This is a genomic window from Bacillus xiamenensis (genome assembly GCF_001857925.1).
Classification (GTDB): domain Bacteria; phylum Bacillota; class Bacilli; order Bacillales; family Bacillaceae; genus Bacillus; species Bacillus xiamenensis.
The window spans coordinates 3,459,962-3,575,304 of the sequence record NZ_CP017786.1 but is presented as its reverse complement, the minus strand read 5'-3'; the positions used below and the strand labels follow the sequence as shown (position 1 = coordinate 3,575,304).

Genomic DNA, 115,343 nt, shown 5'->3' with positions numbered 1-115,343 from the left:
GAAGATGGAGATGATGGAAGAAAATCTGAATGGCGTGAAAGCCATCCATCTTTCGAAAAACGAATTGATTACGTAAAGAAAACCAATTAAGTTGAAGGAGTTTTACACATGCTGGCATACTCTAGCTAAACTTTCTCAAACGCCCGGTCAAAAGGGCGTTTTTTGCTGCAGCAATCAGGGGATGATGTCCAAACTTTAGACAAATCACTGCATTGAAATTTCAGAAAATTGGGATTAAAATGAAATGAAGGTTAATGATTTAGTTAGTAGATGACCAGATTTGAAATCAAGTGCAGCAGAAGAAGGGAAGTTCGCCAATGAGAGTCAGTTTATTCGTTACCTGTTTAATTGACACCCTCCAGCCTCATGTAGGAAAGGCGACAGTTGAGGTGTTAGAGCGGCTCGGTGTGGAAGTGGAATTTCCGGAGAGTCAGGTGTGCTGCGGACAGCCAGCTTTTAACAGCGGCTATAAACAAGAAACCATAAAAGCAGCAAAAAACATGATCAAAGCTTTTGAATCAGCTGAATATGTCGTGACACCATCAGGTTCTTGTAAGGCGATGTTTTTAGAATATCCTCATCTTTTGAAAGAAGATGCAGTGTGGTCAGCGCAGGCTGAGGCGCTTGCTGCGAAAACGTATGAATTAACGGAATTTATTGTTGATCTATTACACGTAACAGATGTAGGTGCGAGTCTGAAAGGAAAAGCTACCTATCACACCTCCTGTCATATGACGAGACTGCTTAGAATGAAGGAAGCGCCTTTTACACTGTTGTCAAATGTCAAAGATCTAGAGATGGAACCATTGCCTCACGCAGAAAATTGCTGCGGGTTTGGCGGGACCTTCTCTGTTAAAATGGCACCCATTTCTGAGCAGATGGTCGACGAAAAAGTACAAAACATTGAGGAAACGGGCGCTGAATATATCATTGGTGCTGACTGTGGATGCCTGCTGAATATCGGCGGAAGGCTGAATCGTCTTCATAAGCCAATCAAAGTGATGCATATCGCAGAAGTTCTAAATAGCCGCTGACACAAAGAGGGGGAACGGCACATGAGTATGAAAATTGGAGAGAAGGCTTTTAAAGAGCGGATCAAAGAAGGATTAGAAGACACTGTGATGAGAGGCGCTGTTTCTTCAGCACAGGAGCGCCTTTATAAAAGACGGATGACTGCAAGTGAAGAGCTTGGAAACTGGGAAAAGTGGCGTGAGCTTGGTGAGGACATCAGACAGCATACACTTGCACACCTTGATGAATACTTATATCAATTAAGCGAGAGCGTGAGTGAACGTGGTGGTCATGTCTTTTTTGCAAAAACAAAGGAAGAGGCAGCAGCGTATATTCAAGATGTGGCACAACAAAAAGCGGCCAAAAAGATCGTGAAATCAAAATCAATGGTCACAGAAGAAATTGCAATGAATCAAGCGCTTGAAGAGCTTGGCTGTGAGGTCGTTGAAAGTGATCTAGGAGAATATATTTTGCAGGTAGATGATCATGAACCTCCTTCACATATCGTGGCACCGGCTCTACATATGACGAAAGAACAAATACGGGAAGTATTTCATGAAAAGCTCGGATACGACATGTCAGAGACCCCTGAAGAAATGACGAAATTTGTGAGAGCTTTGCTAAGAGAAAAATTTCTTGAAGCAGATATTGGTGTAACGGGCTGTAACTTTGCTGTGGCTGACACCGGTTCGATTTGTCTTGTAACGAATGAAGGGAATGCGGATCTTGTCACGGCCATTCCAAAGACACATATCGCAGTCATGGGGATGGAGCGGCTTGTGCCAACGATGGAGGAACTAGATGTCCTTGTTGGTCTTTTGTGCAGAAGCGCAGTCGGTCAAAAGTTAACAAGCTATATCTCTGTCGTAGGACCAAAAGAAGAAGGAGAAGTTGATGGGCCAGAAGAATTTCATTTGGTCATTGTGGATAACGGACGGTCACATATATTAGGGACGGAATTTCAGCCAGTACTGCAATGTATTCGCTGCGCGGCTTGTATCAATGTATGCCCCGTTTACCGGCATGTAGGCGGACATTCATACGGCTCAATTTATCCGGGTCCGATCGGTGCTGTTCTCTCGCCGCTTCTTGGCGGCTATGATGACTACGAGGAGCTCCCTTTTGCATCAAGTCTTTGCGCAGCCTGTACGGATGCTTGTCCAGTGAAAATTCCCCTTCATGAATTATTAATCAAACATCGACAAGTCATCGTTGAAAAAGAGGGGAGAGCGCCTAAAGCGGAAATGATGGCCATGAAAATGTTCGGAATGGGGGCATCGACTCCCGCCATGTATCAATTCGGAACAAAAGCGGCCCCTGTTTTGATGAATCGTATGGCTTCAAACGGACAGATTTCAAAAGGAGTGGGTCCTTTAAAGAATTGGACAGATATTCGTGATCTCCCGGCTCCAAGTAAAGAAAGATTTCGAGATTGGTTTAAAAAGAAACAAAAGGAGGAGCGGCAATGAAAGGAACCATTTTTCATCGAGATACGTTTTTAGCTCATATCCAGCAGCAATTAGGCAAAGGCTCCTCTGCGCCTACATCTATTCAGCGTCCAGTATGGAAACATCAAGTCAACTGGGAAACAAGCGAATTTCTGTCTAAAGAAGAATTGGTGGAGCAATTGAAGAAGCAATGTCAGCAAATTCACACAAGAGTGCTAGAAACAACGCCAGATGAAGCACCCTCTCTATTCCGATTATTGATGACAGAGTATGGAGAAGGTTCTGTGATGACGTCGAGCGATCGTCGTTTTTCGCAATACGGATTTGATGCTATGTTGAAAGGCTTGCAAAAAGAAGGAATCACCGTCACGAGCTGGGGGGAAGATGCAACAAGAGATGAAAATCTAAGGCTGGCAGAACAAGCGAAATATGCAGTTGTGTTCAGTGATTACACACTTGCAGAATCAGGCACAGTTGTCCTTTCATCCCATCATGGTCAAGGGAGAGCGCTTCATTTTTTACCAATGATGTATATCGTTTGTATCGAAAAAAGCACGATTGTTCCAAGAATGATTCACGCCGTTTCGGCTCTTCATCGCTCAGTTGAGGAGGGGGTGCGGGCGAAAGGAGCCATTCATTTTATATCAGGTCCGAGTAATTCTGCCGATATTGAAATGAATTTAGTGGTCGGTGTTCATGGTCCGGTTCGAGCTGTTTATCTATTAATAGATGATGAATGAGGGCTTTTGTGATGAAAGCCTTTTTACTCTTTCACAAGTTTTAAAAAATCATCTTGCTTCTAGGCGAATGGACATAGTAAGATGACGACATAAAAGGTGAAAGGTCATCTACTGCTGATGCAAAGGAAGCTTACTGATGGAAATGAAAACAACTGCTCCAAATAAGTCAATTGCGGTACCGCTTGTGATATCCATTATTGCCATTTCGTTTTCTGCAATCATTGTAAAATGGTCAAGTGCTCCTGCTGCGATTTTAAGTATGTATCGAATGCTGTTTGCGGCGGCTCTCATGCTGCCGTTTATCCTTCCAAGAAAAAAAGAGTTTCTCTCGATAAAGCGCAGAGACTGGTTTTTCTTATGTATGTCAGGCTTCTTTTTAGGGCTCCATTTTGTCTTGTGGTTTGGCTCACTGAAGCTGACGACAGTGGCAAGCTCTACGATCATCATCGCTCTTCAGCCGATGGTGTCATTATTAGGCGGATTTCTCATTTTCCGTGAACGAACAACGAAGTCCGCCATATTTACAATGTGTGCGGCAATTGTTGGTGCACTGATGATTGGATGGGGAGATATCGGGCATAGCCAGAAGGCCATCACAGGAGATATATTATCCTTTCTAAGTGTGATTGCAGTTGTTTGTTATTTATTAATAGGTCAACAGGCTGTGAGAAAAATATCTCATTGGATTTATAGTTTTTGTGTGTTTGGTTTTGCCGGTCTTTTTTTAATTTTATTTAACCTGCTTCAGCATACGCCATTCACAGGCTATGCAGAGAAAGAATGGGGAATTTTTATCCTGCTCGCCATTATTCCTACCATGTCCCATGTCATTAATAACTGGCTGTTAACCTATGTGAATGCGACGACCATCTCCATGAGTATTCTCGGTGAACCTGTCGGAGCGACGATACTGGCTGTTTTCCTGCTCGGAGAGAAAGTTACGTTGCTACAAATGTTCGGTGGTCTTCTTGTCCTGTTAGGTGTCTTTTTCTTTTTGATGCAGCAGCGTCAAGGAATCATAATGAAAACAAAAAAATCCGGTTAAGCCCCGGATTTTTTACTCTTTTCAATTATTTTTTTCAATGACTTTGTTTCATCTCGTCTCGACTTTCTTCAATTCTAATTGTTTTCTTCTTATCATTCGAAATGCGATGACTAGGATGGTCACGATAAATGCGATGAATAAAAGAGAGAACATCTGAAATAGGATATCCCCCGTGTTGAATACAAGACTCTCTTCATGAGACGTGTATAAAATCTCCTTTTTCTATCTATATATTACCATAATCATTAAAAGATTGATATTTATCCATAATTTCTCTATAATAGGTGAAATATCACTCATTAAAGGAGAACCAATATGAGAACTTTAGTCCTTTTACGAGGCCTACCAGGTGCAGGTAAATCAACATGGATCAAAGAGCAAGGCTTAGAGCCATATACATTATCAGCTGATCAGATCCGTCTGTTAACCCAGCCGCCGCAGTTATCAGTCAATGGGAAACCGGAAATTACAAGCAAACATGATCATAAAGTCTGGTCTTTATTATTTGAATTGCTCACAGCCCGAATGGAACGCGGAGACTTTACTGTGATTGACGCAACACATGTCACAAGTAAGTCGATTTCTCAATATAAGTCATTAGCCACTTCGTATCGTTACAGAGTGTATGTCGTCGATTTTACCCAAGTTCCTCTTGAAACAGCCCTGCTACAAAATCGCTCACGAGAACCGCACAAAGTGGTGAAAGAGACGGTGTTGTATCAAATGAATGAACGGTTAAAAACGGAGAAGGTGCCGTCATGGGTGACCGTTTTACAGCCTGAGGAATATCCGCTCGTGATGACCTATCAGCCTAGAGCTTTTGATCAATATGAGGCGGTTCATGTCTTCGGTGATATTCATGGGTGTTATACAGCCTTGAATACTTATCTGCAAGGAGACATTAAAGAAAACGAGCTTTATATTTTCGCAGGTGATTTGCTTGATAGAGGCATAGAAAACAAGGAAGTTTTAGCATGGATGCTTGCGCATAGAGAATGCCGAAATGTCATTGTAATTGAAGGAAATCATGATCAGCACCTTTACCGGTTTGCACATGGAGAAAAAGTAAGAAGCAACATGTTTAATCGGCATACTGCGCCTGAAATTGAGGCAGCAGATTTTGATCTAAAGGAAGTAAGAAAGTTTGTCAGAACATTTCATCAGCTTACTTATTTTACGTACCACGGACAGACATATCTTGTCACCCATGGCGGACTCGCTCATTTGCCAGAAGAGCTTCTTCATGTCTCAACCCAGCAGCTCGTTCACGGAGTTGGTGAATATTCAGATGACATTGACCACTTATTCGTTCAAAACACAGCTGGATTAGACATCATTCAAATTCACGGGCATCGCAATTTATACAGACTGCCTATACAAGCGGCAGAAAGGTCTTATAACCTCGAAGGTCAGGTTGAATTTGGCGGACAGCTGCGTGTGTTAAAAATCACAGCTGACGGGATTGAGACACATGAAATTGATAATCCTGTTTACAGAGCATCTGAAAAAAAGCAAGCGGTCTCTGTTCAACCAGATATGACGCTTGAGGAATTTTTAGCGCACTTAGACCAGCATGAATATGTACAGGAATTAAAGCTGCCACACGATATTTCATCCTTTAATTTCACGAAGAAGGCTTTTAGTGAACGGCAATGGGATGGCGTAAATGTCAAGGCACGAGGTTTGTTTGTGAATATGACTTCAAAGCAGATTGTGTCTAGAAGTTACAATAAATTTTTTAATATTGATGAGCGTCCTGAAACAAAAATGCAGCATTTGGTCAATCACCTTCAATTTCCTGTTACGGTCTATGATAAAGCAAATGGATACTTAGGAACGGTTGGATTCAACGAATTAGAAGATGAGCTGGTGTTTACGTCCAAATCGTATACATCACATGTGAAGAAAAATCAGCATGCTGTCTGGGTCGAAGAATTATTTTATAAAACCTTTGATGATGTGCAGGTCGACTATATCAAATCATACGTTCGTGACCATCATGTATCTCTTGTATTTGAAGTCATTTTGCCAGAGAAAGACCCACATATTATCTCATATGATCATGACCAACTTATTTTACTGGATATTGTAAAGCGTCAGCTGAGCTATGAAAAAGCGCCATTTGCTGAAGTGAAAAGACTAAGTGAACAGCTTGGCATGCGCTGCAAACAGGAAGTGGCAGTGTTTCATGATTGGACGTCTTTTTATAAATGGTATCAATCTGTATCACATGACAACTCAATCAAAGAAGAGGGCTATGTCATTGAGGATGACCGCGGCTTTATGACGAAACTAAAACTTCCTTATTATCATTTCTGGAAGCAGATGCGCGCCGTTAAACAGCGTGTTGCCGAGAAACGCTCCACACATAAATATATGCAGGCTTTACAAACGGCAGAGCAAGCAAGGTTTTATACGTGGCTGCTGAAGCAAGATCCAGTGAATGTGAGAAACTGCTCAATTATTGAGCTGCGTTCACAATTTGAGCAAACTGATGCAGCCCATTTGAATAATGACGGAATAAATGCATAGTCTAAAAAAGAGTCTTTTCTAAAGAAAAGGCTTTTTTTCATGAAATGGAAAGGTGGAAGCTTAAATGCCAGATCATATTGAAGTGATTCTTCGAACCATGTTTGCTTTTGCTATTTTATTTGGAGGAGCTCGTCTTCTTGGAAAGCAAACCATTGCGCAAATGAATATTTTTGATTTTATTGCAGCTATCAGCTTAGGTTCAATTGCGGCGAACCTGGCGTTTAATACCACGCTTCCGCTTCATCACACAACACTTTCTTTTGTGTCTCTTGTTATCATTATTTATGTCATTTCTTTGCTGGCTTTAAGAAGCCGGAAGATGAGAGGATTTATGGCCGGTAAACCAACGCTTGTTATCCAAAATGGCAAAATACTTGAAGAGAATATGAAGGGAATGAGATATACACTTGATTATTTAAACCAGCAGCTCAGAGAAAAGAATGTGTTTGATATTAGTGAAGTTGAATTTGCGATGATCGAGACAGATGGACATATGTCAGTCAAAAAATACCCTTCATTTGATCATGTCACGCGAAAAGATCTGAACTTGTGGATGAAAGCAGAGCGTTACATGCCAATTGAAGTCATTATGGACGGAAAGCTCATTTTGAAAAACATCCATGAAAACCAATTAACGAAGCAGTGGGTACATGAAGAACTTCAAAAAAGGCAGCTGTCTTTAAAAGACGTGGTATATGCCGTCCGTTCAAGTAATGGCAGCTTATATATTGATACATATGACGATGACATTCATTCTCCAATTGACCAAGAATGAGCATGTAGTACTGAGGACACCTGTAAGTCACAAACCTGCTCATCTTTATAAGTCCTTTGGATGCCATCTGACTAGGTACGATTTCTTAATTATTATTATTTTCAGAAAATGTAGTGACGAAGAAAAATAAGTATGTTTAAGTATAAATAGAAGGAATTAGAATATCAATATAATATACATCAAACGGAATGAACATTCATTCCTAACGAAATCCAAAAGGAGAGGATGAAATGCCCGCAGTGACTGATAAACAGGAGCAGATTATGAAGGCTTCACTTGACTTATTTATTGAACGAGGCTTTGATGGCACCACGATGCCGATGATTTCAAAAAGAGCCAACGTTGGAGCGGGAACCATTTATCGTTATTTCGATAGTAAAGAAGCACTCGTGAACATTTTGTACCAGCGAAGCCTCACTGCATTTATCGACAAAATGAACACAAACAGTCCAGATCCAAAATCAAGTATCAGGGCCTATTTTAAGCATGTTTTTTATTGCTTGGTGCGCTTTACAAAGGAGAATCCAAGTGGCCTTTATTTCTTAGAAATTGATAAACGGTCACATTACTTAGATGAGACGAGTAAAGAGAAAATGCAGCATTTGTTAAATGAGCTATTCCTCATCTTTGAAGAAGGCAAGAAGGATGGGATACATCCGAATCTATCGGGGCGAACCATTTTATCCATTGTATTTGGCGCTTTTGTCCAGCTTCATAAACAGATTCTTGCAGAGGAAAAAGAACCAACCATTGAATTTTTAGAGGAAATTGAGGAATGCTTATGGCGCGCCATTAGCGTTGCAACTTAAAGAAATAAAGGAAGTGGGCATATGCATCAAACATCAATCATTCCAAAACCGAAAACATACGGACCTTTAAAAAATATTCCCCTTTTAAAAAAGGGAGAGCTTTCTCAAACCTTTTGGCGCTTGGCAGATGATTTAGGGCCGATTTTTCAGTTTGAATTTACTGGTCAAACAAGTATTTTTGTTTCAAGCCATGAGCTTGTCAGCGAAGTGTGTGATGAGAGTCGATTTGATAAATATATTGGGATCAGTCTCGATAAAGCCAGAGCCTTTGCAGGGGATGGCCTTTTTACAAGCTGGACTGAAGAGCCGAACTGGCGAAAAGCTCATCAAATATTAATGCCAGCTTTTAGCCAGCAAGCAATGAAAGGGTATCACGAGATGATGCTTGATATTGCCTCGCAGCTTGTACAAAAATGGCAAAGAACCGGCCGAGATGAAGAAATTGAAGTAGCAGAAGACATGACAAAGCTCACTTTAGATACGATCGGGCTATGCGGCTTTGATTTTCGATTTAACAGCTTTTATAAGGAAAACCAGCATCCATTTATCGAAAGCATGCTGAAAGGTTTAAACGAAGCGATGGATCAATCGAGCCGATTGCCGATCGCAGATAAATTAATGATCAAAAGAAGAAAAGAATTTGAGCAAAATGTCGATTTTATGAAGCAGTTAGTAGATGACATAATTAGAGAACGGAAAACACAAGATCAAACAGGCGATGATTTGCTGTCCCTCATGCTGAACGCAAAGGATCCTGAAACAGGTGAGCGTCTATCAGATGAAAATATCCGTTATCAAATCATTACCTTTTTAATAGCAGGTCATGAAACAACAAGCGGACTTTTGTCATTTGCGATTTATTTCTTACTCAAGAATCCAGACAAATTAAAAAAAGCCGTACAAGAAGCGGACGACGTGCTGCAAGACGGGCTGCCGTCATTTAAGCAGATGCAAAAGCTTAGCTATACGCGTATGGTCTTAAATGAAGCACTGCGCCTCTGGCCAACTGCACCTTCTTTCTCCCTTTATGCGAAAGAAGACACAGTGATTGGAGGAAAATATCCGATTGCAAAAAATCAAAGTGTCAGCGTGCTGCTTCCTAAATTACATCGGGATCAAGCGGTTTGGGGAGAGGATGCAGAAGAATTCAAGCCCGAACGCTTTATGCATCCTGAAACGATTCCGCAGCATGCCTATAAACCGTTCGGAAATGGGCAGCGAGCATGTATTGGGATGCAATTCGCACTTCATGAAGCGACGATGGTTCTAGCGATGGTCCTGCACAACCTTGAATTGATTGATCATACGTCGTATGAACTGGATTTAAAAGAATCCCTAACCATTAAGCCGAAAGATTTTAAAATAAAAGTGCGGCCAAGAAAGCAGCAATTCTTTATGGCGCCTCCGAAAGAAGAACCGAAAAAAAGCACCGCATCTGCTGCATCAAAGGTAGCAAGTCATGGGACGCCGCTACTCATCTTGTATGGATCAAATCTTGGCACAGCAAAGCAGATGGCAAACGAATTTGCTGAAGACGGACAAGCAAAAGGGTTTGACGTGACAACTGCACCACTTGATGATTATACCGGAAAGTTACCAGAGTCAGGCGCTGTCTTAATAGTAACGGCTTCATACAACGGCCATCCGCCTGACGATGCGAAACAATTTGTGGATTGGGTGACGCAGGATGAGGAGCAGGATCTATCAAACGTGACATTTGCAGTCTTTGGGTGCGGGGATCGAAATTGGGCAAGTACGTATCAGCGCATCCCTCGTCTGATTGATGAAGCACTTGAAAGAAAAGGAGCAAAGCGTCTGACTAATATAGGCGAAGGCGATGCAGGCGGTGATATGGATGAAGATAAAGAAATCTTCCAGAAGACGGTCTTTGAAGACCTTGCAAAAGAATTCGATTTAACCTTGCAAGAGAAAAGTCAGGAAAGTCCAGACCTATCAGTTGTCTATACGAATGAGCTGGTCGAACGTCCTGTGGCAAAAACATATGGTGCTTTTTCAGCTGTTGTATTGAAAAATCGTGAATTACAATCTGAACAAAGCGCTCGTCAAACAAGGCATATTGAACTTCAATTACCTGAAGGCAAACCATATAAAGAAGGAGATCATATCGGGATCGTGCCGAAAAATAGTGCCGCACTCGTTCAGCGTGTGACCAATCGTTTTAAACTAGATCCTCAGCAGCACATCATGCTCTCTTCTGCAAAAGAAGCAAGTCACTTGCCGTTAAATCAGCCAATTCAAATCAGAGAATTACTGGCTTCACATGTAGAGCTTCAAGAGCCTGCGACACGTACCCAGCTAAGAGAGCTTGCAAAATATACGGTTTGCCCGCCTCACCGTATTGAGCTTGAACAGATGGCAGGAGAAATCTATCAAGAAGCTGTATTAAAGAAGCGTGTGACCATGCTGGATTTAATAGAACAATATGAAGCATGCGAACTGCCCTTTCATCATTTCCTAGCCCTTTTACCAGGCCTAAAGCCGCGTTATTACTCAATTTCCAGCTCGCCAAAGGTAGATGAAAAGCGGCTCAGTATCACTGTAGCTGTTGTAAAAGGCAAAGCATGGAGCGGGCGCGGAGAATACGCAGGTGTCGCATCAAACTATTTATGCGGCCTCCAAGAAGGAGAAGAAGTGGCCTGCTTCCTGCATCAAGCTCAAGGAGGGTTCGAATTGCCGCCTTCCCCTGAAATACCGATGATCATGATCGGGCCAGGAACAGGAATCGCTCCTTTTAGAGGGTTTATCCAGGCAAGGGGAGAGTGGCATAATGAAGGGAAGCAGCTAGGTGAAGCTCATCTTTATTTTGGCTGCCGTCATCCTCATGAAGATGATCTGTATTATGACGAAATGCAGCTTGCAGCACAAAAAGGACTTGTCACCATCCACCGTGCTTATTCTCGTTACGAGGAGCATAAAGTGTACGTTCAGCACTTAATCAAAAAGGATGGCGTCAAGCTTATTGAATGGCTTGACCAAGGTGCCTATCTGTATATTTGCGGGGATGGAAAAGTCATGGCACCAGACGTAGAAGCTGCGCTGATTGACCTGTACATGACGGTGAAACAGTGTGAGAAAGACACAGCTGAGCAATGGCTGACTTCTCTTGAGAAAGACAATAGGTATGTAAAAGATGTATGGAGCTGACAAACAGTGAAGCCGCCAAATTGGCGGTTTTTTCTGTTTTGATAGATCGATTGCTAGAATGGATAGTTGGAAGATACAAAACACCTCATCGTCGGAGTTCATCATGCGGGTTATTCAAAAGCGACAGCTGCTTTTTTAGAATTTATCAACTATGCGAAAGCGTAATAAAAAAAGTTTCTTTTTTTATTCATCACTTTTTCATATTTAGAAGCTATGCTAAATGAAATAAATGAAAAAGAAAGAAGAGATATGAGTGAAAATTAGAAAAATAGATAGCATATTGATCATCATTTTACTTATTGCAGCGTTTCTCTACACTTATCAAATTTGGCAGAATGATAGTGCCAATCAATATTATTTAGCCGCTGTCAAAAGTATGTCCAAAAGCTTCCATCACTTTTTTTACGCTTCATTTGATGCATCTGGATTCGTATCAATTGATAAACCACCCGTCGTTTTATGGATTCAAACCATTAGCGCACTTATTTTTGGCTTTCATACATGGAGTGTGATTTTGCCGCAGGCGCTTGCTGGCATTGGTTCGGTTCTTCTTCTTTATATCATGATAAAACCGGTCTTTGGTCAAGGGGCTGCAAGGGTGTCAGCGGCAGTCATGGCTCTCACGCCAATTGCGGCAGCAGTTAGCAGAACCAACAATATAGACAGTATGCTCGTTTTCACATTACTCGCTGGTGCTTATTTCTTAATGCGTGCTGTCAAAAGCGGGAAGCTTCGCTGGCTAATCATGGCCTTCGTTTTAATCGGCATTGGGTTTAATATGAAGATGCTCCAAGCATATATGGTTCTTCCAGCATTTATTTTCTATTATGTTATCGCTGCTCGCGTACCGCTAAAAAAGAAAATATTATCTCTCCTGTGCTCACTGGTAGTACTTGCTTGCGTGTCTTTATCTTGGGCAGTTACTGTTGACATGACGTCTGAAAGTCAACGTCCATATGTGGGAAGCAGTCAAACGAATTCTGTGTTAGAGCTTGCCTTTGGTTATAACGGCACGGAGCGTTTACTTGGACAGACAACTGGCAAATCCTTTGGTGAGATGAATCAGCAAGCAGGTGCTATGATGCCAGACGGTTCAGGGGTAGGTGGAACGTCAGACGATCAATCAAATAGGAATCAGCAACCACCATCACAGAATCAAATGATGCCACCTCATCAGGGGGGAGCTGGTGGAACTCCGCCGGGCAATACTGTTAGTGGTCAAAGTATGAATATGTATGGAACTGGGAATCCAGGTGTATTCCGTTTATTTCAATCTGCATTGTCAGGACAAATCAGCTGGATGCTGCCGTTCGCCTTATTTGGACTGTTAGGAATGATCATCAGCTGGTGGAGGGACCGGAAATCTCAAGTAAATGAATGGAAAGTAAATGAATGGAAAGTAAATGAATGGAAACAAACGTTATTTTGGACAGCATGGTTGATTCCTGCTGCTGGATTCTTTAGTGTTGCTAGTTTTTTCCACCACTATTATCTCATTATGCTTGCCCCGCCAATTGCGGCACTATGCGGTATAGGAGCCAAGAAGATGGGTGAGTTATTTACGTCACAAAAAGGAATATCCGCTTATCTGCTTCCAGCGGCCATCGCCGTTACAGGTATTTTCCAAGGATATATTTTGAGCAATTATACGACACAAATAAGCAGTGTCTGGATGTATACAATTGCGATTGCAGGTGTGAGTATCGCCATCTTATTGCTCATGTATAAAGAAAAACAATTGATCAAAAAACGGTTGATGATCATCGCAATGACAACCTTATTGCTGATTCCTGGTTTTTGGTCTGCAACGCCTATCATATATGGAGGGAACAGTGTTCTTCCTGAGGCCGGTGTTCAGCTGGCTAGTTCAAATGGAGGGAATATGTTTACATCTAGCGTTGATCAGGATCTACTCACTTATTTAAAGGCTCATCAAACAGGTGAAACGTATTTATTTGCGACGCTGACGACTGTTACCGCAGCGCCATATATCATTGACGAAGATGAAAATGTGATGGCTCTAGGCGGATTTAATGGGACGGATCCCATTTTGACTGTAAAGAAATTAAAAACACTTATTCAACAAGGGAAAGTGAAATACTTTTTATTACAAGACAATCAGTCATCAGGTAACAGCGATTTGGTCAGCTGGATCAAATCACATGGTACAGCCATCTCATCAGAAGAGTATAAGGACCAATCCTCATCCACTACAGAGGGGATGCCCTCTGGCATGAAAGGCATGTCTTCACAAAATGAAACATTATATAGAGTAGATGGAATATCCTAAATGATGCAAGGCGAATGATTTCTCAATCATTCGCCTTTTCTTATGGTTCAATTGATCGGCAGGCAGCTTCAGTTCATCTTTTTCACATGTCAACACTCAGCCACTCATACATTTAAAATGACTCATTTCCTTCAAGTCACGATCATTTCTTTAGAAGAAGTATGAGGAGGTCACGAGCTTTTGATGATGAGAAGAGGCTGGATTGCTGCTGTCGTCCTATGTTTTGTGATAGGGATAGGTGCGTTATTAGGTGGGGCTGGTGAGAATCAGGCGGCAAAGGGTGCAGATCGATATGATCATGTCATTCAATTTCCAATGGAACGATATCCTGAAACAGGCGGTCACATTCAAGAAGCGATTCGGAAAGGGCATTCAGATGTGTGTACGATTGACCGAAACGGGGCAGATGCCCGCAGGCAAGAATCGTTAAAAGGAATTCCTACTAAACCTGGCTTTGACCGGGATGAATGGCCGATGGCGGTTTGTCTTGAAGGTGGAAAAGGTGCAAGCGTTCAATATGTCAGTCCATCAGATAATAGAGGAGCTGGCTCATGGGTCGGACATCAAATTAGCGGATATCCTGACGGGAAAAGAATTTTATTTATCGTGAAATAAACTTCGGCAAGAGGCTCTCGGCGAGGGGCCTTTTTTGTTTACAATCAGAGCGTATTCGAGTTAGCAAGGACAAAAGATTCAGTGGTACAATCAATCTAAGATACAAAGACTGACAAGAAGAAAATGTGAAGGGAACAATGCTTATGGAAAAGAACCGTGCATTATACGATTTTTTCATGGAACATGCAGAAGAACTGACTGAGACATGGTATGAATCCATTGAGGATGATGATCCAGAATCGATTTATCGTTCAACGGATTCCAGCATCATAGCAGAGCTAAAACGACAAAATCAAGATTATTATCAGCATTTTATACGCGCTCTTATTGAAGACAAGTCGTATTTACATACGAAGTTTAAAAAATGGTCTGAAGACTTAGCAAGTGACCCGAAGCATTTAAATACGCCATTAGATTATGTCGTCAGAGAATATATGTCCAATCAAAGAGTGGTCCTTCATTATTTAAAAAAATTTATTAAACAGTATCAAGGTGATATTGATATTGACCGAATCTTTTATTGGTATGATTTAATATCCGAGGCGTTTAACATGTCCATTCATGTGTTCATCCAACAATATGTGAAAAATACAACCAAAAAGCTCGTTGCACAAAGAGAAATGATTTATGAGCTGAGTTCTCCTGTGATTGTGTTAAAAAGCCATATTGCCCTTTTGCCTTTAGTAGGTGACATTGACACAGCAAGAGCAAAGATCATATTAGAAAACACATTAAAACAATGTTCGCAAAAAGGTGTTCAGCATTTGTGCATTGATTTATCTGGTGTCGTTATTATTGATACAATGGTCGCACATCAAATTTTTGATCTTGTCACGTCACTGCGGTTAATCGGGGTTGAAACGACTATTTCGGGCATCAGACCAGAAATTGCTCAAACAGCTGTGCAGCTCGGACTTCCTTTTAATGAATTTCAAACGGCATCATCACTTGCTCACGCCTTAAACCAGATGACCGAATTTTCACCAATATAAAAACCAGGCCTGTTAAAAGGGCCTGGTTTTCTTTAGATCACAGCATCAATTTTTGTTACTTTCCAATTATTTTCTACTTTTTCATAAGTGACAGTGCGTTTTACTGTGCGACCATCAAGGGTTGGGACTGTGAATTCGTATGTGCGGATTGTATTTTTCTTAGACACAAGTTTTGGTGTTGCCTTATCCCAATCGAGCATGTTGTCTCCGTCACCGACTGGAACAGCCATTTTACCATTATGAACAATGAACTGATAGTCTTTTAAACCATAAGTGATGGCTTCTTTTGTGAAAACTTGAGATAGATAGTCGTTTAATTTTTTCTTTGTATCTAATGTTTTAGACAGGTAGTTGTAAGTCATGTCTTTATAAGTAAATGATTTTAATTTGTAATCTGAATGTTCATTAATATTGTAGCCTGACATAGCACTCCAAAAGTGTTCTCTTGCATCAAGGGCAATATGTAACGCTTCTTTATTTGTCAGAGTGGCAGTTTTTTTGGAAGCGGCTAGTGTTGTTGTTTGTAAAGAGATCATCAGCATAATAGCGGTTAATAAAACAAATAATTTTTTCAAGGCGATTGCCTCCTTTTCTCAATGAAAACTTCTTATGTTACAAATGTTACAATAATTACATCGATATTACAAGAGTGAAACAAAAATGTTTTTTTATTTCTTTTCTTTCTACTTATATAACGTTTGAGGGAGACATAAAGTTTTCATTTTCTTATTTTTTATGGCTCATTATTATATAACCGTTCTAAAGAAGAACAAAACGTCTTTTGGAAAGATTTCGATTTGAATCCTCGACACTCTTTTTTTATGTATGACATATACTGTCGTGATGAATGTCTAAGAAAGTGGTGTTTAGTATGTATAATCCATATGAAGGTGTGTGGAATGGGAACTCATATGATCGGCAGGTACAAAGCTTGCCGTCGTTTCCTATTCCTCAAGTTGGAGGATTTCCCGGCTTACCAATCGGAGGAGGAGGGACTGGGCCAGGGCAAGGTTCAGGCGGGCAATCCATTCCGCCAGCTCCGCCGCAGCATATCATCTCGCAGTATCAGCAAGCAGTCTCTCAGCCCCAAAGTATGCAGCCGCTTATTGCAGGACAAAGTGTAGGCGGGGGCCCGCAAACTGTTCAATTTGCGGCGGGATGTAATAGAAGATGGACCATTGTATTCCTTAGAAACGGCCAAGTATTTTTAATGTATGTCATTTCCTCGCAACCTTTTGGCCGTACAACAGGCTTTATCTGGCCAAACTTTACATTTGGTTCCTTCCCAAGCTCAAGTATTCTTGCTTACTCTTGCTCATAAAAAGAAAGCCGGTTCTCATCAGCAGTTGATGAAATACCGGCTTTTTTTAATGAATGTTTCTAAATACGCCAATCACTTTACCTAGTATACTCACATTCTGTAAAATAATTGGTTCCATTGAAGGGTTCTCGGGCTGTAATCTAAAGTGCGTATCTTCTTTATAAAAACGTTTCACTGTTGCTTCATCTTCCTCTGTCATAGCCACGACAATATCGCCATTGTTGGCGGTACTTTGCTGACGCACAATGACATAGTCCTTGTCCAAAATACCTGCATCAATCATACTTTCTCCCATAATTTCAAGCATAAATACTTGTTCATCTGGTGCTGCAAAAGTTTCTGGAAGAGGGAAGTATTCTTCTACATTCTCAACAGCCGTAATAGGCAGGCCTGCTGTGACTTTTCCGATGACTGGGACGTTCATTACAGCGCTCTTTGGAATATTCATTTCTTCTTCATCTAGTACTTCTATCGCTCTAGGCTTCGTTGGGTCTCTTCTAATTAGACCTTTTGTTTCTAGTCTAGCTAAGTGTCCATGGACGGTTGAGCTAGATGCTAGACCAACAGCTTCACCAATTTCACGAACGGATGGGGGATAGCCCTTGCTTTTTACTTCTTCTTTGATGAATGTCAGGATATCGAGTTGTCTTTTTGATAGCTTCGTCATCTTTTGCACCTCAAAACGTCAATTTTAAAGAAATTATAGCATGTTTTTCCTAACAGTACAAACATAGGTTCGAAAAAAACGTTTGACAGAAACGTTTGTTCGTATCTATAATGAGTGATAGAAAGAGCGAACACATATTCTGTTAGGAGAGATGACATTATGAGGTTAAAGGAATCGATTATTTTTATTGGGCTATTCTCGTTCATCGTTGGTATATTTCTCTCACTTATTGCGGTCACAAGCCATAATGATTCAAATCAATATGTTAAAATAGAGGTTCAATCAGGTGATACTCTTTGGGGATTAGCTGATCAAGTGAGTGACAGCAAATCAATCGATAAAAATGCTTTTATTGACTGGGTAACTGAACACAATGATCTTGCTTCAACTGACATCCAGCCTGGGGACATTCTTGTGATTCCAGTCAAAAAAGAGCACCCGGTTGTATATCAACTTGCAACAGTACAGTAGAAAGGCCGATTGAAGACATGAACGCATTGATTTATGCGAGAGTGAGCACTGTTAAAGAAGAACAGGAAACCTCGCTGAAAAGACAAGAAGAAGAACTGCTGGCTTTAGCTGCTTTACATAAGATGAATGTGGTCAAAGTCATTAAAGAAAAAGCAAGCGGATATGATCTTGATCGTGATGGTGTTTTTGACATGCTTGCTGCACTGAAAGAACAAGCAATAGATGCTGTTCTCATTCAAGATGAGACACGCCTTGGAAGAGGGCAGGCGAAAATCGCACTTCTTCATTGTCTTTTTAAAGAGAAGGTCAAGGTGTATAGCGTTTTTCATAGAGGAGAGCTTGAGCTTTCAGAAGCAGATGAGATGGTCATTGAAATTGTAGGCGTTGTGGAAGAATACCAGCGGAGAATTCATAACCTGAAAATTAAGCGGGGGATGAAAAAGGCTATTGAGCGCGGATATCAGCCTGAACTGAATTTGAAACACCAAGATCAGGCACCTGGCCGCGAGCGTATTGAAGTACCGATATCAGAAATTGTTCGATTAAGAAAAAACAAAATGACATTCGCTGAAATTGCAGTGACACTACAGGCACTTGGTTTTGACATATCAAAAGCAACCGTGCATAGAAGGTATCAAGAATACGAAAAAGGAATGACGACGTGAAGCGTGAATTGTTGTAAAAATGAATGATATTTAGTAGTATGTAGGGAAAATGCTTTAAAGGAGTTTGTCATGATTTCTAAAGAACAGCTTGCAAGAATAAATGCACTTTCAAAAAAGTCAAAAGAAGCCGGTTTGTCGGACGCTGAAAAAACAGAGCAAAAGCATTTAAGAGAGGAATATTTAAAAGCTTTTCGTTCTTCTATGAAAAATACACTCAAAACCGTAAAAATCGTTGATCCAGAAGGAAACGATGTTACACCAGAAAAATTAAAGAGAGAAAGAGATCGTAATCTTCATTAAGGTGATGATTTCTTGATTTTTGAAAAGATGGGAAAAAGATTCTCATCTTTTTTCATATTTGCATAAGTTTTTAGGTGATCGATAAACTAAATGTGACAAAATCCTTCTTTTTCAGCGTGAAATAGTTGTGAAAAAAGGACAGTAGATTTATGATAATGGTGTACACAAGATACGGAAGGGGATTTATATGGAAACGATTGAATTGAAATCTATTGCAACAATACGTACTCTCTCCATAGACGCGATTGAAAAAGCGAATTCCGGTCACCCTGGAATGCCTATGGGTGCTGCACCAATGGCATACGCTTTATGGACGAATCACTTAAACGTAAGTCCGCAAAATCCAAATTGGTTTAACAGAGACCGTTTTGTGTTATCTGCGGGACATGGTTCTATGCTTTTATACAGCATGCTTCATTTAAGCGGATACAACCTAAGTATTGAAGATTTAAAACAATTCCGTCAATGGGGCAGCAAGACACCTGGACATCCTGAATTTGGACACACAGAGGGCGTAGATGCGACAACAGGTCCTTTAGGACAAGGGATTGCAATGGCTGTTGGAATGGCACTTGCAGAAAGACATCTTGCAGAAACGTATAACAAAGACAACTTTAATGTTGTGGATCACTATACATACAGCATTTGCGGAGATGGAGACTTAATGGAGGGGATTTCCTCTGAAGCCGCTTCACTTGCTGGTCATTTAGGCTTAGGCCGTTTAATTGTTCTTTATGATTCAAACGACATTTCATTAGATGGCGACCTAGATCGTTCTTTCTCTGAAAATGTGAAGAATCGTTTTGAAGCCATGAACTGGGAAGTTCTTTACGTCAAAGACGGCAATAACATCGAAGAAGTGACGGCCGCGATTGAAAAAGCCAAACAAAGTACAGACAAGCCTACACTGATTGAAGTGAAGACAACAATCGGTTTCGGATCTCCAAACCGTGCGGGAACGTCTGGAGTGCATGGTGCACCGCTTGGCAGTGAGGAAGCGAAGCTAACGAAGGAAGCCTATTCTTGGACGTTTGAAGAAGATTTCCATGTACCTTCTGAAGTGTACGATCATTTCAAAACAGCAGTGAAAGACGCTGGCCAGAAAAAAGAAGCAGCGTGGAATGAACTGTTTGAGCAATATGAAAAAGAATATCCGGAACTAGCAGCTCAGCTGAAACTTGCGATTGAAGGAAAGCTTCCTGAGAATTGGGATCAAGAGATTCCTGTTTATGAAGCAGGTTCAAGCCTTGCCTCTCGTGCTTCTTCTGGCGAGGTATTAAATGGCATTGCGAAGCAAGTCCCATTCTTTATTGGTGGATCTGCTGACCTTGCAGGATCAAATAAAACAACAATTAAAGATACAGGTGACTTTGGCAGAGAGAATTATGCTGGAAGAAACATTTGGTTTGGTGTCAGAGAATTCGCAATGGGTGCTGCGCTAAACGGTATGGCACTTCACGGCGGTCTCCGTGTATTCGGCGGAACATTCTTTGTTTTCTCAGACTACTTAAGACCAGCCATTCGTCTTGCTGCATTAATGGGACTTCCTGTCACTTACGTCTTTACGCATGACAGCATTGCGGTTGGAGAAGATGGACCAACGCATGAGCCGGTTGAACAGCTTGCATCATTACGTGCGATGCCTAACCTTTCTGTTATTCGTCCAGCTGATGGAAACGAAACAGCAGCAGCATGGAAAATTGCTGTATCTTCAACAAATAAACCGACAGCACTAGTTCTTACTCGTCAAAACCTTCCAACGATTGACCAAGCACCAGAGAAGGCATATGAAGGAGTAGAAAAGGGCGGATATGTTGTCGTTGAAGCCGCTGATGCACAGCCTGAGGCACTTCTACTTGCTTCAGGATCTGAAGTAGGTTTAGCAATTGAAGCGCAAAAGGCACTTGAAAAAGAAGGCATCCGCGCTTCTGTTGTGAGTCTTCCTGCATGGGATCGCTTTGATGAGCAGTCAGATGAATACAAAGAGTCAGTCCTTCCTAAAGCAGTGAGAGCACGTATTGCAATAGAAATGGGTGCTTCACTTGGCTGGGAACGTTACACTGGCCTTGATGGCGACGTGATTGCAATTGATAAATTTGGCGCTTCAGCACCAGGTGAAACCATTATTGAGAAATACGGATTTACTGTCAGCAACGTGGTTAGCCGTGTGAAAGCAAAGCTCAATAAGTAATCAATCTCCAAGCATCATGCTTTTTTGCACCCAGTTTGCAGAGCTTTTCTATACGCTCTGCAAACTTTTTTCTTTTTTCTTGTTTTTTTGACAAAACTAGTTTGTTCTTGCTTCATATATAGACAATTCTTTCTTTCACATTTTTGTATAATACAAGCAATAAGCGAGATTGACGAAATGTGAAAGGAAGGGATAGACATGGAACGCCATTATTATATTTATTGGATTGAGGATGAGTTTGCTCATCATTATTTTGGCAGAGAATCTATTTTGTTTCATTTGTTTGAATCGTTGCACTGGACAAACCGCAGTGATGACGAGTTAGTCATGCTTGTTAAGCAAGTGGATTACGTAACGAAACGAATCCCTGCTTTTCATATGCATCAGCGTTTAATGAACAATTTAACGAACATTCACTATACACAAATAGGCTCGATTTATAGTGCAACGCTGCCAGATGGAAAAGGAACGGCTGCATTCATCATTAAAGACCGTTATATTCAAATGTCTGCTACCGGCAGTTATGAGGCGGAGGCGGTGTTTTTTGAAGTACTGAGAAAAATTAGTCCTTGCTTTCTGGCTATGGACTTTGGCTCAAAGAAGCACGGGTGGCTCAATCCGGTAAAAGTGAGGAATTTTGTTTAAAAAAATAAAATTGAACGTGAAATGTTGTATAATAGCCTTTTGTTTAGTACACTTTATACGAGACAACATGAAGGAGGAAGAATTATGGATTTATGGGTTGTCATCCTTGTAGGCGTTGTTGCACTGCTTGCAGGAGTTGCACTCGGATTCTTTATTGCTCGGAAGTATATGATGAGCTACTTGAAAAAGAATCCACCAATTAATGAACAAATGCTTCGAATGATGATGATGCAAATGGGCATGAAACCGTCCCAAAAGAAAATCAATCAAATGATGAAAGCCATGAACAACCAAGCGAAATAATACGTACGATATTATGATCATAGATGGAACATGGTCATAAAGAATGGACAAGCTATGTCTTTTCTTTATTGAAGCTACCTTCATCAGACAATTAAAACCACTGTACTTGCATGTATAAAGCAGGGAAGGTGGTTTTTATTTTGGCGTTAGGCATCATCTGTCAGTCAAAAAACAAAAAACCCCTGTAATCAGAGGTTTTCGTTTATTGTCACACATATCAACTTTTCTAAAACGTGCGGCATCTTTTATATCATGAGGTATGATTAGTTGGCTGAATTTGAATGTAAGTGTCGTTGATATTGTAAGAGGAGATGATCTAGCTGCTGGCTATGTTCGATCGTTACTGTCGATGTCATCCCATTATGCAGGACCACTTTCATCAGCTCTTCTCTTTTTTCTTCGATTTGAGTTAATAATGATGTTTTTACCAAAGTCATGTTCCTTTCATGCAAATCTTGATAAAAAGAATCGGTTCTATTATATCCATTTTAAGGTTTATTTTCAAATTTAAAGGGTTTGGTATCTTGATGTCAAATTAAAGTATATAAGGTTTTAAGAGAATAGACCATCTTTATTCAGATGATGTAAAAAAAATGAAATGATTTTGTCATCTCTTATTGTATATTGTAAGAAGGGGGTGTTCTTTTGTCAGATTTGAATTACTTTTTAGCTTTTGGAGCAGGGTTTCTTTCTTTTATCTCACCGTGCTGTCTGCCGCTTTATCCAGCCTTTTTATCATATATTACAGGCGTAAGTATAGATGAAGTGAAATCTGAGAAGGTGATGTTGAGAAGAAGAAGTCTGCTTCATACATTATTCTTTTTAATAGGGTTTTCTATCATTTTTATTGCCATTGGCTTTGGGACATCGTTTGTTGGGAAGTTTTTTTATGAATATCATGAAGCGATTCGTCAAGTTGGAGCCATCCTCATTATTTTCTTTGGTTTTATGATTCTTGGTGTATTTCAGCCTTCTTTCCTGATGGGAGAAAAGAGGATGCAGTTTAAACATCGCCCGGCTGGTTTTTTTGGATCGATTCTCATCGGAATGGGTTTTGCTGCTGGATGGACACCTTGTACCGGCCCAATTTTATCGGCTGTCATCACACTTGCCAGCAACAAACCGGAGTCCGCTGTGACCTATATGATTGCGTATGTGTTAGGTTTTGCTATCCCTTTTTTTGTTCTTTCCTTTTTCATCACAAAAATGGCTTGGATCAGAAAGCGTCAGCAGCTTATCATGAGAATTGGCGGGATTATTATGATCGTAGTAGGGGTCATGCTATTCTTTGATCTTCTGACATGGATCATCATTATATTCTCCTCCCTTTTTGGTGGATTTAAAGGATTTTGAAATCGTTTTCTACAGTCGCGGCGAATGGTTTTTTTTCGTCAATTGGAGTATATTATACATAGGCTGACCTTAAAGAATAAAGGAATGATTTGATATGATGATCATAATTTCTTCTATAGTTGCGGTATGTATGGCGGTAGCCGTCATGTTTATTCGCATTAAATCATCTGCAAAACCTGCAACCGCGAAAAAAATTATATTACCTCCTATATTCATGAGCACTGGCGCACTGATGTTTTTTGTGCCTATGTTTCGAGTAACTGGAGCTGAATTTTTAGAGGCGATTACAGTAGGGATGTTTTTTTCCATCTTTTTAATCAAAACATCAAAATTTGAAATTAGAGGCAATGAAATCTATTTGAAGCGTTCAAAAGCATTTGTGTTTATTCTCATTGGACTTCTTGTCCTTCGTATCGGTATGAAGACGATCTTAAGCTCTTCCATTGATTATGGCGCACTAAGCGGAATGTTTTGGATTCTAGCCTTTGGCATGATTGTACCTTGGCGGGTTGCTATGTATTTGTCGTTTAGAAAGCTGTCTAAACAATTAGATCCGCAGCAGGTCCAAATGAATTAAACCTCCTTTTTTAAAAGGAGGTTATTTTAATAAGGACTCGTAGGGCGAATGGTCGATCTTTTTTTCTTGAAGGCGCTTTAGTAGAAATTTATGATCTCGCTTTGGTGTAGCCATAATATAGCCGCGAATGATTAAATCTAGGTTAATGCTGGCAGCCTGTTCTTTAAGTGCCAGCTCGCCAATTTTACCGGCGATTTTTTCTTTGGCAACATCTCTAAAAAGCTCTGGAACAGGTAATACCAGCTCATTTAATAGCTGTTTGTCTTCATCTCGCCATAGGTGAAGGCTCTTTTGAATATATTCGTCCTGCCAATCAAGCTCTGATTTCCCATCTTCCTTCGGCAATCGTTTTAAAAATTTGCGAAACATAAAAAAGCCACCGATTGCTAGTAATCCGATCATGACCGTACCCCAAAATAAAATGAACCACAAAAACCAGCCGCTTAACATGTTCTCACTCCTTATACCCCTTATCTCTATCTTATTTTACATGAAGAGATGATAGAAGAAAATAACAAAAATGTATGTATGCTTTCGCTATAAATGCCTCTTTTTATGAATAAGCGCCCATTTACTAGAATGACCCAAACCCTTTAATAGAAAAAGAATATAGTATCGTATAGCGACTCTACTATTTGGCCATGGTGGTTCGCAAAAGGTATTGACTTGAAACGAACGGGAGAGAGCCCACCTGAATGCAGGCGGGCTCTTAATGATTGAAGTGCGGCATTTGAAAGGAAAATGCCCCGTGTTGACGGTGTGAATATTTTTTAATTTTGATTGATATGATTCGGTTTTCGTAATCGGTGTCAATGTCCTTGTCATTCAAATAAAAAGGGAGCATGACACTTTTTTCAATGGGCTGCTCTTGTTTATCAATCAAATAAACAAGTGTGAGCTCATATCCTGCGAAGGTCAGTTTTAAATCAGTGATCGACAGGGTGGAGAGATCGATCTCAATGATATAATCACGGCTTGTTTCATAAAGGTCTATTGGCAGCTGTTCATCATACCAGGCAAATGGATCATCCATTAATACACGAAGCCAATCATCTATTTCAATAAAATCAGAGGAATTCGACTGTTTTTCATTCTCCATATACACTCCTCCATCACATCTCATAATAAATCATATGATGAACTCTGAAATGTGTGAAAAACCTAAAACATCCCGTTTGGTCACGGGATGAGAGGAGAATGGTTACATATCATGATGTGAATTGTGCTTTTGTCTTGTATGGTTGCGGTTCTTAACTTTTTTACTCCCTGATAATGGCTCTGGCTGTCCGCCTTGATGCTCCTTAGGCGAGTTTTGACGGATGTCTTTCCCCGTGTTTTTATTCGTCATTATCCTTGCTCCTTTCTTTATTGGTTCTTTTTACGTTTTTTATTATTTTGTCTTTGTTCTTCTGTTAAAACGAGCTGATCATTTTCTATATAGCCTGCACCATTTCCTTGGCTTTTGGCTGAGTTCATGCCGTTTATTACATGATTGGCTTTTCGTTTTGTCATGTCTTTTCACCTCATTTGTAGTATGAGCCGGCGTCACTCGGTTTATGAAGAGTAATCATTTCCTGACGATAAGATAAACTTATTGAATTTAATAAAAGCATTGTTATTTACTTATGTATGAATTTGTTTTAAGATGAAATTGTGAGAAAATTGTGGTGAAATACGACGATTTTTCTGAGAATTGAAATTGATCTTGATCATCAAAAGGGGGATTTTGGACATGTCGAAACAGCAGCAAGTCGCTAAACAAGACGCTTTTCAATCTAGAAAAACGTTTTCGACAAATGGGAAAACATATCACTATTATTCGTTAGAAGCACTAGAGAAACAAGGAATTGGAAACGTTTCTAAATTACCTTATTCCATTAAGGTACTGTTAGAATCAGTGCTTCGTCAAGTAGACGGTAGAGTGATCAAAAAGGAACACGTTGAGAACTTGGCAAAATGGGGAACTGCCGAGGTGAAAGAAATTGATGTTCCATTTAAACCATCTCGTGTTATTTTACAAGACTTCACGGGTGTGCCAGCAGTCGTTGACCTTGCTTCTTTAAGAAAAGCAATGGCAGATGTGGGCGGAGATCCGGATAAAATCAATCCTGAAATTCCAGTCGACCTTGTCATTGACCACTCTGTACAAGTCGATAAAGCTGGAACTGAAGACGCATTAAACATTAACATGGATCTAGAATTTGAACGTAACGCAGAGCGTTATAACTTCCTTAGCTGGGCAAAGAAAGCGTTTAACAACTATCAAGCTGTTCCGCCTGCCACAGGGATTGTTCACCAAGTGAACTTAGAGTATCTTGCAAGTGTTGTTCATGCAATTGAAGAAGATGGCGAGATCCTCACTTACCCAGATACACTAGTTGGTACTGACTCCCATACAACAATGATTAACGGTATTGGTGTACTTGGATGGGGCGTTGGCGGTATCGAAGCGGAAGCTGGTATGCTTGGTCAGCCTTCATACTTCCCTGTGCCAGAAGTCATTGGAGCAAAATTAGTTGGAGAGCTTCCAAACGGAACAACTGCAACTGACCTTGCCTTAAAAGTCACGCAAGTACTACGTGAAAAAGGTGTTGTGAACAAGTTCGTTGAGTTCTTCGGACCAGGTGTTGCACAGCTGCCATTAGCTGATCGTGCAACCATTGCGAACATGGCTCCTGAATATGGTGCTACTTGCGGATTCTTCCCAGTAGATGCGGAAGCTCTTGCATATCTTCGCTTAACTGGTCGTGATGAAGAGCAAATTAACATCGTTGAAGCATATTCTCGCGCAAATGGTCTATTCTATACGCCAGATGCTGAGGAACCAATTTTTACTGATATTGTGGAAATTGATCTTTCTAAAATTGAGTCAAACTTATCTGGTCCAAAACGTCCACAAGATTTGATTCCACTTTCTGAAATGAAAGAGACATTCCATAAGCATATTGAAAGCCCAGCAGGAAACCAAGGATTTGGTTTAGATAAATCTGAGCTGGATAAACAAATCGAATTTGAGCTGGAGAACGGTGAAAAAGCTGTCATGAAGACAGGTGCGATTGCGATTGCAGCGATTACGAGCTGTACGAATACATCTAACCCATACGTTTTGATCGGGGCAGGTCTTGTCGCGAAGAAAGCAAGTGAACTTGGGATGAAGGTGCCAAACTACGTGAAAACGTCATTAGCGCCAGGTTCGAAGGTTGTAACAGGATACCTTGTGAACTCAGGACTCCTTCCATACCTAAAAGATCTTGGATTTAACATTGTCGGGTATGGCTGTACAACATGTATCGGAAACTCAGGACCGCTTGCAAAAGAAATCGAAGAAGCTGTCTCTGAAAATGATCTGCTGATCACATCTGTTTTATCAGGTAACCGTAACTTTGAAGGTCGTATCCATCCGCTTGTAAAAGGGAACTACCTTGCATCTCCACCATTAGTTGTGGCATATGCACTTGCTGGAACAGTTGATATTGACTTAACAAAAGACCCTATCGGTGTTGATAAAAATGGTGAAAATGTGTATTTCGATGACATTTGGCCATCAATGGACGAAATCAACAGTGTCGTCAAAAGCACTGTCACACCTGAGCTATTCCGTTCAGAGTATGAAACTGTTTTTGACAGCAATGACCGCTGGAATGAAATTAAAACGACGGATGATGCATTGTATAAATGGGATGAAGATTCAACATACATTGCCAACCCGCCATTCTTTGAAAACTTATCAGTTGAACCTGGTAAAGTTGAACCGCTTAAAGGGCTGCGCGTCGTTGCGAAGTTCGGTGATTCTGTCACAACGGACCATATTTCTCCTGCTGGAGCAATTGGTAAGGACACACCTGCAGGTAAATACTTGCAAGAAAGAGGCGTTTCGCCTAGAGACTTTAACTCATATGGATCACGCCGCGGGAACCACCATGTGATGATGAGAGGTACTTTTGCAAACATCCGTATTAAAAACCAAATCGCACCAGGAACAGAAGGCGGATATACAACATACTGGCCAACTGGTGAAGTGACATCGATTTATGATGCATGTATGCGTTATAAGGAAGATGGAACGGGTCTTGCGATCTTAGCAGGTAAAGACTACGGGATGGGTTCTTCACGTGACTGGGCTGCAAAAGGAACAAACCTACTTGGCATTAAATTTGTTCTAGCTGAAAGCTTTGAGCGCATTCACAGAAGTAACCTTGTTTTCATGGGCGTACTTCCTTTGCAGTTTAAAGACGGAGAAAGTGCAGAGACTTATGGACTCACAGGAACAGAAACATTTGAAGTGGATGTTGACGAATCAGTTCGTCCTCGTGATCTTGTTACGGTCAGAGCCATTGATGCAGATGGCAACGAGAAGACATTTGAAGTGGTTGTTCGCTTTGACAGTGAAGTCGAAATTGACTATTATCGTCATGGTGGTATCCTTCAAATGGTACTCCGCGAAAAATTGGCAAACAACTAATCATACGAAGAAGAGAAGGCGTCTGAAAGCTTTCTCTTCTTTTTTAAAATAGTGGAGGATCAATCATGTGGAAAAAAGGAATGGCAAGCGCTGTTTTACTTGTGTTGATTGGTTTACTTGCATGGAATTTATTCGGACCAAAAGAGCCTGCCATCGGCCTTGAAAAAGGGGATCAAGCCCCAGATTTTGAGCTCAAAACCCTTGATGGCAAAACTGCATCGTTATCTGATTATCGAGGGAAAAAGGTTCTCGTTAATTTTTGGGCGACCTGGTGCAAACCGTGCCGAACGGAAATGCCCGATCTAGATGCGATCAGAAGCGAGAATGAGCAAGTCGAAGTACTTGCGGTGAATTTGACCACCACTGAAAAGAGTGTAGAGCACGTCGCATCATTTATTGATGAACTAAAGGTAAGTTTCCCTGTTTTATTGGACCAAAAAGGCATTCAAGCGAGATATCAGGTGCTTTCATATCCAACGACATACATATTAGATGAAAAAGGACGAATCATGTCTGTGAAGCATCAAATGCTTACAAAAAAAGAAATCGAAAAAGAGCTGGATCTATAATGATTCAGCTCTTTTTGCTTATTTTCTAAATGTTTTGGCGAAAATGGTATAAACACAGTGGAGGTGACAGGAATGAGAAAAAGAAAACGCCGTACATTTGAAGAGCTCGTCCTTGAAAATAAAAAAGAATTATTAAGCAATGAGGAATTTTTAAACCAGCTTGAAGAAAAGTTGGAAGAGCGATTTAGACAGAAATAAGTTATGAATTATTCGTTTTCGTTCATCCTAAAGAAGAGGGAGGGATGAAAGATGGGTAGAGAGCATGATAAACAAGCGCAGTTTACACCAGACCATTTAGGTACAAAACCTGTAGCGTACAAACGGAATAAAGGCAAAAAGATGCATAATAAATCAAATGAACAGCCTGATGTGATACAGACAAAAGGCGAATAATAGGAGGGTTAGCACGATGAATGGCAAGTCATATCAATCCAATCCAGATGATCGTTCTGATAATGTTGAAAAGCTGCAAGATATGATCGAGAACACACTTGAAAATATCGATGAATCAGAAGCAGCGATGGGCCTTTCAACAGAGAACGAAAAACAAATGATCAAGCAGAAAAATGAAAATCGCCGAATCAGTATTGACGCAATGCGTTCTGAGATAAAGGACGAAGAAGCGGCAAGACAGAGCGGCTATACTGAATAAACCAGGGATTCCTGGTTTATTTTATTGCCTCTTTTTAGAAGAACCTTTTGGAATGTGGTAAAATGACAGAGACCTTAGGTTTTGATAGGAGAGCGATGAAAACGTGTATGTATCGAAAAAAGAAATAGAAGTCCGTTATGCAGAAACAGATCAAATGGGCATTGTCTATCATGCCAATTATTTGATTTGGATGGAAGTTGGCAGAACTGCGTTAATGAAAGAACTAGGCTTTTCCTATGCCCAGCTAGAAGCAGACGGAGTCCTTGCACCTGTTGTAGATCTTCAGGTTCAATATAAAAAACCATTGCTTTATGGTGAAACCGCTACAGTTCATACATGGATTGAAGCGTATAACGGAGTGAAAACAGTGTATGGCTATGACATTCAAAAGCCTGATGGACAAACAGCTATCACAGGGACAACCTCACATATTTGTGTAGACAAAGACACCTTTAGACCGATTCAATTTAGAAAAGCCTTTCCTGCATGGCACAAAGTATATGAACAGTCAAAGAAGCAGGTTTGATCCATGGCATTTGGTATTAAAAGAAAAGATCTAAATGCATGGAAATCAGCTGTTAGGCATGGAAAAGTCGCCTTTTTGACACACTATTGGCTGGATGACCGTTTTCCACATGCAAATACTGTCACAAAGGCAGCCTGTCAGGATATGGAGCAATTAATCGCTTGGGGAGAAGGGCATGGGTTAAAAAAAGAATGGATTCATGTTCGTAAAGGTTTTCCTCACTTTGATCTGATCGGTGATTCGCAAAAGCGAATTTTGCAGAAGGAGCGGTCTTTAGGAAACATTCATGAGTATGGACTATATATCGATGGATAAAACAAAAAAGATACCCGAGGGATGAGGTATCTTTTTTGTTTATTCATAATGAAACTCTGGTTCTTTTACGGACTCGTTATAATCAATATGCAGATCATGGTTGTCAAAATACCAAATATCACTTTCTTCAATAAAGAAAGTAATGCCTTCAATTTCAGCGGTTGCGCCGGCATTTTGAGGTTCATCTTTTGCGACGCCGAGAGAAAAGCCTTTTTGTACATTACTACACCCGCCATATCTCACAAAAAAGCGAACATGATCACCTTTTTCTAAATCTAATTCTTCCTTGTACCAATTGAGTGCATCATCTTTCATCGTTAATTTCAATGTGATCGCCCCTTTTTGAAGTTATGCTGTTTTTAAAAAATGCAGGATGCAAAAACAGCTTTTCTGTACTTTTACCACATATTTAAACGTAATAAACGGCTAGAGCCATTTGATTTTCGGTTCAGTTTTGTTGAGAATCCGTTTGAGGTTGGCAATGTGTCTGTAGATCACAAAGCTAGAAAGAACGGCAACAACAATGATTAAGAATAGGTCTTGGGTGAATATGCTGTAAATGAATGTATAGATCCCTGTCAGCATGGATGATAAAGACACATATTTACTAATGTATAAAAATAAGAAAAAAGCAGCGATCATCGTGATAAATAAGAACGGGGCATAAAATAACAGCACACCGCCTGATGTAGCGACAGCTTTTCCCCCTTTAAATTTTGCAAAGGCAGGAAAGCTGTGACCAATAACAGCAGCAACTCCTGCTAGTAAGGGATGAATGTCCAGTTGCATGAAAAATGGTAAAGCCGAAGCAAGCGTCCCCTTTAAAATATCAGCAGTAATAACAATAGACCCTGCTTTAACACCAAGTGTACGGAATGCATTCGTCGCACCTAGGTTCCCGCTGCCATGCTCACGGATATCGATTCCCTTTGCAGCTTTCCCGACAATGAGACCTGATGGAATACTGCCGAGAAGATAAGCCAAAATAAACATCAAAGCAATTAACATCTGCATAACTCCTTTATATTCTCCCTCTTGTCTTACATTTTAACATGATCTCATGAAAAACATGGCGATCTTTTTTTGAAAAAATAGAAGGCGGATGAATTCAACTTTGTTTTTAGAAAGAAATTCGATAAAATAGAAGAAAAGGAGTGTCTGGATGAATCATCCTACTAAACAAGAAATTGGACGTATTTTAAAAAACAGTAAACGAATTGCTGTTGTTGGTTTGTCAGATCAGCCGCACAGAACGTCCTATATGGTCTCAAAAGCCATGCAGGATGCCGGGTATGACATGATTCCCGTTAATCCAACGATTGATGAAGCACTTGGGGTCAAAGCGGTTGCCTCTTTAAAAGACATAAAAGAACCTGTTGATATCGTCAATGTCTTTAGACGTTCAGAGTTTTTGCCTGAGGTGGCAAAAGAATTTCTTGAAATGGACGCACCTGTTTTTTGGGCGCAGCAAGGCGTATATCATGAAGAAACGAAAAGGCTGATTGAGGAAAATGGCAAGGTCGCTATCATGGATTTATGTATCAAAGTGGCTCATGCGATGACAAAAACTCATTAAATCGTCAAAAATCCTTGTTTTTCAAGGATTTTTGCTTTTTTGTTGGAGAAATATATTTGCGATTCTAGAAGAAAGCGATAAAATAAGGCGACAGGGACATATCGGTGACCTTGCATATCGAGAAAAAGAGCGATAAGATAAAAATAGAACATTTGTTCTTTTTGCTGAAATCATCATATGATTGTATTTGGCTTATGAAACAGTCTTGTTTATAATGGACTTCTAGTTCTGATTGCAGAATGTAGAAGATGCTCATAGCCTTGCAACAGAGCATGTATAGCTGAATTAAACATGCATGGTGATGATGCAGCTTATTAAAGTGGACAGTAATGAGCAGCATGATCATCATTAAAATCTAGAGAGATCATTTGATGATTAGCCGGTTATGTTTGTTAGTGAAAGGGGATTAAGCATTTGGTTAAAAAGCAGCAAGTAGATTATAACGATGATTCTATTCAGGTGCTAGAGGGACTTGAAGCGGTCCGTAAACGTCCAGGGATGTATATTGGGTCTACGGATTCACGCGGTCTTCATCACCTTGTCTATGAGATTGTAGACAACTCTGTCGATGAAGTACTCGCTGGCTATGGAGATCATATCATTGTCAAAATACATAAAGATAACAGCATTTCCGTTCAGGATAAAGGGCGAGGAATGCCTACTGGTATGCATAAGCTTGGAAAACCGACACCTGAGATCATTTTAACGGTCCTGCACGCAGGCGGAAAATTTGGTCAAGGCGGATATAAAACAAGTGGTGGACTTCACGGGGTTGGGGCGTCTGTTGTAAACGCGCTTTCAGAGTGGCTCACCGTGACGATTGAACGCGATGGCTTTATTTATCACCAGCGCTTTGAACATGGCGGAAAGCCAGTCACATCACTTGAAAAAATCGGGAAAACGAAAAAGACTGGAACACTGATTCACTTTAAGCCAGATCCAACAATGTTCAGTGCCACTACCTATAATTTTGATACTTTATCAGAGCGTTTAAGAGAATCAGCCTTTTTATTAAAAGGGTTAAAAATAGAGCTGATCGATGAGCGGCATGATGTAAAGGAAACTTTTTATTATGAGACTGGTATCGAAGCATTTGTTGCATATCTAAATGAGGAAAAAGATGTACTTAGTGAAGTTGTCTCTTTTGAAGGTGAGCATCAATCCATTGAAGTAGATTTTGCCTTTCAATTTAACGACGGCTATTCAGAGAATATCCTTTCCTTTGTCAATAACGTCAGAACCAAAGATGGCGGTACGCATGAGTCTGGTGCAAAAACAGCCATGACGAGAGCTTTTAATGAATATGCACGCAAAGTGACCCTTTTAAAAGAAAAAGACAAAAACTTAGAAGGCACTGATATTCGTGAAGGCCTGTCAGCTGTTATTTCTGTCAGAATTCCTGAAGAGCTGCTTCAATTTGAAGGACAAACAAAAGGAAAGCTTGGAACGAGTGAGGCTAGGTCTGCTGTTGATGCCGTTATTTCTGAAAAACTGGCATATTTCCTTGAAGAAAACCGGGAAACGGCGACACTTCTTGTGAAAAAGGCCATTAAAGCGCAGCAGGCAAGAGAAGCTGCTAGAAAAGCAAGAGAAGAAGCGAGGAGCGGCAAGAAACGGAAGAAATCTGAAGCGACGCTGAGCGGAAAATTAACACCTGCTCAATCTAGAAACCCGGCAAGAAATGAACTGTATCTAGTAGAGGGTGACTCAGCGGGTGGATCAGCCAAGCAAGGACGAGACCGAAAATTCCAAGCAGTGCTCCCGCTTCGAGGAAAAGTCATCAATACAGAAAAAGCAAAGCTTGCTGATATTTTTAAAAACGAAGAAATCAACACCATAATCCATGCAATTGGTGGAGGAGTCGGTGTCGATTTTAATGTAGAAGACATCAATTATGACAAAATTGTCATCATGACAGATGCTGATACCGATGGCGCGCATATCCAAGTGCTGCTTCTTACGTTTTTCTATCGCTATATGAAGCCGCTGATTGAGCATGGAAAAGTGTTTATTGCCCTTCCGCCTTTATATAAAGTCAGCAAAGGTTCAGGCAAGAAAGAAGTCATTGAATATGCTTGGTCCGATGAAGAAATGGATGACGTACTAAAGAAAGTTGGAAAAGGGTATACGATTCAGCGCTATAAAGGTTTAGGTGAAATGAATGCCGACCAGCTATGGGAAACGACAATGAATCCAGAGTCGAGAACACTTGTCAGAGTAAAAATCGATGACGCTGCAAGAGTGGAACGCCGCGTTACGACACTGATGGGTGACAAAGTAGAACCACGCCGTAAATGGATTGAAAAGAATGTCGCCTTTGGACTTGATGAGGAAAGCAACATTCTTGAAAATGAAAACTTGTCGCTAGCTGAGGAGGTTTAAACATGCCACAACAAGAACGATTTCATGATTTACCGTTAGAAGAAGTGATTGGAGACCGGTTTGGCCGCTATAGTAAATATATTATCCAAGATCGTGCCCTTCCAGATGCACGTGATGGTTTAAAGCCTGTACAACGAAGAATTTTATATGCGATGTATGCGGAAGGGAACACACAGGATAAAAACTTCCGTAAAGCTGCCAAAACAGTCGGTAACGTCATTGGTAACTACCATCCGCACGGTGATTCTTCTGTTTATGAAGCCATGGTGAGAATGAGCCAGGTATGGAAAGTACGAAATGTGCTAATTGAGATGCATGGAAATAACGGGAGTATCGACGGAGATCCGCCTGCTGCCATGCGTTATACAGAAGCAAGGCTTTCTGCGATTGCTTCAGAGCTTTTAAAGGACTTAGATAAGGAAACAGTCGAATTTGTTGCAAACTTTGATGACACAAGCAAAGAGCCGGTTGTATTACCAGCGATGTTCCCAAACCTTCTAGTGAATGGATCAACTGGGATTTCAGCTGGTTATGCGACTGATATTCCGCCGCATCACCTTGGAGAAGTGATTGATGGCGTTATTAAACGAATCGAACAGCCGCATTGTACGGTTGAGGATTTAATGACGGTCATCAAAGGGCCAGATTTCCCAACAGGCGGTATTATTCAAGGTGTGGACGGCATTAAGAAGGCATATGAAACAGGAAAAGGAAAGATTATGATTCGTGGGAAAGCGGAGATTGAAACCATCCGCGGTGGACGTCAGCAAATCGTGATCACAGAAATTCCTTATGAAGTCAATAAGGCCAACCTTGTGAAAAAGATGGATGAGTTCCGAATTGAAAGAAAAGTAGAGGGGATTTCAGAGGTTCGGGATGAGACGGACCGTACCGGCCTTCGTATTGTTGTAGAGCTGAAAAAAGAAGCAGATGCAAATGGTGTCTTGAATTTCTTATATAAAAATTCTGATCTGCAAATCCCATATAACTTTAATATGGTAGCGATACATAATCGCAGACCAACCTTAATGACGCTCACAACCATACTTGATGCTTATATTGCCCATCAAAAAGAAGTGGTGACGAACCGATCGGCATATGAGCTTCGAAAGGCGAAGGAACGTCATCATATTGTAGATGGTTTAATTAAAGCACTTTCCATCTTAGATGAAGTCATTGCAACCATCCGCTCGTCTAATGATAAGCGTGATGCGAAAAACAACTTGATGGAAAAATATGATTTTACAGAAGCACAATCAGAAGCGATTGTGTCTCTCCAGTTATATCGTTTAACAAATACAGATATCACCCAACTAAGAGACGAGGCAAGAGAGCTTGACGTGCGAATTGCAGAGCTTGAAGACATTTTAGCGAATGAGAAGAAGCTCTTTAAAGTCATTACGAACAACTTGAAGAAGTTGAAGAAGACGTATGCTGATGAAAGACGATCTGTGATTGAAGAAAAAATCGAAGAAATTAAGATTAACCTTGAAGTGATGATCGCTTCAGAGGACGTATACGTCACGGTCACAAAGGATGGATACATCAAACGGACAAGCCAGCGCTCCTATGCGGCATCGAACGGTAAGGACTTCGGTATGAAGGATACTGACCGACTGATTCATCAGTTTGAAATGAATACAACAGATGTTCTTCTGCTCTTTACGAATAAAGGAAGCTACATGTATTGTCCAGTTCATCAGCTGCCAGATATACGCTGGAAAGACATGGGGCAGCATATCACGAATATTATTTCGATTGATCGCGATGAATCCATTCAAAAAGCGATCCCAATTAAAGAATTTGATGAATCGTCGTATCTCGTGTTCTTTACAAAAGGCGGTATGGTGAAGAAAACAGAGCTTCTCCAATATAAAGCGCAGCGTTATTCTAAACCGCTCGTCGCCTTAAATTTAAAAGGTGATGATGAACTTGTAGATGTTCATGTCACAACTGGTGAGCAAGAACTGTTTATTGCGACGAAAAATGGCTATGGATTATGGTTTGATGAAGAAGAAGTGAGTGTGGTCGGCCCGAGAGCGGCTGGTGTGAAAGGCATCAATTTGAAGGATGGGGACGAGGTCGTCTCTGGACAAATGATTGATCCGAAAAACAATGTGCTTGTTCTCACGACTCAAAGAGGTGCTGTGAAGCGAATGAACCTCTCTGAATTCGATAAGACATCAAGAGCGAAACGCGGAGTGCTCATGCTCAGAGAATTAAAGAAAAGCCCGCACCGAATTGTTGCTGTCATCGCTGCGTCACTGCACGATACACTTGAAATTGATACGGAAAAGGGGACAGTGGTCCGGCTTGATATCTCTACACTAAGAGCAAATGATCGTTATAGCAATGGATCATTTATTTTAGATGAGGAGGAGCAGGGACAAGTGACCCGAGTTCTTCTATCACCTGCTGCACCTGCTCAAGATGACAATAAATAAGCAAAACGAACCCCCCTGCGAAAGGCAGGGGGGGTTTAAAATATCAGACCTTTTAGCTCTCGTGATTGCCAAACATGCTTGTGATGGCGTGCACTACTTCAATTCCTTGGTAAACGAAAAGAGAAAGTGAAGTGACAGAGAATAGACCTAGAATGAATAATCTTAAGAAAAATAACATCGTGTAAAACCTCCCAATTTTTGTTTGATTTAAGTGGTTGGGTTAAACACGAGCTAATCGGAAATAAGAAGATTGATAGAACACTGCAAGTAAATGCTTCTTTTTCCGGTCAAATCGATCAGTATGAGTGATGCGAGCATATCCAGCTGTCATACTGCCAATGATCAGCAGTGCTGTAAATGCTGCAAATACTGCGCTCACATGTTTTTGTTTCTTTTCATCGCCAGTTGTCTGAACGATTTTCATTTCATGTGATTCTTGATCGGCAACCACCTTTGCATGATGGTATACCTGAACGGAATGAGGCATTGAGAACAAATGAAAACTGGCAAGTGCTATGAATAAGACTGCTAATTTTAACAGCATATTTTTTTTCATTTTTCTCACCCCTTCCTGTTTATTTTCATGATCTTACCACGTTTTCAGTTATTTGAAAAGTCTTATTTTTTTGCTTTCCCTCTTTAAAAAAGCAGTAAACGTCAAGGCATCTATAAGACTGTTTCACTTTGTGAAAGGTTTCAATTTTATTTTTTAAATGTAAAAAAAAAGAACCAAGATCAAAGATCTGGTCCTTTTAATGAGAAGTGAATAGAGCTGGTTTTGCTACAGCTTTTGTAAAGATTCCGGCTATACAAATAGCGAGAAGAACAAAGAGAAAAGCATGAAGCAGTCCGACTTCATTGGCGAGCAGTCCTAAAACAGGTGGACCGGATAGGGAGGCTGTGTAACCAGATAAGGTCACGATGCTAACGCGTTTGACAGCTGAGCCATCACAGAGAAAGGCCATTTTAAAGGAACTGTTAGGCGCTTGCGGAGATGATGTGGTTTTTGAAGGAAAGACTGCAATGTGATTACGAATACAATATCGAGGTTGGCGAGCATTTTTTTGTAAATGTTGATGCTGTGAAATCCTGCGAAAATTTTAAAACATCTAGAGGAATTAAAATCTGATGAATAAACGTTGTATTTTTCTTCTTATATCTCAATAAGATAAGTATACTTAATTTTGAGACAAAAGAAAATTGCTCACTTGTCAACTTCCTAGAATATATATTATGTAAACTAGAAAATTAATGCCGATTAATTCATTTTTCCAGTAGACTAGCTAGCCTACCAAGCCATTGTCCTCATAACCCACGTTAAACCTTCTTTCTAGTACCCCAGTTATTATTATATCTTCTGACTCCATGCTGTTTAATAAGACTCCAAGCTTTATGACAGGCTTCTACAGTCTTAGCCTTTTTTCTAGAGACAATTGCGGCGTGTTCAAATTTTATTAGCTACTAACCTTATCGCAATTTTATCTGTTTCCCATATAGAAAAAAGCCAACTTTCTTTTCTGGGGTAAGAAAATTGGCTTTTAGCGATGATGAGGTTTTTAGCGTGTGATCACAAATGTTGTCACACTTTGAGCCGGTAGATGTGCCCAAAATTGATTGCCTGAAATCGTGATATCTGTTCCTGGCTGAAGGTTGCTACTGGCGCTCGTCACCCATCTAGACGCCTGAGAAACAGATCCATTTTGCACGACGAAGTGTTGATTGACCCCTGCATTGTTTTTATTAATCGCCACAATGACGACCTGATTGTTTCCTTTATAGGCTGAGACGAAAACATTTGATTCAGGGCTTTTCGTTGCATCAATTCTGACGTACCCTGGACGCACAAACTTGGAGAAATGCGCCATGTTGTATCCACGCTTGCTAATCATTCCATCTTCTTTCATAGGACCGTATGATCTCCGGATGTACCACCACACATACGCTTGGAAATCTCCTTCTACCAACGAATGGTGAATATGCTCGGAAACGCCTAATGCTTCTGGCCAGCGGTCCGCAGAATTGCTGTTACTATTTGGGTAGTATACTTCAGTCATCCACAGCTCTTTCCCTGCTCCTTTTTGTTTGAAAAGAGGATACGGAAGCTGGCTGATTTGAGTTCCATATAGATGCGCACCAAGAATGTCCATGTTTCTAAGCGCCTGCGGATCGTTTAAAATGGGATCGGATATATTTTTAAGGTACTGAAATGATTCTGGCGCAATGACACGGGCATTGATGGAACCGGCGTTTTCTCTCATGAAACGCAGGATTTCCTGCGGTGTCCACCATGTCCAATCGTGAGCATAGTCGGGCTCATTTTGTACAGAAATGCCATAAAGATTGACCCCGTTATTTTTCATGTAAGTGACAAAATCATTCAGATGCTGAGCGTATGCTGCGTATTGATCGTATTTAAGCCGTTTGGCAGGTGATCCGTTCCGGATGAAGGTCTCTACCATACTGCTTGGAGGATTCCAAGGTGAAGCAATCACCAAAGCGCCATGCTCGATCGCTCTTTTGGCAGTGGCGACTTCTCTGCTCCAATTGTTTCTGTTTTCGTCTACATAAATTCTAAGAATAGAAAACCCTAACTGATTTTGACCATTGCCAAATGCGGTTTCCCTTTGCGGCGCTGTCAAATCACCAATCCAAGCAGGGTGATTCATTCCGCCAAAGCCGCGAATTAGTTGTCTTTCCGCATTGATATTGATATTTGCGTCACTGGCTGCTGAAACCTCAGCTACTCCAGGTCCTATGAACATGACAGACAGCATGGTGAAGCAGACCAATAATGCAAGCATTGGTTTTTTTACACGTGACCTCAAATTTCTCACTTCTTTATCAAACATTTAGACCTCTCCCTTCGCTACCTTTGAGTAAACTGCCAAGAATCAAACTGAAATAGGTTTCCAGCACCTGTTCCAGTAAAGACAAAAAATACGTTGTGCACGCCAGTTGCTTCGTTTACTTCCGTTTCTATTTTTCTCCAGTTTTGCGTTCCGCCTGTGGAAGGAACATTTAGCGTTCCGGCTAGCCTGCCGTTTGCACTGCCAAGACGTACTTCTATTTTCCCGACTACTGCGGATGCGACATTGGCTTTAAAGGTTCTAGCCCCATTTAATCCAAAGTCTACATTCCCTACTTGTTTGGCAATGGGGGTGTTTGCCGCACTCACATCATAGACCGGTAAACAACTCAGTACTAAAGCAAAAGTCAATAAACAAACGCTGCACTTCATCCTCGTCCTCATCGTGTCATTTCCTCCTGTGTGCCCCTTCCTGATTTTGGGTTTTAAGCCCAATTTCAAATTATGTTGATCCTTCGTGATGAAGACTGAATACAAAGAATGATTTCTAGCGCACTTCATTAAAAAAATCATGATAAGAACCCTTACTTTTTGACTAGAAGACAACAAAAAATGCAGCTGTCCATGATGGAGCTGCATTTTTCCTCGTTATTCAATAAATGTAGATTATATATATCGTGCGGTCACCATTTTCTTTCTTGTGTAAAACTCTACTCCGTCTGTACCATTGGCGTGCAGGTCCCCGTAGAAAGAGTCTTTCCAGCCGGAAAATGGGAAGAATGCCATTGGAGCAGGAACTCCGATGTTAATGCCTAGCATGCCCGCTTCAATGTTTTCACGAAATTCTCTTATGCTTGATGCGCTGTCTGTATATAGACAAGCACCGTTAGCAAATTTCGATTGATTGGACAGCTCAATCGCTTCTGCTAGTGATGAGACACGTACAATGGATAAAACTGGGGCGAAAATCTCGTCCTGCCAAATTTTCATTTGATTGGTGACATGATCAAAGATGGTTGGTCCAACAAAATACCCTTTCCCCTTTGTTTCAATGTCTTTTCGGCCATCACGAATGAGGCTGGCGCCTTCTTCAATGCCTGACTGGATATATTGGAGCGTCCGTTCTTTATGCTCCTTTCGAATGACTGGTCCGAGAAAGACATCTTCATGTATTCCGTTTCCTATGACAAGCTGGTTGGATTCATCCACTAATTGTTGAATCAATTCGTCAGCCACTTCTTCCTCCACTGCGACAACGGCTGCTGCCATGCAGCGCTCACCTGCTGATCCAAAAGCAGCGCCAATGATTTGTTTTGTTGCCGCTTCTAAATCAGCGTCTTTCAAGACAATGGAGTGATTTTTTGCGCCGGCAAGTGCTTGGACACGCTTGCCATGCTCTGTTCCTTTTTTATAGACATATTCTGCGACTGGCTGAGAGCCGACAAATGAAATGGCTTTGACCTTTTGATGTTCAAGCAGACCGTTTACGACATCGTGAGCTCCATTGACAATGTTGAGCACACCTTTTGGAAGTCCCGCTTCTTCAAATAGTTCTGCTAACCGTGCTGCGAGAATGGGTGTGCGCTCTGACGGTTTTAAGACAAATGTATTTCCGCAGGCAATGGCAAGCGGGAACATCCAGCATGGGACCATCATCGGAAAGTTAAAAGGGGTAATGCCGCCGATCACGCCAATTGGATAGCGGTACATACCAGACTCTAAACCAGTCGCGATATCTGGCAGTTGTTTTCCCATCATTAAGGTTGGTGCACCAGCGGCAAATTCCACACATTCAATCCCGCGCTGCACTTCTCCTTTTGCTTCTGTTACACTTTTTCCGTTTTCCAGGGTGACGAGTTCAGCTAATTCATCCCATTTCTCAACGAGTAACTGTTGGTATTTAAATAAAATACGTGCACGTCGGGGAACAGCTGTTTTAGACCAAGTGGTGAACGCCTCTTGTGCTGCTTGTACCGCACGTTCTACATCTGTTTTCGTTGAAAGCGGTACTTCTGCAATGACTTCGCCAGTAGCTGGATTATAAACAGCTTCCGTTTGGTTCGTTTCGGCCTCCACCCATTGTCCGCCAATATAATTTTTCAACGTTTGTCCCTCTGTTTTGGTCATGTTCCCTCTCTCCTCTTTGTTTAGATTGTCATGCAATCGTGTGCTTGTTTATCGTCATTGTCTCATCTAACGGGCATTCATCTGTATACACGCTTTGTCAAATCAAACCATTGTGATGCTTTACGTTCTGATAAAACATGATAAAGGTCAATCGTTGTCAGCTCTTGTTTTTCGCAGAACCGCCCCCTTTTAGGTCGTTTTGTCTCTGTGTTATATGGCATTACGGTGCAACTAATTTTTGATATATTATTGGTTAACTGTTGGTTAACTTTAGAAAAATCATAATATTAAAAACGTTTTCAGTCAATGATCTTTTTGTTTGTTTTTTTTTCTTGCTGTTCACATAAAAAAACCTGATGCCGGGTGCATCAGGTAAAGGCTGTTTATGTCCGTTATTTGGAAGCGGCGGCATATTGATTCGGTTCTGTATACTTTGGCAGCATCTCTCCATGTGCTTCAATTAATTCGTCACATAGTTTGATGGTGTCATCAATGGATAATTCAGCACTTGTATGCGGGTCTAGTAAAGCTGCTTGATAAATATGCTCTTTTTTGCCAGTGATCGCAGCTTCGATTGTCATGAGCTGTGAGCTGATATTGGTCCGGTTGAGTCCAGCCAATTGTTCAGGTATCTCTCCAACATAACACGGCATGATGCCGCTTCGGTCGGCAACACACGGCACTTCCACGCAGGCTTTCTCAGGCAGATTGCGAATGAGTCCTCCTGTGTTCAGTACATTTCCGCCAAATTTAAATGGAACGTTCGTTTCGATCGCTTCAATGATACGTGAGCCATATTCTTTAGAGCGTGTATGGGTGATTTGTGTGTTCCCCACAAGATCATGCTTCATTGTATTCCAATTGTTGATTTGTTCCTCACAGCGTCTCGGGTATTCATCAAGCGGAATGTTCAACTGTTCAATCAGTTCTGGATAGCGTGATTTAATGAAATAAGGGTGGTATTCGGCATTATGCTCTGAGGATTCTGTGACATAATAGCCGAATTTATCCATTAGCTCAAAACGAACCATATCCTCATGCCGCGTTTTTTGCTTTTCTTTTGCTCTTCTTTTGATTTCTGGATATAAGTCTTTACCGTCCCGTTTCACTTCTAATAACCATGCCATGTGGTTAATGCCGGCGATTTTTTCTTCAATGCCTTCATGGTCCATGTGAAGAGATTCAAACAAATCCTTCGTACACACCTGCACACTATGGCAAAGACCAACCGTTTGAACCTGTGTATAGCGCAGCATAGCGCCTGTCAGTGTGGCCATTGGATTCGTGTAATTTAATAATAAGGCATTTGGACAAACCTCTTCCATATCCTTTGCAAAGTCTAGCATCACAGGAATGGTTCGAAGTGAACGGAAGATACCGCCAATGCCAACCGTATCAGCAATCGTTTGTCTTAATCCATATTTTTTTGGAATCTCAAAATCAATGACAGTGCTTGGCTGATAGCCTCCCACCTGGATCGCATTGATGACATATTTTGCATTTTTTAAAGCTTCTTTCCGGTTGTGATACGACTGAATGGTCACATGTGCACCGTAGTTCTCTTTTAAGTGCCGCAGCATCGTTTCTGATTCTTTCAGCCGGTTGTGGTCGATATCATATAACGCAAATTCAAAGCCGGCAAGTGCGGGAACGAACAGGCAATCTCCTAATATATTTTTAGCAAACACGGTACTCCCTGCACCGATAAATGTAATTTTAGACATAGATGACACTCCTTTTTACATCAAGGTTGGTTTACCCTTTGATAGAGCCTTGGGACAGCCCTGCGATAAAGTATTTTTGTAAAAGTAAAAACATCGTGACCATTGGCAGCATCGCAATGAGCGCAGCTGCGCCAACGAGCTGAAGCTGATTCTGGTTTTGACCGAAAAAATTAGATAAGGCGACTGTGAGTGTATGCATCTCTTTATCTTGCAAGAAGAAGATGGCAAATTGATAGTCGTTCCAAATATACACACAGGCAATGATTAAAACAGAAGCGGTAATCGGCTTTAGCAGCGGAAAAACAACGGTAAAAAAGACTCTGAGTGTCCCCGCGCCATCAATACGCGCCGCTTCTTCCAGCTCTTTTGGAATGGTCGACCGGATAAAACCGGCATATAGAAAAATCGTTAAAGGCAAAAAAGCAGCGACATTGTTTAAAATAGCGATTTGATAGGTATTCATCATCCCAATTTGTACAACCATTTTATATAACGGGACAAGGGCTGTGAGCGGTGGAATGACCATAATGGCAATGAATAAAAGATAAACCGCTTGATTCAGCTTTGTCACCCTTCTTGCGAGCGGATACGCTGCAAGTGATCCAAGAATGATGAGTAACACAGCAGAACTGAACGTAATGATCACTGTATTCAAAAAGGACTGACCAAGCTGAGCTTCTGTCCATGCCATGCGAAAATTTTCAAAATGGAGCGTTGATGGGAACAGCCACTTTGAGCTGAAATCTCCTATGCCCTTTAGTGATGTCGTCACTAAGATATAAAATGGAATAAGGTGAAGCAGTGTAATCAAAAGGGCGAGTAAGGAGTACCACCTTTTCTTCCGTTTATAGGCGTTATCCATCACACCTCGGTCTCCTTTCGTTTGAAATAAATGAGCGCTGCAACACTAATGACAAGGATGATGACTGCCATGAAGACACCTTGCGTCGCTGCATAGCCTGCATCCTGCCGTTTGAAATACAGATCATACATAAAGCTCGACATCGATTGAGAGGAATCTCCAGGGCCGCCGCCAGTGAGGGCGACAATGACATCAAACAGCTTAAGTCCACCGATCACATTCAGGACCACATTGATGGTGATAGATGGCATTAAAAGCGGTAATGTGATGCGCCTGAATTGCTGGAGGCCTGATGCGCCGTCTAGTTGTGCCGCTTCATAATAATCCTTTGGAATGCTTTGGAGTCCTGCTAAATAAATGATCATGGCAATCCCGACGAATTGATACGTATTCACAAATACAATGATCCAAGTATTCAATTGCGGATTGCCCAGTGCGTTTATTGGCTCAAATCCAAACAGTGTGACAACGTCGTTTAATGCACCGCCTTGGTATGAAAAGACAAAGTACCAGATATAGCCCATCGCAATCGGGCTGATCATGACGGGTAAATAGATGACGGTCCTTGTGATGGCTCTCATCTTTAAACTTTGATTTAATAAGAGCGCATATCCGAGTCCAATGACATTTTGTAAAATGGTGCTCCCGATCCCGTAAAGAAGCGTGTTTTTGACAACGAGCCATGTGGTTGGATCTTGAAGCAGCCGTTTGTATTGATCAAGGCCAATCCACTCATAATGTTGTGAGAAACCGTTCCAATTTGTAAAAGAGAGCTGAATCCCATTTAAGAAGGGGTAAATGATAAAGGTACTGACAACGAGAACAGCTGGCATGTACATCCACCAAAGTGATGAATTCTGGCTTGTTTTCATCTTCTGTTTTGGAAAAGAGGTGAATGTCGCCGCCTGTTTTTCTTTTGTGATGTCACTCATTGGCCTCACTCCTGTTTCAGCATGAGCCTGCTATTGTTTTTTCAGGCGCTTATATTCCTCTTCCATTTTCTTCGATAGTTGTTCTGGTGTGATGGAGCCTGCTAATAATTCTTGCCCGGTTGTTGCCATGACTGCCCACATTCCGCTTGGTAAGTATTTCCGGTCAAAATAGGGCTCAATCTTGATATGCTTGTACTGCTCATAAAATGTAGAGTAATAGTTTTCGGCTTTCACTTTCTTTAAGGCTGTTTCAGACGAGGTTCCTTCTGCGATTTTCTTCGCGTTTTCCGGCTTTGCTAAAAAGTCGATGAATTCTTTTGCTTCTTTTAAATGTTTTGAGTCTTTCCAAGCAGCGACAGTAAATCGTTCTCCGCCAATCCAGCTTTGCTTGTCTCCTTTATGAATAGCTGGTACGGGCATGGTGCCTACTTTGATCGATTGATTAAGTTCTGTCGCCTCAGGTCCTAAAGATCCTCCTACAAAGGTGAAAGCAATTTTGTTTTGCGCCATCAGCTCAGGCGCTTGAGACAGTTTTGCGGTGAGAACATCTTTATTTAAAAGGTCTTGATCTTTCAGCTCCTTCATGAACTGTGCGAGCGGCGTATAATGAGACCAATCAAAAGATCCATTCTCAAGGTCTTTTCCGTATTGATGTTTTTCATCGGTGATTAATAAAGGAGTGGCTAGCTCATCAAAGACTTGGGCGATATTTGAATTATCTCCTCCTGGTATCCAGAGCGGCACAACTTCTCCTTTGCTTTTCTCTTTAACCGTTTGTAAAGCACTTCTCAGTTCATCCAGTGTTTTAGGGACTTCAATGCCGTATTTCTTTAATAGATTGGCATTAAAACTGAGCCCGTCCTTTGCTTGATTCAGCGGATAGGCATAGACTTTGCCATCTTCGTCCTTTAAGATCTGATCAAGTGAAGGATCAAGTTGTTTCACCCAGTCCATATCCTTTAAATCTGCCACATATTCGCTATATCGCAGTTTGGCCCATCCATGTGTATCAAAAAGGTCAGGCATATCGTTTGCCCCCATTTTGACGCGTATCATATCTTCATAGCTGTTGCCAGGGAAATTGGCATCGATTCGGATGTTTGTATGTTCTTTTTCAAAATCACGAATCACTTCTTCAAACGCCTTTCTTTCCCCGCTGTTACTCATCGTGGAAAATAGAGTCAAGGTGACCTTTCCGTTTGTTTCAGACGCGCCGTTATTGCCGCAAGCAGACAAAATAATGCTCAAAACAAAGGCTGTACACAGCATCATGATTTTTTTATTCATGGCTTCCCCCTTTTGATCACTGAAAATTCAGACGATTGTTAGTAGAATTCATGCAGTTGCGGAAACAAAAGAAGTCCATTATACTGGAATTCTATTCTTTTCAAAGAGATGAGAAAGCATATCGGTAAGCTGCTTTGTTTTCAGCATGATCTGGCCATCATGCTTAGCAGATTCCTTTTTGCTTTTTTGTCTCTTTTTTTATTTTACTGAAATTTTGGTTCACCTCCTTTCATGGATTGGGCATGCGCTGTCTCTTTCAATCAGTTTGGTGGGCACGACGACTTTTAGAGGGATTTTTCTTCCGTGTATCCGCTCAAGTAGAAGCTTTAGACCCACTTCCCCCATTTCTTCTGTATACACTTTGACCGTTGTGAGCGGCGGGCTTGAAAATGAAGCGGCTTCAATGTCATTAAACCCAACAATTGAGACATCTAGAGGTACACGGAGACCGGCTTCATGTAAAGCGCGCATAGCACCAATTGCCATCGAGTCACTTCCAATAAAAAAGGCTTCTGGAAGATTTCCTTTCTGGATGGCTTGCTGCATAAGCGTATAGCCTTCTTGCATGGAATATTCACCAATGTGGATGTCATTCATATGAAGACTTCCCGCCTCTTGCATTCTTTTGATAAAAGTGGTTTGTCTCTCGTCCTCAATGACCGCATTTCCTTCGAAATAATGCTCTCGCTCTTTCCCGCCGATATAGCCTAGATGTGTATATCCAAGATCTTGAAGGTGGCGAATCGCACGATCTGCCGCTCTGACAAAGTCCACATATACACAATCATACAAATCTTCATCTGCATAGTGATTGATAAAGACAATGTGTTCCATGCGATTTGTCATTTTTTCAACTGTATCAGGGCTGATTCGTCCAATGACAATCAAACCGTCTATATCCTTTAGCATCTCCCCTTTGTCCATGCTCCTCAGACGAAATGTATGAAGCGTGGACAGGCCTCGTTTGGCATATTCTTTTTCAATTCCTTTTCGAATGGATGAAAAAAAAGGATCATTTAATTCTTCGTCAATGGATTGTGCGACAACGACACCGATGACCGGGGATTCAGTTGGGCTTTTTCCTTCTGCTGGATCGGCTTTTCTTGCTCTTACTGGGGTATAGTTTAATTTCTTGGCTATGTCGAGGATGTTTTGTCTTGTTGCGTGTGAAACGGCAAGCGTTTGGTCGCCATTTAACACACGGGATACAGTAGAAACAGACACTTTTGCATCATGAGCAATATCTTTGAGTGTGGTCATAGGTAAACTCCTCATGGCTTATTTGACTAAATGTTTACTAAAGATATTTGAAGAATAACACATAAATAAAGCGCTTTCAATTAAAAATTTGCGTTTTTTTGTAAAGTTTTTGAGTATGTTTTGATGAGAGTGCAGTATGTTTAGTAAAATTGCGTAAAAAAGAGGATGATTTCATCCTCTTTTTCCTAAGGTGATTCAATTGCGGCGGTTTCTTTTGCGAACAATTGCTTCATTGTTTCCCAGGCCGTGCCTAGTTGTTCGTGTAGTCCGAATAAACCGGAGGTGCCGATGATGTAGATTTCATTTCCAGCCTCAGCAAGCAATCGGAATGTGCTCTCATTACAAGAACCGTCTACTTCAATTGAAAAGGAGTAGCGCCCCTTCTCTTTTACTTCTTTCACCTCTTGAATTTTCGGAAGCATTTCTTTAATAAAAGGCTGACCGGCAAACCCTGGATCAATCGTCATGATGGTCACTCTGTCTATTAAGTGAATAAACGCATCTAATGCCGAAACTGGTGTAGCGGGATTTAGCACAAAGCCAACTTCGCACTTTCTTTGGTGGATATGCCGAATGATTCGAAAGACGTCTTTTTGCACAACTTCTGGATGTAAACAAATCATCGTTGCACCAGCATCAATACAGGCATCGATTAAGAAGTCCTGAGGCTGTTCGGCCATAAGGTGAACATCAATCGGTACATCTGTCAGTTTCCGAAGCTGTTCAATGAAAAAGGGTGATAAGGTCATATTTTTTACATAATGACCATCCATGACGTCGACATGATAACGGTCTGCCCTTGTGTTCAGAAGGTGAATTTGTTCACGGAAGTGCGTTAAATCCATGCACATGAGTGAAGGTGAGAAAATGGCTGTCATATTCAGATTCCTCCTTTTTAAAGATGAAATAGAAACTTGATTAGTCCAATGAAGATGCCGATGATGCCAAAGTCTGTATCCCCAAAAGTTGTTCCTTCAAATCCAAGAGTTCCTAACACAGGAAGTAAACAAGCAGGTAAGAATGAAAGAAGTATGCCATTCACAAAGGAACCCGCGACTGCACCTCTCACCCCTCCTGTTGCATTGCCGTATACGCCTGCTGTAGCGCCGCAGAAAAAGTGCGGCACAAGTCCAGGAACAATGACAGTTAAACCAAACAAAGGAAGAAGGAAAATAGACATGATGCCTCCTGCAAAGCTGCATAAAAAACCGATGATGACCGCATTTGGAGCAAATGGAAAAACCGTTGGCGCATCAAGTGCCGGCTTCGCCCCTTTCACAAAGCGATCAGCAATCCCCTTGAAAGCAGGCACAATTTCACCGATGGCCATTCGAACCCCTGCTAAAATAATGTACACGCCAGCAGCAAAGGTAATGGCCTGAATGAGAATGAAGACAGCAAAATTCGAGCCACCACTAATTTGTTCTATAAAGGAAACTCCCGCAAACGGTGCAATAGCAAAGAAAAGCAAAGCCATCGTAATTGAAATGGCCACCGATGTATCTCTGAGAAATCCGAGTGATTTAGGCACTTGAATGGTTTCCGTTGATGTCTCTGGGCGTCCGACCCATTTGCCGATCATTCCCGCTGTAAAATAACCGAACGTACTGAAGTGTCCGAGCGCAAGATCATCGCTTCCGGTGACTTTCCTTGTAAACGGCTGAAGAATTGCGGGGGCAATGACCATCGCTGCACCTAATATGATTGAACCGGCGGCGATAAGAAGCGTCCCTTTCATGCCGGCTGTCGAGAGAACGACTGCGAGCATAGCAGCCATATACAGCGTATGATGCCCTGTTAAAAAGACGTATTTAAAGGGTGTGAATTTTGCCAGTAACAAATTGACGAACATACCAAAAATCATAATGAGCGCTGTCTGTGTACCGAATTCCTTTTGGGCAATTGCAGCCATGGCATCAGTATTTGGGACAACCCCTTGAATGTGAAAGGCTGCTTCAAACATTTTCCTGAAAACCCCAAGTGAATCAGACACGACTGTTGCGCCCGCTCCTAATATTAAGAAGCCCATCGTTGTTTTCAAGGTGCCTGATACAGTATCGGCGGCTGATTTTTTCTGCAATAATAAACCGGCTAGTGCAAACAAACCGATGAGAATTGCTGGTGTGCCCAATATATCGTTCATGATCAGTTCTATCATGTTGTGAATCCCCCTTTTTCTTGGCTTATATGTGTTTACGAAGGACGTCTTTAATGGCTTCCTGGTCTAATAAATGATTTAACCCAGCAACATTTCTTGTGCCGTCATCGAGCTGATCGATGATATCTGTTGCTCCGATATAGAGATCTGCTTGTTCATTTTTGCTTGTACTGAGATCGGTATGATCCACTTCGGCTAAAAGTCCTAATTCTTCTAATGCTTTTTTGACATTCATCTCAACAATAAAGCTGCTTCCTAAACCGTTTCCGCACACAACAAGAATTTTTTTCATCTACATTTTCCTCCTTTATACTTGTGAAAATTGATCAATTAGAGCTTGAATCGTTGTGAATTCCTCTGCTTCTATTAATTGTCTCAGCCGTTTTTCCTCACTTAACAGCATCGTCAACTGTTTGAGTGCTTTTAGGTGGGTCATGCTGTCAATGGCAGCTAGCACAATGATGAGCCGAACCTGCTTTTTTCCATCCTTTGAAAAGGAAACGGGCTGTTTACATGACATGAGTGACATGCTTAATTTGTTCACGCCATCCTCTGGTCTGGCGTGCGGAATGGCCACTTGTGGTGCAATCACGATATAAGGGCCATTTTCATGAACAGACTGGATCATTGCTTTCACATAACCTTCCTGAATCGCATCTTGATCAAGCAAGGGCTGCGCTGCTTTTGTAATGGCCTCCTGCCATGTGTCTGCTGTTTGCTGGAGCTGAATGGTTTCTTCTGTTAATAAATCGTTTAACACTGGTTTCCACCCTTTCTGATGGGATACGTATGCGGGATGAAGCAGCTCCTTCAGGTTACGAAGCAATGCTTTTTTATTTTGTACGATGGTGTGCTGCTGAATCACGTTGAATAAAGCGTTCACATGTTGCTCATCAAGCCTAGTCTCTGAGCCTTCCCCGTATTGAAGCAATGTTTTTTTCTCATAGGCAGTGAGAATAGGATGAACAAGATGAATAGGTTTTCCTTTAAACGAAATAGGTGTTGTTGACACAACGAAGTCGGCATCAATGGACGTTAATTCTTCATATGAACGTTTTGATAACAATCCACGAACTTCGATGTAGCCGATTAATTCGAGAAGCTGCGTCTTTAGCATGTGACTTGTGCCAATTCCTTCGCCGCAGACAATGTAAACAGAACGCCGCGCAATGGAAGAAATCCCTTCTCTTCTCATCCAGCCGCCAAAATGCATCGCCACATAGGCTATTTCATGGTCGCTCATCTTTGAACAGGTCGCCTTCTCTAAATGGCATGCAACCTTTTGAGTGATGTCAAACACCTCTGGCTGTGCCTGTTTAATAGAATCTGTTAATTCATTGATGATATCAATGTGATAGATGAGCCTGTAATAGGCCGGAATTAAATGCATGGTTAAGTTTTGTTCCAAGGCTTCTAGTTCTTGGAAGGAAATACACGCATAGCGCTGAAAGTCAAAGATCATTTGTCTGGCAATGGTACGAATGAGATGCTCTTCTTTTTTTTGACTTGATGGAAGTTTTTGTTTTTTGGCACTGAGCCATAGCGTACTAAGAAAATAGATTTCATCATCATGAACAAAAAGACTGGTTTCTTTTTGAATCTGCGCCATGAAACGAATAGCTGCCAAGCATTCATCTGTTTCCTGCAAAGTACGTTTTTCTTCCGCTGAAATGTGTACAGCACGTCCTAGCTTCATTCGTTTGAAGTAGAAAAAGAGATCCAAAGACAGCTGATCCAGCATGTCATCTGCAAACTCGAGCTTAAGATCTTGTTCTGATTGTTGGAGGAGATGGTGTAATCTCTTATGTGATATAGGGCCCTTTAACCAAAACGTTGGAAATGTTTTTTCATTCTTTATCATGGTGCGAATGAAATGAATATAAGGCTTCATCGCCAATCGAATGGCTCTTTCTTCTCCGGAAATTAAATAGCCGCTTGCCGCCTGATAGTGGAGTGTGAGCTGCTGTTTGGAAAGTGCTTCTTTTAACTGTTTCATATCTTCAAGCAGTGTATTGCGGCTTACCTTTGTCATCTCCATAAAATCATCAATTCTGAGGCGTTTCTCACTGCATGCAATGGATAAGAGCAAGATCGCACGTCTTTCCTTTACACATGGTTCATAGTCATGACCGACGAGAATGGTGTCAGCTTTTTGGATAATCGCTTCTTTCTCATGTGGGTGTAAATAGTAGCCCAGTTGATCTTTTCGCTGGACGCTGCTAAGCTGATGGGTTTCCAGCCAGCTATTCATGCGTTTGATTTCAGAGTAGACGGTACGAGTAGAGACATTCAGTCGATTTTGTAAATCTTCTATTGATAGATAAGATGTTGTGTGAAGCAGCATTGATAATAAAGTGGTGCCCCTTTTGGTTAAATACAGATGGAATCCCTCCCTTCTTCCCTTTGGTTATAAGTCTAATCAACTCACATGCGTCAAAGAAGTCCAAATGTCTTCAGCCAGTGTTGTGCAGCTTTTGGGTGCTCTTTTTTCCATCAAAAAAGCACACCAGCATGAGTGTGCTTTGTTACGATTTAGATTTGAGCAATTGCAGCTCTTGATCCATGATATCTGCTGTTTGGGAAATGAATTGAATGATTAAATCTAATTCTTCTGGCTTGTATTCGTTTGTGAGCTTTTTGGTTGATGCCGATAAGGATAAAAATAGCTGCTTCACCTGTGATTTCCCCGCAGTTAGTGGAACAATGATGACTCTTCGCTTGTCTTTTGGGTCCTTTTCTCTTTTGGCGTAGCCAGCTTTTTCAAGCCGGTCAATAAGAGCGGTGACTGCACCTGAGCTAAGACCTGTTTTTTCACTTAATTCACCTGCTGTGAGTGGTCCGAGTTCGTTTAACAAATCGGCTGATTTGAGGTCTGTTGGAAAAAGGCCGAGCGATTGAGCGGCCGCTTGGTGGAATAGAACCGTTCGTGTGGCAAGGCGCCTCATCGTATGAATGATCTGGTCCGCTCGCTCTTCTGCCTCGTTCTTTATTGACAACTTGTACTCCTCCCTTTAAAATCAATTTATCTTGATCATCAAGATAAATGTTCTCTTACTTTATAATTAAGTTGATCATAGCAAAAAAAAGGAGAGAACGTAAGCAGGAGGTAAATGAAATGAATACTGTAGATAAAGGCAAGGCATCCACTCGCTTTGTTGTGATCGGTTTGCTTTTAGGCATTTTTATGGCAGCAATGGACAACACCATTGTCGCAACAGCGATGGGAAGCATTGTAGCAGATTTAGGCAGTTTTGATAAATTTGCTTGGGTAACCGCTTCTTACATGGTGGCAGTGATGGCCGGAATGCCGATTTATGGAAAGCTTTCAGATATGTATGGTCGAAAGCGTTTTTTTCTGTTTGGACTTATTTTCTTTTTAATTGGATCTGCGCTGTGCGGCATCGCACAAACGATGGATCAACTCATTATTTACCGCGCCATTCAAGGGCTTGGAGGCGGTGCACTTCTTCCGATCGCTTTCACGATTATCTTTGATATCTTTCCGCCTGAAAAACGCGGAAAAATGTCCGGTATGTTTGGTGCAGTATTTGGCCTGTCAAGTGTGTTAGGCCCGCTCTTAGGTGCTATTATTACGGATACAATCGGCTGGCATTGGGTTTTCTATATTAATGTGCCAATCGGTATCGTCAGTGTGTTCTTGATCGCTAAATTTTATCAGGAATCGCTTGAGCATCGTAAGCAGAAAATCGACTGGTCAGGCGCCATTACGCTTGTTGTGGCGGTTGTGAGTTTAATGTTCGCACTTGAGCTTGGCGGTAAATCCTATGCTTGGGATTCTATTCAAATCCTGACACTATTTGCTGTGTTTGTTGTCTTTGGTGCCATTTTCTTTATCGTTGAACGGAAGGCCGAAGAACCGATTATTTCATTTTGGATGTTTAAAAATCGTTTGTTTGCGACAGCTCAAATTTTGGCTTTTTTATATGGCGGGACGTTTATTATTCTAGCTGTCTTTATTCCGATTTTCGTTCAGGCGGTGTACGGTGAATCTGCAACAAGTGCCGGGTTCATTTTAACACCGATGATGATCGGTTCAGTCATTGGCAGTATGATCGGCGGAACAATGCAGACGAAAGTACCTTTTAGACGATTGATGACGATCTCTGTGATTTCATTTTTTGCTGGGATGCTGCTGCTTGCTAACATGTCGCCAGATACAGCAAGGCTGTGGCTTACACTCTTTATGATGATATCAGGGTTTGGCGTTGGTTTTAGCTTCTCCCTTCTGCCATCTGCGTCAATGAATGATCTCTCTCCGCGCTACCGTGGCAGTGCCAACTCTACCAATTCGTTTATGAGATCACTTGGGATGACGTTAGGTGTGACGATCTTTGGGACGATTCAAACCAATGTCCTGACGAATCGATTAGCAGATGCCTTTAGCGGGATGAAAGGAGCCTCTTCTCAAGTTGGCGATCCGCAAGCCATTTTTCAAGAGGCTGCCCGCTCACAAATTCCACCTGATATTTTAAATAAGGTCATTGATGCGATGTCACAAAGTATTACGTATGTATTTATGATTGCTTTATTCCCAATTGCACTTGCAGCGATAACGGTCGTATTCATGGGAAATGCACGAGTACGTACATCAAATGAAATGAAAGAAAGCGAATAAGATGAAAAAGCAGAGCGATGGGGCTCTGCTTTTTTTCTTCTTATTGATATAAAAGATGGGCTTTTCCTTCACTGCCAACGATTCGTATTTTAGATGTGACATAGCCGTTGTATCCAATTTTCTTCATCAGTCTGACAATCGTAGCTGTCGACACGTTGGCTCTTTCACTTAATGTGACGATAGATAAGGTGGAGATATCCTCTAAATGTTGGTGAATATCATGCAGTAAATAACGTTCTGTTTCACTTCACGTTTGATACACATCACTTGGAATGTTAAATAATGGTTCATTCAATGCGATTCCCCTTGATCATTTCATCCTATAATTAAATGGCCGGTAAAAACAAGATGATTCTTTTTTTCTGTATTTTCATTAGAAAGGCAGCATGAGTGAAATTTTGTTTTTAACATAAGATAAGAAAAAGAACTGTCTGTGTGAAAGGAATTGATCACCATGCTTCATCTCTTGTTTTTTCTGATTGTTCTATATGTGGTATATGTATTTTTGACCGCATTTGTTTTGTTTTACTTACCGTTTCAAAAAACATGTAAAGACCAATGCATCTATAAAGCCTCTTCTATTTCAGGAGACGACCAAGGCACAAATCAAGTGATGCTCCTTGATGACGGGTTTGAATCGGGTCAAGTGAGAATTCAAATGATTCGTGAGGCTAAAAGGATGATCCGTTTGAGTTATTATTCCATTCAAAAGGGAAAAACGGCTGAATGGGTACTTGGTGCTTTAATTGAAGCCGCTGATCGAGGAGTGAAAGTTCAGTTATTGTTAGATGGCATTTGCCACAGCCTTCGTGGACCGCTGAAGCATTTGCGCTATGCTGTGGCGGATCATCCGAATATGGCCATTCGATTTTATGAGCCCTTTCGTTTGTTTAAGCCATGGACATGGCATAACCGCCTGCATGATAAGCTGCTTTTGGCAGATGGACGAGTCGCTGTCATGGGCGGTAGGAATATCGGTGATAAATACTTTGCAGATCAGCCGCCGAAAGACTTTGCTTATGACCGCGATGTGCTGCTCTACAACGCCCAAAAGGGAAAAGTATTAGATGAAATGGAACAGTATTTCGTTTATTTATGGAATCATGATTTTACGAAAAAAACGAAAGATGTCTTTTCCAAGGCAAAAGCGAAAAAAGGGAAAAAACTAAGGAAACAGTTGCTTAGATCTTATCAAGAAGCCCTTCGCACAAAAGAACCTTTTGTGATGTCCACATTCGATTGGGCAAAAGATGCCATTGCGGCGAAACAGCTGGCCTTTTTCACAAATCCAGTGGAACGCTTGAATAAACGCCCTCTCGTACTAAAAAAGTTAAACGATCTCGCTCACCGGGCAAAGCGTTCTGTTCTCATCCAGACGCCTTATGTCATACCGACACGTCCAATGAAAGACGGCCTCACTCCATTACCTAGTGGTATTCAAACGACGATTGTGACGAATTCCCTTACAGCCACACCAAACCCTTTAGCATTTGCAGGGTATTTAAGCACAAAAAAGGAATTGATGAAAACGGGTGTTCATTTGTATGAATATGAAGGTCCGTATTCAATTCACGCAAAATCGATGGTGATTGATGATCATTTAAGTATGATCGGAACCTATAATTTGGATGCGAGATCTAGTTTTTTAAATACGGAGTCGATTTTGGTCATTGATAGTGCCCCCTTTGCGTTATCTCTTACGGAGGCCATTGAGCGGAAAATCGCGTATAGTGTTCTTGTAGCAAAAGACCGAACAGAATATAAAACGAGCGCCTATGGGCAGAAAAAAAAGCCTTTCATGAAAAGGCTCCTTTTAACTGGGTTATCCACGATCACTGTTTTATGGAGACGATTGATTTAAAAAAGGGCAGCTACTTTTGTGGCAGCCCTTTTTCTTGCGTCTGCTCCTCGTCTGCTGCTTCAAGCTTGGTTAGCTTAAAGACCAATATTCCGGCAACGATGACAAGGACACCTAATAGTTTTGTAAATGTAAATTCTACTTTCTCTAACCCAAGCCAGCCAAGCGAATCAAATAAAAGCGCGCATCCTAGCTGTGAGGTGAGAACAATTGATATCCCATAAGTGGGTCCTAGACGTTTGATGCTCTGAACAAGGCAGATGACCACCCCGACCCCAATCGCCCCGCTTACCCAGTACCAGGCTTCCATATGTCTTAATTGAAACATGCCTGTTCCTTCTAATAAGCAACCCATCAGGAGGGAAGCGATAAAACCCATACCAAGAACGAGTGTCGTTGTTGACCATGAGCCTGTATGCTCATTGACTTTACTATTAAAAATGGTTTGTAAGCTGACTAGTGCCCCAGCAGTGACAGCTAATATTATGCCTATGATCATATATAAATCCCTTCGTTTCTTCTATTCATAAATGTTGTGCTCCGCTATTTCTAAAAGTCCTTTTTGGTCACAAATCGTAATCTTTCCCCTTCGTCTTTCAATCAGTCCTTTTTCTTGGAATTGCTGAATGACCCGGTTAATATGACGATAACTCGTTCCAATTAAGCTCGCGGCATCTGTGAGACGAAGCGGGCGTGTGAGGGCGCCGTCATTACTTGTTAGAACAGACAATAGATAGCTTGCGAGTCTGACCTCCACAGGATATAGAAGGTGGAAGCTTAAATCGTTTGATTTTATATAAAATTTGTTTGTGATCCCTTTTAGCAAAAAGGTTAAAACGCGAGGGTCGTCCTTCGCATGTCGCATGAGTGCTTGATGGGAAATTCTTAGCATATGTACTTCTGTGACGGCTTCGACTGTATTGACCATATCTGTCTGTTGAACGTACTCAATATCTCCAATCGCTTCAAGAGGGTTTTTAAAGCAAAGAATAAAGGTTTTTCCTTCCTTTGTGGTGGTGAAAATCTTTAATTTTCCTTTCACTAACAAGTACAAGTACTCCCTCTTATCTCCTTTTGAGCAAATCAGCTCACCTTGCTGATAGCGCCATAAGCTCACATGTGGCATGAAGTTCTTGTGAAAAACGTTCTGTAATTGATGCGCTTCGATATAAGAGGAAAAAAGAGATTCATTAGGAAGCTCCTCCATTTGATGCCCTCCTTTATAGCTTTAAAATGATGATGCCTGCAACCATTAAAAGGATCCCTGCATAATGAGGCCATTTCATTTTTTTCTTCTGAACACCAAACCATCCTTTTGCATCAATTGCAAAGGTAAATGCAAGCTGTGCAATGAGTAAGGCGGCGATGGTGAGCGTGACGCCGATCATTTGAATAGCGGTGACTTCATTAAAAATAATGATGGCTGCAAATGCGCCGCCAATTAAATAGAGCGGCTTCACCTTTTTGTATTCCGAAAAGTGGCCATCTCGAACGATGAGTAAAATGAATAGAGAGAGAATAAACCCTGTTAGCTGCGTGATTGTTGCCGCCTGCCATGTCCCGATATCTTGACTAATTCTTGCGTTGGCTACGCCTTGTAATGTAATACATGCGCCTCCTAATAATGCGAAAATAACACCTTTCATTCTTTCAAATGCTCCTTCTTTTTCTGTCTAGTTCCATTAAATGATAGATGCCCCGAGGTTGAAAAGGACATATGTCCCACTTTGCGTATTATATCAGAAACTTTTTCTCATGCAGTTTCTTCGTTTTAGATTTTTCACAGTGGGTACAGTTTTATATCAGCTGAAAACAGAATATAGGATTGAATCACATATAAAAAGGAGACATGTCAAAATGAGAAATCAAGAGAAACACTTTATGAATGGAGAATGGGTAGCATCCACAGCAAACGAAACGACGGAAGTCATCAATCCTGCTACAGAGGAAGTCATTGGCACAATTAGCTTAGGAACGAAGGAAGACTTAGATAAGGCTGTTAAAGCAGCTCGTGCCGCCTTCCCTTCATTCTCAAAAACATCTCGACATGAACGAGTAGAGATGCTGGAAAACATTGTGCGCGGGTACGAAAAGCGTAAGGATGAACTAGTCGAAGTCATGACACAAGAGCTGGGTGCACCGCTTAAAGTATCAGAAGAGGTTCATTACAAAATGGGGCATGAACACTTCTCTAAAGCTGCGGAAGCCCTTAAGTCCTATACATTTACAGAAGACCGCGGTGGACATACAATTATAAAAGAAGCAATTGGTGTCAGTGGACTCATTACACCATGGAATTTTCCAACAAACCAAACATCACTGAAAATAGCTGGTGCCATTGCGGCAGGATCACCAGTCGTCTTAAAGCCTGCTGAAATTACACCATTTGCAGCAATGATTCTTGCAGAAATTATTGATGAAGCAGGTGTGCCTAAAGGCGTCTTTAACCTAGTGAATGGAACAGGTGAAGTCATTGGGAATGGCATTAGCTCACATCCCGATATTGATTTTGTTTCATTTACAGGCTCAGGTGCAGTCGGTTCTAAAATAATGGAAAACGCTGCTGAAGATATTAAGAAAGTCGCGCTTGAGCTTGGCGGGAAATCCCCTCTTATCGTTTTAGACGATGCAGATGTGGATGAAGCAGCAGAAACGGCCGTTCATCATATTGCGATGAACACAGGTCAAGTATGCTCCGCAGCTACACGTGTACTGATTCCTGAATCAATGAAGGAGACATTTGAGAAAGCACTGCTGAAGGCTCTGCCGAAGTTTACTGTAGGTGATCCGAGAGAAGATCACGCCACTGGCCCGCTTGTCTCCAAAAAACAATGGGATACTGTGCAGTCATATATTGAAAAAGGAATCGAAGAAGGTGCGACCTTGCTTGCTGGGGGAACTGGAAAGCCGGACGGCATAGACAAAGGCTATTTTGCAAAGCATACGATCTTCACAAATGTGAAAAATGATATGACCATTGCCCAAGAAGAAATTTTTGGACCGGTGATGAGTGTCATTACGTATCAGGACCTAGACCATGCCCTTGAAATCGCTAATGATACAGTTTATGGTCTTGCTGGGTATGTGGTTGGCAAAGATGAAAAGACATTAAAATACGTCGCTGAACACATTCGTGCTGGTCAAATCACCATTAACAATGCCGAAACAGATTACTTTGCCCCATTTGGCGGCTTTAAGCAATCAGGTATTGGCAGAGAATGGGGAGATTTCGGTATCGAGGAATATCTAGAAGTCAAAGCTGTAATGGGACTTCCAACGGCGTAAGTCAGATAAAAAAGGAAAACGGATCGCCGTTTTCCTCAGCGTGTAGACAAACCCTCGCATTCTTTGTCAGTCCTGCGTGCCGGTGCTCACGAATGTCAAATTCGCTCCGCGCCGGTACTCGTCCTTCCTAGACTGCAAAGGTTTTCATGTCACGCTGGAAAGAAGACAAAGGGCTAAAATAAAGTTCATTTTAGCCCTTTGTCAACAATCTGAGGAAAACGGATCGCCGTTTTCCTTTTTTTATGCCCTTTGTTATTAGAAATCTTAATCATGACAATCAATATTATATATTTTACTTAATGGCAAACTTTCGGTAAAGTTCAAATTGAACCTATATATATAATTCCTATCGAATTAATCTATGTTTATATTCCTTGTGAGGTGGATATCGTTGCAACTTCATGTATTGAACAGTCCGTTTAGTCAGGAACAGGCAGATTTACTCAATCAGCTGCTTCCGACTTTAACAGATCAGCAAAAAATTTGGCTTACTGGTTATTTATCAGCACAGGTAGCTCTTGCCGGCTCAGAAGCTGTCATAGAGGCTCCTTCTGCCGCGGCATCTGCTCAGCCTGTGAAAAAAGATGTGACCGTGCTTTACGGATCGCAAACAGGCAATTCCGAAGGGTTGGCGAAAAAGACAGCGCAGCATCTTGAAGAGAAAGGCTTTCAAGTGACGCTTTCTTCTATGTCCGATTTTAAACCGAATAATCTGAAAAAAATAAACAATTTACTGATTATCGTCAGCACACATGGCGAGGGAGATCCGCCTGATAACGCCCTTTCGTTCCATGAATATATCCACGGCCGACGTGCACCAAAGCTTGATCATTTAAGCTTTTCTGTCCTTTCATTAGGTGACAGTTCATATGAATTCTTCTGTCAGACGGGGAAAGAATTTGACGAGCGCCTAAAAGAGCTTGGCGGAACGCGCCTTTTTGACCGGGTAGACTGTGATCTTGATTATGATGAGCCGTTTTCTGAATGGCTTCAAGGTGTGACTTCTTCTCTAAGTGAAGGTGAAGCTGTATCATCACCACAAGAAGCAGCGGGAGCAGCCAGTCAAACCGTTTCAGAATATTCTAGAACGAATCCTTTTTATGCTGAAGTCCTTGAAAATATCAACCTAAATGGCCGAGGCTCTAACAAAGAAACCCGTCATTTAGAGCTTTCTCTTGAAGGATCAGGCCTTGTTTATGAGCCAGGTGACAGTCTTGGGATTTACCCAACAAATGATCCTGCGCTTGTGGATGAACTGATCAAGACATGCGGATGGAATCCAGAGGAGGTCGTAACCGTTCATAAAAACGGTGATACTCTTCCTTTAAAAGAAGCCCTCACCTCGCATTTTGAGATTACAGTTTTAACAAAGCCTCTTCTTCAAAAGCTCGCTTCATTGACGAAAAGTGAAGCCTTGCATGACCTTTTAGAAGAAGGAAATGGAGAAAAGCTCAAAGAGTATATAGAAGGACGAGACTTATTAGATGCGGCTCGTGATTTTGGTCCTTTTGAAGGAACAGCAGCCGATTTTACGTCTATTTTAAGAAAAATTCCTGCACGCCTTTATTCGATTGCTAGCAGTCTAAAAGCAAATGAGGATGAGGTTCATTTGACGATAGGTGCAGTCAGATATGATGCACACGGGAGAGAACGTCAAGGTGTCTGCTCGATTTTATGTGCGGAACGCTTGCAGCCAGGTGATACGATACCTGTTTATATTCAGCACAACCAAAACTTTAAACTTCCTCAAGATCCTGATGCTCCGATCATTATGGTGGGACCAGGCACAGGCATCGCCCCTTTCCGTTCATTTATGCAGGAACGCGAGGAAATCGGCGCAAACGGAAAATCTTGGTTATTCTTCGGTGATCAGCACTTTGTGACGGATTTCTTATACCAAACAGAATGGCAAAAGTGGTTAAAAGATGGCGTATTAACGAAGATGGATGTGGCTTTCTCAAGAGATTCAGAGGAAAAAGTATATGTCCAGCACCAAATGAAGAAACACAGTAAAGAATTATTCGAATGGCTTGAGCAAGGTGCTTATGTGTATATTTGCGGAGATGAAAAGCATATGGCACATGATGTCCACAATACCCTTCTATCGATCATTCAAGAAGAAGGTGCAATGAGCAAAGAGAAAGCAGAAAGCTATCTTGCCAACTTACAGCAGCAAAAACGCTATCAGCGTGACGTATATTGATTTGATGCTTGAAAGAAAGGAGCTTTTACGACATGGTGAAGACAGCATTAACAGCGCCGGATGGACCTCCGAGCGACGTAGAGGAAATCAAAGAAAAAAGTGATTATTTACGGGGTACGTTAAAGGAAGTGATGCTTGATCCGATTTCAGCGGGAATTCCTGATGATGACAACCGCCTGATGAAGCACCACGGCAGCTATTTACAGGATGATCGTGACCTCAGAAATGAACGGCAAAAACAAAAGCTTGAGCCAGCCTATCAATTTATGCTGCGCGTGCGCCTGCCTGGCGGAATCGCTACATCCAAGCAGTGGCTTGTAATGGATGAGCTTGCTCACAAATACGGTAACGGAACGTTAAAGCTGACAACTCGTGAAACCTTTCAGCTGCACGGTATTTTAAAGTGGAACATGAAAAAGACCATTCAAGACATTCATTCTACTATGCTTGATACGATTGCTGCTTGCGGCGATGTGAACCGGAATGTCATGTGTACATCCAACCCCTATCAATCAGAAGTGCACCAGGATGTGTACGAGCTGGCGAAAAAATTAAGTGATGACCTGCTTCCGCAAACAAGAGCGTACCATGAAATTTGGCTTGATGAAGAAAAGGTAGCGTCAACGCCTGATACGGAAGTTGAGCCGATGTACGGTCCGCTTTATTTACCAAGAAAATTCAAGATTGGTGTGGCGGTCCCTCCTGCTAACGATATTGATGTCTTTTCACAGGATTTAGGTTTCATTGCGATCATCGAAAATGAGCAATTGGTCGGCTTTAATGTCGCAATTGGCGGCGGAATGGGTATGACTCACGGTGATACAGCAACCTACCCTCAGCTTGCAAAGGTGATCGGCTTTTGCACACCTGAGCAGGTTGTGGAGATTGCCAAACAAGTCATCACCATTCAGCGAGACTATGGAAACCGTTCCGTGCGAAAAAATGCCCGCTTTAAATATACAGTAGACCGCCTCGGCCTTGAGAATGTAAAAGAAGAGCTTGAGCGTCGCCTTGGGTTTACTCTTTTAGACGCACGGGATTATCATTTTGATCATAACGGTGACCGTTATGGCTGGGTGAAAGGCATTAATGGCAGATGGCATTATACGATGTTTGTAGAAGGCGGGCGCATCACAGATTATGATGATTATCCGCTGATGACAGGCATTCGTGAAATCGCCAAGGTTCATACAGGTGACTTCCGCTTAACCGCAAATCAGAACTTGATCATTGGAAATGTGACAACTCATAAAAAGAAACAGATTGAGAAGCTGATTCAGGAATTTGGTTTATCAGATGGCAAGCAGCATTCTGCCCTGCGCCGCAGTTCCATGGCTTGTGTGGCATTGCCAACGTGCGGCTTAGCGATGGCAGAAGCAGAACGCTACCTTCCGCGCTTGATTGATCGTATTGATGAGATTGTCGAAGAAAATGGATTAAGTGATAAAGAGATTACGATCCGAATGACTGGATGTCCAAATGGCTGTGCTCGTCATGCTTTAGGTGAGATTGGTTTTATCGGGAAATCACCTGGTAAATACAATATGTATCTTGGCGCTGCATTCGACGGCAGCAGGTTAAGTAAACTGTACCGTGAAAATGTGGGTGAGGAAGACATTTTAAAAGAACTTGGTTCTCTTCTTCCCCGCTACGCAAAAGAACGAGAAGAAAATGAACATTTCGGTGATTTTGTCATTCGGGCAGGAATTGTCAAAGAAACAACAGATGGAACGAATTTTCATGTTCAATAAAAAAGACAGGAGTCCTTCCTGTCTAAGATTGTTGACAAAGGGCTAAAATGATCTTTATTTTAGCCCTTTGTCTTCTTTTCTATGTTTGCTGTTTGCTTTTCAAATATTCAGAGATGCGTTTATATATATTTGGATTGGCTAGTGAAGAAAGGTCTGGTGAAGGCCTGTGTTCATACGCTTCTTTTAGTAAACGCCGGACGATTTTTCCGTTTCTTGTTTTCGGTAAAGCAGAAATGAGATGAGTTTCTTTTGGTGTGAGCGCTCTTCCGGCATGTGTACCAACATATGCTGAAAGCTCTTGGATGAGTTTGGCTTCTTCAAAAGTGTGTGAACCGGTTACGATGAAACATACGAGCGCTTCTCCCTTCACCTCATCCTTTACCCCAATTACAGCAGCTTCGTGCACAGCCGGATGTCCAACAAGGATGGATTCAATTTCAGCTGGACCGACACGTTTGCCTGCTGTATTTATAACATCATCCGATCTGCCCGTGATATGAAATTCTCCGTCCTCTGTTTGCATGACCCAATCACCGTGTGTCCATACGCCGTCAAACTGTTTGAAATACGCAGCTTCATAACGCTCCGGCTCGTTCCAAAAACCACATGTCATGCCGACCCATGGCTTTTTCACAACAAGCTCTCCTACTTCATTTATCACGCTTTGTCCGGCTTCATTATACACATCTGCCGCCATTCCTGGGATCGCCGCATTAAAGAGAATCGGTTTGATTGGACGAAGCAGCGTACTCCCGACAATTCCTCCAGACACCTCGGTTCCTCCTGAATAATTTAAGATCGGAATCTTCCTTTGACCGATGGTGTCAAATAACCACTCCCACGGCGCTTCATTCCAAGGTTCGCCAGTAGAAATGATGGCTTTGACATGCGGCAGATGGACCCCTTCCATGTTTTGCTGCATCGCAGAACGAACAAATGTAGGCGAAAGTCCAAAATGAGTAACTTTCTGCTGATGGATGAATGACCAGAGCTGCTGTTCATTTGGATAATTGGGGGCGCCGTCATATAAAACGATGGCGGCTCCATTGATCAAACCGCCAAAGACAAGAAATGGCCCCATCATCCAGCCCATATCTGTCAGCCAGAACAGCCGGTCTCCTGTGGCAACATCCATGCATAGACCGGCATCAAATGCCGCTTTGACAGGAAATCCTGCGTGTGTATGAACAGCTCCTTTTGGTGTGCCAGTTGTGCCTGATGTGTACAAGATCATAAGCGGGTGTTCATTTGTGACATAAGCCGCTCGGGCTATCGGCTGTTCGTTCAACAAATCATTCAGTTTGATCTCATCTTGATATCCAGTATCAGAGGAAGTGTGCACAATGACTGTTTGCACAGTTGTTGTTTTTTTGATTGCATCCGCCGCACATTCTCGCATGTTGATCGTCTTTCCGCGGCGCGTCATTTCATTTCCTGTGACGACAATGGATGCACCTGATGCGCGAATACGTACAGCGAGAGGTTCACTTCCATAGCCTGAGAAGACGGGACTAAAGATGACACCAATCTTCGCAAAGGCAAGCATGACGGCAACCGTTTCAGGAAGCATCGGCATATAAATAATGGCCACATCCCCTTTTTGAAGCCCTTCCTTTAAAAGGCCAGCTGCAAGACGATTGACTTTCTCCTGCAGCTGGAGAAATGACCACCTCTTTTCTTCACCTGCTTCATTGCTCCAAATAATGGCGGGTTGATGCTTCGTTTCTTCTTTCTCTGCCCATTTGTCCACGGCCGTTTCAGTGATGTTTAATATGCCGCCTTTATACCAGTTTGGCCACATAAATGAATGCTTCCCTAATGCCGCTTCATACGGCTCTTTCCACTGAATACCGACCGCTTTTTCGGCTTCTCTCCAAAACCAATCTGTGCGCTCGATACTGGCTTGATAGAATGCGTGATAAGTAGAAAATCCAAGAGACTTCATCCATTGGTCAAGACGTGTTTTTTTGATCATCTGCTCTTTCGGTATCCATGCTGGTTTTAGGTTCATCATGAGGACGCCCCCCCTTTTAGACCGGATAGACCGGATGTTTTCGTCTCGTAAATGTCATCTCTTTTGATGTATAGGCTTGTAGGCGATGACACAGTTCAGCTCTTAAACGGTCAAATGGAATGATGCCATCGACGATCATTTCGGAGGCAAGCTCGTATATATTCATATCTTCCTGGTATTCTTTGCGTTTCTCTTGTATAAATGCGGCTCTCTCTTCTGGAGGGAGTGCGGCAATTTTATTCGCATAGACAGCATTGACAGCGGCTTCTGGGCCCATAACAGCAATTTGGGCAGATGGAAGAGCGAGACAGCAATCCGGTTCAAAGGCTGGTCCTGCCATCGCATATAAACCTGCCCCGTATGCTTTACGTACAATGACAGATATCTTCGGTACGGTCGCCTCTGACATAGCGGAAATCATTTTTGCTCCATGCCGAATAATGCCAGCCTGTTCCACTTTTGTTCCGATCATAAATCCCGGTATATCAGCAAGAAAGAGCAGTGGGATATGAAAAGCATCACACAGCTGAATAAACTTAGCGGCTTTGTCTGCGGAGTCATGAAATAACACGCCGCCTTTCACTCTTGGCTGATTGGCAATAAGACCGACAGGCTGACCGTCTATTCGCCCAAAGCCTGTGATCAGCTCTGCAGCAAACAGCTTTTTGATTTCAAAAAATGACCCTTCGTCAATGAGCAAATCAATAAGTTGATACATATCAAAAGGGGTATTCTGTCCCTTAGGTATGAGGTCTTGGAGTGAGATTTCAGATGGTTTAGGCGCTATTGGGGCTTTCCTTTTTGGTCTTTCCGTATAGTTGGCAGGCATGTAGGTTAAATAATCACGTGCGATTTGAATGGCCTCTTCCTCTGTTTTCGCTAATATATCTCCGCACCCAGAAATGCTGCAATGCATGTTCGCCCCGCCCATTTCTTCGAGTGATACTTTTTCTCCAATCACCATTTCAGCCATTCGGGGAGAGCCTAAATACATGGAAGCATTTCCTTCAACCATGACGACGATGTCACAAAAAGCAGGGATGTAAGCACCACCAGCCGCAGACGGGCCGAATAGTAAACAAATTTGCGGGATACGTCCAGACAGTTTGACTTGATTATAAAAAATGCGACCTGCTCCTCTTCTCCCTGGAAACATCGCGATTTGATCGGTAATCCTTGCACCAGCAGAATCGACTAAATAGAGCATGGGACAATTAAGCTTCTCGGCTGTTTCCTGTATTCTAATGATTTTTTCTACTGTTTTGACGCCCCACGACCCTGCTTTAACAGTAGAGTCATTTGCCATGACACAAACGGTCTGCCCATGCATCCGCCCCGTCCCTGTGACAACACCATCTGCTGGCAAATGGGCATCTTGACACTCTGCAAACATGGCATCTTCAATAAAAGAATCCTCATCTAATAACAATTGGAGGCGATCCCGGACAAACAATTTTCCTTTTTCTTTGTTTTTTTGATGATATCGTTCAGCCCCGCCCTTTTCAATTCGCTGTTTTTTTAATTCATATTCCTGGATCATGAGCATTCCCCTTTCTTGCTATTTGCCTCTGTAATGAGGCGTTCGTTTTTCTTGAAAAGCCTTGAGACCTTCCATTCGATCTTCTGTATGAATAAGCCGCAGATAGGCTTCGTGTTCTTTCGTCAAACCTGTTTGTAAATCGTGATCAAGGCTAGATTGAATGGCCTGTTTTGCTTCTTTTAAGGCAATTGGTCCATTTTTGACCATTTGCTTTGCGAGTGCGATGGCATCATTCATGAGTGAATCTGCGAAAGAGATATGCTCAATCAGCCCAATATGAATGGCCTCTTCTGCTCGTAAAGAAGTGCCTGTGAAGATAAGCTCCTTTGCTTTACCGATGCCGATCAGGCGCGGAAGACGCTGCGTGCCCCCTGCTCCCGGCAGGATGGCTAGTCCTGTTTCCGGCAAGCCGAGTGCTGCACCCGCTCTTGCGATGCGGAGATCACAGGCTAGCGCAAGCTCAAGACCTCCGCCAAGTGCGTGTCCGTTGATGACGGCTATGACAGGCACAGGTAATGATTCAATTTCTGTAAAGGTTTGCTGAATGGTTAGGACGGCCTGTTTTGCTTCTTCGTCAGTCATGAATCGTCGTTCCTTTAAATCTGCTCCTGCGCAAAAAACGTTAGCGCCAGCTCCAGTCATGAGCAAACAGCGGATGTTTTCATCGTGTTTGATTTCTTGAATGGTTTGATTGATTTCCTCCAGCATAGCAGCTGATAGAGAATTGGCTTGTTCGGGTCTATTTAAGGTCAAGATCGCGATCTGTTCATCTTGTATTGAATATTGAATCAATTCCTCCATGTCATTCATCCTTTATCAAGTAGTGAGAGTGAAATGCATGTAAGCAGTGACTAGGCAGGGTTCGATCTACCTTTGCTTCAATCCATTCGGCCGCGCGGATCAATCTGGGAAAGTCGACATTTGTTTCAATCCCCAGTTTGTGTAACATATGCACGACGTCTTCTGTCGCTACATTTCCGCTGGAACCAGGTGCATATGGACAGCCGCCAAGCCCGCCGCTAGAGGCATCAAATATCGTAATGCCCGCCTTTAATGCTGTATAAATATTCGCAAGGCCCATCCCTTTTGTATCATGAAAATGTAGAGCGATTTTATCGGCGGGAAAGCGTTCAAGCAAAATGTCCAACCGTCTTTCTACTTGCAGCGGATGAGCTTCTCCAATGGTGTCTCCGAGAGAAATTTCATCAATGCCGCATGAGAGCAGGTATTCCGTTAATCGCAGCACTTGGTCCATCGGCACTTGTTTTTCATAGGGGCAGCCAAACACGGTAGAAAGATATGCGCGAGTCTTTCGCCCCTCTGCTTTTAAATCGGCTGTCATTTGTTTGATCACAGGAAGCGTTTCCTGTATGGACTGATTCATATTCTTTTTGTTATGTGTTTCACTCGATGAGACAAACATAGCGCCGATATCAAGGTTTGCTTCAAAAAAATGAGCTAAGCCTTTTTCATTGGGAATGAGTGCAGCATAGGTGATCTTGTCTTTTTTGTTTAATGATTGGGCTAGTTCTCTGGCGTCTTTTAAGGCTGGAACCCATGCCGGATGGACAAATGATGTGACTTCAATATAAGGGAGCTGGGCTGCTGCGAGTAAATCAATCCACGTTCGCTTCTCGTTTGTGTCCAGCCAAACGGATTCATTTTGCAGTCCGTCCCGCGGGCCGACCTCTCTAATAAGCACGCTTTTTGGTAATGCCATGTGGCTTCCCTCCTATACTGTCAGCTCCAAAAGCACCTCTCCCTCATCGACAAATTCACCTTCTGCCTTATACACTTTGCTAATTACACCTACCTCTTCTGCAACAATCGGAATCTCCATTTTCATTGATTCTAAAATGGCGACCTCCTGCCCTTTTTGCACTACATCGCCTTGTTTTACAAGAAGCTTCCATAGGTTGCCGGCCATTTGTATTGTGACGGTTTTCATGAACGGTTTTCCTCCCTTTTTTTCATCAGAAAATCGGTTGTCATACTGCCATGTAAAAAGGCAGAAGATCCGGCCATTTCCCTTAAAAGCGATAAATTGGTTTTGATCCCTTCTATTTCATATGCTTGTAATGCCGTTTTTAATCGTTCAATTGCGACTTTTCGGGTATCGCCGTAAACAATCATTTTCGCAATCATTGGATCGTAAAATGGCGTAATGACGCTTCCACTCGTGACGCTTGACTCATGACGGATATATGAGGCTTCAGGTGCAGAAAGCCGAGTGATTGTTCCTGGTGATGGATAAAATGTGACAGGATCTTCAGCGTAGATTCTCACTTCGATGGCATGCCCAATTGGATGAATGTCCTCCTGATTGAAAGCCAGCGGCTCTAATGCAGCGATTTTCAGCTGCTCTTCGACAAGATCAATGCCTGTGATTTCTTCTGTGACAGGGTGTTCTACTTGTAATCTCGTATTCATTTCTAAGAAATAAAATTGCTGGTTTTCATCGACTAAACATTCAATCGTCCCTGCATTTTCGTACCCAATGGCTTTGGCAGCTTTGACGGCCATTTGCCCCATTTGATGCCTCACTTCTTCATCGAGACAGACAGCTGGCGCTTCTTCAATGATTTTCTGATGTCTTCTTTGGAGTGAACAGTCTCTTTCATATAAGTGAACCCCATGGCCGAAGGAATCAAAAAGGACTTGAATTTCAATATGGCGCGCATGCTCAATCACCTTTTCCATGTACAAAGTACCGTCATTAAAAAAGCTTTGCGCCCTTTTTTGATTTCCTTCAAACGCTCTGTACAGCTCTTCGTCATTTCGGACGAGCTGCATGCCAATTCCTCCTCCGCCGCTCGATGCCTTCAGCATAATGGGATAACCGAGCGTCTTTGCTTTATTGACCCCATCGTCCGCATCATTGAGCGGGGCCGAAATACCTGGAACGATTGGGATGCCAGCTTGTTCCATTGTCTTTCTCGCTTCAATTTTATTCCCCATTTGCTGAATGACTTGTGCAGATGGTCCAATAAAGGCGATGCCTTCACTGCGGCAGCGTTCAGCAAATGCTGCATTCTCTGATAAAAGGCCATATCCAGGGTGGATGGCATCTGTATTTGTTTGTTTGGCAACCTCGATGATCGCCTCCATGTTTAAATAGCTTTCAGATACTTTTGAGCCACCGATAAAATAGGCGCTGTCTGCCTCTTGCACATGAAGTGCATACTGATCTGCCTCTGAATAGACGGCAACCGTTTTAATGCCGAGCCGTTTACATGTCCGAATCATTCTACGGGCAATTTCGCCTCGATTGGCGATCAATACTTGTTGAAACATCGCTGCCTTCACTCCTTTATTAGATCAAGCGCCTGCTTTTTTAGTCGAAACTTTTGAATCTTTCCTGAGGCGGTCATTGGATACTCATCTGTAATGAAAAAGTATTTCGGGATTTTGTAGCGTGCCATTTGAGACTGACAATAGCTGGTTAATTTATCAATCGAGACCGTTTGGCCTTGTTTGAGCCGAATGAACGCAGCGGCTTCTTCTCCGTATGTCTCGTCAGGAATGCCTACGACCTGTGCGTCTAGAATAGCGGGATGCGTGTAAAGGACATCCTCAATCTCTTTTGGGTACACATTCTCTCCGCCTCTGATGATCATATCTTTGAGCCGTCCTGTGATTTTTACATAGCCGTCCTGATCCATCTCAGCTAAATCCCCTGTATGAAGCCACCCGTCCTCGTCAATGACTTCATTTGTGGCTTCTTCGTTTTTATAGTAGCCTTTCATGACGTGATAACCTCTTGTACACAGTTCCCCTTGCTCCCCTCTTGGTACTTCTTCTGACGTACCCGGTAAGACAATTTTCACTTCGATTTGAGGAAGCGCACGTCCGACCGTTTGAACCCGTCTTTCAAATGAATCATCGGTTCTTGTTTGGGTAATGACAGGTGAGCTTTCGGTCTGACCATAGGCAATCGTGAGTTCTCTGAGTCCCATTTTTTCTATGACGGCTTTCATGACATGGGATGGACAGAGTGAGCCGGCCATAATGCCCGTTCGTAATGTGGACAGATCATAAGAGTGGAAATTTGGATGATCGAGCTCTGCGATGAACATCGTCGGCACACCGTGAAGAACGGTGCACTTTTCCTTTTCAACTGTTTGAAGGACTCGCTCCGGATGGAAAGATTCAAGTGGGATGATCGTTCCCCCTTTTGTTAGACAAGCAAGCACACCAAGAACAGAGCCAAAGCAATGAAAAAACGGTACAGGGATACACATACGGTCTTGCTCTGTTAACTTCATACAATCTGCGATTTGACTGGCATTACAGACGATGTTTGTATGACTAAGCATGACTCCTTTTGGATAACCGGTTGTGCCTGAGGTATATTGCATATTCATGACGTCATCAGGCACGAGTTCATCCATTCGGTTCTCCCATTCATGCTCCTTTGTTCTTTTGGCAGCCACTTGAAGACTGTCCCAGCTGCGCATGCCGTTTGGTACGCGCTGACCGATATACACGCAGCTTTTTAAATAAGGATATTGTGCGGATGTGATCTCACCATGATGAGCTGTTTGAAGCTCTGGAATCAGCTCTTCAAGCATGTTGACATAGGAAGTTTCTTTAAAGCCGTCTACGATAAACAGCATTTTGCTATCAGAATGCTTGAGTAAATAAGCGAGTTCCTGTGATTGAAAATTGGTATTTACAGTGACAAGAACAGCTCCAATGGAGGCGCAGGCAAATTGCAGGATGAGCCATTCTGGAACATTTGGTGCCATGATGGCGATATGATCACCTTTTTGAACACCGAATGCCATGAGACCTTTCCCTGTTTCCTTCACCTCCCTATAAAACGCTTCGTATGAATAGCGTAAAGAACGTTCTGGATAAACAATGGCTTCATGTGCTGGGTGCCGCTCCTTTTTCTCTCTTAATAGGGAGCCAATCGTTTGTGGATGAATCGACATCATTGCTTTCCTCCCTCACCAATAGTAAGCGTTTTCATTCTGGTGCTACGCTAACATCTGTCTTGCGATGACGAGCCGCTGAATTTCAGAGGTTCCTTCTCCAATTTCCATCAGCTTCGCATCTCTCACGAGTCGTTCAACACCACATTCTTTCATATAGCCTGTTCCGCCATGAATTTGAACCGCATCAAGACTTGCTTTTGTCGCCATTTCAGAAGCGAAAAGTTTGGCATAGGCGGCTTCCTTTGTAAACGGTTTGCCTTGATCTTTCAGCCAAGCGGCTTTCCAGACCATTTGTCTTGCAAGCTCAATTTGCATCGCCATATCCGCCAGCTTAAATTGAATGGCTTGAAACGATGAGAGGGTCTGCCCGAATTGCTTTCTTTCTTTTGCATAAGAAAGTGAAGCATCAAGTGCCGCTTGCGCAATTCCAACAGATAAAGCAGCAATGGAAATTCGTCCCCCGTCTAATGTATATAAAAATTGCTTGAACCCTTTCGCTGGGTCTCCTAATATATGATGTGCCGGGACACGCACTTCGTCTAAAAGGATCTCAGCCGTATCTGAACCGCGAACCCCCATTTTGTCATATGGATTTGTAATCGACAGCCCCTTTTGTCCTTTCTCCACAATGAAGGCTGAGATGATCGGACGACCATGTTCATCATCATCTGTCACAGCGGTGACAATAATCGTTCTAGCAAAATTGGCATTTGTAATCCAGCACTTCTCACCGCTGATGACATATTCTTGTCCGTCTTTGATTGCTTTTGTTTTCGTTCCTTTTGCATCTGATCCTGCGTTTGGTTCTGTTAATCCGAAGGAACCGAGTGCTGTTCCAGACGCTAGCGGAACAAGGTGATCCATCTTTTGCTCCTCCGTACCGAAATAATAAAGCGGGCTTGCGCCTAAGGAGACAGCAGCGGCATAGCTAAGACCTGTACTGGCACACTGCTTTCCGATTTCCTCTACAGCCAGCGCATACGATATCGTATCTCCTCCTGACCCTCCATATTTCTCTGGAAAGGGTATACCCATAAAGCCGAGTTCCCCCATTTTTTGAAATGTTTTGACAGGAAATACAGCCTGTTTATCAATCGTTTGAGCGAGCGGTGCAATTTCTGTTTTTGCAAATTCTTTAACCATCTGGCGGATCATTTGCTGCTCTTTCGTTAATTCAAAATCCATTGTGCTTCCCCCTTTGGCGCTTTTCTATCATATTTATTAATCAAGTAGCTGCTTCATGCCAAGCTTAATTGAATTCAGAAAATTAAAATAAAAATAGTAAAAAAAAGCATAAATGGAGGAAAGTCCTCATTTATGCTTTCTTTGTTATTTGACTGTTTTTGTAGAAGGCTTGCTTTCATGGTGAAGGCGATTGAGCGCTGTCACTTTGTAGGTATATGTCTTTTTCTGATGTACTGAAAGGTCTTTGACAAGTGTCATTGTGCCTTTCTCTTTTCTGACCGTTTGGATTAATTCATACGTCCCTTTTTTCGACAGTCGATAGACTGCATAATAGGATGCAGTAGAGTGCGGATCATGTTGAATCCTTAAAACTGCGCCATCTTCTCTCTTGTTCACAGCATGGATGATTGGTTTTTTGGGCGCTTTTTGTTGAAGCCATGGCATCTCTGGAATGATAGCCGGTTTGCTATAGGTTTCTTCTATTAATCGATTCTTGATATTCAACGGGTTTCGATTGATATCCTTTAAACTAAAATGCATACTTCCCTGCACGAGCTGAGACTGCCTGTTCAGCTTGATTTGGCGAACATACTCCTCGGGATCTGACCAAGCAGGATCACTGTTTTGATTGATTTTATACGTCGCTTGACCAATGTAAAGGTGAACGGGCTCTCCCTTTACTTCATGAGACCACCATTTCGTTAGCACGTCATAGGAGGCTGCCTGAAAGCCAATGCTCCAGTAAATTTGCGGGGCTACGTAGTCAATATTGTGCTGCTGAATCCACTGTCTTGTATCAGCATATAAATCATCGTAATTGGTCATGCCTGCTGTTGTGTTTGAACCAGTTGGATCATCTTTCATGTTACGCCATACACCGAATGGACTAATACCAAATTTCACATACGGCTTTTCTTTTTTAACGGCTTCATTGATTTGCCTCACCAATTGGTTTACATTATCTCTTCGCCAATCTTCTATGTGTGTAAATGCTTTTTTTCCATAGGTTTCATACGTTTCTTGATCTGGAAATGGGACACCGGCCATTTTATTTGGATAAAAATAATCGTCCATATGCACCGCATCAATATCATAATTCTTCACAACTTCCGCTATGCCGCCTACTATGAATTTCTGAGCGTCAGGAATGCCGGGATTGTAGTAAAGCTGATTTCCGTAGGCAATGGTCCAGTCAGGATGTGCTTTTGCAGGATGATCGGCTGACAGCCGGCTGAGGTCTGTATGATTCATTGTGATTCGATATGGGTTAAACCAAGCGTGAAATTCGAGGCCTCGTTTATGTGCTTCTTCTACCATAAACGCAAGCGGGTCATATCCAGGATCTTTCCCTTGCGTTCCGGTCAAATATTCTGACCATGGTCCATATTCCGAAGGATAAAAGGCATCTGCTGTTGGTTTAATTTGCATGATGACGGCGTTCATATTCATCGCTTTGATCTCGTCTAACAGATGAATGAACTCTCGTTTTTGCTCTTGGGCGGGCAGTCCTTTCTTTGATGGCCAATCTAAGTTATAGACCGATGCAACCCAAACCGCTCGCATCTCCCGGCTGCTCTCAAGCGTCCCGTTCATCAAAGGGCGAGCTAGACTGCTAGATGGAATCAATAAGAAGACACACATAAAAGCAAATGTTAGAAACATGATGCTGATTTTTTTCAGCATGATTTGCATCACCTCATGCTAAGTTTATTCTGAGGTTCGAAATGGAATGCCAGCAGATGGTGTAAGCAAGATGTTTTTCATTTGATGGAGCTGATCTTCCGGAACTTCGCATGCTTCGATTAAATATCGCTCTGCACTTCCATATGTCTCCATCATTTCTTTCAGCACATCCTCAAGATAATCCTTCTGCACACCGAGAAGCGGCTAGATTTGTTCTTTTGACACCCGGTATAAACTCATTATGCGAACAAATCTTTGCTGCCTTTTCACAAGCATCTGCACGCCTTCATTGGAGCGCATGTATTCATCTAAAACGGTATGAACCGAGACACCTGCTACTAATTGAATGAGCGCAGATAAAAAGCCTGTACGGTCCTTTCCGCTTGTACAGTGAAGCATGAGCGGATAATTTTCCTCATCTGACAGTATTGTGAACAATTGCTGAATCTCTTTTTTTCGCTCAGTGAGCATGCTTTGATATAAATATTTCATGATCGGCGTAAAGGATAGAGACCTTCCTTTTGTTGTCAGCATACGAAACATGCTCCATTTACTAGGCATCATACTGTCAGGCTGCATAGGGATATGAACAATTTTGTCATGTTCCTTGATCTTTGGTGGGTTTGATTTGCGTTCTGAGCTTGTCCGGAGGTCACAAACGGTTTGAATCCCAAGTGTTGAGAACGTGCATTTATCTTGTTTTGTGAGACGTGATAAATCTGCGGATCGATAAATCATGCCTTGTTTGATGACCATTTCATCCGTTGTTTGGAGTCCGCCGACTTCTCTAAAATTCGCAAGCTTTGAAAATTGTATGTTGGATTGATTCATAGGAGTGAAAATCCTTTCTATCCTCTTTTCTCTATCATACGCTTTTATGGAATATGAGAAAAGCTAAGCGAAAAAACCATTAAGCCTCCATATGGATCAGTGTCATCTTTTGCCTGAAATTATTGTTATAATAGAATCAGCATATTCGTATTGATTGGAGATTATAGCATGATAAAAACAAAACGTATTCAGCAAATAAAAGAGTATGTGTTTGACCGGGAATCTGCCTCTCTTGATGAGCTTGTGGCACATTTTGGCGTCTCAAAAAACACAATACGCCGAGATGTACAAGCATTGGTAGAATCCGGCGTGCTCAAAAAAGTCTATGGCGGCGTTGCTGTGAATCACTCAACTTTAGTCGTATATCAGGAGCGAAAGACGCGGCAGCTGAGTAAAAAACAATTGATCGGACAGGCCGCCGCCGCTTTTGTCGAACAGGGTGATATGATTTTTGTTGATTCTGGTACGACAACGCTTGAGATGCTTCCTTATTTGACAGAGAAACAGATAACTGTTGTGACAAATAACGTGGATTTCATTACGCAGGCCATGCCTTATGAAAATCTCACCATCTTTTCGACCGGCGGCATGCTAGAGAGAAAAACAAATTCTTTCGTTGGCTATCAAAGTGTAGAGCGTCTAAAAGCATACAATGTCAATAAAGCGTTTATTGCGTCAACTGGTTTATCCATTGATCATGGGGTCACGAATTCTTCCCCGCTTGAGACAGATATAAAAAAGACACTTGTTGAAAAAAACGCGAAAACCTTTTTATTAGTCGATGATAGTAAATTTGATCATTATGCTTTGACCACGTTTTGTGATTTAAAAGAAATAGACGTCGTCGTGACCAACGAGCAGCCTTCTAAAAATTATCTTCAATATGGAAAAGAGCATGATGTGAAGTTTGTCACGCCTTAGTTCATGCAAAAAAAGCCAAGAGCATTTTGGCTTTTTTCTTTTGCACAATGGTTGAAAAGGGAAATGCCGATTGGAGCCTTTGGGTGGGAAAAGCACCATTTTGCTATCAAAAAACGGCTCAGGAATTTGAGCCGTTTTTTGGTTCATTCATTTTCAAGCTGCAGGATCAAGTGGAATAAATAACGGTATACCGCTGAGATCGCATCAATAATAGGCGTATCTTCTTGGATGTTCTCAAGTTCAAGCAGCGGGATATTGATATCAAATAAGCCGTCTTGTCCATTAAATTGGAGCTGAGCACCATTTAATTCTGAGAGCATCTCTTTTAGTAATCCTGTATCTTTTTTAGGACGTTTCAATCCGAATAATGCGGTATACGTCTGAAATACTTCATCCCATTCTATGGCCAGTCCATCGACTTTCACCACATCAAACCATTTCGATTCGATATAAATGAATTCGTTTGGTTGTTTTTTTACATATGTAAGGGGTGTATTTAAAAAGGACACGGCTTCTGTTTGAATCATTTCCTCTGATTCCTTGTCCACACGCTCTATATAGCTATCGGCAAAGCGTGCTTCTTCTTTCATTTTTGCCCCTTCTAACGGCCAATTTTGACGTGCAGCTTCGGCATATTCAAAGTCTGTAAGCGCCTGCCCTTCTTTCAGTAAATCTTGTAAGCGATTTTGCAGTGACATGGCTGTATCTCCTTTCATCTACGTCATTTGCGTTTTTTATTTTAGCATAACACAGGAAAAGAAAGATATGCCTAAGCATATGATGGTATCATAGTGTAAAAAGAAACATCTCGGAGGGGACCGTTTTGCTCACAATGACACTGGCAGAAAAAATCGTAGACGAGATCAAAAAGGTACTGACGGAAGAAATCATCATCACACAACCAAACGGTACCATCATTGCCGCAACAGATCCAGCACGCATTGGTCAATTTCATGAAGGCGCATATGTCACGTCCTTTGAAGGGCAGAAACGAATCCTCACAAAGGATGACCAGCAGCATATGAAAGGCGTCAAAGCCGGCATCAATCTGCCTATTTATTTTAAGCAAGAGGTCATTGGTGTGATTGGGATGACAGGAGATCCTGTGCACGTGTCCCCTTTTGGCGACATTTTACGTAAAATGACAGAGCTGCTCATTCAAGAGCATGAATTCTTTCAAGAAACGGAAACAGATGAACGACAGCTTGAAGCGTTTGTGTTTGACTGGCTTCATCTGCCAGAGACAGCTGTTGATATCACTGAAAAGGCGCAGCGGCTGCATCTTGATGTCAAAAAGCAGCGTGCGGTGGTACTGATTGATTGTCAAGATGAATCGTTTATGAAGCAGGATCAATATCAAGTGATGAAGGACAAACTGCACCTCACGAGTCAGGAGATTATCGTGCGCTGGGGACATGCGCGGTTTTTGCTCATGCTGGAAACGACGTCTGGTGATCGTGATGCATTTCAGCAGCGCCTGTTCCGTATCCATGCTGCGCTCGCAGCCCTTTCTTCATCAAGAATGTTGATTGGTGCGGGGAAACCATCAGCTTCTCATGTCATGAAGCAGTCCTTTCATCAAGCCTTTCGCGCTTTAAAATTGGCGCATGCTGATACACCGATTGTATTTGATGAAGATTTGACACTTGAGCTTTTGATTGAGGAAATCAGTCAGGGAACGAAAGGTGTGTTTCTCGATCGAACGATTGCGCCCCTTCTCCCCTATTCTGAACTAGTGAAAACATTGCGGGTGCTCATAGCTTCTGATTACTCATTGAAACATACAGCTGAAGCCATGCATGTACATATTAATACACTGCATTACAGGTTAAAACGTATTCAGGATTTAACGACACTTGATCCAAAACGGATGCAAGATGCGATGCTCTTTTATTTGGCATTGATGCTGTTGGATGATGATACAAAGAAACCTATAAAAAAGCGCGATATTTTGTAGAATCGTCCATAGGCATGAGACGGTTCTTTTTTTATACTGAAAGAAACGAGTGGGAGTGATTGCACATGTTAGATTCAGAATTTTCAAATCAATTAAAAGACATTGTCGGTGCGTCTTATGTCCAAGACAGCAAGGCGGATCGTCTTGCCTACTCTTATGATGCGACACCAAATTTTCAACATATGCCAGATGCTATTGTAAGCCCTCACACAGCTGAGGAAGTGCAGGAAATCGTGCGGCTTTGCGCTCAATACAACGTGCCAATTGTGCCAAGAGGATCGGGTACAAATCTTTGTGCAGGAACATGCGCTGCTCAAGGCGGATTAGTCATTCTTTTCAAAAGAATGAACCAATTAATAGAAATAGACGAAGAAAACCTGACCGCAACGGTACAGCCTGGTTTGATTACGCAAGAATTCATTCGGCAAGTCGAGGAAAAAGGTCTCTTCTACCCGCCTGACCCAAGCTCGATGAAAATTTCCACATTAGGCGGAAATATTAACGAAAATTCAGGGGGGCTGAGAGGTTTAAAGTATGGGGTGACAAGAGATTACGTGCTTGGACTTGAAGTGGTTCTGCCAAATGGTGACATCATCAAAACAGGCGGGAAGCTGGCAAAGGATGTGGCTGGATATGATATGACTCGATTGTTCGTTGGTTCAGAAGGAACGCTCGGAATTGTCACAGAAGCCACGTTAAAGCTCCTGCCGCTTCCAGAAACGAAACAAACGATGCTTTGTTTATACGAAAGCCTAGAAGAAGCCGCTACTTCTGTTTCAGCTATCATTGCTGAGCGCATTATTCCTGCTACATTAGAATTCATGGATCAGCCGACCCTTGCAGTCGTTGAAGATTTTGCAAAAATCGGCCTGCCTACTGATGTTCAGGCAGTGTTATTAATCGAACAGGACGGCATCCCTGAGGCTGTTTCACGTGATATCAAAAAAATGGCTGAAGTCTGTCAGCGGCATGGGGCAAAAAGCGTCAATATCGCCCGCTCTGAAGAAGAGGCAAGTGCGCTCTTAACGGCGAGACGCTCCGCTTTATCTGCCCTCGCCCGGCTCAGCCCGACCACTATTTTAGAGGATGCCACCGTTCCTCGTTCTGAAATTGCCAACATGGTTCGAGCGATTGAAGAAATTGCTCAAAAATACGACGTGACTATTTGTACATTTGGGCATGCAGGTGATGGGAACTTACATCCTACTTGTGCAGCAGATGCAAGAAATGAAGAAGAAATGAAACGTGTAGAAGCAGCCTTTCAGGCCATTTTTGAAAAAGCCGTTGCACTTGGCGGCACCATTACGGGTGAACATGGCGTAGGTCTCATGAAAGCGCCCTATTTGGAGCTGAAGGTCAAAAAAGAAGGAATTGCTGCGATGAAAGCGATCAAACAGGCGCTAGACCCTGCTCATATCATGAATCCTGATAAAGTGTTTGGAAAATCAACAAGAAAGCGGGTGGTGGTCTCATGAGTCAAAAAGAGATTCAGCAAAAATTCCAGCAGCAAATGGATGAAAAGGAACTGCTCAACTGCATGCGCTGTGGCTTTTGCCTGCCTTCCTGCCCTACCTATATTGAATCTGGGCAACAAGAAACACACTCTCCCCGGGGACGAATTGCGTTAATGAAGGCGGTCAGAGACGGTATCATTGAACCTGATGAAGATGTTGAACACTCCCTCAATCTCTGTCTCGGCTGCCGGGCATGTGAACCGGTCTGCCCTTCAGGCGTCAAGTATGGGCGGTTACTGGAAGATGCAAGAGACATCATTCAGCAGCATAAACCACAATCGTTACCCGTCAAATTGATGAGGCGCATGGTGTTTAAAGGTCTCTTCCCTTCACAAAGCCGTATGCGGAAAGCAGCTGGCCTTCTTCGATTTTATCAAACATCTGGTCTGCAAACGGCCGCCCGCAAGACTCGCATGCTAAAGGTGCTTCCCTCACATTTACAGCTGATGGAACAGGCGCTTCCAAAGGTGCCGTCTCAAAAGAAAAATCGTTTGAATGAATATAAAGCCATTGGTCCAGTAAAAAAACGGGTGGCCTTTTTTTCCGGCTGTTTAATGGATACGGTTTTTTCCAGTACAAATGAAGCGACGATTCAGCTCCTTCAGCTCGCAGGCTGCGATGTTATCGTTCCTCCTATCCAGACGTGCTGCGGAGCGCTTCATGGTCATAGCGGAGAAAAGGACCAAGCGAAACAGTTAGCCAAGCGGAATATTGAAGCATTTGAGGAAACGGATGCTGAAGCCATTGTCATGAATGCGGGCGGCTGCGGCGCCTTTTTAAGTGATTATGGTCATTTGCTGAAGGATGATCCAGCTTTTCAAAAACGAAGTGAGGCCTTTTCGCAGAAGATAACAGATATATCCACCATCCTTGTAGAGCTAAAGTTTCACCGCCACGCGCCATTGGCCTTACCAGAGCAGGTCATCACCTACCAAGACTCTTGTCATTTACGGAATGGAATGGGTGTAGATAAGGCGCCGAGGGTACTTATGAAAGCCATTGAAGGTGTGACGTTGAAAGAAATGAAACATGCAGATCGCTGCTGCGGTTCAGCAGGCATTTACAACATTTTGCAACCAAAAATGTCGATGCAAATTTTAGATCATAAGATGATGGAAGCAAATCAAACAGCAGCGACAGCGATTGTTACATCTAATCCAGGCTGTCAGCTGCAAATGGCGGCAGGCGTCAAAAAGTCAGGACATGCGCATGACATGAGGGCTGTTCATCTAGCTGACTTTTTATTAGAAGCCGTTCAATATGGAAAAAAAGCGTCTAGTTCATGAAGTCTTCACACAATTGGTTGGATAATAGAGGGAAATCGCGGAAGGAGATGGTTCAAGTGCTGAAGAAAAACACCTCACAGCCAAGCGACCCGAATTCAGTATTTGAGGCATTATCCCGTTCGGCAGATTTTACAAATGAACGGTCTCATGCGCAAGATGTCTACTATCGGATTTCTTATTTTCGCTCATTAATCAATGGAAACCTTCTCCATGAACAGATTCTTCCCCTTATCAAACAAACAAATGGGCTTCAAACATTAGAAAAATTAAAAGAACGAATTCCAAAGGAAGCAAGAAGCTGCAATCCACAACATGTTGTAATCTTCCATTGTTGAAAAATACTCTAGAAGAATGGTCGGTGCAAGCAGGCTATACGGAGAGCCATCGACCATAATAGCAATTTTCCCTTCGGTTATTCCTGAAGAAACACGGTCTGGTCGTTCTGTATTTAAAAACAATGGGAAGATCGTATTGGACACGTCATAGAGCATTTGAACAAGATAATTCGCATCCAAAATTTAATCATAATTGATCTCTTCAATTCGCTGAATGACCGTCTCGATATTATCAGGATCCCGTGTGTCTTATCAAATACGAAAAACAGAGCGTTTGAGAAGAAAGCCTAAAATAACGATCACGATCAAGCTCAAAGGTGAATGAAAAGAATTCATGAAATCGAAAAAATTGATAGACCCGCTATTTTACAGCACGTTGGAAAAGAAGTGGAAAAACGTGTCGCACGGCAAGGAGATGAGCTTGTTCAGTTCTTTAAAAAACAAAAAATTGATCCGCTTGGCCTTGGTTTAAAGTATCGCTCTAAAGATAAAGCCATGACACCGGAGAAATGGCAAAGCATCTACCCTGATGCAGATGTTCAAGTCAAATGCCAGATGAAGATTGTCCAAACAGGAGTGAGTCAATATAAAAGACTGTATGAAAAGGTTCTTCCTTTCTCATACAGTCTTTTTTAATCTTCATCTTTGACGTCGGGGTCCTCAGGAATCGGTTCATTTAAGATTTCTTGGATGAGCTCTTTATATTGCTTTAGCTGCTTCATATGGGTTTGAAACTGTCCTTGATAAATCAAATATGATTCTCCGTCGAATACGTAACGGATCTTTTTTTGCTGCATTAATTTTTCAATATACGCTTCTGATACTTCGAGGTATTCAGCTGTTTCAGCAATTGTTAAATACATGAATGTGCACCACCGTTTGTTTTATCTCACAAATTATATCACGAGCTGGTGAAAAAACGGATTTAGTCTGTTCATGTTTTTTTCATCTTTTCTTCACTGATTCGTCAACTCGTTTTTGTACAGTAGTTATACACCCACTCAAACACTAGGAGGTGACGGTCCTTCACATGACAAAGAGAAACATTCGGACCTATGCGGCATTTTCAATCGTAGGCGTCAGCAATACGCTGATTGATTTTATTATCTTCTTTTTTCTCACTGCCTGCCTTGTCCCCTCTTTTCTTGCACAGTGCCTTTCCTATACTGCAGGAATGCTGAACAGTTATATTTGGAATCGAAAATGGACGTTTCAAGTGAAAAAGAAAGCTGATAAATGGGAATGGATCAAATGGATCACTGTCAACGGGGCAGCGTGTCTCCTTACTTATGTTGTCTTATATGTCACGCAGCTAGCAGGTTTCTCATTATTCATCAGTAAAGCAGTTGGCACCCTAGTGGGCCTTATGATCACTTTTACTGGAAGCCGCATTTGGGTTTTTCAAACAGAAAGTAAACCATCAGAAATGGAGTGATGATTCAATGAACATCAAAAAAGCCGTTATACCAGCAGCAGGATTAGGTACACGTTTTTTACCAGCTACTAAAGCACAGCCCAAGGAAATGCTACCTATTATCGACAAACCCGCTATTCAATACATAGTAGAGGAGGCTGTTCAATCTGGAATTGAAGATATTCTCATTATTACAGGAAGGAATAAAAAATCTATTGAAGATCACTTTGACCGCTCGATTGAGCTTGAACAAAATTTGCTCGAAAAAGGGAAAAAGGAACAACTGGCTGAAATCAAGCATATTGCAGATATGGCCAATATTCATTATATCCGCCAAAAGGAACCTTTAGGCCTTGGACATGCGGTATTATGTGCACGTCATTTTACCGGAAATGATCCTTTTGCGGTTCTTTTAGGGGATGATGTGATGGTATCAGAAAAGCCAGCTCTCTCTCAGCTCATGGAAGTCTATGAGGAGAAACAAAGAGAGGTCATTGGTGTTCAGCAAGTGGATCGTCTAGATGTCAACAAGTATGGTATGATAAGACCAGCTAGAGTAGACGGTCAAGTGATTGAAGTCACAGACTTGGTGGAAAAGCCAGCTATTCATGAGGCGCCTTCCGATTTAGCCGTGATGGGCAGATACATTCTCACCCCGTCAATTTTTTCAGTTTTAGAAAAAATTGAGAGAGGTGCCGGTAACGAAATACAGCTGACAGATGCTCTGAGATTCATTGCACATCAATCCCCTATTTATGCAAAACAATTAGATGGCATGAGGTTTGATGTCGGCGATAAACTTGGCTCTTTTAAGGCAGCGGCCGAAATTGGATTAATGCGTCATGATATGCGGTCAGCCATGCTAGCATATATGCAAAGCATACTCATGAGAGAAGCAAAACAAGCATAAGCTCTTATCAGGATGCTTGAAGAAAATTCGTATTTAAAGGCAGAGTGAAATGAATGGGAACCTTGTTTACTGAAATTTTAACCTGGCTGACCAGCCTTGGTTACGCAGGTGTTGCACTTGGACTTATGATTGAAATTATTCCAAGTGAAATTGTCCTTGCCTATGGCGGATATATGGTGTCAACAGGCACCATTGGTTTTGTTGGAGCTGTCATTGCTGGAGTCATTGGAGGAACGCTTGCCCAGTGCTTTATTTACTGGATTGGTCTTTACGGCGGGAGACCTTTTTTAACAAAATACGGGAAATATTTATTCATCCACGAGCATCATATTGCTACGGCAGAGCGCTGGTTTGACCGCTATGGAACAGGTGTCGTGTTTACAGCACGATTTATCCCTGTTGTGCGCCATGCGATCTCGATTCCAGCTGGTATTGCCAAAATGCCATTTTTCAAATTTGTTCTCTTGACAGGACTAGCCGCCATCCCTTGGTCCATCCTATTTATTTATCTCGGTATGCAGCTTGGGACAAAATGGGATCATATTCAAAGTGTTGCTCACGCTTATACAACGCCGATTATGGCCATTGCCATCGTCCTCATCGTTCTGTATTTCGTACTGAAAAAAATTCGCACGAATCGAAAACGGACAATCTAACGAAAACGCCTTCCACACATATTGTGAAAGGCGTTTTTTTATGAGTGTGTCGATTGTTTTTTCATATATTGGGATAATTCCATAATCATTGCACCCATTCTCTCAAGTGACGGGGTAAGAATGCGGTTGACTCCATCTTCTTTTAAACCTTCAGCTGTGACTTTTCCGACAGCGACAGCCAATACATGTTGCTCGAATAAAGCTTGCAATTCTTCTTTTCTGCCCCATTCTGCTGCTATCTTGAAAAAAGCATGAACCTGGACAGCGGTCGTAAAACAAACAGCATGGACCGTTCCTTCTTTCATTTCTTGAAGCAGCGTTTCAGCAACCTCTGGTTCAGGAGGCGTGTGCTGATATGGCAGCAGCTGCAAAACATCTGCTCCCTTGTCATGTAAAAACTGGATGAGAGCTGGCGCGTTTTCACCGTGAAGCTGCACCATAACACGCTTGCCTTGAAACTCTTTGTCTTCAAGCTTTGAAATGAGGTCACGAACGGTTCCATCTTCATCAGAAACATCTGGCTGAATTCCGCGTTTTTTTAGAGCCGCAAAGGTTTTGTACCCTCTGGAAGCGATGTGCGCGTTTGATAAAATGTTCATAAAAGCGTCTCCAAGCTGCAGCTCTTCTGCACTTTCAATTAATGTTTCTGTGCCAATTCCCGTTGTTAAAATCACCCAGTCAGATCCCTGCTTCACAAAGGTTTCAATCCCCGGCTTTAACTCTTCTTTGGCTAAAAATACAGTTCCTTGAAGAGAACGAATAACGGCTTGTCCTCCTTGCTTTTCAACAAGTGTACGCATTTCTTCAGTTTTTCTCGTTCCACAAATGGCAATGGTTTTTCCAGCTAAGCCTTTACTCATTCTATCCCTCTTTTTCTATCACAAGTATATGTATTAAATATAGATTGATTTGGAAGACCATGCAAGTGTCTACTAAAAAAGAGCTTGACGTTTCTATCGAATTCGAGTATCTTTTGTAAGTGCAAATTGTAGGAGGTCATGATGGAAAAACAGAATGTTCAAGCAATTCGATTATCAATTGCAGACCCAACACCACTTGGTTTGTTTGGTTTAGCAATGGTGACGCTTGTTGCGTCCTCTCAAAAATTAGGAATGACAGATGGCACTTCCCTTATCTTACCTTGGGCTATCTTCCTTGGAGGAATCGCGCAACTCATCGCGTCCATACAAGATTCAAAGCATCATAATATTTTTGGAGCGACTGCTTTTGGGGCGTTCGGCCTTTTTTGGATGGGTGTTGGAACCACTTGGCTCATTCAAGCTGGCGTTTTTGGGAAAACGCTTGCGGGAGCTGCTGATCCAAAACAATTAGGTTTTGCTTTTATTGGTTATTTAATTTTCAGCTTATTTATGACGATTGGTGCAATGGAAACACATAAAGTGTTATTTATGATTTTCGTCTTTATTGATTTCTTATTCATTGGCCTTTCCCTTAGCTCGTTTGGTGTGATGTATGATGTGACTCATATGATGGCTGGAATTGCAGAATTGATCATTTCCCTGCTTTCATTTTATGGTTCTGCAGCTGTTGTACTGAATACCCATTTTGGGCGGATCGTACTGCCAGTTGGCCAGCCATTTCGCATTTTTACAAAAGCATAAATAAAAAAGAACTGCTCTTTGCAGTTCTTTTTTGATGCTTATTTTTCTTGTTCCTCTTGAAAGATATCCGCAATGATTTCATAAGAACGCATTCTTTCTTGATGGTCATACATATCAGAATTAATCATCACTTCATCTGCTTGCGTCGCTTCAATAAAGGCTTCCAATTCTTTTTTCACCTTTTGTTTATCCCCAATGATCGTTGAGCTTAATTGTTCGTCAACCATCGCCTTCTCATATGGACTCCACAGCCCATCCATACTTTCAACAGGGGCCTTTAGTTTTCCTGGTGTATTGCGAATGAGACTCAAAAACCGCTGATAATGAGAGGTCGCCAAATATTCAGCCCGCTCTGTTTGATCAGCAGCAATGACTGTCACACCAACCATGGCATAAGGCTCTTTTAACACATCAGAAGGTTGGAATGATTGTCTGTACAACTCTAAAGCAGGAATGGTATTTTTAGGTGAGAAATGTGCCGCAAAGGCAAAAGGCAGTCCAAGTTCTCCTGCAAGCCTTGCGCTAAATCCGCTTGAACCAAGAAGCCAAATCGGAATATCTAATCCCTCTCCAGGAACGGCTCTTACATGTTTTTTGACCTGACCTGCCGGTTTGAAATATTGCCGAAGCTCTTCAAGCTGCTCCGGGAAATCTTCTCCATGATGAAGATTTCGTCTGAGAGCTCTTGCCGTTAATTGATCCGTCCCTGGTGCCCGGCCAAGACCTAAATCAATTCTCCCCGGATACAATGTCTCCAGTGTTCCAAATTGCTCTGCAATGACAAGTGAAGAGTGATTTGGAAGCATAATCCCGCCAGAACCCACGCGGATTGTTTTGGTGCCACCAGCAATATATCCAATCAAGACAGACGTTGCTGAGCTCGCAACCCCTTCCATGTTATGGTGTTCTGCCAGCCAATATCTATGATAGCCCCACTTCTCTGCCTTTTTTGCTAAATCCATACTATGCTCAAAAGATTCTTTAATGGTGCCGCCTTCTGTCACAGAGGATAAATTTAAAACGGAATATGCTTTGCCCTGTAAACTTGATTGACTCATAAATGATGTCCCCATTTCTGTCATAAATCATACTAGTTTTATCCTTTCAACACCATAACATAAAACCATTTAACTTTTAAATGATTTGATTCGATGATTGTCGAAATGATAATTTTTCTAGGTCTCACTTCCAATTGGAGCAATGACACATAGAATCAAATATCCATTTTAAGAGCCGAGACATGTGTACAATCCGTTCGTTTTTTGCTATGGCAAATAGGTCATACATCCGTTAGGGCCTTTGTTTCTCAAAGTGATTTCATTGTCAGATGAGACTAAGCACAGTCCATATTCGGTCAAACGATTTTTCAACTCGTTTGCAATGGAACAAAAGCTTTCCCGCGTCAGCATTTACATATCAGGTCCGTCATCAAAGAAGTCACCGGTATGCGTTCACTTCTTTGATTCAAAAACATAGCAGACCAGACCTCCTAAAAAGTAATAGGTCTGCGTCAGTACATGCCAAATGATATCTTCACCTTATGATTGAACAAGCGCAACAATCTGTTTTTTCTTCCATACCAATCGATAATAGCCGTATTGAAGTAATAAGTTTACAAAAAAAGCTGCAGGATAGCCTATCCAAATTCCTTTGATCCCAAGTGATGTATAGTGTGACAGCACATAAGCAACTGGTACTTCAACAAGCCAAATGGAACAAATACTAAAGATGGTCGGCCATAGAACGGTTCCGCTTGCTCTCATTGTGGCTGCAACGATTTGCGCCGTTCCAAAAATGAGATAGCTCCATAGCGTAATAACGACCAGACTATAGGCGATGTCAATTGTGGCAGGCTCTGTTAAAAAGATGGATAAAATTTGCGGTGCAAATATATAAACGAACAAGATGATCAATCCGCCTATGGCAAAGTTTAATCCCAGCCCAATTTTAATGACATCTTTTAAACGATTCATATTTCCTGCGCCAATGAATTGTGCTGCGAAGATAGAAACTGCAATTCCTAGGCTCACTGCCGGCATCTGTACGTAACTGACGACTTGATTGACAACGCCGTAGGCTGCGGTCGCCTGTGATCCATAATCGTTGACAAAAGAAATGACAGCAATTTCGGATAAAGAAATGAGAATCATATTAATACTTGAAGGGATACTTAACTTTAATAGCGTTTTTAATAAATCCCCTTTCATCAATAAATGCTTTCTAACCGACGCATCAACGCGCAGCGGGTGCTTTGTTTTATAAAGATAGATATGCAGAATGATAAACGTAACAATTGTAGAAATGACAGAGGAATACGCAGCGCCATACAAACCAAAAGCCGGAAGCCCGAGCCAGCCGAATAATAAAATCGGCAAAAGTAAAATATTTGTTCCCGTACTAATCATTAAGAAATAAAAAGGCGTTTTTGAATCTCCTGTTCCTCGTAAAAAGGTCGTATAAACAAAGTAAAGAAATAAGATTGGCATTGAGATGAATAGAATTCTGGCATATGCAGTACTTTCCTCGATAATATTGGCAGGAGTTCCCATCAAATGTAAGATATCTGCTGCAAAAAAACCTCCAATGATAGCTAAAATAAGCCCCGTTAGAAAAGTGAATGAAAGCGTTGTTCCTATTATTTCCTTTAATCTCTGTTCATTTTTTGCTCCATATGCTTGTCCAATCAGGATCGAGCTCCCTGATCCAATCCCAATGGAAAAAGAAACGAGTAAAAAGAAAAGCGGAAAGAATGCAGAAATCGCAGCTACTGCATCCTCTCCAATCCATCTGCCGACAAGTACAATGGACACAAGCTGCCCGATTGATTGTAAAATATTGCTCAATAAAAGTGGAATCAAAAAGATGGACATGGTTTTTACCAAAGATTGTTGATTATCTAACATCATGATGCTCCCCTTCTCTGTCTAAAGATCCTCGGCTAAGATGCTCACAATGCGGTCTTCTATGACTTTCCCTTTTTCGTCATCAACGAGATGATTGAATAAGATCGAAAAAGCAAGTGTCTTTCCGCGTTGTGTTTCAATATATCCAGAAAGTGTGCTAACAGTTGATAATGACCCTGTTTTCGCACGTACTTTCTCAAGTGTGGCTGGTTCTTTCAATCTGTTTCTTAATGTACCTCCCACCATACGCTCACTTGCCCCTGCTAACGGAAGCGCATTTACATAGGTTTTAAACCATTTTTCCTTTTGAATGTTTGTCAAAAAGAGAGTGAATTGATTTGCAGAGACAAGGTTAATCGGTGATATGCCTGATCCGTCTCTTAACACAGTGAGTGATGGATCTATGCCAAAGGCAGGAAGGCGTTCATTGATCACGTCCAGCCCTTTTTCAAAACTTCCTTTATTCTTTACCCGCTTACCAAGTTCCTTTAACAGAATTTCTGCATGCGTATTGTTGCTTAATTTCATCATGGGAACAAGCAGTTCTGATAAAGGCATTGATGAATGAGAAGCGATTTTTTTTGCTTTTTTAGGAACTTGTTTTGTTGTGAGTGGTCCGTTCAGCTGAATCCCCTCAGCCTTTAGGGCACGTTTCATTAAATCTAAGGCATAGGTTGCCGGTTCCCATAATGCAACCCATTGTCTAGATGAACTTGCATTTAGCGGAATAGTCCCAGTCAGCGTAATCTCGTTTGTGCCGTGAGAACGTTTAAAAGATATTTTCTTTTCCCCGCCTTCTGGAACGGTTTTTACTCGGTTGATGACTTGAGCAACATCAGTCTTTGGGATTATGTCATAGCCGGCCTTCTGCCCCTGCTTCTTTCCAGGCTTTACTTCGAGAATGATGGTTCCTGCATCATAATCTTGATTCGGTGAAGCTGTGAGAGCAGATATTTGTGCGCCGTAATATTGATCCTCATCACTCCATGGAAGATCAATGGAATATCTCGTGTCATCAAACCAAGTATCATCTGCTGCAAGCTGTCCACGAATTGTATGTATTCCAGCCTTTTTGACTTGCTTAGCTAAAGCAGCAAAATCGTTCTCTAACAATGTCGGGTCTCCAGTGCCTCGGAGATAAAGGTTGCCATGTAATGTGTGCTTTTGAATAGAACCATCCATCCAAACGTCTGTAGGAAATGTGTGGTTTTCACCCAGTATATCGAGGGCGATGGCTGATGTGAGTAGTTTCATATTAGAAGCAGGAGTAAGACGGATGTCAGCTTGATGTTCATAAAGTAGAGAGGTGTCAGAAGTATCACGGACGCTGATGCCAGAGATAGCACCCTCCAAATCAGGCGCTGTGCGAATAAGTTCGTCTAAAGCTGTTATCCATTTGGATTGGTCATCACGAGCCGTTAGTTGTTCGTTTTTCATTGAAAAAGGGAGAAATAAAATCGACAACATGCATAATTGTAAAAACATGAACTGTGAGAAACGTTTCACGCAATCCCTCCTTTTTAGAGAAGCAGCCAAATTTAGAAGATTATGTTCATTATACACAAAAGAACATTTGTTCTCAAAGGTTTTTTAAACAGAAAAGTCAGCTTTCTTTGACGAAAACTGACAAGCTCCTTTACCTTTTTTCTGGATTCCAGCTATCGGCTCCGCCAAGTACGGCTTGAACGGTGATTTGACTTGCTTCGTTATTGCTTAAAATCGTTGACCATTTTACCCGCTGAGTCAAATTGCTCCCTGCCCCCGTCGATCCATACTCTTGATATCTTGCCGTTTTTTCATTGTCACGGTTATTCCAATTATGCCATCCCTCTGCTTTTATATGATCATCCATTATTGTATGGAGAAACGTGACAGCAGAATGAGGTCTCCACGGACGGCCTAAATAAACAGATTGAGCAGCAGCTGTTCCCTTTTTTAACGTCGAATTGATGAAAACGTATCCGTACCTTTGCGCTTCTGTTGTGGATGCTGCAGTAATATATCCATTTCCAAGGCTTTTTATTTCAGCTCTTTTAAATACAGCGGTTGCTGAACCAAAAATGAAATCAACCGTGCCCTCGATATAGCAGTTTTCGTAATATTGCCTGCCTGTACCTGTTGCATAAAGCGTGTCTTGATAGCCAAGGACACGTACTTGTTTAAACGCAGCGCGGTCTCCTGACACATAAAGGGCAACTGCCTGCCCTGCATTTCTGCCAGCTGTATTTTGAAAGGTGATGTTCTCTGCATAAAAGTCGTTTGAACGAATCATTGTACTTGAGCTATTGGTTGTGCTCCCAGTGCTTGCATTTGTATCATCATACGTCAGAATGGTATTGTACTGATTTTCTCCGATAAAGGACACGTGCGGTTTATTTTGCGGAAGGAGAATCTTTTCTTTATACACACCATTTTTAATATATATCGTTGTTTGCTGCTGATTGTTCACTGGTATCGCATCAATGGCGGATTGAACCGTTCGAAATGACCCATTTCCCTTTTGATCGACCACCAGAACACGGTTTGTTTGATTCTTGTGTTCAGCTGCTTCAAGTGAAGCTGGGGCCAAAAGGAATAAAGACAATACGATCACAAGCAGTAGTTTTCCATACTTCATCCCACATCTCCTCCTTATTTTGTGAACGTTTTCATTGAAACATTCTTTTTGATCTTATTCATGTTCTAACTAAAAAAACACCCACCGCGTTATGTTGTGGATGTTTTTTCAGATTTCTCATATTTCATCGCATAAATTCCTTCATTTTCAATCCATTCACAGAAAAGGACATCTTGATAAGAGGAAATGTGCTTCGATTTCAGTTGCTCACGCAGCCATGACTCATCAAATCCAGCTTCCTGTAAGTCTTTTCTTAAGATTTCCCCGTCGATAATAAAGGTTCTAGGCAGTTTGACTTCTTTACCTTTCACGTTCACATCTTCGGCTGTCGCTGGTGCGTATTTCATTTTCGGAAGCACACTGACAGAACCGTCTGTTTCTAAAATCGCATATTCAATTTCGTGAAGAGCAAAATGCCCCTTCGCCCTGATAAGCGTTTGCAGTTGATTTAAATCCAGCATGTTTTTCTTTAAGCGTTTGTAGTGAATCTTTCCTTTATCGATAACAAGGGTCGGTCTTCCTTCTAAAAAGGAACGAACCGATTTAAACTTTTGCGAGAGCCATTCAACTGTGTATATTAAAACCCCCCATACCGCAACAGCAAAAAGAATATGCAGAATGCTAACTTCTGGATCGAAGATAGCATTACCGACCATTTCCCCTAAAATGAGTGCAGAAATAAAATCAAACGGCGTGATTTGAGCAAATTGGGTTTTCCCTAATAGTTTTGTAATGAAAAATAAAGCAAAAAATCCGATGAAGAGTTCAATCAAAATATTAAAAAATGGCACAAGCATACCTTCCTTTCTGACTGCATGTATCTACAGCATGTACATGAAAGGAAGGTTCTAAACCATTTATGAAGGCAGTAAAATAAAGACGTCGTCTCCCTCAACGAATGTTTCATAAGTTTTGACGCACCCATGATCTGGTGCTTGAACGTGACCTGATGAAAGATCGATTTTCCAATCATGCATCGGACAGAACACATGATCTCCGCTCACCATTCCCTCGGCTAATACGCCGCCTTTATGAGGACAACGATTTTCAATGGCTTTGAACTGCTTGTTAGAGGTTTGAAAAACAGCTAATTCAAGTGTACCGGCTGCGACGGTTTTCCCTAGCTTCATCGGGAACTCTGATATAGTACCAATGTGAACTTTTACCACTGGAATTGACATCTGATCTCCTCCTTTCAATTCATTGATTATACGGAAGCTGTAGCTTTATGAAACAGTTGTCTTGTTTCTTGTTGGTTCTCCCGAAGCTCCTGCCAAGGCTCTTTATAGGTTGAAAGAGCGATGTCCATTCTTTCGATTAATGCTGCACGTTTTTCGTCATCTAGCAGAACCGACTGAATATGATCCAATCCAAGCCGTTCAACCCAAGCGGATGTTCTTTCTAAATAATTTGCTGTTTCCCTGTAATATTGAAGGTAAGCTGCGGCCATTTGTTCTACTTCTTCTGCTGTTTTTACCTTCATTAATAAGTCTCCAGCTCGTAAATGGGTGCCCCCATTCCCGCCTGCATACAATTCAAATCCCCCATCAATCCCTACGATGCCGAGATCTTTAATCCCAGATTCTGCACAGTTTCTAGGGCATGCGGACACGGCCATTTTGACTTTGTGTGGTGTAGCAAGACCTTCGAATTTCTTTTCAAGTGCAATTCCAAGAGAAATAGAGTCCTGCGTTCCGAACCGGCAAAATTGTTCTCCGACACATGTTTTGACGGTTCTTAATGATTTTCCGTAAGCATAACCGGACGGCATATTCAGATCAGCCCATACTTTTGGTAAATCTTCTTTTTTTACACCTAAAAGGTCGATACGCTGACCGCCAGTCATTTTCACAAGGGGGATCTCATATTTGTCGACGACATCTGCTATTTTTCTCAGGTCATTTGCATTTGTGACGCCTCCGTACATACGCGGAACAACTGAATAAGTGCCATCATTTTGTATGTTGGCATGCATACGTTCATTCACAAATCGTGAACTTTTTTCATCTTTGTAGTCAAGTGGATGAATCATACCTAAATAGTAATTCAGTGCAGGCCGGCACTTTGAACAGCCTTCTTCTGTTTCCCAATCAAGTACATTCATCACTTCTTTGACATGCTGCAAGCCTTTTTCTTTTATTTCATGAAGCACTTCATCTCGTGATAAGGTGGTGCAGGCGCAAATGGTTTCTTTATGCGCTGTGCGGTTCGCATCATCGCCTAAGGTGTGCCATAAAATCTCTTCGACAACAGCTTGACAGCCCCCGCATGATCGAGAGGCACTTGTACATTGCTTGACTTCCTGAATCGTAGATAAGCCTTCTTCCTGAATGGCCTGTACAATCTGCTCTTTTGATACACCATTACAGCCGCAAACGATATGGTCGTTTGCCATGCCCTCAATCGTGCTTTCTTGCGCCAGATTATTTGATGTTAAGATGGATACCTTCTCCATATCCGACATATCTACCCCTTCTCTAATGTAGGAGAATAATCGAGGTCCATCACTTGTTTCTCCGAACAACACAGCGCCTACTAATCGATTTTGCTGGAAAACTAGTTTTTGATAAATGCCTTGTTGTTCGTCAAAAATCTTAATCGCTTTTTTCTCATCGTTTTCTATAAAATCACCAGCTGAAAACACGTCAACTCCTGATACTTTCAGCTGTGTCGATAGAACAGACCCTTCATACGGGGCCGGGCTCATTTCACATACATGCTTTGTGAGCACGTTTGCTTGGTCGTATAAAGGAGCGACAAGTCCGTACGTTTGTCCCCTGTGCTCTGCACATTCACCGACTGCATAGATTCGAGGGACACTTGTTTCCATATAATCATTAACGATAATGCCCCGGTTCACAGCAAGACCACTTGTTTCTGCGAGCGTTTTATTTGGTTTAATTCCGGCTGCCATGACCACCATATCTGTCTCGAGCGTGGAGCCATCTGAGAAGATTAACCCCTCAACTCTTCTATCTCCTAAAATCTCATTTGTCTGTTTTCCTAGCAGGAAGCTCATGCCCTGTTTTTCTAATTCCTTTTGAAGAAGCTGCCCTGCAATTGGATCTAGCTGACGGTCCATCAAATGAGAGCCGAGGTGAATGACAGTCACTTCCATCCCTAAGTTTAATAAACCACGTGCCGCTTCAAGCCCAAGAAGCCCGCCCCCAATGACGGCTGCTTTTTTATACTTGGTGGAGGCACTTATCATTTCCTCAGTGTCTTGCAATGTACGAAAGGCTGTGACCCCTTTTTTATCACTCCCCGGAATTGGCAGGATGAATGGAAGTGAACCTGTCGCTAAAATCAAACGGTCATATTGCACGATCCGCCCTTGATCACTTATCACTGTTTGATTGTCTGTATCGATTGTCACAATGGTTTCATTTGTAAACAGTTGAATATGATGTTCCTCGTACCAATTCCAATCGTTTAACGTAATATCATCTGCATTCGTATCCCCTTGCAGAACCTTTGATAAAAGAATCCGATTATAGTTAGGATGCGGCTCAGTTCCAAATACAGTCATGTCAAATCGTTCGTTGTCTGTCTTTATAATGTTTTCAAGCGTTCGGATGCCAGCCATACCATTCCCTACTAATACGAGTTTTTCTTTCATGAAAAACACCCCTCATGTGATCATTTTTTAGAAAGTACCATAATTTCAATAAAGATGGAAAATACACGTTATGATTTCTCACATAGTTTTCAATTCTTGTAGGCTGACAGCTGTACGGGACAATACTTAAATCCCGGCATTTTACTGTGCGGATCTAAATGCTCGCCAATCAACTGGTTAATGGATTGATGTTTGCTCCAGTGAAACGGAACAAACACGGTATCTTTCCGAATGGTGTCTGATAGATGACATCTGATGATGACACTGCCTCGTGTCGAACGAATGGTGACAAGCTCCCCGTGCTGAAGTCCATAAGCTTTTGCTGTGTCAGGATGAAGCTCTGCATAGGCTTCAAACTGTCTGGCAACAAGAGAGGTACTTTTTCTTGTTTGGACCCCTGTTTGGTAATGAGCCATCACCCTGCCAGTCGTCAAATAAAGAGGGTACTCTTGACTGACTGGTTCCTTTGCCACCTTTTTTCCGTGTGCGACGACTGCAAACTTTGCTAGTTTGTCAGGATGTGAGAATTCATGTTCAAATAGTCTTTCTGTTCCTGGATCTTCTAAATGCGAACATGGCCACAAAATGCCTTGCTCCTTCCTCAGCCTTTCATAGGTTATCCCGGAATAATCAGCTTTTCCTCCTTTCGTCGCAGCTCTTAATTCTTCAAAAATATCTTCTGCTGATGAAAAAGAAAAATAATCGCCTTTGCCTAATACTGCTGCTATGTCACAAATGATTTGCCAATCATGCTTTCTTTGATGCTTGAGTGGATATGTTGCTTCTCTCAGCGTAACGCGCCCTTCTATGTTCGTCATGGTTCCTTCGTCCTCTAAATATGACGAAGTTGGTAAAATGACATCTGCGAGTGCAGCCGTTTCAGAAACAAATAAATCAATTGCCACAAAAAAGGACAGCTGTTCGATGGCTTTTTTGATAAAACTTGCGTGCGGGCCTGATTGAACGGGGTTTGAGCACATTAAAAAAAGCGCTTTGATCTCACCTTCCTGCATTTTTTCAAACATTTCAAAAGCAGAGACACCTTTTCCCGGCAATTCTTTTTCATCAATGTTCCATATTTTTGCGATTTCCTTTCTATGTAGTGGGTTTGTGATATCACGGTAACCAGGAAGCTGATCGGCTTTTTGTCCATGCTCCCTCGCCCCCTGTCCATTTCCCTGCCCAGTAATTGCCCCATATCCGCACCCGGGTTTGCCAATTTTTCCAGTCGCAAGCAGAATATTCAGTAAATTACGAACGGCTGCTGTTCCGTCTATTTGCTGTTCAATGCCTCTTGCAGTGAGGATGATTCCTGTTTTTTCTTGGGCAAATTTTCTTGCTATTTTCTGAAGAACTTCAACTGGCACACCGGTTTGCTGGACAATGTCTGTTAGAGACATTTGTGTGATATGCTGCTTCATTTCTTGAAAACCTGATGTTCGTTTTCTAATAAATTCTTCGTCTATTAAATGTTCTTGAAGCATGATGTGTAAGATTCCGTTTGTTAATGCGGCATCTGACCCTGGTTTCAGGCTGACATGTAAGTCGGCTAGTTGGGCTGTCGCTGTTTTGCGCGGATCAATCACGATGAGAAACGCCCCGTTCTTTTTCGCCTCTTCCATGTATGGCATGAGGGTCGGCTGACATTCAGCTATATTGGTTCCGGCGAGTATTAAAACCCGGGCATCTTTGATGTCACGAAGTGGGAAGGTCAGGCCTCGGTCAAGCCCAAATGTTTGGTTAGCGGCTGTTGCTGCTGAAGACATACAAAGCCTGCCGTTGTAATCAATATGTTTCGTTTTCAGTGCGACCCTTGCAAATTTTCCAAGTAAGTAAGCTTCCTCATTTGTAATTGATGCGCTCCCATACACACTGATGGCATCATGGCCATGTGCCGCCTGAAGCGCTTCGGTGCGTGTTTTGATTTCTTCAAGTGCCTCCTGCCAAGTTGCTTTGACAAATTGTCCGTTTCTTTTGATAAGCGGATGATTCAATCGTTCCCGGTGCAGGGCATGCTGGTGGGCATGCTGTCCTTTCATACAAATTCTTCCGAACGTGGTTGGGTTGTGAATGCCAATCGTCTGGTAACATGTTCGCCCCTCTACATGCTGCTCGACTAATTGCATTTTGCACTGCATACTGCAAAACGGACATTGAGATGGAAACACTCGCTTTCGCTCTTGCTGCTCTGATTTTTGCTGCGCATATTGTAAAAAAGATTGATTCATACCTTCACACCCTTTTGTCTGCTTTCATCAAATTGCTCACAGAGTTCTTCTCTCATTTCCTCATCAAGCAATTTTTCCCGTATGGATATGCTGCCGTTTCTTCGGAGCCAGTCCCCGATAGATTCCTTGAAATAGGCTCGTTTTCTATAGTCTTCAAGCAGCGCTTTTAAAAAAGGGATGAGCTCACTTTTTCGGCTCACAGAATAAAAAAGCTGACCTGCTTTCGGCTGACGCATGTCGCCTCCGATATAAATGTTCCATGCATCCAGCTGGTTCTTGATGCAGATGTCATCAATTGGGCTAAGTTGACACGTGCAGGAAGGACCGGTGACATGAATGGATGTGACGGCAGGTAAAAGCGTGTTTTCTATTTGTCTTTCGATCTCGATGACAAGCGTCGTGACAGCTGGATCGTGACGACAATCACATGAAAGAATATGAGATAGTCTGCTTCTTTCTATAGGCATGATTTGTCCCTGATCTTTTAAGATATGTGCGGCTTTTTCTGAAACACCGATAAGACGAATGCGCTTTTTCTCCGTTAGTTCAGCCTGCTGAATCAGCTTTTGTTCTAATAATGTGGTGATCATCTGTAAAAAATTGAGATCAAGACGGCCTCCATATAATTGAGGAATCATTGTGAACTCTTGCTCGGATAAGTTGAAACTATCTTTTTTTGGCTGATCATGAAACTGCTCGAAATAGTATGGTATGGCCTCTCGGCAGAAGTCACATCCATCATCGGTTGTCCAATCAAACTGACTTCTCACTTCCTCTTCATTCAGCGGCAGCCGTTCTTTCATAAATGAGAAAATGCTCTGTTCATCTGCATTTGTACATGGACAAAAAGAGTCCTGCGCTTCCGTTTGCTCATTTGATGCGTTTTGACAGCAAGCACGGACAAGCTCTTGACAGCCTCCGCAGCCGGTTGCGGCCCCTGTCTCCTTTTTGACCTCTTCTAAGTTTGTCAGCTGATGGATCAATATGCTTTTTAAAATGGCTCCCTTCGTCACGTTTTGACATTGGCAGACAAGATCTTCCTCTTTTAACGTATCTAGAGGGGATGACGGCTCTTCATTCAGTGATTTCATGACTACACTTTTATCGCGTCCCACTTTCACATCTTGGAGAAGCTGATCGGCTTTTTCCAGCTGTCCGACCAATAAGACACCTTTTAGCACATCACGTTCAAACACTAATTTTTTGTACACTTCTTGTTCTTCATCTAAATAAGTGACCACTGAAGCATACGGAGACCGGGTTTCAATACATCCTGCAGAATAGATGGGCATGTCATCTGCTTTTAATTTTGTTGAGTAAATGGGCTGAGATGCAGTCGTTATCTGTTCGCCTAATAGGTGTTTGGCAAGAATGCTTGCTTGTTCATAAATGGGCTGCACAAGACCGTGCACCACGCCCTTATGCTCGGCACATTCTCCAATGGCATAAATATTCTCGACGTTTGTTTGCATGACGTCATTTACGACAATGCCTTTTCTCGTGAGGATTCCGTGGTGTTTGGCAAGCTGTATATTCGGCCGTATTCCTGTTGTGAAAACCACGAGATCAGCATCTACGATCTCACCGTTTTTTAAAAGAACCCCTTCTACTCTCTCCTCTCCTAAACACGCAATCGTATGGGCACTTGTTTTCACCTGGATGCCCTTACGAGTTAATTGTTGCTGCAGCAATTCTGATGCTGTTTCATCTAATTGGCGCTGCATGAGCCCTTCGGTGTGATGAATGATGGTTGTCTTCAGCCCCCTTATCTGTAATCCAGCGGCCACTTCCACGCCAAGAACACCGCCCCCAATGACTGCTGCACGTTGATAGCGCAAGGAATCAGCGTGAATCGCCTGATAATCGTCAATCGTACGAAAAGCGTAGACACCTTTTTTGGATACACCTTGTATAGGAAGAAAATAAGGCGATGAACCTGTTGCGATGACCAGTTTGTCATAAGGGATATTCTGGCGCGCTTCTGTCATGATGCATTGCCGCTTTGTATCGATGTGAACAACTGTTTCACCTGCTTGTATGGTGATGTCATGTGTGGTGTACCACTCTTTTTTCTGTAGTTCAATTTGAGACAATGATTCGCTTTTTTGTAAAACCGACGAAAGTTTTATTCGGTTGTAGGCTGGGTGCTTTTCTTTTCCAATGATTGTGATGGAATAGCTTTCTGATTGCTTCTGGACGATATGCTCGATACATTTCATACTCGCCATGCCGTTTCCGATAAACACGAGATTGCGCTTTGCCATGTGAGATCAACCTTTCTACGTCTCTTGCTCCAAAGCTTTATGTACCTAGATTATGGCACGTTCCTGTCAAAAAGTGTTTGTTCATGTGAACTTTTCTGACATGATACTTTCATTACAACAATGAACTCGCTATCTTTAAGTCAGAAAATTCAAAATAGAGGAGGGTTTTTGTGAAACTTTCAGAATTAAAGTCTAGTGGTCATCCTAAAACATTGTTTGGTGCATTTTTATATTTTGATGTGAGCTTCATGATTTGGGTTTTGTTAGGGGCACTTGGTGCTTTTATTGCACAAGATTTTGCCTTATCAACAGTAGAAAAAGGGATGATTGTGGCCATTCCGATTTTATCCGGCTCTTTTTTTCGCATAATGCTGGGGTTATTAACAGATCGAATAGGACCTAAAAAAACCGCGGTGATGGGCATGCTGTTGACCACCATACCGCTCATTTGGGGGTTCACCGCTGGTACAACCCTTTCGGAGCTGGTGTTGATTGGTATTTTACTAGGAGTTGCAGGTGCAAGTTTTGCTGTCGCCTTGCCTATGGCAAGCCGCTGGTACCCGCCACATTTACAAGGGGTGGCCATGGGGATTGCAGGTGCTGGAAACAGCGGAACACTGATCTCTACGCTATTTGGACCAAGACTTGCGGAGATTTACGGGTGGCATGCAGTGATGGGGTTCGCCCTTATTCCCTTAATTGTTGTCTTTTTGTTTTTTATTTTCACTGCGAAAGATGCGCCAAACCAGCCCGCTCCTCAGCCGCTGCGGTCATATTTTTCAGTCTTTCAAGTGAAATCGACGTGGTTTTTCTGCCTTCTTTATGCGATTACATTCGGAGGTTTTGTCGGACTTTCAAGTTTTTTGAGTATTTTCTTCGTGGATCAATATGCCATTTCGAAAATCCATGCTGGTGATTTTGTGACGCTTTGTGTAGCAGCAGGCAGCTTCTTTCGGCCAGTTGGCGGTCTAATTGCCGATAAAATAGGTGGAATGAAGGTTCTGCTTGGCTTATTCGCTGTCATCGGCATCTGCCTAGGGGCAGTGAGCAGTCTTCCTGCTTTACCTGTGGTTATTGCCCTTTTATTTGTCGGGATGATGTGTCTTGGCATGGGGAATGGGGCTGTTTTTCAACTAGTGCCGCAAGTGTTCCATAAGGAAATTGGGATTGTGACTGGGATTGTTGGTGCTGCAGGCGGCATTGGCGGATTCTTTTTACCAAATGTTCTTGGCAGTATAAAAGAAATGACTGGTTCGTATACGTTTGGATTCTTGACCATTTCACTTTTTGTCCTTGTCGTCTTCCTCTGTTTAGTCTTATCACAGCTTAAGCGCAAAAAAGTCGTGATCAACCACACCGTTTCTGAATCATAAAAAGCCATGACCACTCTTTGGTCATGGCTTTTCTCTATATGTGATAAACACCCTTTGTTTGACCTATTTTGGCAGAACCGAACTCCCCATTAAATAACGGTCTACCTCGTGAGCCACTTGTCTGCCTTCGTTAATGGCCCAGACAATCAAGCTTTGGCCGCGTCTTGCATCTCCCGCTGCAAATACGCCTTCTACATTTGTTGTATATTCCCCGTACTTTGCGTCAATACGATTGTTTTTGCTGTCCACGCCAAAGTGTTTAACTAGCGGCTGTTCAGTTCCCTCAAAACCAATCGCGATAAAGACTAACTGAGCTGGCCATACCTTCTCTGTTCCTGGAATCTCATGAAATTCAAACTTCCCTTGCTCGTTTTTCACCTTTTCCATTTGAATGGTATGAAGCTCTTTTAATTTCCCATTTTTATCAGCCACAATTTTTGTGGTTTGAATAGAATATTGCCGCGGGTCTTCTCCGAATTTTGCTTGTGCTTCTTCATAAGCATAATCGAGTGAGAAGACATAAGGCTGCTCTGGCCACATGTTATCCCCTACACGTGTATCTGGAAGCTTAGGATGCTTCCCGAATTGAACAACACTTTTTGCTTTTTGGCGAAGCGCAGTTGCCACGCAGTCAGCACCTGTATCTCCTCCGCCAATCACAATGACGTCTTTTCCTTTGGCATCAATAAAGTTTTTATCTTTAAATCCTGAATCAAGCATGCTTTTTGTTGCGAGTGTTAAATAATCCATCGCCAGATGAATCCCTTTTGCTTCCCGACCTTCAATCAACAGGTCCCGCTGCTTTTGTGCACCTGTACAAAGGATGACTGCATCAAACTGCTCTTTCAGCTCATCAGCCGTGATATCCACACCCACTTCTGTGTTCGTCACAAAGTCAATGCCTTCTTGTCTTAGAAGTTTGACTCTGCGCTCAACGACTTCTTTGTCGAGCTTCATATTCGGAATACCATAAGTAAGCAGTCCGCCAAGACGGTCAGATCGTTCAAACACGGTTACTGCGTGTCCTGCTTGGTTTAATTGATCTGCACTTGCAAGTCCTGCTGGTCCTGAACCGACAATGGCAATCTTTTTCCCTGTACGGTTTGAAGGAATTCTCGGAGTGATCCATCCATTCTCAAAGCCTTTATCAATGATCGTCCGTTCAATATTTTTAATTGAAACCGCTGGATCATTGATGGCGACTGTACATGAACCCTCGCAAGGCGCTGGACACACTCTCCCGGTAAATTCAGGAAAATTGTTCGTTTTTTGCAGTCTTTCGAGCGCTTCTTTCCATCTCCCGCGATAGACAAGGTCATTCCACTCTGGAATCAAATTGTAGATCGGGCAGCCAGAAACGCCGCCCCTGATCTCCATCCCAATTTGACAAAACGGTGTTCCGCAGTCCATACATCTAGCGCCCTGCCTTTTTAATACCTCATCTGTATAAGGAGCTGAATATTCTTTCCAGTCATTTTGACGAGTGAGAGGGTCACGTTCATTTGGCTTTTCTCTTTTATAATCCATAAAACCTGTTGCTTTGCCCATTGTCCTCTCCCCTTTCTTAATGAGCGAGGGCTGCTTTTTGCCCGTTTGCCGTTTCTTTATTTTTCGGTTTTGTGTTTGCTTCAAATGCGAACATGACAGCTTCCTCATGACTAAGTCCCGCTTGTTTTTGTTCTTCAATGCTTTGAAGCATCATTTTGTAATTTCTCGGAATGATCTTAATGAATTGATTCTTTTCTTGCTCCCAGTTCTCTAGAAGGGCTGATGCCTTTGAGCTGTTTGTATAATCAAGGTGCTCCTGAATCATTTGCTTCACTTCTTGCTCTTCTTCATGATCTGTGAGTTTTTCAAACATGATCATTTCCATATTACACATTCTTTTGAACTGTTTCGCATCAGATGTATGCACGTAAGCCACACCGCCAGACATGCCTGCACCAAAGTTTTTCCCGGCATCCCCTAAAATAACAACACGTCCGCCAGTCATGTACTCACAGCCATGATCACCGATTCCTTCGACGACCACATGGACACCTGAATTACGAACGGCAAATCGTTCACCTGCACGCCCGTTAATATATGCTTTTCCGCTTGTCGCCCCATAAAATGCAACGTTTCCGACAATGACGTTCTCATGTCCATTTTGCACAAAGTGATCAGATGTTTTGACAACAATTTTGCCTCCGGAGAGTCCTTTGCCGATATAGTCATTTGAGTCACCTGTTAAATATAAGGACATGCCCTTTGGCACAAATGCGCCGAAGCTTTGTCCAGCTGAACCAGTGAAACGAAGTGTGATCGTATCCTCTGGCAGTCCTTCTTCGCCGTAGCGCTTAGACACTTCACTACCAGTAATGGTTCCAGCTACACGGTGAATGTTGCGAATGTTTAGTGATAGATCAACCGGTGTTTGATGATCCAGCGCTTCCTGTACATAAGGGAGAATCTCATTTACATCCAGTGATTCATCAATCTTATGATTTTGCGGCGTTCTAAATGTGCGCGGTCCTTCTGGCTGATAAAGCAGTGTTTCAAGGTTCAGCTGCCCTGCTTTCCAGTGTGCCTTTGCTCTTTCACTAACCGCCAAAACGTCTGTACGTCCAATCAATTCATCCATTGATGTAAAGCCAAGTTCAGCTAAGATTTCTCTTACTTCCTCTGCAATAAACATCATGAAGTTCACAATGTGATCAGGGTTACCCATGAATTTTTTGCGAAGCTCTGGATTTTGTGTCGCAACACCGACTGGGCAAGTATCTAAATGACAAGCTCTCATCATGACGCATCCTAATACAACAAGTGGAGCTGTTGCAAAGCCGTATTCTTCTGCACCTAAAATCGCAGCCATGACAACGTCGCGCCCTGTCATTAATTTTCCATCAGTTTCAAGAACGACTCTTTCGCGAAGACCGTTTAAGACTAGGGTTTGATGTGCCTCAGCCAAACCAAGCTCCCACGGAAGTCCTGTATGTTTAATGCTTGTTTTTGGCGAAGCCCCAGTACCGCCATCATATCCGCTAATGACAATGACATCCGCAGTCCCTTTTGCTACACCTGCTGCAATAGTTCCAACGCCAGCTTTAGAGACAAGCTTGACACTGATGCGTGCGTCACGGTTCGCGTTTTTCAAATCATGGATCAGCTGAGCCAAATCCTCGATTGAATAAATATCATGATGCGGAGGTGGTGAAATCAGGCCAACACCCGGCGTAGAACCACGCACATCTGCGACCCAAGGATACACTTTATTTCCTGGCAGCTGACCGCCTTCACCAGGCTTTGCACCTTGCGCCATTTTAATTTGCAGTTCATCTGCATTGACCAAGTAATGACTCTTCACACCAAAGCGGCCAGAAGCAATTTGTTTAATCGCACTTCTGCGATCATGACCTTGCTCATCTACTGTAAAACGTGCAGGGTCTTCCCCGCCTTCTCCGCTATTGCTTTTGCCGCCAATTCGGTTCATCGCAATTGCTAGTGCTTCATGCGCTTCTTTACTTAAAGAACCAAATGACATCGCACCTGTCTTAAAGCGGCGCACAATCGATTCAGCAGATTCAACCTCTTCAAGGCGAACGGGTTTTTGTTTTGAACGAAAAGCAAACAGATTTCTGAGGAAGCCAATTCTTTCTTCGTCCGCTGCCTTCGTATATTGTTTAAATAGATCGTAATCTTCGTTGCGGCATGCCCACTGAAGCGTATGGATTGTTTTAGGATTAAAGGCATGATGCTCTCCGTTTTTTCTCCATTGGAATTCACTGCCTGATTCGAGTGTTTGGTCAGTAGATGACTGATACCCGGCCTCATGACGAAGCTTTGCCTCACTAGCAATGGTCTCAAGATCAATTCCGCCAAGCTGCGAAGCTGTGCCTGTGAAATACGCCTGAATGACGTCTTCACTAATGCCGACTGCTTCAAAAATTTGTGCTCCTCTATAACTTTGCACAGTGGAAATACCCACTTTTGACATGACTTTGACAACACCCTCGGTCACGCTTTTGCCAAACTTCGTGACAGCTTCATCAAAGCTAATAGAGATCGCTTCTTCTGAAATAAGCTGTTTGTATGTTTCATAGACCAGGTAAGGGTGGATTGCATCTGCACCGTAGCCAATAAGTGCTGCAAAATGATGGACTTCTCTCACTTCACCAGATTCGACGATCAGACTCACCTTTGTTCGCAAGCCTTGGCGCACAAGATGCTGATGAAGTGCACTTAGTGCAAGAAGTGGTGGAATCGGCACTTTCTGTTCTGTCATTTCACGATCTGAAAGAATTAATAAAGATACGCCTTCGCGAATGGCTTTTTCCGCTTCTTCAAACATCGCATCGAGACCACGTTTTAGATCATCGGTGAAAAGTGTATGAATTGTTTTGCTTTTAAAGGCATTATGAACAATCGTTTTCAAACCGTTAAATTGTCCGCTCGTTAAGACCGGTGTATAAAGTTTAATTCTTCGGCATGAATATTCATTTGGATGTAAAATATCTCCTTCAGCACCTAACCAAGTCATGGTTGATGTGACGAGCTGCTCACGAATCGCATCAATCGGTGGATTCGTGACCTGTGCAAATAGCTGTTTAAAATAATTGAAGAGTGATTGCGCCCGATCTGATAGCACAGCAAGCGGTGTGTCACTTCCCATGGAACCGATTGGGTCTTTGCCCTCCTCTAGTAAAGGGATTAAATACTTTTGAATGTCTTCATACGTATAATGGAAAGCACGCTGGCGCGTCAGTAAATCACTCATTATACTAGAATTTTCTGAATTTTCTTCAGAGCGATTGACATGAACCATTTCTTCATCCAGCCATTTTTGATAAGGAAATTCATTCGCAATGGTCGACTTCACTTCTTCATCTGAAATAATTCTGCCTTCTTCAAGGTCAATCAAGAGCATTTTACCTGGCTCAAGACGATCTTTATATTTGACATCTTCTTCTTTTGTTTCAATCACACCTACTTCAGATGAGAAAATGATGTGGTCGTCATTTGTGACATAGTATCTTGCTGGTCTTAATCCGTTACGATCTAAGATAGCTCCGATTTGTTTCCCGTCTGTAAAGGAAATCGCTGTTGGTCCATCCCACGGCTCCATTAAAGAACTATGGTATTCATAAAATGCCCGTTTCTCTTTTGACATGTGCGTATTCTCAGTCCAAGGCTCAGGAATGAGCATCATCGCTGTATGAGCAGGTGTACGGCCTGCAAGTACGAAAAATTCAAACGCATTGTCTAAAATAGATGAATCACTTCCGTCTGCATTCAGCACTGGCAAAATCTTGTCTAGATCTTCTCCGAAGGCTTCAGACACGAATTGTTGTTCTCTTGCTCTCATCCAATTGATGTTTCCTCTTAATGTGTTGATTTCTCCGTTATGAATTAAGTAACGGTTTGGATGAGCTCTTTCCCATGTAGGGAATGTATTTGTACTAAATCTTGAATGAACAAGTGAAAATGCAGAAACAAATGTTTCATCTTGCAGGTCAAGGTAAAAAGCATCGACTTGATCTGATGTTAAAAGTCCCTTATATACAATGGTTTGACTTGATAGGCTGACAAAGTAAAATTGTTTTTTCTCTGCTGTTCCCCAATTTTCAGCCTGCTTACGAATGACATATAATTTTCGTTCAAATGCCAAACGATCTGTTACGTTGTCGTTTGCACCGATAAACACTTGACGGACAACCGGACAGCTCTTTGCTGCGACAGTCCCAATTTTCCCAGCATCAACAGGAACGGTTCTCCAGCCAATCAATGTTTGACCTTCTTGTTTAATGAAACCGTTGATCTTCTGTTCAATCGCTTGACGCGTTTTGTCATCATCATCTTTTGAAAAGAAAACCATTCCTACCCCGTAACGGCCCTTTTCAGGAAGTGCAAAATCTTGGCAATTCTTTCTAAAGAAAGCGTCTGGCAGTTGTACCATTAAGCCGGCACCATCACCTGTATACGGATCACTGCCTTGCCCGCCGCGATGATCGAGCTGGCACAGCATTTGCAATCCCTTTTTGACGATGCTATGTGTCGCCTCCCCTTTTAAATGGGCGTACAGTCCGATTCCACATGCATCATGTTCAAATTCAGGACGGTAGAGACCTTGTGGTTGTGGTAGTTGATTAAAAGTCATCGTTTCTCTCCCCCGTTTAAAAGATCCGTTTTTTCACAGTAATAAAATCTCACAAACTCTGTAACTTATTTTAAGTTTTCAAATTAATATAAACAATATATAATTTAGATCAAAACAATCTCTTTTTGAGATAGATGGGTGTGAAGTGTAAAAATGGAGCTTCGTCAATTACGATATTTTGTAGAAGTTGCTGACCGTGAACACGTGTCAGAAGCGGCTGAAAACTTACACGTTGCCCAATCTGCCATCAGCCGGCAGATTGCCAATTTAGAAGAAGAACTTGGAGTGGCTTTATTCGAACGAGAAGGACGAAATATCAAATTAACGAAAATCGGCAGACAATTTTTGGACCATGTTAGGACAGCACTAAAGGCAATTGATTACGCCAAGGAGCAAATTGATGAATACTTAGACCCGCACAAAGGGACGGTAAACATTGGATTTCCTACAAGTCTAGCAAGCCAAGTTCTCCCTTCTGTCATTTCGGCCTTTAAGCAGGAATATCCAGAGGTCGATTTTTTACTTAGGCAAGGTTCCTATAAGTTTCTCATTGAAGCAGTCAAAAATCGAGATATCGATCTTGCCTTTTTAGGACCTGTACCGACAAATGATCCTCAAATAGAAGGAAATATTTTGTTTTCAGAAAGCATTTATGCCCTTTTACCTGTTAGCCACCCCTTCAGCGGGCAAAGAAGTATTCATTTAAGTGATTTGAGAAAAGACCATTTTGTTTTATTTCCTGAGGGGTATGTGCTGAGACAAATTGCGGTTGATGCTTGTAAGCAGGCAGGCTATGAACCAACCATTTCATCTGAAGGAGAAGATTTGGATGCGATTAAAGGTCTCGTGTCAGCTGATATGGGCGTTACCTTATTACCCGAAAGTGCCTTTTATGAAACAACACCGCGATTTACAGTGAAAATTCCAATTGATTTCCCGCAAGTGAGAAGAACCGTTGGAATTATTGCCTCTAAATCAAGAGAGATGTCTCCTTCCGCACACGATTTTTATATGTTTGTGAAGGATTTCTTCTCTAAAATTGAACAATATAAATAATTCATTAAAACAAGACATTTCATTTGTAGAAATAATCACTCTTTGTATATGATGAGTTACAAAGCAACAGATTATATGGAAGAAAGGTAATTTTATGAAATCAATTTTATCATTTTTAAAGCCCTATCGGCTATCCGTTGTATCCATTGTCATCCTGACCTTTTTAAGCAGTATGCTCCAGCTGTATTTACCGACTTTGACAGCAGATATCGTAGATGTTGGGATCGTCCAAGGAGATATCGCTTATATATGGAAGGTTGGCGGCTGGATGGTGGCTTGTTCTTTTCTTGCCATCCTGCTTACGATTTGGAAGTCCTACCTGTCATCAAAGACTGCACTTGGCTTCGGACGTGATATGAGAAGACAGCTGTTTGTGCATGTCGAACAATTTTCACTAGAAGAATTTCAAAAGATTGGGACGTCTTCCTTTATTACAAGATCAACAAATGATGTGAAACAAGTTCAAGATGTAACGATCATGATCCTACAAATGATGACAAGAGCACCTCTTATGCTCGTTGGCGGAATTATTTTGGCTGTGTCTCGAGATGCTGTGTTATCTCTTATCTTTTTAGCAGCCCTTCCCCTTCTTGGCGGGTTTATCTATTTGGTTTCAAGAAAAGCCATCCCGCTATTCGGACAGCTTCAGAAAAAAACAGACAGGCTGAATTTAATTATGAGAGAGTCTCTTTCAGGCATCCGGGTGATTCGTGCGTTTAACCGCGTTGATGATGAAAAGGAGCGTTTTCAAGAAGCCAATACATCATATAAAGATACTGGCCTTAGGGTCAATCGTTTAATGGCATACTTGTTTCCGTTTATGCTGATCATCATGAACTTCACGAATATCGGCATTGTCTGGATTGGCGCAAACCGTATTGATGCGGGACAAATGGAAGTCGGAAATCTTATCGCTTTCATTCAATATGCGATGATGATTTTAATGGCACTCATTATGCTGTCGATGAGCTTTATTATGGTCCCAAGAGCTCAGGCATCCGCTAAACGAATGAATGAAGTGTTAAACATGGAACCGAAGATTACAGACAAAAAATCGTCAGTGACTGACGTTCAACAACCTGCGCAAGCTATTCGGTTTGAGAATGTTTCATTTTATTACTCGAATGCTGAAAAACCAGCCGTTCAAGACATTACGTTTGAAGCCAAAACTGGCGAAACGACAGCGATTATTGGCAGTACGGGTTCTGGGAAAACAACCCTTCTTCAGCTGATGACGCGTTTTTATGAAGCGACAGAAGGACGGATTACACTAGATGGTGTAGATATTAGGGAACTGCCTCAGGAGAAACTAAGAAGTCAGATGGGCTATGTCTCTCAAAAAGCCGTTTTATTCAGCGGAACCATTGCCGATAATGTGCGCTTTGGCCGTCACGATGCGACTGATGAAGACATTTGGCAGGCGCTGCGAACGGCACAGGCCGAAGAATTTGTGCTGCAAAAAGACGGCGGCATTCATGCAGAGATTGACCAAGGCGGTTCAAACCTATCTGGCGGTCAAAAGCAGCGGCTGTCTATTGCAAGAGCACTTGTAAGAAAACCCTCATTCTATCTGTTTGACGATAGCTTCTCTGCCCTTGATTACAAAACCGATGCAAAACTTCGGGCATCACTAGAAGCTGAAAAGGAGCACGCAGCCTTGATTATTGTCGCTCAAAGAATCAGCACAGTGAAACATAGCGATAAAATCATTGTGTTAGATGAAGGAAAGATTGCAGGCATTGGAACACATGAACAATTACTTAAGGATAACCTTGTATATCAAGAGATTGTCGCATCACAGGAAGGTCAGGAGGTGGAGCAAAGATGAGTAAAAAAATGTCTTCTGGAATGGGACATAAAGGCGGTCATCCAAAGGGACCGGTCGTAAAACCGAAGGAATTTAAAAAAACACTTCTTCGTTTGATTGGCTATTTAAAACCGAGGAAATTTCAACTGATCATTGTATTGATTGCAGCGATCGGTTCAACCGTCTTTAATGTCATTAGTCCAAAATTACTCGGGGATGCCACCTCTTCCCTCTTTGAAAGCTTTACACAAGGAACAGGCGTTCAATACGATGTCATTTCACGCATTTTATTGCTGCTTGTCTTATTATATGTCGTTGCCTCTCTCTTTTCATTCGTTCAGCAATATGTGATGGCTGGTGTCTCACAGCAGACGATTGCTGAATTAAGGCAAGAAGCAAATGATAAGCTCACACGTCTGCCCCTTCGTTATTTTGATAAAACAACACACGGGGACACGTTGAGCCGTGTAATGAACGATATTGATAATATTAATACATCTCTACAGCAGGCACTCACCCAGGTGATCACATCTGTGATTACGGTCATCGGGATTGTCCTTATGATGCTTTTCATCAGCCCGTTACTCACCTTGCTAGTATGTTTGACACTGCCGCTTAGTCTGTTTGCGATTCGAGGCATCACATCATTTTCGCAAAAGCATTTTAAGGCGCAGCAAAAAGAGCTGGGAATGATCAATGGACATATTAATGAAATGTTCACAGGACATCAGACGGTTCGTGCGTATGGCTATGAAAAGAAAGCCATTGATACATTTGATCAATTAAACGAACAGCTGTATGAATCTTCAAGAAAAGCGCAGTTTATTTCTGGTTTAATGATGCCAATGATGACCTTTATCGGGAACCTTGGCTATGTGGCGGTTAGTGTAGCCGGCGGGATTCTTGTCATTAACGGAAATATTCGTGTTGGGGATGTGCAGGCATTTATCCAATACACGCAGCAAATGTCGCAGCCGCTTGTGCAAGCATCAAGTGTTGCAAACTTAGTTCAATCTGCCATCGCTTCTGCTGAAAGGGTCTTTGACATTTTGGATGAGGAAGAAGAACATGCGGAAGAGGATGCAGCGATTGATCTTGAAGCACTTTCAGGGGATGTAACCTTTGAACAAGTTCACTTCGGATATGAAAAAGATCATCCGGTGATTCAAGGTTTGAATTTACACGTACAAGAGGGACAAACGGTTGCCATTGTAGGGCCAACAGGTGCTGGAAAAACAACGATCATTAATTTGTTAATGCGCTTTTATGAACTAGATCAAGGGTCCATTCGCATTGGCGGTGTAAAAACGACCGATCTCAGCCGCCGGCAAGTACGTGACTTATTTGCGATGGTTCTTCAAGATACATGGCTTTTTGAAGGCACGATATATGACAATATTGCATATGGCAGGCAGCATGTTTCTAAAGACGATGTCATAAAAGCCGCTAAACATGCCTATGCCGATGATTTCATCCGGACGCTTCCAGATGGATACGACACCATATTAACAGAAGATGCCGGCAACCTTTCGCAAGGCCAGCGTCAGCTGTTAACAATCGCCCGCGCAATTTTATCTGATCCAAAAATTTTGATATTAGATGAAGCGACAAGCAGTGTCGATACGCGGACAGAGATGCATATTCAAAAGGCGATGAATGAATTAATGAAAGGCAGAACGAGCTTTGTCATTGCACACAGACTTTCGACGATTAAGGATGCCGATCTCATTTTAGTCATGAAAGATGGTACCATTATTGAAAAAGGAACGCACAGTGAGCTTTTGAAAGAAAATGGCTTTTATGCTGATCTGTATATGAGTCAATTTGCCGAGCATCAAGTCGGTTAAAAACAAAAAAGAGGATTGACACGCATTTCCCCATCTGTCGATCCTCTTTTTTTATGTCAGAATCCTGACCTCTTTCTTGTTTACAGATGAAAGAATGGAGCAAATACTCTTTAAATATACCTTCAATTCCTCTGCCTATCGAGTTGTTCTAAATGACTTGTGGCCGTTCATCAGTGGACAAAATAGCAAACAAATCATGATCTTTCCACTCTCCATTGATCTTTACATTTTGTCTAGACAGACCTTCTTTTTGAAAGCCAGATTTTTCAAGAACTCGTATGGAGCCGAGATGATGAGGCTGAACACCGGCCTCAATTCTGTGAAGATCCAGTACTTGAAATGCCTCATCCAGCATGAGTGCAATGGCTGTAGTCGTGTAGCCTTTTCCATTTTGTTTTTGATCAAGGCCATATCCAAGCCAGGCACTTTGAAGGACGTTTCTGACAACACCAGACAGTGTCATCGTTCCGATTAGCTGATTCGATTCACGGTGAAAAATTCCTTTTGCATACGTTTCGGCTTTGTTGCGGCCTTGCTGACAGGTCTGAATTCGTTTAATTGTTCGGAGATGGTGTAAAATTTCTCCTGCCTAAGTGGAGTAATTGGCTGAAAGAACGCACGATGTTCATATTCAAGTGTTGTCAGTGCTTCAACATCGCTCTCTATGAGGTCTCTTAAACAGATGGATAAGTAGTTCGCCTCCATGTCATTCCCCTTTCTTGTCTATCTCCTCAGCATTCACTAAAAAACACTACCCCATAAGAAAGGTAGTGTTTTTAGCATTCGTTCTCAGTTTCTAATTTGACCATCACCAGATAGAAGCAGCTTTGTTGTTGTGAGTGCAGGAAGTCCCATTGGTCCTCTTGCATGCAACTTTTGAGTAGAGATGCCAATTTCAGCCCCATATCCGAGTGCGCCGCCATCTGTAAAGCGAGTGGATGCGTTATGATAAACAGCGGCCGCATCGACTTCGTTTAGAAACGTCAGTGCGTTTTTTTCATCCTCTGTTACGATGGCCTCTGAATGTTTTGTGCCGTACTGATCAATATGGCAAATTGCGTCCTCAATAGAATCAACGACTTTCACCGCAAGATCAAGACTTAAATACTCATCTGTAAAGTCCACTTCTTCAGCAGGAACCGCATTTGAAAAGAAGGCTTGTGCTTCTTGATCGCCATGTACTGTCACATGATGCTGAAGCAGTGCTTCATTCAATTTAGCTCCATTCTCTTTCAGCCAATCGCGATGAACGATCAAGGTCTCAAGTGCATTACAAACAGCTGGGCGATTCGTTTTCGCATTGATCACAATCTCAATGGCTTTCTTCAAGTTCGCTGTTTGATCAATAAAGACATGGCAGTTCCCTGTTCCTGTTTCAAGGACTGGAATGGTGGATTCTTCCACAACTGTTTGAATTAATGACGCACCGCCTCGCGGAATCAGGACATCGATCCATTCCTTTAAGTGGAACATCGCTTGAACCGATGAGCGGTCTGTTTGTTCGATAAACTGTACCGCATCACGAGGAATATTTGTTTCATCCAAGGCTTCATGAATGACGCTTACGATCGCTTTGTTGGAAGAAATAGCGGAGGAACCGCCTTTTAAAATCACTGAGTTGCCTGCTTTTAAAGCAAGTCCTGCTGCATCGACAGTGACATTCGGTCTCGCTTCATAGATCATACCGATCACGCCGAGCGGTACTCTTCGGCTTTTCACATGTAAGCCATTTTCAAGAGTCCATTCATCCAATATTTCTCCAACAGGATCTGTTAATCTCGTCACAAGCCGCAAACTTTCAGCAAACTCATGAATTCTTTTTTCATTTAACATTAAACGATCCATTAAGGCATCTGAGAAGCCCTTTTCTTTTCCTGCATCTAAATCCTTTTGATTTTCCTGTAAAATGAAGCTGCTTTTCTGTTCTAATGCTTCTGCTATTTTAAGCAACGCCTCATTCTTTTCCTCTGTTTGAAGTAACCCTAGTTTTTTTGATACGTGCTTTGCTTTTTTCGCTTTTTCTTTGACCGATGTGACAACTTCAGCTGTCAGTGTCATGAAATTCCTCCCTTATGGTTAGCAAACTGGTATTGATAAATCTAAATGACAAACAAATGCTTCAAGATCGACGACATGCACCACTTCATCTTGTAACAAATCACTGCTCAGTGCGAGTTCGTCAGACGCATAATTGACAATGCCGAGCCCAATTTCTCTTCTATCTTGATCTAAAATACGGACAACATCGCCTTTTTTAAACGAACCTTTTACCTCGACAATGCCATCAGAATCAAGGCTTTTCTCGCGGTGCATGAGGTGCTCCTCTGTTTTCTCTTGAACCACGATCTCACCTTTTGGTCCAGAATGAAAAGCAATCCACTGCTTCTTATAATTCAGCGGAGCTAGGTTTTTATCAGCTGTAAAATAAGTGCCGTCCTCTGTCCCATTGATTGCTTTATCTAAAATGTGCGGCGTATCCGCTTTTCCTAAAAAGCCGTTGATACCTGCTGCCATTGAAATTTTAAAGGCGTCGAGCTTCGATTTCATTCCGCCTGTGCCAACGCTGCTTCCGGCATCTCCAGCAGCTGCTTCGATGTCTTCTGTAATTTCTGTGACTTCAAGAATTCTCTTTGCATTTGGGTTTGTATGAGGATTATCTTCATACAAGCCGTCAATATCAGATAAAATAGCAAGGAAATCCGCATCAATCAGTCCAGCTACTTTTGCAGACAATGTATCATTATCTCCGAACTTCAAGCGATTGATTGTCACGGTATCATTTTCATTGATAATGGGGATGATGCCCCGATCTAATAATACATTCATCGTATTTCGCACATTTTGATACCGGGTTTCATCTGAAAAATCGCTTCTTGTAATTAAGAGCTGTGAAGCAATATAGCCGTGCGATAAAAATAATGTAGAATATGATTCCATTAAAAGTCCCTGACCTAT

Annotated in this window: 104 protein-coding genes and 4 pseudogenes (2 of these 108 running past the window's edge); 50 read left to right on the top strand and 58 right to left on the bottom strand. The window is 42.1% G+C overall.

Translation table 11 applies throughout. The annotated features are described in order from the left end of the window. The 12 genes from BK049_RS18280 to BK049_RS18225 form a co-directional block, all read left to right on the top strand. Positions 1 to 90 carry the end of a M48 family metalloprotease gene (locus BK049_RS18280; RefSeq protein WP_071169127.1) on the top strand. It extends 1,506 nt beyond the left edge of the window, so 90 of the gene's 1,596 nt are visible here — the last part of the coding sequence; the start codon falls outside the window, past its left edge; it ends in the stop codon at positions 88 to 90. A 227-nt stretch (positions 91 to 317) separates the two neighbouring features. Then, positions 318 to 1,034, top strand: coding sequence for a (Fe-S)-binding protein (locus BK049_RS18275; RefSeq protein ID WP_008357879.1), 717 nt, complete (start codon positions 318 to 320; stop codon positions 1,032 to 1,034). Positions 1,035 to 1,055: 21 nt separating this feature from the next. Next, complete coding sequence (locus tag BK049_RS18270; RefSeq protein ID WP_071169126.1) at positions 1,056 to 2,480, top strand: LutB/LldF family L-lactate oxidation iron-sulfur protein; 1,425 nt, start codon at positions 1,056 to 1,058, stop codon at positions 2,478 to 2,480. Beyond that, positions 2,477 to 3,199, top strand: coding sequence for a LutC/YkgG family protein (locus tag BK049_RS18265; RefSeq protein WP_071169125.1), 723 nt, complete (start codon positions 2,477 to 2,479; stop codon positions 3,197 to 3,199). The genes BK049_RS18270 and BK049_RS18265 overlap by 4 nt, the downstream gene beginning before the upstream one ends. 136 nt (positions 3,200 to 3,335) lie before the next feature. Next, the gene (locus BK049_RS18260; RefSeq protein ID WP_008357871.1) at positions 3,336 to 4,244 is read left to right on the top strand and encodes a DMT family transporter; all 909 of its coding nucleotides are present in this window, start codon (positions 3,336 to 3,338) and stop codon (positions 4,242 to 4,244) included. 315 nt (positions 4,245 to 4,559) lie between these two features. After that, the gene (locus BK049_RS18255) at positions 4,560 to 6,776 is read left to right on the top strand and encodes an RNA ligase (protein ID WP_071169124.1); all 2,217 of its coding nucleotides are present in this window, start codon (positions 4,560 to 4,562) and stop codon (positions 6,774 to 6,776) included. Between the two features lie 64 nt (positions 6,777 to 6,840). Then, on the top strand, positions 6,841 to 7,551 hold the full coding sequence (locus tag BK049_RS18250; RefSeq protein ID WP_071169123.1) for a DUF421 domain-containing protein: 711 nt from the start codon (positions 6,841 to 6,843) through the stop codon (positions 7,549 to 7,551). 230 nt (positions 7,552 to 7,781) lie between these two features. Next, positions 7,782 to 8,360 (top strand): TetR/AcrR family transcriptional regulator, encoded by a 579-nt coding sequence (locus tag BK049_RS18245; protein ID WP_008357865.1) that lies wholly within the window; start codon positions 7,782 to 7,784, stop codon positions 8,358 to 8,360. A 21-nt stretch (positions 8,361 to 8,381) separates the two neighbouring features. Beyond that, positions 8,382 to 11,525 (top strand): bifunctional cytochrome P450/NADPH--P450 reductase, encoded by a 3,144-nt coding sequence (locus BK049_RS18240; protein WP_071169122.1) that lies wholly within the window; start codon positions 8,382 to 8,384, stop codon positions 11,523 to 11,525. A 253-nt stretch (positions 11,526 to 11,778) separates the two neighbouring features. Further along, positions 11,779 to 13,815 (top strand): glycosyltransferase family 39 protein, encoded by a 2,037-nt coding sequence (locus BK049_RS18235; RefSeq protein ID WP_071169121.1) that lies wholly within the window; start codon positions 11,779 to 11,781, stop codon positions 13,813 to 13,815. Between the two features lie 180 nt (positions 13,816 to 13,995). After that, complete coding sequence (locus BK049_RS18230) at positions 13,996 to 14,430, top strand: NucA/NucB deoxyribonuclease domain-containing protein (RefSeq protein WP_083381144.1); 435 nt, start codon at positions 13,996 to 13,998, stop codon at positions 14,428 to 14,430. Between the two features lie 143 nt (positions 14,431 to 14,573). Further along, on the top strand, positions 14,574 to 15,422 hold the full coding sequence (locus tag BK049_RS18225) for an STAS domain-containing protein (RefSeq protein ID WP_071169120.1): 849 nt from the start codon (positions 14,574 to 14,576) through the stop codon (positions 15,420 to 15,422). Between the two features lie 32 nt (positions 15,423 to 15,454). Here the strand turns inward: BK049_RS18225 and BK049_RS18220 are convergent, their stop codons facing one another. Then, a complete protein-coding gene (locus BK049_RS18220; protein ID WP_008357856.1) occupies positions 15,455 to 15,997 on the bottom strand; it encodes an IseA DL-endopeptidase inhibitor family protein in 543 nt (180 codons plus the stop codon). Positions 15,998 to 16,293: 296 nt separating this feature from the next. On the opposite strand from BK049_RS18220, the gene BK049_RS18215 reads away from it, so the two are divergent. Then, complete coding sequence (locus tag BK049_RS18215) at positions 16,294 to 16,743, top strand: hypothetical protein (RefSeq protein WP_008357854.1); 450 nt, start codon at positions 16,294 to 16,296, stop codon at positions 16,741 to 16,743. A gap of 46 nt (positions 16,744 to 16,789) precedes the next feature. Here BK049_RS18215 and lexA read toward each other — a convergent pair whose 3' ends face one another. Beyond that, positions 16,790 to 17,410, bottom strand: coding sequence for a transcriptional repressor LexA (lexA, locus tag BK049_RS18210; protein ID WP_003212311.1), 621 nt, complete (start codon positions 17,408 to 17,410; stop codon positions 16,790 to 16,792). Between the two features lie 159 nt (positions 17,411 to 17,569). On the opposite strand from lexA, the gene yneA reads away from it, so the two are divergent. The 6 genes from yneA to BK049_RS18180 all read left to right on the top strand — a co-directional run bounded on the left by yneA (position 17,570) and on the right by BK049_RS18180 (position 21,985). Beyond that, entirely contained in the window at positions 17,570 to 17,881 is a 312-nt protein-coding gene (yneA, locus tag BK049_RS18205; RefSeq protein ID WP_008357852.1) for a cell division suppressor protein YneA, read from the top strand. Positions 17,882 to 17,898: 17 nt separating this feature from the next. Next, the gene (locus BK049_RS18200; protein WP_008357850.1) at positions 17,899 to 18,546 is read left to right on the top strand and encodes a YneB family resolvase-like protein; all 648 of its coding nucleotides are present in this window, start codon (positions 17,899 to 17,901) and stop codon (positions 18,544 to 18,546) included. Positions 18,547 to 18,615: 69 nt separating this feature from the next. After that, positions 18,616 to 18,846 carry a DUF896 domain-containing protein gene (locus tag BK049_RS18195; RefSeq protein WP_008357847.1) on the top strand — a complete coding sequence of 77 codons (231 nt, stop codon included), beginning with the start codon at positions 18,616 to 18,618 and terminating at the stop codon, positions 18,844 to 18,846. Positions 18,847 to 19,033: 187 nt separating this feature from the next. After that, positions 19,034 to 21,037: a transketolase gene (gene tkt / locus BK049_RS18190; protein ID WP_071169119.1), complete on the top strand. Its 2,004-nt coding sequence runs from the start codon at positions 19,034 to 19,036 to the stop codon at positions 21,035 to 21,037. 198 nt (positions 21,038 to 21,235) lie between these two features. After that, positions 21,236 to 21,682 carry a sporulation inhibitor of replication protein SirA gene (gene sirA, locus BK049_RS18185; protein ID WP_071169118.1) on the top strand — a complete coding sequence of 149 codons (447 nt, stop codon included), beginning with the start codon at positions 21,236 to 21,238 and terminating at the stop codon, positions 21,680 to 21,682. Between the two features lie 84 nt (positions 21,683 to 21,766). Beyond that, positions 21,767 to 21,985, top strand: a complete 219-nt coding sequence (locus BK049_RS18180; RefSeq protein ID WP_003212379.1) for a YneF family protein — start codon at positions 21,767 to 21,769, stop codon at positions 21,983 to 21,985. Between the two features lie 263 nt (positions 21,986 to 22,248). On the opposite strand, the gene BK049_RS18175 is transcribed toward BK049_RS18180, so the two are convergent. After that, positions 22,249 to 22,422, bottom strand: a complete 174-nt coding sequence (locus tag BK049_RS18175; protein WP_369810454.1) for an aspartyl-phosphate phosphatase Spo0E family protein — start codon at positions 22,420 to 22,422, stop codon at positions 22,249 to 22,251. Positions 22,423 to 22,630: 208 nt separating this feature from the next. On the opposite strand from BK049_RS18175, the gene BK049_RS18170 reads away from it, so the two are divergent. After that, positions 22,631 to 23,338 (top strand): cytochrome c biogenesis CcdA family protein, encoded by a 708-nt coding sequence (locus BK049_RS18170; protein ID WP_008357844.1) that lies wholly within the window; start codon positions 22,631 to 22,633, stop codon positions 23,336 to 23,338. 94 nt (positions 23,339 to 23,432) lie between these two features. Beyond that, positions 23,433 to 23,915: a CcdC family protein gene (locus BK049_RS18165; RefSeq protein WP_008357842.1), complete on the top strand. Its 483-nt coding sequence runs from the start codon at positions 23,433 to 23,435 to the stop codon at positions 23,913 to 23,915. Between the two features lie 21 nt (positions 23,916 to 23,936). Here the strand turns inward: BK049_RS18165 and BK049_RS18160 are convergent, their stop codons facing one another. From BK049_RS18160 to sspO, 4 genes are all read right to left on the bottom strand, one after another. Next, entirely contained in the window at positions 23,937 to 24,365 is a 429-nt protein-coding gene (locus BK049_RS18160; RefSeq protein WP_008357840.1) for a DUF2621 domain-containing protein, read from the bottom strand. 259 nt (positions 24,366 to 24,624) lie between these two features. Next, on the bottom strand, positions 24,625 to 25,014 hold the full coding sequence (locus tag BK049_RS18155) for an Hsp20/alpha crystallin family protein (protein WP_008357838.1): 390 nt from the start codon (positions 25,012 to 25,014) through the stop codon (positions 24,625 to 24,627). A 102-nt stretch (positions 25,015 to 25,116) separates the two neighbouring features. Then, complete coding sequence (locus BK049_RS18150) at positions 25,117 to 25,263, bottom strand: small acid-soluble spore protein P (RefSeq protein WP_003211331.1); 147 nt, start codon at positions 25,261 to 25,263, stop codon at positions 25,117 to 25,119. Between the two features lie 17 nt (positions 25,264 to 25,280). After that, positions 25,281 to 25,427 carry a small acid-soluble spore protein O gene (gene sspO / locus BK049_RS18145; RefSeq protein WP_071169117.1) on the bottom strand — a complete coding sequence of 49 codons (147 nt, stop codon included), beginning with the start codon at positions 25,425 to 25,427 and terminating at the stop codon, positions 25,281 to 25,283. A gap of 220 nt (positions 25,428 to 25,647) precedes the next feature. Here sspO and acnA point away from each other — a divergent pair, with 220 nt between their 5' ends. The 7 genes from acnA (at position 25,648) to BK049_RS18110 (ending at position 30,439) form a co-directional block, all read left to right on the top strand. Further along, a complete protein-coding gene (gene acnA, locus BK049_RS18140) occupies positions 25,648 to 28,377 on the top strand; it encodes an aconitate hydratase AcnA (protein WP_008357834.1) in 2,730 nt (909 codons plus the stop codon). Positions 28,378 to 28,442: 65 nt separating this feature from the next. Then, positions 28,443 to 28,946, top strand: coding sequence for a TlpA family protein disulfide reductase (locus tag BK049_RS18135; protein WP_071169116.1), 504 nt, complete (start codon positions 28,443 to 28,445; stop codon positions 28,944 to 28,946). A gap of 72 nt (positions 28,947 to 29,018) precedes the next feature. Next, positions 29,019 to 29,144: an FbpB family small basic protein gene (locus tag BK049_RS18130; protein ID WP_071169115.1), complete on the top strand. Its 126-nt coding sequence runs from the start codon at positions 29,019 to 29,021 to the stop codon at positions 29,142 to 29,144. Between the two features lie 51 nt (positions 29,145 to 29,195). Continuing rightward, positions 29,196 to 29,339 carry an acid-soluble spore protein N gene (locus BK049_RS18125; RefSeq protein WP_008357830.1) on the top strand — a complete coding sequence of 48 codons (144 nt, stop codon included), beginning with the start codon at positions 29,196 to 29,198 and terminating at the stop codon, positions 29,337 to 29,339. Between the two features lie 16 nt (positions 29,340 to 29,355). After that, positions 29,356 to 29,598: a small acid-soluble spore protein Tlp gene (gene tlp, locus BK049_RS18120; protein WP_008357829.1), complete on the top strand. Its 243-nt coding sequence runs from the start codon at positions 29,356 to 29,358 to the stop codon at positions 29,596 to 29,598. A 103-nt stretch (positions 29,599 to 29,701) separates the two neighbouring features. After that, positions 29,702 to 30,124, top strand: coding sequence for an acyl-CoA thioesterase (locus BK049_RS18115; RefSeq protein WP_008357827.1), 423 nt, complete (start codon positions 29,702 to 29,704; stop codon positions 30,122 to 30,124). Between the two features lie 3 nt (positions 30,125 to 30,127). Continuing rightward, the gene (locus BK049_RS18110; RefSeq protein WP_008357825.1) at positions 30,128 to 30,439 is read left to right on the top strand and encodes a hypothetical protein; all 312 of its coding nucleotides are present in this window, start codon (positions 30,128 to 30,130) and stop codon (positions 30,437 to 30,439) included. Between the two features lie 39 nt (positions 30,440 to 30,478). Here BK049_RS18110 and BK049_RS18105 read toward each other — a convergent pair whose 3' ends face one another. Further along, positions 30,479 to 30,754 (bottom strand): HesB/YadR/YfhF family protein, encoded by a 276-nt coding sequence (locus BK049_RS18105; protein WP_406566813.1) that lies wholly within the window; start codon positions 30,752 to 30,754, stop codon positions 30,479 to 30,481. A 111-nt stretch (positions 30,755 to 30,865) separates the two neighbouring features. Further along, the gene (plsY, locus tag BK049_RS18100; RefSeq protein WP_008357820.1) at positions 30,866 to 31,447 is read right to left on the bottom strand and encodes a glycerol-3-phosphate 1-O-acyltransferase PlsY; all 582 of its coding nucleotides are present in this window, start codon (positions 31,445 to 31,447) and stop codon (positions 30,866 to 30,868) included. A 154-nt stretch (positions 31,448 to 31,601) separates the two neighbouring features. Here plsY and BK049_RS18095 point away from each other — a divergent pair, with 154 nt between their 5' ends. From BK049_RS18095 to parC, 3 genes are all read left to right on the top strand, one after another. Beyond that, positions 31,602 to 32,015, top strand: coding sequence for a CoA-binding protein (locus BK049_RS18095; RefSeq protein ID WP_008357819.1), 414 nt, complete (start codon positions 31,602 to 31,604; stop codon positions 32,013 to 32,015). A gap of 414 nt (positions 32,016 to 32,429) precedes the next feature. Beyond that, positions 32,430 to 34,397 carry a DNA topoisomerase IV subunit B gene (parE, locus tag BK049_RS18090; RefSeq protein ID WP_008357817.1) on the top strand — a complete coding sequence of 656 codons (1,968 nt, stop codon included), beginning with the start codon at positions 32,430 to 32,432 and terminating at the stop codon, positions 34,395 to 34,397. A 2-nt stretch (positions 34,398 to 34,399) separates the two neighbouring features. After that, positions 34,400 to 36,841, top strand: a complete 2,442-nt coding sequence (gene parC, locus BK049_RS18085) for a DNA topoisomerase IV subunit A (RefSeq protein ID WP_008357815.1) — start codon at positions 34,400 to 34,402, stop codon at positions 36,839 to 36,841. Positions 36,842 to 36,893: 52 nt separating this feature from the next. On the opposite strand, the gene BK049_RS20025 is transcribed toward parC, so the two are convergent. From BK049_RS20025 to BK049_RS18015, 16 genes and pseudogenes are all read right to left on the bottom strand, one after another. Then, on the bottom strand, positions 36,894 to 37,019 hold the full coding sequence (locus tag BK049_RS20025; RefSeq protein ID WP_008357813.1) for a hypothetical protein: 126 nt from the start codon (positions 37,017 to 37,019) through the stop codon (positions 36,894 to 36,896). A 42-nt stretch (positions 37,020 to 37,061) separates the two neighbouring features. Next, on the bottom strand, positions 37,062 to 37,397 hold the full coding sequence (locus BK049_RS18080) for a hypothetical protein (protein WP_008357812.1): 336 nt from the start codon (positions 37,395 to 37,397) through the stop codon (positions 37,062 to 37,064). A 196-nt stretch (positions 37,398 to 37,593) separates the two neighbouring features. Continuing rightward, on the bottom strand, positions 37,594 to 37,806 hold the full coding sequence (locus BK049_RS19205) for a hypothetical protein (RefSeq protein ID WP_232532039.1): 213 nt from the start codon (positions 37,804 to 37,806) through the stop codon (positions 37,594 to 37,596). Between the two features lie 591 nt (positions 37,807 to 38,397). Further along, positions 38,398 to 39,666: a glucuronoarabinoxylan endo-1,4-beta-xylanase XynC gene (xynC, locus tag BK049_RS18075; RefSeq protein ID WP_071169250.1), complete on the bottom strand. Its 1,269-nt coding sequence runs from the start codon at positions 39,664 to 39,666 to the stop codon at positions 38,398 to 38,400. 41 nt (positions 39,667 to 39,707) lie between these two features. After that, a pseudogene (locus BK049_RS18070) lies at positions 39,708 to 39,983 on the bottom strand (carbohydrate-binding protein); the annotation flags it as partial. A gap of 330 nt (positions 39,984 to 40,313) precedes the next feature. Then, positions 40,314 to 41,774 carry a CoA-acylating methylmalonate-semialdehyde dehydrogenase gene (locus tag BK049_RS18065; RefSeq protein ID WP_008357802.1) on the bottom strand — a complete coding sequence of 487 codons (1,461 nt, stop codon included), beginning with the start codon at positions 41,772 to 41,774 and terminating at the stop codon, positions 40,314 to 40,316. A 392-nt stretch (positions 41,775 to 42,166) separates the two neighbouring features. Beyond that, positions 42,167 to 43,498, bottom strand: a complete 1,332-nt coding sequence (gene melA, locus BK049_RS18060; protein ID WP_071169113.1) for an alpha-glucosidase/alpha-galactosidase — start codon at positions 43,496 to 43,498, stop codon at positions 42,167 to 42,169. Positions 43,499 to 43,529: 31 nt separating this feature from the next. Beyond that, positions 43,530 to 44,360, bottom strand: coding sequence for a carbohydrate ABC transporter permease (locus BK049_RS18055; protein ID WP_008357798.1), 831 nt, complete (start codon positions 44,358 to 44,360; stop codon positions 43,530 to 43,532). Further along, on the bottom strand, positions 44,360 to 45,292 hold the full coding sequence (locus tag BK049_RS18050) for a carbohydrate ABC transporter permease (protein ID WP_071169112.1): 933 nt from the start codon (positions 45,290 to 45,292) through the stop codon (positions 44,360 to 44,362). The genes BK049_RS18055 and BK049_RS18050 overlap by 1 nt, the downstream gene beginning before the upstream one ends. 30 nt (positions 45,293 to 45,322) lie before the next feature. Beyond that, entirely contained in the window at positions 45,323 to 46,579 is a 1,257-nt protein-coding gene (locus tag BK049_RS18045; protein ID WP_008357794.1) for an ABC transporter substrate-binding protein, read from the bottom strand. A 219-nt stretch (positions 46,580 to 46,798) separates the two neighbouring features. Further along, on the bottom strand, positions 46,799 to 47,839 hold the full coding sequence (locus BK049_RS18040; RefSeq protein WP_008357791.1) for a LacI family DNA-binding transcriptional regulator: 1,041 nt from the start codon (positions 47,837 to 47,839) through the stop codon (positions 46,799 to 46,801). A gap of 185 nt (positions 47,840 to 48,024) precedes the next feature. Continuing rightward, entirely contained in the window at positions 48,025 to 48,717 is a 693-nt protein-coding gene (gene alsE, locus BK049_RS18035) for a D-allulose 6-phosphate 3-epimerase (protein WP_008361571.1), read from the bottom strand. A gap of 17 nt (positions 48,718 to 48,734) precedes the next feature. Further along, positions 48,735 to 49,997, bottom strand: a complete 1,263-nt coding sequence (locus BK049_RS18030) for a PTS ascorbate transporter subunit IIC (RefSeq protein WP_008361573.1) — start codon at positions 49,995 to 49,997, stop codon at positions 48,735 to 48,737. A 25-nt stretch (positions 49,998 to 50,022) separates the two neighbouring features. After that, positions 50,023 to 50,289 (bottom strand): PTS sugar transporter subunit IIB, encoded by a 267-nt coding sequence (locus tag BK049_RS18025; protein ID WP_071169111.1) that lies wholly within the window; start codon positions 50,287 to 50,289, stop codon positions 50,023 to 50,025. 15 nt (positions 50,290 to 50,304) lie between these two features. Beyond that, positions 50,305 to 52,377 carry a BglG family transcription antiterminator gene (locus BK049_RS18020; protein ID WP_280513616.1) on the bottom strand — a complete coding sequence of 691 codons (2,073 nt, stop codon included), beginning with the start codon at positions 52,375 to 52,377 and terminating at the stop codon, positions 50,305 to 50,307. A gap of 145 nt (positions 52,378 to 52,522) precedes the next feature. Further along, the gene (locus BK049_RS18015; RefSeq protein ID WP_051009131.1) at positions 52,523 to 52,942 is read right to left on the bottom strand and encodes a MarR family winged helix-turn-helix transcriptional regulator; all 420 of its coding nucleotides are present in this window, start codon (positions 52,940 to 52,942) and stop codon (positions 52,523 to 52,525) included. Between the two features lie 170 nt (positions 52,943 to 53,112). On the opposite strand from BK049_RS18015, the pseudogene BK049_RS18010 reads away from it, so the two are divergent. Beyond that, a pseudogene (locus tag BK049_RS18010) lies at positions 53,113 to 54,685 on the top strand (MDR family MFS transporter). On the opposite strand, the pseudogene BK049_RS19910 reads toward BK049_RS18010, so the two are convergent. Then, positions 54,674 to 54,865 (bottom strand): annotated as a pseudogene (locus BK049_RS19910) (MurR/RpiR family transcriptional regulator); the annotation flags it as partial. The pseudogenes BK049_RS18010 and BK049_RS19910 sit on opposite strands and share 12 nt — an antisense overlap. A gap of 222 nt (positions 54,866 to 55,087) precedes the next feature. Here BK049_RS19910 and BK049_RS18005 point away from each other — a divergent pair. Beyond that, positions 55,088 to 56,494 (top strand): phospholipase D-like domain-containing protein, encoded by a 1,407-nt coding sequence (locus tag BK049_RS18005; protein WP_008361584.1) that lies wholly within the window; start codon positions 55,088 to 55,090, stop codon positions 56,492 to 56,494. 10 nt (positions 56,495 to 56,504) lie between these two features. On the opposite strand, the gene BK049_RS18000 is transcribed toward BK049_RS18005, so the two are convergent. The 3 genes from BK049_RS18000 to BK049_RS17990 are packed head-to-tail and all read right to left on the bottom strand — an operon-like array spanning position 56,505 to position 58,137. Further along, complete coding sequence (locus BK049_RS18000) at positions 56,505 to 56,990, bottom strand: DMT family transporter (RefSeq protein WP_008361586.1); 486 nt, start codon at positions 56,988 to 56,990, stop codon at positions 56,505 to 56,507. 21 nt (positions 56,991 to 57,011) lie between these two features. Next, positions 57,012 to 57,698: a Crp/Fnr family transcriptional regulator gene (locus BK049_RS17995; RefSeq protein ID WP_071169108.1), complete on the bottom strand. Its 687-nt coding sequence runs from the start codon at positions 57,696 to 57,698 to the stop codon at positions 57,012 to 57,014. Between the two features lie 13 nt (positions 57,699 to 57,711). Beyond that, positions 57,712 to 58,137: a DMT family transporter gene (locus BK049_RS17990; protein ID WP_071169107.1), complete on the bottom strand. Its 426-nt coding sequence runs from the start codon at positions 58,135 to 58,137 to the stop codon at positions 57,712 to 57,714. Between the two features lie 211 nt (positions 58,138 to 58,348). On the opposite strand from BK049_RS17990, the gene BK049_RS17985 reads away from it, so the two are divergent. The 3 genes from BK049_RS17985 to cysI all read left to right on the top strand — a co-directional run bounded on the left by BK049_RS17985 (position 58,349) and on the right by cysI (position 63,730). After that, positions 58,349 to 59,776, top strand: a complete 1,428-nt coding sequence (locus BK049_RS17985) for an aldehyde dehydrogenase family protein (RefSeq protein ID WP_071169106.1) — start codon at positions 58,349 to 58,351, stop codon at positions 59,774 to 59,776. A gap of 391 nt (positions 59,777 to 60,167) precedes the next feature. Next, positions 60,168 to 61,979: an assimilatory sulfite reductase (NADPH) flavoprotein subunit gene (locus BK049_RS17980; RefSeq protein ID WP_071169105.1), complete on the top strand. Its 1,812-nt coding sequence runs from the start codon at positions 60,168 to 60,170 to the stop codon at positions 61,977 to 61,979. Positions 61,980 to 62,011: 32 nt separating this feature from the next. Further along, positions 62,012 to 63,730 (top strand): assimilatory sulfite reductase (NADPH) hemoprotein subunit, encoded by a 1,719-nt coding sequence (cysI, locus tag BK049_RS17975; RefSeq protein ID WP_008362177.1) that lies wholly within the window; start codon positions 62,012 to 62,014, stop codon positions 63,728 to 63,730. A 79-nt stretch (positions 63,731 to 63,809) separates the two neighbouring features. Here cysI and BK049_RS17970 read toward each other — a convergent pair whose 3' ends face one another. From BK049_RS17970 to BK049_RS17925, 10 genes and pseudogenes are all read right to left on the bottom strand, one after another. Next, complete coding sequence (locus BK049_RS17970) at positions 63,810 to 65,744, bottom strand: AMP-binding protein (RefSeq protein ID WP_071169104.1); 1,935 nt, start codon at positions 65,742 to 65,744, stop codon at positions 63,810 to 63,812. A 16-nt stretch (positions 65,745 to 65,760) separates the two neighbouring features. Next, positions 65,761 to 67,284: an acyl-CoA carboxylase subunit beta gene (locus tag BK049_RS17965; RefSeq protein ID WP_071169103.1), complete on the bottom strand. Its 1,524-nt coding sequence runs from the start codon at positions 67,282 to 67,284 to the stop codon at positions 65,761 to 65,763. Positions 67,285 to 67,302: 18 nt separating this feature from the next. Continuing rightward, complete coding sequence (locus BK049_RS17960) at positions 67,303 to 68,085, bottom strand: enoyl-CoA hydratase (protein WP_071169102.1); 783 nt, start codon at positions 68,083 to 68,085, stop codon at positions 67,303 to 67,305. 1 nt (position 68,086) lies between these two features. Beyond that, the gene (locus BK049_RS17955) at positions 68,087 to 69,004 is read right to left on the bottom strand and encodes a hydroxymethylglutaryl-CoA lyase (RefSeq protein ID WP_071169101.1); all 918 of its coding nucleotides are present in this window, start codon (positions 69,002 to 69,004) and stop codon (positions 68,087 to 68,089) included. 12 nt (positions 69,005 to 69,016) lie between these two features. Then, positions 69,017 to 69,232: an acetyl-CoA carboxylase biotin carboxyl carrier protein subunit gene (locus BK049_RS17950; protein WP_071169100.1), complete on the bottom strand. Its 216-nt coding sequence runs from the start codon at positions 69,230 to 69,232 to the stop codon at positions 69,017 to 69,019. After that, positions 69,229 to 70,578 carry an acetyl-CoA carboxylase biotin carboxylase subunit gene (locus BK049_RS17945; RefSeq protein ID WP_071169099.1) on the bottom strand — a complete coding sequence of 450 codons (1,350 nt, stop codon included), beginning with the start codon at positions 70,576 to 70,578 and terminating at the stop codon, positions 69,229 to 69,231. Before BK049_RS17945 ends, BK049_RS17950 begins: the two co-directional genes overlap by 4 nt. 8 nt (positions 70,579 to 70,586) lie before the next feature. Further along, positions 70,587 to 72,224 carry an AMP-binding protein gene (locus BK049_RS17940; protein WP_034739640.1) on the bottom strand — a complete coding sequence of 546 codons (1,638 nt, stop codon included), beginning with the start codon at positions 72,222 to 72,224 and terminating at the stop codon, positions 70,587 to 70,589. A gap of 42 nt (positions 72,225 to 72,266) precedes the next feature. After that, a complete protein-coding gene (locus tag BK049_RS17935; protein ID WP_071169098.1) occupies positions 72,267 to 73,409 on the bottom strand; it encodes an acyl-CoA dehydrogenase family protein in 1,143 nt (380 codons plus the stop codon). A gap of 144 nt (positions 73,410 to 73,553) precedes the next feature. After that, positions 73,554 to 75,101 (bottom strand): glycoside hydrolase family 10-like protein, encoded by a 1,548-nt coding sequence (locus tag BK049_RS17930; protein WP_034739643.1) that lies wholly within the window; start codon positions 75,099 to 75,101, stop codon positions 73,554 to 73,556. 15 nt (positions 75,102 to 75,116) lie between these two features. Further along, positions 75,117 to 75,923: pseudogene (locus BK049_RS17925) on the bottom strand (tyrosine-protein phosphatase). A 168-nt stretch (positions 75,924 to 76,091) separates the two neighbouring features. Here BK049_RS17925 and BK049_RS17920 point away from each other — a divergent pair. Then, positions 76,092 to 76,844 (top strand): DeoR/GlpR family DNA-binding transcription regulator, encoded by a 753-nt coding sequence (locus BK049_RS17920; RefSeq protein WP_008360513.1) that lies wholly within the window; start codon positions 76,092 to 76,094, stop codon positions 76,842 to 76,844. Between the two features lie 143 nt (positions 76,845 to 76,987). Here BK049_RS17920 and BK049_RS17915 read toward each other — a convergent pair whose 3' ends face one another. Further along, positions 76,988 to 77,542 (bottom strand): hypothetical protein, encoded by a 555-nt coding sequence (locus BK049_RS17915; protein WP_008360515.1) that lies wholly within the window; start codon positions 77,540 to 77,542, stop codon positions 76,988 to 76,990. A 125-nt stretch (positions 77,543 to 77,667) separates the two neighbouring features. Between BK049_RS17915 and BK049_RS17910 the strand changes: the two genes are divergently transcribed. The 4 genes from BK049_RS17910 to BK049_RS17895 all read left to right on the top strand — a co-directional run bounded on the left by BK049_RS17910 (position 77,668) and on the right by BK049_RS17895 (position 81,936). Beyond that, entirely contained in the window at positions 77,668 to 78,801 is a 1,134-nt protein-coding gene (locus BK049_RS17910; RefSeq protein WP_071169097.1) for a CdaR family transcriptional regulator, read from the top strand. A 65-nt stretch (positions 78,802 to 78,866) separates the two neighbouring features. After that, a complete protein-coding gene (glcD, locus tag BK049_RS17905) occupies positions 78,867 to 80,276 on the top strand; it encodes a glycolate oxidase subunit GlcD (RefSeq protein ID WP_071169096.1) in 1,410 nt (469 codons plus the stop codon). Then, positions 80,273 to 81,601 carry a (Fe-S)-binding protein gene (locus tag BK049_RS17900; RefSeq protein ID WP_071169095.1) on the top strand — a complete coding sequence of 443 codons (1,329 nt, stop codon included), beginning with the start codon at positions 80,273 to 80,275 and terminating at the stop codon, positions 81,599 to 81,601. Before glcD ends, BK049_RS17900 begins: the two co-directional genes overlap by 4 nt. Positions 81,602 to 81,657: 56 nt before the next feature. Continuing rightward, entirely contained in the window at positions 81,658 to 81,936 is a 279-nt protein-coding gene (locus BK049_RS17895) for a hypothetical protein (protein ID WP_008360524.1), read from the top strand. Here the strand turns inward: BK049_RS17895 and BK049_RS19185 are convergent. Continuing rightward, positions 81,868 to 82,092 carry a spore germination protein gene (locus BK049_RS19185; protein WP_008360526.1) on the bottom strand — a complete coding sequence of 75 codons (225 nt, stop codon included), beginning with the start codon at positions 82,090 to 82,092 and terminating at the stop codon, positions 81,868 to 81,870. The two genes, BK049_RS17895 and BK049_RS19185, sit on opposite strands and share 69 nt — an antisense overlap. 165 nt (positions 82,093 to 82,257) lie before the next feature. On the opposite strand from BK049_RS19185, the gene BK049_RS17890 reads away from it, so the two are divergent. Further along, on the top strand, positions 82,258 to 82,572 hold the full coding sequence (locus tag BK049_RS17890; RefSeq protein WP_071169094.1) for a Ger(x)C family spore germination C-terminal domain-containing protein: 315 nt from the start codon (positions 82,258 to 82,260) through the stop codon (positions 82,570 to 82,572). On the opposite strand, the gene BK049_RS17885 is transcribed toward BK049_RS17890, so the two are convergent. Continuing rightward, positions 82,569 to 82,799 carry an excisionase family DNA-binding protein gene (locus tag BK049_RS17885; protein WP_071169093.1) on the bottom strand — a complete coding sequence of 77 codons (231 nt, stop codon included), beginning with the start codon at positions 82,797 to 82,799 and terminating at the stop codon, positions 82,569 to 82,571. The genes BK049_RS17890 and BK049_RS17885 overlap by 4 nt on opposite strands. A 167-nt stretch (positions 82,800 to 82,966) precedes the next feature. Between BK049_RS17885 and BK049_RS17880 the strand changes: the two genes are divergently transcribed. The 3 genes from BK049_RS17880 to uptA are packed head-to-tail and all read left to right on the top strand — an operon-like array spanning position 82,967 to position 84,916. Beyond that, a complete protein-coding gene (locus tag BK049_RS17880) occupies positions 82,967 to 83,371 on the top strand; it encodes a GtrA family protein (RefSeq protein ID WP_008360532.1) in 405 nt (134 codons plus the stop codon). Between the two features lie 7 nt (positions 83,372 to 83,378). After that, positions 83,379 to 84,260, top strand: coding sequence for a UTP--glucose-1-phosphate uridylyltransferase GalU (gene galU / locus BK049_RS17875; RefSeq protein WP_008360534.1), 882 nt, complete (start codon positions 83,379 to 83,381; stop codon positions 84,258 to 84,260). A 53-nt stretch (positions 84,261 to 84,313) separates the two neighbouring features. Next, the gene (gene uptA / locus BK049_RS17870) at positions 84,314 to 84,916 is read left to right on the top strand and encodes an undecaprenyl phosphate transporter UptA (RefSeq protein WP_008360536.1); all 603 of its coding nucleotides are present in this window, start codon (positions 84,314 to 84,316) and stop codon (positions 84,914 to 84,916) included. Between the two features lie 38 nt (positions 84,917 to 84,954). Here uptA and BK049_RS17865 read toward each other — a convergent pair whose 3' ends face one another. Then, complete coding sequence (locus BK049_RS17865) at positions 84,955 to 85,776, bottom strand: uroporphyrinogen-III synthase (protein WP_071169092.1); 822 nt, start codon at positions 85,774 to 85,776, stop codon at positions 84,955 to 84,957. A gap of 141 nt (positions 85,777 to 85,917) precedes the next feature. Here BK049_RS17865 and BK049_RS17860 point away from each other — a divergent pair, with 141 nt between their 5' ends. Continuing rightward, positions 85,918 to 86,538, top strand: a complete 621-nt coding sequence (locus tag BK049_RS17860; RefSeq protein WP_008360540.1) for an acetate uptake transporter — start codon at positions 85,918 to 85,920, stop codon at positions 86,536 to 86,538. 38 nt (positions 86,539 to 86,576) lie between these two features. On the opposite strand, the gene BK049_RS17855 is transcribed toward BK049_RS17860, so the two are convergent. The 9 genes from BK049_RS17855 to nirB (BK049_RS17815) all read right to left on the bottom strand — a co-directional run bounded on the left by BK049_RS17855 (position 86,577) and on the right by nirB (BK049_RS17815) (position 100,169). After that, the gene (locus BK049_RS17855; protein ID WP_008357275.1) at positions 86,577 to 87,596 is read right to left on the bottom strand and encodes an LLM class flavin-dependent oxidoreductase; all 1,020 of its coding nucleotides are present in this window, start codon (positions 87,594 to 87,596) and stop codon (positions 86,577 to 86,579) included. Positions 87,597 to 88,076: 480 nt separating this feature from the next. After that, on the bottom strand, positions 88,077 to 89,444 hold the full coding sequence (locus BK049_RS17850; protein ID WP_071169091.1) for an MATE family efflux transporter: 1,368 nt from the start codon (positions 89,442 to 89,444) through the stop codon (positions 88,077 to 88,079). A gap of 18 nt (positions 89,445 to 89,462) precedes the next feature. Next, positions 89,463 to 90,947, bottom strand: a complete 1,485-nt coding sequence (dacB, locus tag BK049_RS17845; protein WP_071169090.1) for a D-alanyl-D-alanine carboxypeptidase/D-alanyl-D-alanine endopeptidase — start codon at positions 90,945 to 90,947, stop codon at positions 89,463 to 89,465. A 130-nt stretch (positions 90,948 to 91,077) separates the two neighbouring features. Beyond that, on the bottom strand, positions 91,078 to 92,058 hold the full coding sequence (locus BK049_RS17840) for a pectinesterase family protein (protein ID WP_071169089.1): 981 nt from the start codon (positions 92,056 to 92,058) through the stop codon (positions 91,078 to 91,080). Between the two features lie 89 nt (positions 92,059 to 92,147). Then, positions 92,148 to 92,855, bottom strand: coding sequence for a DUF421 domain-containing protein (locus tag BK049_RS17835; RefSeq protein ID WP_174549243.1), 708 nt, complete (start codon positions 92,853 to 92,855; stop codon positions 92,148 to 92,150). A 60-nt stretch (positions 92,856 to 92,915) separates the two neighbouring features. Beyond that, the gene (nirD, locus tag BK049_RS17830) at positions 92,916 to 93,239 is read right to left on the bottom strand and encodes a nitrite reductase small subunit NirD (protein ID WP_008357286.1); all 324 of its coding nucleotides are present in this window, start codon (positions 93,237 to 93,239) and stop codon (positions 92,916 to 92,918) included. Positions 93,240 to 93,265: 26 nt separating this feature from the next. Beyond that, positions 93,266 to 95,677 carry a nitrite reductase large subunit NirB gene (gene nirB, locus BK049_RS17825; RefSeq protein ID WP_071169087.1) on the bottom strand — a complete coding sequence of 804 codons (2,412 nt, stop codon included), beginning with the start codon at positions 95,675 to 95,677 and terminating at the stop codon, positions 93,266 to 93,268. Between the two features lie 89 nt (positions 95,678 to 95,766). Next, positions 95,767 to 97,905 (bottom strand): assimilatory nitrate reductase catalytic subunit NasC, encoded by a 2,139-nt coding sequence (gene nasC / locus BK049_RS17820; RefSeq protein WP_071169086.1) that lies wholly within the window; start codon positions 97,903 to 97,905, stop codon positions 95,767 to 95,769. After that, a complete protein-coding gene (gene nirB, locus BK049_RS17815; protein WP_071169085.1) occupies positions 97,902 to 100,169 on the bottom strand; it encodes a nitrite reductase large subunit NirB in 2,268 nt (755 codons plus the stop codon). The genes nasC and nirB (BK049_RS17815) overlap by 4 nt, the downstream gene beginning before the upstream one ends. 170 nt (positions 100,170 to 100,339) lie before the next feature. On the opposite strand from nirB (BK049_RS17815), the gene BK049_RS17810 reads away from it, so the two are divergent. Then, positions 100,340 to 101,542: an MFS transporter gene (locus BK049_RS17810; RefSeq protein WP_071169084.1), complete on the top strand. Its 1,203-nt coding sequence runs from the start codon at positions 100,340 to 100,342 to the stop codon at positions 101,540 to 101,542. 63 nt (positions 101,543 to 101,605) lie between these two features. On the opposite strand, the gene gltD is transcribed toward BK049_RS17810, so the two are convergent. Both gltD and gltB read right to left on the bottom strand, forming a co-directional pair. Beyond that, positions 101,606 to 103,090 (bottom strand): glutamate synthase small subunit, encoded by a 1,485-nt coding sequence (gene gltD / locus BK049_RS17805; protein ID WP_008357296.1) that lies wholly within the window; start codon positions 103,088 to 103,090, stop codon positions 101,606 to 101,608. A gap of 16 nt (positions 103,091 to 103,106) precedes the next feature. After that, entirely contained in the window at positions 103,107 to 107,678 is a 4,572-nt protein-coding gene (gene gltB, locus BK049_RS17800; RefSeq protein WP_071169083.1) for a glutamate synthase large subunit, read from the bottom strand. A gap of 153 nt (positions 107,679 to 107,831) precedes the next feature. On the opposite strand from gltB, the gene gltC reads away from it, so the two are divergent. The 3 genes from gltC (at position 107,832) to BK049_RS17785 (ending at position 112,388) form a co-directional block, all read left to right on the top strand. Next, positions 107,832 to 108,734 carry a glutamate biosynthesis transcriptional regulator GltC gene (gene gltC / locus BK049_RS17795; protein WP_008357300.1) on the top strand — a complete coding sequence of 301 codons (903 nt, stop codon included), beginning with the start codon at positions 107,832 to 107,834 and terminating at the stop codon, positions 108,732 to 108,734. Between the two features lie 94 nt (positions 108,735 to 108,828). Then, complete coding sequence (locus tag BK049_RS17790) at positions 108,829 to 110,562, top strand: ABC transporter ATP-binding protein (protein ID WP_071169082.1); 1,734 nt, start codon at positions 108,829 to 108,831, stop codon at positions 110,560 to 110,562. Continuing rightward, positions 110,559 to 112,388 (top strand): ABC transporter ATP-binding protein, encoded by a 1,830-nt coding sequence (locus tag BK049_RS17785; protein ID WP_008357304.1) that lies wholly within the window; start codon positions 110,559 to 110,561, stop codon positions 112,386 to 112,388. Before BK049_RS17790 ends, BK049_RS17785 begins: the two co-directional genes overlap by 4 nt. 148 nt (positions 112,389 to 112,536) lie before the next feature. Here BK049_RS17785 and BK049_RS19905 read toward each other — a convergent pair whose 3' ends face one another. The 4 genes from BK049_RS19905 to proB form a co-directional block, all read right to left on the bottom strand. Next, on the bottom strand, positions 112,537 to 112,887 hold the full coding sequence (locus BK049_RS19905) for a GNAT family N-acetyltransferase (RefSeq protein WP_244887404.1): 351 nt from the start codon (positions 112,885 to 112,887) through the stop codon (positions 112,537 to 112,539). After that, positions 112,860 to 113,093: a hypothetical protein gene (locus BK049_RS19900; RefSeq protein WP_244887358.1), complete on the bottom strand. Its 234-nt coding sequence runs from the start codon at positions 113,091 to 113,093 to the stop codon at positions 112,860 to 112,862. The genes BK049_RS19905 and BK049_RS19900 overlap by 28 nt, the downstream gene beginning before the upstream one ends. 84 nt (positions 113,094 to 113,177) lie before the next feature. Then, positions 113,178 to 114,446: a glutamate-5-semialdehyde dehydrogenase gene (locus tag BK049_RS17775; protein WP_071169081.1), complete on the bottom strand. Its 1,269-nt coding sequence runs from the start codon at positions 114,444 to 114,446 to the stop codon at positions 113,178 to 113,180. A gap of 18 nt (positions 114,447 to 114,464) precedes the next feature. After that, on the bottom strand, positions 114,465 to 115,343 hold the 3' portion of the coding sequence (gene proB / locus BK049_RS17770) for a glutamate 5-kinase (RefSeq protein WP_071169080.1). Its footprint extends 240 nt past the window's final position; the window shows 879 of its 1,119 coding nt (coding positions 241-1,119); its start codon lies beyond the right edge, outside the window — the gene reads right to left on this strand; the stop codon is at positions 114,465 to 114,467.

Bases quoted from the DNA above. Each gene is read 5' to 3' on its own strand.
- BK049_RS17900 (WP_071169095.1), top strand. From the start codon at position 80,273: ATGAGTCAAAAAGAGATTCAGCAAAAATTCCAGCAGCAAATGGATGAA.
- BK049_RS17840 (WP_071169089.1), bottom strand. From the start codon at position 92,058: ATGAAGTATGGAAAACTACTGCTTGTGATCGTATTGTCTTTATTCCTT.
- nirD (WP_008357286.1), bottom strand. From the start codon at position 93,239: ATGTCAATTCCAGTGGTAAAAGTTCACATTGGTACTATATCAGAGTTC.
- BK049_RS18005 (WP_008361584.1), top strand. From the start codon at position 55,088: ATGCTTCATCTCTTGTTTTTTCTGATTGTTCTATATGTGGTATATGTA.
- BK049_RS17880 (WP_008360532.1), top strand. From the start codon at position 82,967: ATGACAAAGAGAAACATTCGGACCTATGCGGCATTTTCAATCGTAGGC.
- BK049_RS17775 (WP_071169081.1), bottom strand. From the start codon at position 114,446: ATGACACTGACAGCTGAAGTTGTCACATCGGTCAAAGAAAAAGCGAAA.
- BK049_RS17890 (WP_071169094.1), top strand. From the start codon at position 82,258: ATGAAAAGAATTCATGAAATCGAAAAAATTGATAGACCCGCTATTTTA.
- tlp (WP_008357829.1), top strand. From the start codon at position 29,356: ATGAATGGCAAGTCATATCAATCCAATCCAGATGATCGTTCTGATAAT.
- BK049_RS17995 (WP_071169108.1), bottom strand. From the start codon at position 57,698: ATGGAGGAGCTTCCTAATGAATCTCTTTTTTCCTCTTATATCGAAGCG.
- BK049_RS17885 (WP_071169093.1), bottom strand. From the start codon at position 82,799: ATGTATTTAACAATTGCTGAAACAGCTGAATACCTCGAAGTATCAGAA.
- BK049_RS18045 (WP_008357794.1), bottom strand. From the start codon at position 46,579: ATGAATAAAAAAATCATGATGCTGTGTACAGCCTTTGTTTTGAGCATT.
- BK049_RS17950 (WP_071169100.1), bottom strand. From the start codon at position 69,232: ATGAAAACCGTCACAATACAAATGGCCGGCAACCTATGGAAGCTTCTT.
- BK049_RS18165 (WP_008357842.1), top strand. From the start codon at position 23,433: ATGATGATCATAATTTCTTCTATAGTTGCGGTATGTATGGCGGTAGCC.
- BK049_RS18175 (WP_369810454.1), bottom strand. From the start codon at position 22,422: ATGACTTTGGTAAAAACATCATTATTAACTCAAATCGAAGAAAAAAGA.
- sirA (WP_071169118.1), top strand. From the start codon at position 21,236: ATGGAACGCCATTATTATATTTATTGGATTGAGGATGAGTTTGCTCAT.
- BK049_RS18200 (WP_008357850.1), top strand. From the start codon at position 17,899: ATGAACGCATTGATTTATGCGAGAGTGAGCACTGTTAAAGAAGAACAG.
- BK049_RS20025 (WP_008357813.1), bottom strand. From the start codon at position 37,019: ATGTTATTTTTCTTAAGATTATTCATTCTAGGTCTATTCTCTGTCACT.
- BK049_RS18065 (WP_008357802.1), bottom strand. From the start codon at position 41,774: ATGACCAAAACAGAGGGACAAACGTTGAAAAATTATATTGGCGGACAA.
- BK049_RS18135 (WP_071169116.1), top strand. From the start codon at position 28,443: ATGTGGAAAAAAGGAATGGCAAGCGCTGTTTTACTTGTGTTGATTGGT.
- BK049_RS18105 (WP_406566813.1), bottom strand. From the start codon at position 30,754: ATGAAAGATGATGCACTCAATTGGTACAAGGAAGAATTAGATTTAGAA.
- BK049_RS17985 (WP_071169106.1), top strand. From the start codon at position 58,349: ATGAGAAATCAAGAGAAACACTTTATGAATGGAGAATGGGTAGCATCC.
- BK049_RS18000 (WP_008361586.1), bottom strand. From the start codon at position 56,990: ATGATCATAGGCATAATATTAGCTGTCACTGCTGGGGCACTAGTCAGC.
- melA (WP_071169113.1), bottom strand. From the start codon at position 43,498: ATGTCTAAAATTACATTTATCGGTGCAGGGAGTACCGTGTTTGCTAAA.
- BK049_RS17960 (WP_071169102.1), bottom strand. From the start codon at position 68,085: ATGGAGGAATTGATTCAATATTCAATACAAGATGAACAGATCGCGATC.
- BK049_RS18160 (WP_008357840.1), bottom strand. From the start codon at position 24,365: ATGTTAAGCGGCTGGTTTTTGTGGTTCATTTTATTTTGGGGTACGGTC.
- BK049_RS17835 (WP_174549243.1), bottom strand. From the start codon at position 92,855: ATGCTTGTGCCATTTTTTAATATTTTGATTGAACTCTTCATCGGATTT.
- BK049_RS18015 (WP_051009131.1), bottom strand. From the start codon at position 52,942: ATGAGGCGCCTTGCCACACGAACGGTTCTATTCCACCAAGCGGCCGCT.
- nirB (WP_071169085.1), bottom strand. From the start codon at position 100,169: ATGGCAAAGCGCAATCTCGTGTTTATCGGAAACGGCATGGCGAGTATG.
- sspO (WP_071169117.1), bottom strand. From the start codon at position 25,427: ATGACAAAACGAAAAGCCAATCATGTAATAAACGGCATGAACTCAGCC.
- BK049_RS18095 (WP_008357819.1), top strand. From the start codon at position 31,602: ATGAATCATCCTACTAAACAAGAAATTGGACGTATTTTAAAAAACAGT.
- BK049_RS17930 (WP_034739643.1), bottom strand. From the start codon at position 75,101: ATGCAAATCATGCTGAAAAAAATCAGCATCATGTTTCTAACATTTGCT.
- BK049_RS17915 (WP_008360515.1), bottom strand. From the start codon at position 77,542: ATGTCACTGCAAAATCGCTTACAAGATTTACTGAAAGAAGGGCAGGCG.
- BK049_RS17855 (WP_008357275.1), bottom strand. From the start codon at position 87,596: ATGAGTCAATCAAGTTTACAGGGCAAAGCATATTCCGTTTTAAATTTA.
- BK049_RS17935 (WP_071169098.1), bottom strand. From the start codon at position 73,409: ATGGATTTTGAATTAACGAAAGAGCAGCAAATGATCCGCCAGATGGTT.
- BK049_RS17920 (WP_008360513.1), top strand. From the start codon at position 76,092: ATGATAAAAACAAAACGTATTCAGCAAATAAAAGAGTATGTGTTTGAC.
- BK049_RS18150 (WP_003211331.1), bottom strand. From the start codon at position 25,263: ATGACGAATAAAAACACGGGGAAAGACATCCGTCAAAACTCGCCTAAG.
- BK049_RS18030 (WP_008361573.1), bottom strand. From the start codon at position 49,997: ATGATAGAACTGATCATGAACGATATATTGGGCACACCAGCAATTCTC.
- plsY (WP_008357820.1), bottom strand. From the start codon at position 31,447: ATGTTAATTGCTTTGATGTTTATTTTGGCTTATCTTCTCGGCAGTATT.
- nasC (WP_071169086.1), bottom strand. From the start codon at position 97,905: ATGAATCAATCTTTTTTACAATATGCGCAGCAAAAATCAGAGCAGCAA.
- BK049_RS18155 (WP_008357838.1), bottom strand. From the start codon at position 25,014: ATGGAGAATGAAAAACAGTCGAATTCCTCTGATTTTATTGAAATAGAT.
- BK049_RS18225 (WP_071169120.1), top strand. From the start codon at position 14,574: ATGGAAAAGAACCGTGCATTATACGATTTTTTCATGGAACATGCAGAA.
- BK049_RS17785 (WP_008357304.1), top strand. From the start codon at position 110,559: ATGAGTAAAAAAATGTCTTCTGGAATGGGACATAAAGGCGGTCATCCA.
- lexA (WP_003212311.1), bottom strand. From the start codon at position 17,410: ATGACGAAGCTATCAAAAAGACAACTCGATATCCTGACATTCATCAAA.
- nirB (WP_071169087.1), bottom strand. From the start codon at position 95,677: ATGAAAGAAAAACTCGTATTAGTAGGGAATGGTATGGCTGGCATCCGA.
- BK049_RS18270 (WP_071169126.1), top strand. From the start codon at position 1,056: ATGAGTATGAAAATTGGAGAGAAGGCTTTTAAAGAGCGGATCAAAGAA.
- BK049_RS18025 (WP_071169111.1), bottom strand. From the start codon at position 50,289: ATGAAAAAAATTCTTGTTGTGTGCGGAAACGGTTTAGGAAGCAGCTTT.
- BK049_RS17790 (WP_071169082.1), top strand. From the start codon at position 108,829: ATGAAATCAATTTTATCATTTTTAAAGCCCTATCGGCTATCCGTTGTA.
- uptA (WP_008360536.1), top strand. From the start codon at position 84,314: ATGGGAACCTTGTTTACTGAAATTTTAACCTGGCTGACCAGCCTTGGT.
- BK049_RS17990 (WP_071169107.1), bottom strand. From the start codon at position 58,137: ATGAAAGGTGTTATTTTCGCATTATTAGGAGGCGCATGTATTACATTA.
- BK049_RS18260 (WP_008357871.1), top strand. From the start codon at position 3,336: ATGGAAATGAAAACAACTGCTCCAAATAAGTCAATTGCGGTACCGCTT.
- BK049_RS18125 (WP_008357830.1), top strand. From the start codon at position 29,196: ATGGGTAGAGAGCATGATAAACAAGCGCAGTTTACACCAGACCATTTA.
- BK049_RS18215 (WP_008357854.1), top strand. From the start codon at position 16,294: ATGTATAATCCATATGAAGGTGTGTGGAATGGGAACTCATATGATCGG.
- gltC (WP_008357300.1), top strand. From the start codon at position 107,832: ATGGAGCTTCGTCAATTACGATATTTTGTAGAAGTTGCTGACCGTGAA.
- BK049_RS18250 (WP_071169123.1), top strand. From the start codon at position 6,841: ATGCCAGATCATATTGAAGTGATTCTTCGAACCATGTTTGCTTTTGCT.
- BK049_RS19205 (WP_232532039.1), bottom strand. From the start codon at position 37,806: ATGGCCTTTCTCTGTGATGGCTCAGCTGTCAAACGCGTTAGCATCGTG.
- BK049_RS17970 (WP_071169104.1), bottom strand. From the start codon at position 65,744: ATGATGAACCTAAAACCAGCATGGATACCGAAAGAGCAGATGATCAAA.
- BK049_RS18130 (WP_071169115.1), top strand. From the start codon at position 29,019: ATGAGAAAAAGAAAACGCCGTACATTTGAAGAGCTCGTCCTTGAAAAT.
- yneA (WP_008357852.1), top strand. From the start codon at position 17,570: ATGAGGTTAAAGGAATCGATTATTTTTATTGGGCTATTCTCGTTCATC.
- BK049_RS18180 (WP_003212379.1), top strand. From the start codon at position 21,767: ATGGATTTATGGGTTGTCATCCTTGTAGGCGTTGTTGCACTGCTTGCA.
- BK049_RS18040 (WP_008357791.1), bottom strand. From the start codon at position 47,839: ATGACCACACTCAAAGATATTGCTCATGATGCAAAAGTGTCTGTTTCT.
- BK049_RS17850 (WP_071169091.1), bottom strand. From the start codon at position 89,444: ATGATGTTAGATAATCAACAATCTTTGGTAAAAACCATGTCCATCTTT.
- BK049_RS18265 (WP_071169125.1), top strand. From the start codon at position 2,477: ATGAAAGGAACCATTTTTCATCGAGATACGTTTTTAGCTCATATCCAG.
- parC (WP_008357815.1), top strand. From the start codon at position 34,400: ATGCCACAACAAGAACGATTTCATGATTTACCGTTAGAAGAAGTGATT.
- BK049_RS19900 (WP_244887358.1), bottom strand. From the start codon at position 113,093: ATGGAGGCGAACTACTTATCCATCTGTTTAAGAGACCTCATAGAGAGC.
- BK049_RS17860 (WP_008360540.1), top strand. From the start codon at position 85,918: ATGGAAAAACAGAATGTTCAAGCAATTCGATTATCAATTGCAGACCCA.
- BK049_RS17865 (WP_071169092.1), bottom strand. From the start codon at position 85,776: ATGAGTAAAGGCTTAGCTGGAAAAACCATTGCCATTTGTGGAACGAGA.
- BK049_RS18080 (WP_008357812.1), bottom strand. From the start codon at position 37,397: ATGAAAAAAAATATGCTGTTAAAATTAGCAGTCTTATTCATAGCACTT.
- cysI (WP_008362177.1), top strand. From the start codon at position 62,012: ATGGTGAAGACAGCATTAACAGCGCCGGATGGACCTCCGAGCGACGTA.
- BK049_RS18275 (WP_008357879.1), top strand. From the start codon at position 318: ATGAGAGTCAGTTTATTCGTTACCTGTTTAATTGACACCCTCCAGCCT.
- BK049_RS17940 (WP_034739640.1), bottom strand. From the start codon at position 72,224: ATGATGTCGATTCATCCACAAACGATTGGCTCCCTATTAAGAGAGAAA.
- BK049_RS18195 (WP_008357847.1), top strand. From the start codon at position 18,616: ATGATTTCTAAAGAACAGCTTGCAAGAATAAATGCACTTTCAAAAAAG.
- alsE (WP_008361571.1), bottom strand. From the start codon at position 48,717: ATGACAGCCATTTTCTCACCTTCACTCATGTGCATGGATTTAACGCAC.
- BK049_RS18245 (WP_008357865.1), top strand. From the start codon at position 7,782: ATGCCCGCAGTGACTGATAAACAGGAGCAGATTATGAAGGCTTCACTT.
- BK049_RS17965 (WP_071169103.1), bottom strand. From the start codon at position 67,284: ATGATCCAGGAATATGAATTAAAAAAACAGCGAATTGAAAAGGGCGGG.
- gltD (WP_008357296.1), bottom strand. From the start codon at position 103,090: ATGGGCAAAGCAACAGGTTTTATGGATTATAAAAGAGAAAAGCCAAAT.
- BK049_RS17945 (WP_071169099.1), bottom strand. From the start codon at position 70,578: ATGTTTCAACAAGTATTGATCGCCAATCGAGGCGAAATTGCCCGTAGA.
- BK049_RS18050 (WP_071169112.1), bottom strand. From the start codon at position 45,292: ATGAGTGACATCACAAAAGAAAAACAGGCGGCGACATTCACCTCTTTT.
- glcD (WP_071169096.1), top strand. From the start codon at position 78,867: ATGTTAGATTCAGAATTTTCAAATCAATTAAAAGACATTGTCGGTGCG.
- acnA (WP_008357834.1), top strand. From the start codon at position 25,648: ATGTCGAAACAGCAGCAAGTCGCTAAACAAGACGCTTTTCAATCTAGA.
- tkt (WP_071169119.1), top strand. From the start codon at position 19,034: ATGGAAACGATTGAATTGAAATCTATTGCAACAATACGTACTCTCTCC.
- BK049_RS18110 (WP_008357825.1), top strand. From the start codon at position 30,128: ATGGCATTTGGTATTAAAAGAAAAGATCTAAATGCATGGAAATCAGCT.
- BK049_RS19185 (WP_008360526.1), bottom strand. From the start codon at position 82,092: ATGCTCTATGACGTGTCCAATACGATCTTCCCATTGTTTTTAAATACA.
- galU (WP_008360534.1), top strand. From the start codon at position 83,379: ATGAACATCAAAAAAGCCGTTATACCAGCAGCAGGATTAGGTACACGT.
- BK049_RS18240 (WP_071169122.1), top strand. From the start codon at position 8,382: ATGCATCAAACATCAATCATTCCAAAACCGAAAACATACGGACCTTTA.
- BK049_RS18055 (WP_008357798.1), bottom strand. From the start codon at position 44,360: ATGGATAACGCCTATAAACGGAAGAAAAGGTGGTACTCCTTACTCGCC.
- gltB (WP_071169083.1), bottom strand. From the start codon at position 107,678: ATGACTTTTAATCAACTACCACAACCACAAGGTCTCTACCGTCCTGAA.
- BK049_RS18255 (WP_071169124.1), top strand. From the start codon at position 4,560: ATGAGAACTTTAGTCCTTTTACGAGGCCTACCAGGTGCAGGTAAATCA.
- BK049_RS17955 (WP_071169101.1), bottom strand. From the start codon at position 69,004: ATGGCATTACCAAAAAGCGTGCTTATTAGAGAGGTCGGCCCGCGGGAC.